Origin of the sequence: Pseudomonas sp. MWU13-2105 (assembly GCF_023242315.1) — a bacterium.
Lineage (GTDB): Bacteria > Pseudomonadota > Gammaproteobacteria > Pseudomonadales > Pseudomonadaceae > Aquipseudomonas.
This window is the reverse complement of sequence record NZ_JALLIY010000015.1, coordinates 57,471-172,813: the sequence shown is the minus strand read 5'-3', so window position 1 is coordinate 172,813 and position 115,343 is coordinate 57,471. Positions and strand designations below refer to the sequence as shown.

Sequence of the window (115,343 nt, the reverse complement as noted above, 5' to 3'; positions counted from 1 at the left end):
CAACAGCGCCCGCAACAGCAGCATTTCAGCCAACTCTTGAGTGAATTGCTGGCATAAGCAACACTTCCCAAAAGCGCCGCGAGGGCTTTACATTGGTACTCGTGGCGCATTGGCGAACCGACTGGAAAAATCAGCGCTTCCCTAAACGCTGGTGATTTTTTAAACTGTTGAGTCCGCTCGCCCATCCGGGTAGCGTGATTACCGCATTTGCTACGAGGAACACCATGGCCCGCGTAACCGTTGAAGACTGCCTAGAACATGTGGCTAACCGTTTTGAGCTGGTCATGCTCTCCACCAAGCGTGCTCGTCAACTGGCGACCGGCGGCAAAGAGCCGAAGCTGGCGTGGGAAAATGACAAACCAACCGTGATGGCCCTGCGGGAAATCGCCGAAGGCTATGTGACGGATGCGTTCATCGCTGAACAGGACATCGTCCATGAAGACCCAGTCTTCGCGGCTTTCGAGGACGAGTCCAACGAGGCCGTCTAAGCCTATGCCTGGTCGACGTAGCACGGCGCAGGGGACAAAGCTTCGGCCGGGGGAAACCTCATGCCGAGCATAGACGCCCTCGCCGATCGCTTATCGACCTACCTCGGCGCCGACCAGGTCAACCTGGTCCGCCGGGCGTACTTCTACGCCGAACAAGCCCATGACGGTCAACGCCGTCGCAGCGGCGAAGCCTACGTCACGCATCCGCTGGCGGTGGCCAATATTCTTGCCGACATGCACATGGACCATCAGAGCCTGATGGCCGCCATGCTCCATGACGTGATCGAAGATACCGGGATCGCCAAGGAAGCGCTGCAAGCGCAATTCGGCGAAACCGTGGCCGAACTGGTCGACGGGGTCAGCAAGCTGACCCAGATGAATTTCGAGACCAAGGCCGAAGCCCAGGCGGAAAACTTCCAGAAAATGGCCATGGCCATGGCCCGCGACATCCGCGTGATCCTGGTCAAGCTCGCCGACCGCCTGCACAACATGCGTACCCTGGAAGTGCTCTCCGGCGAAAAGCGCCGGCGCATCGCCAAGGAAACCCTCGAGATCTATGCACCCATTGCCAACCGCCTGGGCATGCATGCGATCCGCATCGAATTCGAAGACCTCGGCTTCAAGGCCATGCACCCGATGCGTTCCGCGCGGATCTACCAGGCGGTCAAGCGCGCCCGGGGCAACCGCAAGGAAATCGTCAACAAGATCGAGGAATCCCTGAGCCACTGCCTGGCCGTCGATGAAATCCAGGGCGAGGTCAGCGGACGGCAGAAACACCTGTACGGCATCTACACCAAGATGCGCGGCAAGCGCCGGGCCTTCAACGAGATCATGGACGTCTACGCGTTCCGGATCATCGTCGACAAGGTCGACACCTGCTATCGGGTCCTCGGCGCTGTACATAATTTGTACAAGCCCCTGCCCGGACGCTTCAAGGACTACATCGCGATTCCCAAGGCCAACGGCTACCAGTCGCTGCACACCACGCTGTTCGGCATGCACGGCGTGCCGATCGAGATCCAGATTCGCACCCGCGAAATGGAAGAGATGGCCAACAACGGCATTGCCGCCCACTGGTTGTACAAGTCCAGCGGCGACGAGCAACCCAAGGGCACCCATGCCCGGGCCCGCCAGTGGGTCAAGGGCGTGCTGGAAATGCAGCAACGCGCCGGCAACTCCCTGGAGTTCATCGAAAGCGTGAAGATCGACCTGTTCCCGGACGAGGTCTACGTGTTCACGCCCAAGGGCCGGATCATGGAGCTGCCGAAAGGCTCCACGGCGGTGGACTTTGCCTACGCGGTACACACCGACGTCGGCAACAGCTGCATTGCCTGTCGGATCAATCGCCGTCTCGCACCGCTGTCCGAACCGCTGCAAAGCGGCTCCACGGTCGAGATCGTCAGCGCCCCGGGCGCGCGCCCGAATCCGGCCTGGCTCAACTTCGTGGTCACCGGCAAGGCGCGCACGCATATCCGCCACGCCCTGAAACTGCAACGTCGTTCCGAGTCCATCAGCCTTGGTGAACGCCTGCTGAACAAGGTGCTCAACGGTTTCGACAGCGCCCTGGACAAGATTCCGCCCGAGCGCGTGCAGGCCATGCTCCACGAATACCGCCTGGAATTGATCGAGGACCTGCTCGAAGACATCGGCCTGGGCAACCGCATGGCCTATGTAGTCGCCCGCCGCCTGCTCGGCGAAGGCGAACAGCTGCCCAGCCCCGAAGGTCCGCTGGCGATCCGCGGCACCGAAGGCCTGGTGCTCAGCTACGCCAAGTGCTGCACGCCGATCCCGGGCGACCCGATTGTCGGCCACCTGTCCGCCGGTAAAGGCATGGTGGTGCACCTGGACAACTGCCGCAATATCAGCGAAATCCGCCACAACCCGGAAAAATGCATCCAGCTCTCCTGGGCCAAGGATGTCACCGGCGAATTCAACGTCGAGTTGCGCGTCGAGCTGGAACACCAGCGCGGCCTGATCGCCCTGCTGGCCAGCAGCGTCAATGCCGCCGACGGTAATATCGAGAAAATCAGCATGGACGAACGCGATGGTCGCATCAGCGTGGTCCAACTGGTGGTCAGCGTGCACGATCGCGTGCACCTGGCCCGCGTGATCAAGAAACTGCGCGCCCTGACCGGGGTAATCCGCATCACCCGCATGCGCGCATAGCTCAATAGCCCGTCTACGTAGCCGCCCATTACAAGGAACCTGTTCATGAGCAAGACCGTTATCAGCAGCGACAAAGCCCCAGCCGCCATCGGCACCTACTCCCAGGCGATCAAGGCCGGCAACACCGTCTACATGTCCGGCCAGATTCCCCTGGACCCGAAGACCATGGAACTGGTGGAAGGCTTCGAAGCCCAGACCGTACAGGTCTTCGAAAACCTGAAGGCCGTGGCCGAAGCCGCCGGCGGTTCGTTCAAGGACATCGTCAAGCTGAACATCTTCCTCACCGACCTGAGCCACTTCGCCAAGGTCAACGAGATCATGGGCAAGTACTTCCAACAGCCTTATCCGGCCCGCGCCGCCATCGGTGTTGCCGCCCTGCCACGCGGCTCGCAGGTCGAGATGGACGCGATCCTGGTCCTCGAGTAACTGCCAGCCACGCCGCCCTCGAACAACCCCGCACTGCCTGGTGCAGCTTCTTTTGCTGCACCAGCTTCGTCTGCAAAGGATTCCACCATGCGCAAAGCGCTTGCCTTCCCGGTGTTTGCCCTCCTGCTCGGCGGCTGCGCCAGCGACCCCGCCAAACACGATATCAGCGGCACCTGGATCAACCAGGCCGCCATCGATGCCGCCGTTAAAAAGGGCAGCTTGCGCGAAGCCCTGGAAACCTATGGGCCGAACCTGGAATGGAGCATCGACACCCATAATGGCCAGGCCCGCTACAGCAACGGTTTCGAGCGCCCCGAGGGGCACGTGCGCGCGGACGGCAAGCAATGGCATGTCGACTTCTACGGCAGCGCCGGCACTGCGCTGACGCGCGACGGCAAGGAACTGATCCAGGCCGCCAGCGATTCGGAGCCTGAACAGCCGTTCGTGCGCGCCGAAACCGAACTGCCGGCCAATGCGCCGGTGGGCGCCAGTTTCGAACAGGCCTTGTACGCGGCCTACATGGGTGGCGACTGGAAGATCAGCAGCGGCCCGGGCGCCGGCGGCCAGGTGAAATTCCTCCCGGACGGACGCCTCGAAGGCCTACCCGGCGCCGACCGCTACGCGCTGTGCCTGGCTGGCGATTGCGCCTCCATGAGCGGTGAGAACGACAGCATCTGGTTGCAGCAAGGCAGCAAGGGCAGCGCCTGGATCTTCGTGCGCAAGGGCAAGCAACTGGAGATCCTCCAGGCGCTGAACTCGGCCCAGCCCGATGAGCAGCCGCAGCTCAACCCCGGTCCGCGCCAGTGGTTGCTGGAGAAGTAAGGGAAGACCCACGATCTTCGGAGCCCCCCCCTGTGGCGAGCGGGCTTGCTCGCGCTGGGCCGCGAAGCGGCCCTAAAACCGGCGCATACAGTGCATCAGGTAGACCGAGATGGCTGGTTTTGCAACTGCTGCGCAGTCGAGAGCGGCGGTGCGGCGTCCCGAAAAGCCCGCTCGCCACAGAGGGGGTGAGGCCTCCATGAGCACTTATCAGCGCCCCTCAAGAATCGCCGCATAGCCCTCGCGGAAACTCGGATAACGCGGTGCCCAGCCCAGGGCCCGCGCCCGGGCATTGCTGCAGCGCTTGCTGCCGGTACGGCGAACGCTGGCGTCCTCGGCCCACTCGGTCACCCCCAGGTACTCGCGTAACCAGACCACCACCTCGGCCAATGGCGCCGGCGCATCATCGACACCGATATAACAATCCTCCAGCACCTTGCCGGCACGATCAGCCTCCAGCAGAAACGCCAGCAGCCCGGCCGCGTCGTCGGCATGAATCCGATTGCCATATAAAGGCGGCTCGACCGCCACCCGATAACCGCGCCGGACCTGGGTCAACAACCACTCGCGACCCGGACCGTAGATACCGGTCAGGCGCACCCGGGTCGCCGGGATGCCGCTGTCCAGCGCCACCTGCTCGGCCGCCAGCATCAGGCGCCCGGAATAACCCTCGGCCTCGGTCGGCGAAGTCTCGTCGACCCACTCGCCCGTCTGCTGCACATACACACTGCTGCTGGACACGAACAGCAGGCGTCGTGGCCGCTGGCCCGATTGCCTGAGCCAGCTCAATACATGCTGCAAGCCTTCGACGTAGGCTGCGCGATAACCGGCCTCGTCATGCTCGGTCGCGGCGGCGCAATACACCAGGTAATCCAGCGGGCCGCTCGGCCAGGCAGCAGGCCGCTGCTCGGCGAACAGGTCACCCGCCACGCCCAGGACCCCCTCCGGCAAACGCGCGACCGAACGGCGCAGGCCGTGGACTTGCCAACCCTGAGCGAGCAACTGCGTCGCCAGGCGGCTACCGACATCGCCGCAACCGGCAATCAGAACAGAAGGAGCAGACATCACGGATCTCCATGGAAAAAGCCACGAACCAGCGCTGATAATTGACCAGCAGTTAGCAATGGAAGAAAAAAAGAGAAGCTATTACTTTTGTTAACAAGAAGTATTTGCAATAATGCACGACCAACTGTTCTCGGCCCCACGAGGCCTGGAAGGACAAGACCCTCTTCTATCTTCTCTCAGGTCCGGCCAGCATGACACGCAATAAACGCCTCGCTTCGTCACCCCAGCCCCACAGCCCAACGCGCGCTTGGCGCTCGGCAGCGGCGTTGCTGCTCAGCCTGTGGCTGGCGCCGACCCTGACATTCGCCGACGAAACAGCACCGCACACCCCCGCGGCCGCTGTCGCTCCAGCCCCAGCCCCAGCCCCAGCCCCAGCCGATCATACCGTGCCTGTCGCCGCCCCCACCGACGCAGCTCCAGTCCAGGTCGACAATGCCGCACCGGCCGATGCCGACGCGCTGCCGGTCGAAGACAACAGCCTGGGCATGGCCCACGACCTGTCGCCCTGGGGCATGTACAAAAACGCCGACATCATCGTCAAGATCGTGATGATCGGCCTGGCCATCGCCTCGATCATCACCTGGACCATCTGGATTGCCAAAGGCTTCGAACTGCTCGGCGCCAAGCGTCGCCTGCGCGGTGAGATGCTCGCGCTGAAAAAAGCCCGCACCCTCAACGACGCCAGCGAAACCGCCAACCAGGAAGGCACCCTCGCCCACCTGCTGGTGCATGACGCCCTGGAAGAAATGCACCTCTCGGTCAACAGCCGCGAGAAAGAAGGCATCAAGGAACGCGTCAGCTTCCGCCTCGAGCGCCTGGTCGCCGCCTGCGGTCGCAACATGAGCAGCGGCACCGGCGTGCTCGCCACCATCGGTTCCACCGCGCCCTTCGTCGGCCTTTTCGGTACCGTGTGGGGCATCATGAACAGCTTTATCGGCATCGCCAAGACCCAGACCACCAACCTCGCCGTGGTCGCTCCGGGTATCGCCGAAGCCCTGCTGGCCACCGCCCTGGGCCTGGTCGCGGCGATCCCCGCCGTGGTGATCTACAACGTCTTCGCCCGCTCCATTGCCGGCTACAGGGCCCAGGTAGCCGACGCGTCGGCCCAGGTCCTGCTGCTGGTCAGCCGTGATCTCGACCACCTGCCGCCCGAGCGCGCCACGCAAACGCCGCATATGGTGAAAGTGGGGTAATCAGCCATGGGCCTGCATCTGAACGACAGCGGTGACGATCTCGCCGAAAACCACGAAATCAACGTCACGCCGTTTATCGACGTGATGCTGGTACTGCTGATCATCTTCATGGTCGCCGCGCCCCTGGCCACCGTGGACATCAAGGTCGACCTGCCCGCCTCCAGCGCCAAGCCGGCGCCGCGCCCGGAAAAGCCGGTGTTCCTCAGCGTCAAGGCCGACCAGCGCCTGTTCCTCGGTGAAGACGAAGTCAAGGCCGAGGTCCTGGGCCCGACCCTCGACGCCCGGACCCACGGCAAGAAGGACACGACCATTTTCTTCCAGGCCGATAAAGGCGTGGATTATGGCGACCTGATGCGCGTGATGGATGCCCTGCGCGCCGCCGGTTACCTGAAGGTCGGCCTGGTCGGACTTGAGACGGCAGCCAAGAAATGATCAATACGCGCCAAAAGCTGACGCGTTACGGCGCCAGCCTGGGCCTGGTGCTGGGCATTCACGCGCTGGCGATCATCGCCACGCTGAACTGGTCGGTGTCCAAGCCCATCGAGCTACCGCCACAGGCGATGATGATCGAGCTGGCGCCATTGCCCCCAGCCCCACCACCGCCGGCACCGCCCAAGGTGATCACCCCGCCACAGCCGCCCGCGCCGGTGGAAGAATTGCCGCTGCCGAAGCTGGCCGAAGCGCCGAAGCCGACGATCTCGGTGCCCAAGCCGGTCAAGCCGAAACCCAGGCCGCAGCCGCCCAAGCCCCAGGTGAAGCCGGAGCCGGTGAAGGAAAAGCCGACGGAGGAGAAACCTGCCGATACGCCGCCGACCAACACGCCACCGGAAAAATCCGCGGCCCCGGCGCCCGGCCCTTCGCCCCAGCAAGTAGCGGCGAAGGCCAGTTGGGAAGGCACCTTGCTGGCCCACCTGGGCAAGTACAAGAAGTACCCGCCGGCTGCGCAGTCACGGGGCAAGGAAGGTCTGAACCGCCTGCGCTTCGTGGTCGATGCCGAAGGCAAGGTGCTTTCCTATGAGCTGGTGGGACGCTCGGGCAACGCCGACCTGGACCGGGCCACCCTGGAAATGATCCGTCGCGCCCAGCCGCTACCCAAGCCGCCGGCCGATATGCTGACCAATGGCAGCATCGAGATCGTCGCGCCCTTCGTCTACTCCATCGACAAGCGCAACCGCTAGACACCCGTGGGAGCGGAGCTTGCCCGCGAACAGGCCCTTGAGGCCGCCAACAGCTTCGCGGCGATCCGACAAGCTCCGCTCCCACAAAAGCTCCGCCCTCCAGAATATCGGGGCCTACCGCCCGAACAAAAAACCCACTGAAACCGACATCAACGACAATCGTCGTTCTTCCTGCGTCTGATAACGTGCGTCTATCGATTGCAGCCGTTATGCTTGGCCCGGCAACCTCATGGACGCTCGCTATGACTCTTACAGAACTACGCTATATCGTCACTCTCGCCCAGGAACAACACTTTGGCCACGCGGCCGAGCGTTGTCACGTCAGCCAGCCGACCCTGTCGGTAGGCGTGAAAAAGCTCGAGGACGAACTCGGTGTGCTGATTTTCGAGCGCAGCAAGAGCGCCGTGCGCCTGACCCCCGTCGGCGAAACCATCGTTGCCCAGGCGCAGAAGGTCCTCGAACAGGCTCAGGGCATCCGTGAGCTGGCCCAGGCCGGGAAGAACCAGCTGACCGCGCCACTGAAAGTCGGCGCGATCTACACCGTCGGCCCCTACCTGTTCCCGCACCTGATCCCGCAACTGCACCGGGTCGCCCCGCAGATGCCGTTGTACATCGAGGAAAACTTCACCCACGTGCTGCGCGACAAGCTGCGCAACGGCGAACTGGACGCGGTGATCATCGCCCTGCCGTTCAACGAAGCCGACGTGCTGACCCTGCCACTCTATGACGAGCCGTTCTACGTCTTGATGCCGGCCTCGCACCCCTGGACCAAGAAGGAAACCATCGACAGCGCCCTGCTCAATGACAAGAGCCTGTTGCTGCTGGGCGAAGGCCACTGCTTCCGCGACCAGGTCCTCGAAGCCTGCCCGACCCTGGCCAAGGGCGGCGATGCGGCCAAGCACACCACGGTCGAGTCCAGCTCGCTGGAAACCATCCGCCATATGGTCGCTTCCGGCCTGGGTATTTCGGTGCTGCCGCTGTCGGCGGTGGACAGCCATCACTACGCCCCCGGCGTGATCGAAGTGCGTCCGTTGACACCGCCGGTGCCGTTTCGCACCGTGGCAATTGCCTGGCGCGCCAGCTTCCCACGGCCCAAGGCAATTGAAATCCTCGCCGACTCGATCCGCCTGTGCTCGGTGGCCAAGCCTCCCGCAGCGAGCTGAGCGACGTGACTGAACTGTCGCAAGTGTCGGTCACGGCGCTCAAGGGCGTCGGCGCGGCCATGGCCGAGAAGCTGGCCAAGGTCGGCCTGGAGAATCTCCAGGACGTGCTGTTCCACCTGCCCCTGCGCTATCAGGACCGTACCCGGGTGGTGCCCATCGGCGCCCTGCGCCCGGGCCAGGACGCCGTGGTCGAAGGCGTGGTAAGCGGCGCCGACGTGGTCATGGGCAAGCGCCGCAGCCTGTTGGTGCGCATCAACGACGGCAGCGGTAGCCTGAGCCTGCGCTTCTACCATTTCAGCACCGCGCAAAAGGATGGCCTCAAGCGCGGCACCCACGTGCGCTGCTACGGTGAAGCCCGTCCCGGTGCCTCCGGCCTGGAAATCTACCACCCGGAATACCGCGCCATCAGCGGCGACGAACCACCGCCGGTGGACACCACCCTGACACCGATCTACCCGTTGACCGAAGGCCTGACCCAGCAGCGCCTGCGCCAGCTCTGCCTGCAAAGCCTGGCAATGCTCGGCCCACGCAGCCTGCCGGACTGGCTGCCACAGGAACTGGCCCGCGACTACCAACTGGCGCCGCTGGACGAAGCCATTCGCTACCTGCACCAACCGCCCGCCGATGCCGATGTCGACGAACTCGCCCTCGGTCACCACTGGGCCCAGCACCGCCTGGCCTTCGAAGAACTGCTCACCCACCAGCTGTCCCAACAACGCCTGCGCGAAAGCCTGCGGGCGCTGCGCGCGCCAGCCCTGCCGAAAGCGCAACGCTTGCCCGGGCAGTTTCTCGCCAACCTCGGTTTCCCGCCGACCGGCGCCCAGCAACGGGTCGGCAACGAGGTGGCCTACGACCTCAGCCAGCCGGAGCCGATGCTGCGGCTGATCCAGGGCGACGTCGGCGCCGGCAAGACCGTGGTCGCCGCCCTGGCCGCCTTGCAGGCACTGGAAGCGGGTTACCAGGTGGCGCTGATGGCGCCGACCGAGATCCTAGCCGAACAGCACTTCCTCAACTTTCAGCGCTGGCTCGCGCCGCTGGGCATCGAAACCGCCTGGCTGGCCGGGAAGCTCAAGGGCAAGGCCCGCGTCGCCGCGCTGGAGCAAATTGCCGCTGGCACGCCGATGGTGGTCGGCACCCACGCACTGTTCCAGGATGAAGTGCAATTCAAGAACCTGGCCCTGGTGATCATCGACGAACAGCACCGCTTCGGCGTCCAGCAGCGCCTGGCCCTGCGCCAGAAAGGCGTCGGCGGGCGGATGTGCCCGCACCAACTGATCATGACCGCCACGCCGATCCCGCGAACCCTGGCCATGAGCGCCTACGCCGACCTCGACACCTCGATCCTCGACGAGCTACCACCGGGCCGGACCCCGGTGAACACCGTGCTGGTGACCGACAGCCGGCGCTTCGAAGTGGTGGAACGGGTGCGCGCCGCCTGCGCCGAAGGCCGCCAGGCCTATTGGGTCTGCACGCTGATCGAAGAATCCGAAGAGCTCACCTGCCAGGCCGCCGAAACCACCTTCGAGGAACTCACCGCGGCCCTCGGCGAACTGCGCGTCGGGCTGATCCACGGACGCATGAAAGCGGCGGAAAAGGCGGCGGTGATGGCCGAATTCAAAGCCGGCGGCCTGCAACTGCTGGTGGCGACCACGGTGATCGAAGTCGGCGTCGACGTGCCCAACGCCAGCCTGATGATCATCGAAAACCCCGAGCGCCTGGGCCTGGCGCAACTGCACCAGCTACGCGGGCGGGTCGGCCGCGGCAGCGCCGCCAGCCACTGCGTGCTGCTCTACCATCCGCCGCTGTCACAGATCGGTCGCCAACGCCTGGGCATCATGCGCGAGACCAACGACGGCTTCATCATCGCCGAGAAGGACCTGGAGCTGCGCGGCCCGGGGGAAATGCTCGGCACCCGGCAGACCGGGCTCCTGCAATTCAAGGTCGCCGACCTGATGCGCGACGCCGATCTGCTGCCGGCGGTCCGCGATGCCGCGCAAGCCCTGATGGCACGCTGGCCGCAACATGTCAGCCCGTTGCTCGAACGCTGGCTGCGCCACGGCCAGCAATACGGCCAAGTGTGATAGACCTCACAGTTTACAGACCATTAGGATGGCCAAGCTGGTTATACTGGGAAAATTGTAGGAACCCGGATACAGACCATGACAGAAGTTGCCCTCATCGATGCAACCCCGCACACCCCGTCTGTGGTCCGGCTGCTGCTCGACAAGCTCGCCATCCGCTATAGCGAGGTCCTCGACCATCCTGGTCTGCCGGCCGCGCGCAAGGTCCAGGCCGTGCTGCTCGACGATGCAGTCGGCGCACTCATGGTCCTGTTTCCCCAGGACCAGTTGCTCGACCTCAATCGCCTGACCGAACTGACTGGCCGGCGCCTGACAGCGGTGCCCACCGAACGCATGGAACGCATGCTCGGCAAACACAGCCTGCACCTGCTGCCGGGCTTGCCGGGGTTGACCAGTTCGCCGTGCCTGTACGAAGAGCAACTGCTGCGCGAACCGAACCTGCTGATCGATTCCGGCGAAGCCGGGCTGCTGCTGGAAATTTCCAGCGACGATTTCAAGGGCATGCTGAGCAAAGCCAGCGCCGCCAGTTTCGGCGAGCCGGTGGTCGATATCCGCCCCAACCTCGACCGCCCGCACGATGACCGCGAGGAAATCACCCAGGCCGTGCAAGCCTTCACCGCGCGGCGGATCCAGCAGCGCCTGGAAGCGACCATCGAGATTCCGCCGCTGGCGGAAACCGCACAGAAGATCATCAAGCTGCGGGTCGACCCCGACGCGACCATCGACGACATCACCGGCGTGGTCGAAACCGACCCGTCGCTGGCGGCCCAGGTGGTGAGTTGGGCGGCGTCGCCCTACTACGCCTCGCCGGGCAAGATTCGTTCGGTGGAAGACGCGATTGTCCGCGTGCTCGGTTTCGACCTGGTGATCAACCTGGCGCTGGGCCTGGCCCTGGGCAAGACCCTGAGCCTGCCCAAGGACCACCCGCAACACAGCACGCCTTACTGGCAGCAATCGATCTACACCGCCGCGGTGATCGAAGGCCTGACCCGTGCCATGCCGCGTGCCCAGCGCCCGGAAGCCGGCCTGACCTACCTCGCCGGGTTGCTGCACAACTTCGGCTACCTGCTCCTGGCCCACGTCTTCCCGCCGCATTTCTCGCTGATCTGCCGACACCTGGAGGTCAACCCACACCTGTGCCACAGCTATATCGAGCAGCATTTGCTGGGTATCAGCCGCGAGCAGATCGGTGCCTGGTTGATGCGCTACTGGGATATGCCGGATGAGCTGTCCACCGCGCTGCGCTTCCAGCACGACCCGAGCTACGACGGCGACTATGCCGCCTATCCGAACTTGGTGTGCCTGGCCGTGCGCCTGCTGCGCAGCCGCAATATCGGCTCGGGCCCGGACGAAGAGATCCCGGATGCCTTGCTTGAACGCCTGGGGCTGACCCGCGACAAGGCCGATGACGTGGTGAACAAGGTGCTGGAAGCTGAAGTGCTGTTGCGCGAACTGGCTTCGCAGTTCAGCCAGGGCTGAGCCCCCTCGGTGGACAGTACTCCCCTTGTGGCGAGCGGGCTTGCCCGCGCTGGGGCGCGAAGCGCCCCCAAACCCTGCAATCGCGGTGTATCAGAAATAACGGGGATCATGGTTTTGCGGCTGCTGCGCAGCCGAACGCGGGCAAGCCCGCTCGCCACAACTGCCCCCGCAGCAAACCCTGCAATATAAAACTTCAGGCCTTCTTCTTCCGCGGTTTGAGGTACTTCATCAAGCCCTGGAACCACATCACCAGCGCCGGATTGCCCTTGATCTGGATCGACTTGTCCTGAATCCCCGTCATGAACGCCAGTTGCTTGTTCTTCGCCTGCAACGTGGCGAAGCCATAGGCGGCATCCTTGAACGCAATGGCAAACGCCGGCTCCGGATACACCCCGGATCGACTGCCGATGCGCTGATCCTTGACGATGAAGTGACGCGCCACCTTACCGTCCAGGGTCTGCAGCTGGAACACCAGGGCCTTGTCGGCCAGTTGCTGCTGGAATGCGGGGTTATTGCGGCTGGCCCGAGCCATCAACAGGCCCATTGCCCAGAGAAGAAAGCGAAATTTCATGCACACAGCCTCGGCAGAAAAGATAAACAGCCGGCGCAGTGTAGCGCTTTACCTGAAGAACGCCACCGATCTCCCGCTTTACCCAGGAGATCGGCTGGCGTTTAACGCTTATACCAACAAATTGTCAGACGATCCGCCCATCACGCGTTAGGGCAAGGAACCGGTGCCCAGTCGCCCAGGTCCGGGTTCTTGCACATGCTGTTGACCTGGGACTGGCCGCTGGTGGCCACGTCCTGGCTCGCGGCTTTCTTGGCGTTGGCGTCCTGGATAGTCCTCTCGGTGGCCACCGCTTCTTTAGGCACGGTCGGCAACGCCGCCTTCTTCGCCACTTTCACCTTCTTGCCCTTGCCGGTGGTCGGCGCGACCACCGGGTTGGTGTCGGCGGTCGCCACGGTGACCACGTCGGTACGCTGTACGCCGACCTGCTGCAGGTCCTTCTCGTAAGCCTGGGTGTAGTTGTTCAGGTCTTCGGCGGTGCGCCCGTTCACGGCGACGATCAGGTCATTGGACTCTTTCAGGCCGGCGACGATTTCCGCCAGGCGCTTGCGCCCTTCGGCGTCGCCGATGGTCTTGGCCTTGCGCGCCGAAACCAGGCTGGCGAACTCACGCTGGTAGCAGCTCTGCGAGGCCTTGGCATAGGCGGTGTTGCGATCCATGTCGGCGGCGCTTTTGTTGATGTCCTGGGCATAAGAGCCGATGCGCTGGTTATCATCGGTGATCTGTTTCTGTTTCTCGGTGTAGTAGCCCGCCGCACCACCCACCAGCGCGCCGCCGGCCGCGCCGATGGCGGCATTGCGCCCGCGCTTGGCGGAGTCGTCGCCGGTCAGCGCGCCAAGGGCGGCACCGCCCAACGCCCCGAGCACCGCGCCAGTGGCGACCGACTTGGTCATGTCCGAGTCAGTCGCACGCAGGTGCTGCACCGGCTCGTAGCAGGTCGGGTAGTACTCGACCTTGGTGGTCGCGCCGACTTTCGAGGTCGGCGAAGTGGCGCAACCGCCCATCAGCACGGTGCTGAATCCGGCGGCAACCCACAGCGCGGCACGGCACTTGGAGGTCGAAACAAGGGGTTTGCTGGAGAAGATCATGTTCATGTTCCCTTTTTTGGTTTGACTTGCCCGGTACGGCACCCTGCCGTCCGAGTCCCCTCTACACTCGCCGGATACCGACCGCTCATGGCTGCTGGGCGGTCGACGCGAGTAACGCTTTCAATATCGCCGCCGGATCGGCCCGCTGTTGCTTGCGGTAATCCCCGACATGACGAACGAACAAGGTCGCCCGCGCGACCAGGCTATTGCCGAGCACGGGCTTGCGATTGAGTTCTTCCTTGACCCGCTGGAACTGCGCCTGGATCACCGCATCGGTGTAGCGCGTGGCGGTTGCCAGGTTGTCGATATAGATCGCCACCGCGCCGTCCAGCGCGCTGGTACCGTTCTCGATGGCCAGCGCGAACAGCTTGGCGGCGGCCTCGTCCTTGGCATCCATGGCCTGCTGGCGGCTCTTCTTCAGATTGGTCAGGCGAATGTTGTAGTTATTCACGGTCTCGGCCACCAGGGCCGCCGACTGGATCAGGTTGCCGGCCGCCTCTTCACGCTGGCGGGCGATCAACGAGACATTGCGCTTGAGCTCTTCGTTGACCAGCCCCAGCTCGGCCTGCAGCTTCGGGTCGGTGCTGGCGGAAATGATCCCGTCCAGGCGCTTGGTCGGGTCCTGGACATCGTCGATGGCGTCGGTCAGGGACGCCAGCCGGCCTTCCTGCTGCCATTGGCTGAACAGTTCCTTGTAGCGCGAACGCGGCGCCGAAAGCGCGCCGACGGCCACCCGGAAACCGGTGGTCTCGTTGCTCTGCTCGGTACCATCGGCGGCGAACAGCGGATACTCGCGGCGCATGCCGGTAAACAGCGTGCCTTCACCTTCCAGGTAGTTGCCGCCCTTGACCACGAAACCGCCGTAGGTGCCCTGGCGGCGTCCGGCATGCACCAGCTGGAACGACTCCTGGACCATTTGCGCGGCGTTGCCGATCACATCGAACATCCCGATGGGGTTGGGCAACTTGGTGCCGATCGGCACCAGCCGTGCGGCCTGGCCGGTACCGCCCGCCACCTGGTTGAACACCGCATAGTCGGACAGCGGCCCGTCGCTGTCGCTACCCGGGGCCCGCCGCGGAAACAGGCGGCCTTCCAGGTCCTGACGACTGACCGCCTGGGCGCCGCGGGCGGCGAATTCCCACTCGACTTCGGTGGGCAGGCGGACAAAGCCCAGACCGCCGTCCTCGGCCGCCGAGCCACGGCCGCTGACCGGCAGCAGGTCGCGGTGATATTTCATCAACCAGGCGCTGTAGATCGCCGAGAACCGCTCGGCATCAAAACGCGACACCTTGACCTTGGGCAGGCGCCCGGCGACACCGCTCGGCGCATCGCAGGCCGGTGCCGGCTCGCCACTGGCCAGGGCTTGGGCCTGGGCCATCACCAGGGCGTACTGGCGCGCCGTGACCGGGTACTTGCCGATGAAATAGAACATCGGCTTGAGCGGCGAGTCGGCGTCGGTCTTCGGCAAGGTCGGGGCAATGGATTTCTGCCAGGCGCCGGGCAGGTCCTTGAGGGTGAACTGACCGTTGATAAAGTCGCGGCGATAGCCGGAAATAAACGACTGCTTGTAGCCCGGCTCGTCCTCGCTGAACGGATAGCCAAGGCTGATCTCACGGTCGTCGAGGGTGCCGCGCGCCAGCACATAGACCGCGCGAAAGACCATCTCGCCCTCGCAGGGCAGCGGCAGGCTGATGTCATCGGCCAGGGGCTTGGGGTTGTCGAGTTTCTCGCTGCCCTCATCGGCCCGCGCCCAGGCCCCCAGGCACAGGGAAGCGACGAGAACCGCCAGGGCCGCGCTGCGCAACTTATACATCTCTGATTCCTTCCGAAGCTTCTATCCGCGCCACGCGCCAGCCCCCCAGGGCGGCAGCCAGAGCACAGACCGCCAACACGCTGAAAAGTGCCAGCAGGTAATGCGGCAACAGCAGGTGACTGGCGTACTCGCCGGCCGCCTGTACGAACAAACGGTTCAGGCCCCACTCGGCCACGCCGTAGAGCGCGCCGCTCAACAACGCCGCCAGCAGGCCGCTATACAGCGCTTGCAGGACGACAAACAGCAGCAGCGCGGCGGTGCCGAGGCCGAGCAAGCGCAACACCGACAACTCACGGCGCTTGCGCTCGACCGCCGCCAGGGCCCCGGCGAAGATCGCCGCGAAGGCACCGGCCAGCGCCAGGCTGGCAATCACCCAGAACACAATGGACAGGTTGCGACTCAGGGACTGCACCTGGGCGATGGTCTGGGCCTGGGTTGAAACCAGCAGGTTGCGCTCGGCGAAATAGCGCCGCAGCGGCTCGACATCGGTCAGCCCGCGGGCATACAGGCGAAACCCCGGATAGACCCGCTGCGCGGCGCTGCCCGTCGGCTCGCCGGCCCAGCCGAGCACCGGCACGCCACGACCGTCGCGATAGTCCTCGGCGGCTTCCAGCAAGCCCAGCGGGGCGAACAGCGCATCACGCTCGAAGGCTTCCAGCGGCAGCACCGCCTGCACCTGGATCTGCGTGTGGCGGCTTTCCAGGCGACCGGCCACCTGCCGGCCGAAAGACACCTGCAACCAGTCACCGGCTTTCACCCCGAGCTTCTCCGCCGCCGTCTGGCTGAGCAACATCGCCGCCAGGCCCACCGGCGCGGGCAAGGCACCGAGCAATGGATCGCCATCGGCGGTAGGCAGCATTTCCACATTGACCACCGGCCCCTGGGCGCTGCTCGACAGGTCGGCGGTCGCGGCGATCTGTCGGGTCCGCGGCAAGGCAAAGGCGACATCTTCACGCTGCCCCAGCCCGGCGATAAACGCCGCACTGAAACGCCCGCCGCCGAGGGGAATGATCTCGCGCACCGCCGGGTCGCGCTCCAGGCGTTCGGTCAGGCTGCTGACCAAGCCGAACTTGAGACCGAACAACACCAGCAACGGCGCGATCACCGCCACCAGCGCCAGCACCGCACAGGCCGACAGCCGCCAGTCGAGGCGATAATCCTGCCAGGCCAGGCCGGCGACCAGGACGGCGCGGGTCATGGCGTCACCTCCAGGGTCGCGGTGACACCACCGTCGCCATCGCGCCGGCAGGCGATGCGCAATACCGGCACGCCGAGTTCGCGCACCAGGGCTTCGTCGTGGGTCGCGATAACGCAACAGGCACCTTGCTCCCGGGCCTGGCTCAACAGCAATTGCATGACCCGCCCGGCATTCAGCGGATCGAGGGCCGCGGTCGGTTCATCGGCCAACAGCAGTCGCGGCCCATGGGCCAGGGCCCGGGCACAACTGACCCGCTGGCGCTGGCCCACGGAAAGCGCCTGGGGCTTCTTGGCCAACTGATCGGTGATTTCCAGTTGCTCGGCGAGCCGCTGGACACTGCCGTCATCCTTCAGGCCCAAGAGTCGGCGCGACAGGGCAATATTCCCGCGCACATCGAGAAAGCCCAGCAGGCCACCGGTCTGCAATACGTAGCCGAGCTGCCGGCTGCGCAGCTCCGCCAGGCGGTCGTGCCGGCCCTGGCGCCAGAGCGCGGCGATATCCTGCGTACCGGCCGAATCGTCGAAGACAAACAGTCCCGCCCGGTCCGGCGCCAAGACCAGAGCCAGCAGATCGAGCAAGGTGCTCTTGCCGCAACCGCTGGGCCCGACCACCGCCCATTGCGCGCCAGGCACCAGGCTCAGGCGCGGCACCTCCAGGCTGTAGCGCTGGGCGCCCGCACCCCGCGTCTTGCGCACCTCCCGCAGGCTGATCATCACGGCAGCGTCGACAGTGGTACGCGGTACAACGCGTCACCCGGCTCGGCATCGCCGAATCGGACCCAGTTGGCCACATCGTTATGGAAGGTTTCGTAGAGGCGGATCTTCGAATCCAGTTCGTCGATAAAGTCTTCCTGCTCGGCCACGCTCAGCGACAGCCAGAGATCCTGGGTCATGTTCAACGACTTGCTGCGGTACGGCAGGCCCTCCAGGTACTCGCCGAGGATGCCGCCGTCGGCCAGGTTGCCGCCCTTGCGCAAAGCCTGCGGATCGCGGCTCATATAAGCACTGGCGCTGGCGATTTCCTGGAAGAAGTCCTTGGGCGAGGTCTGGGTCTTGCGCGCCGCGTCAACGATCAGTTTCAGCGACTGTTGCAGCTCGTTGAGTTGCAGCTTGGTCAGCATCACACAGACCTGGAACGCCGGCAGCGCCGGGTTGGTCAGGTCGCGATCGGCGGTCCAGGCGCTGACCAGCTGCGGTGCTTGGCTGGCGGCCTTGTGGCCGAGGAAATCCATATGCATCGCATAACCGATGGCCGCCGACTTGTCCGCCAGGCTCGGCGACGCCGCCAGCAACGGCACGGCCTGGGCCTGGTTGCTGCGCACCTGGTGGACCAGGTTGGCGAACACCGAGCCGATCTCGCCGACCCGCTCGCCAAGCTTGTGCACGTCGCCGCCCTGGACCGGGATATACAGGTCGCCGATCTGCGGGTTGGCATCGGCGGTCAGGGTCCGGTACTGCTGCTCGGCGAAGGCGTGGTTCTTCTTCCCGGCATCGCTGCGCAGGTGCAGCGCGTAGATCTTGATCTGCTTGCCCAACGCAGCCTGGCGGATCTCCGCTTCGTTCATTTTGGTGCTGCTGTAGGGGTCGTTCTTGCGCAACGAACCGGCATCGGTAACCAGCAGGATCAAGCGGCCGCCATAGCCCGACCAGTCCATGCCATCGACCGCCTGCATGACCCCGGCGAAGGAGTCCTCGTTGAACGAATGGCTGGAGATCGTCGACGCCTTCACATCCCGCGCCAACTCCAGGAAGCGCTCGGGGTCGCGGCCCTGGTCGAGGGTCACCAGGGTCTTGGTCAGGTACTGCAGGCCCGGGGTTTTCTGGATATTGTTGCGAAAGCCGATCAGGCCGAAACTCACGCTGTCCAGCTCGCCACGCTGGGCGATCTGGCTTTGCAGCTCATGAACCACGTCGCGGACCTGATCGATATACGGCTGCATCGACTCCGTGGTGTCCACCACCAGCACGATGGCGGTGCGGAAGGTATCGGCCGCGACTGCCGGCGCGGCGCCGTTGCCGAGGGCTTTCGGCGTGCTGCCGGGGTCGATGGAGGCGACATTGAGCAACTGCACCGGCTGGCCGTTCTCATCCAGGCTTTCGCGCGAAGCGAAAATCGGCAGCAGGTAGAACTGGTTCTGCGGCACCGCGCTGGCAGCCGGCTCCAGGGCCAGTACGCGCTGGTCGTCCTGCGGATTTTTCTGCGCATTGAGCAGCAGGTTCTTCGCCGCCGACGGGTTGGCCAGCAGCTTGTCGATATCGGCGGCGTCACGCAGGAACATCACCGGCGCCCGCCCGGAGCGCTCGGTGAATTTCAGCACCAGGCTCTGCTTCCACTCGCTGACTTTCGAACTCGGCAACCAACCCTCACTACGCCCGTCGCTGGCCGCGCCCACACGTACCCAATAGGCACCGTCGACAACCTTGCGCTGATAGACATAAAGCACCGAGAACGCCGGCAAGGTCTTGTCGGTCCGCCCACCCGGCGAACTGGACAGCTGTGCTCCGGGTTGGCTCAGGACACGTTGGAACAGGGTCTTCTTGCCCGCCATCAGCAAAGGTCGATTACCGCCATCGGCTTCGCCCGGCACCGGCTCGCCGAGCGTCGGGAGCAGCGTCGGCGTGGTGCTCGCCGATGCATTGCCGGTCACGCTCGACGTAGCCGAGGATGGGGGTTTGATCGACACCGCTGGCGTGCTTGAAGGGGGAGCGGCAGTGACCGTGGACTGGGTGCTCGCGGCTGTTTTCGCCGGAGTATCCACGCCCAGCCACCAGTAACCGGCCCCCGCAATGCCCAACGCGGCAGCGATCGCAACACCCAGTAACGCCAGCACCGGCCCCCGGCGCTGCTGGGTGTCGGAGCCCCCCGGCGAGGCCGCCCCAGGAACCGGCCGGGACGGCGGCAGCGGTTGAGCCGGGGTGTGAGCGGGGATTTCAATCGATACCGGCGTCAAGCCGCCCAAGTCGGCAGCCGCGGGGCGCTCGGGCGACGCCGTCGGCAGCGGCAGAGACTGGATCAGGGTCGACTCCAGCGGCTCAGGCGGCAGGTTATCCAACGCCCGCAGCAAGGCCGCAGCATCCGGGAATCGCTCCGCCGGGTCCTTGGCCAGCAACTGGCGCAGGATCTCCTGGTAGCGCCCATGCTGGAGCGGCAGTTCCGGCAGCGGCTCGGTCAGGTGCGCGAGGGCCGTGGACAGTGCATCGGTGCCGATGTAGGGCAACTTGCCGACGAGGATTTCGTAGAGCACCACCCCAAGCGCATACAGGTCCGAGCGCCCGTCGAGGTCCTGGCCCCGGGCCTGTTCCGGGCTCATGTAGCTCGGCGTGCCCACGGCAAACCCGGCCTGGGTGAACTGGGTGCGGTCGTCCAGCGACTTGGCGATACCAAAGTCCGAAAGCACCGCCGCGCCGTCGGCGCGGAACAGGATGTTGGCCGGCTTCACATCACGGTGCACCAGCCCCAGGGCATGGGCATAACCCAGGGCCGAGGCAATCTGGCGGACATACACCAGGCCCTGCTCCGGGCTCAGCCCCGCCGCGATCCGCTCCTTGAGCGTGCCGTTGGGCAGGTACTCCATGGCCATGTAATACAGTTCGCCGACATTGCCGATGTCGTGGATGGTCACCGTATTCGGATGCGACAACCGCGCCAGGGTCCGGCCTTCGCGCAGGAAACGCTCGCAGAAGGTCGAGTCGGCGGCCAGCGCGGCCGCCATCACTTTCAGCGCCACCTTGCGCTCCAGCGACCGTTGGGTCGCCAGGTAGACGGTTGCCATGGCGCCTTCGCCAATCTCCTCGCCTATATCGAATCCGGGAATCAGAATATCCATGGTGTCGGGGGTCTTCAGGTGGCTTTGACGACTATCGCCGTGATGTTGTCGGGAGCGCCCCGGGTCAGGCCCAGGTGCACCAGGCTGCGGACCACGTCGTAGGGGTCGGCATGCACCAGCACGTCGCGGATCTCGGCGTCTTCGGCGGTCTTGTTCAGGCCGTCGCTGCATAACAGATAGGTATCCCCGGGCAGCACCGGGAACGCGACCATCGACAGCTCCAGTTGTGCTTCCACGCCAATCGCCCGGGTGACGATATTCGCCCGGGGGTGCACCCGTGCCTCGGCCTCGCTGAGCAGGCCGCTGTCCTGCAGGTCCTGGACGTAGCTGTGATCGCGGGAAACACTCTCCAACTGGCCGTCGCGCAGGCGATACAGGCGACTATCGCCGGCCCACAGGCAGACGCCCTCGGTCCCGCGTACCGCCAACAGCACCACGGTGCTGCCCATCATCGCCACGCCACGGTTGGCGGTTTCCTCGCGCACGGCGGCATTGACCTCGGCCAGCCGCGTACGCAACGCCGCGGTGTAGACCGCCAGGGCGTCCGAAGGCGGCACGCGGCGCAGGGTGTCGACGATCAGGCTGCTGACGTAGTCCCCCGCCGCGTGCCCACCCATGCCGTCGGCCACCACCCAGAGCCCGGCGCCGGGCAGTTCCAGGAAAGCATCCTCATTGATCTGGCGGACCATGCCGACATGGCTGTAGCTGGCCGACTGGTAAGTGATTGCAGGTGCGTGAGCCATCTAGATCGATGCCCCCTTGCCCAGAAGGAAACTGCCGAAATCGACGCTGGCCGGCAGGCCGGCGCAGCGCATCAAACCCGCCTCGATGCGCTGCGAACCTCGCCCCCACCAAAGACTGCTACCGACACAGGCCTGCTCGGCCAGGGCGCTGGCGCGGCTAGGCGCATCCAGCGCGGCCAGGCGCTGCAACCCGGCGAAGTCGCTGGAAGGCGCCTTGTTGGTAAACGGCAAACCACCCAAGTTCTCGACACCCTGATCGAACGCTTCGAAACCGGCGCCCTCTTCCAGGGTCGCCAGCAACAGGCCTTCGACCTGCTCGAACCAGGCGTCCGTTCCACCGACCACCGCCGCCAGGGCGTGGCCGGGATCGAGGGGCTGGGCCACGGTCAACGGAAAGTAGCGCCCGACCCGGTCGATGCTCGGCATCAACACTCCGGCCACGGCATCCGGCCCGCAAACGTTCGGCGCCAGCACGAAACGCCAGAGCGGGCTGACCAGGTAGACGTTCAGCCAGTCAGCCCCCAGTTGCTGCTGGCTGGCGAGCAACCCCGAAGCCAGCCAGGCATCCCAGGGCTGGATAAAACTCTGCGGCAGGCCGCGGCTGACGAAGTCGCCGCGGCTGGCCAGCTTGCCGTAGAAACCCAGCGTCGTCATAACCGCTCCGGCAGGCTGAAGCCATTGAGCACGCGGCTCTTGAAGGGATTGAAGGCACTGCTGGCGCGCAGCTCGTAGGAGATGCTCGCGCCATCCACCCGCAACCGCAGGTTGAAACGATCCGGCGCGTTGCCGGCCACCAGGTCCGATTGCTCCAGCAGGCGGAACCAGGCCCAGGGGCCGTCCAGGGTGATCGCCGAGCGGCCGCTGGCCGACGGCGGCGAGATGGACAAGCGGACCACGCCGACGCTACCCGGGTTCGGCCATTGCATCGCCACCGGCCGACTCGGGCCGTGGTCATAACCGACCTGCTGGCCGTCGAGTTCAAGCTGGAACTGGGTGATGGACGCATCCATCGCCACCGGCTTGAGTTCGAAACGCACGGTCGGCTGGGTACCGCCCGAGCGGAAGAACGCGTCGCGAATCGCCGCGGCGCGCTGGAAGGTCTGCAATACGCCAGGGGCAATCCCGAGCTTCTGCGCCGCCCCCGGCTGCCAGCGCCAAGGGGTCGCCGAGGTGTCGACATAGGGTTGCAGGTACTTGCGGAAGTAATTGTCCATCACCCCGCCGACCCCGAAGAACAGGCCGAAGTCCTCCAGCGTCGCATCCCGGGCACTGCCCGGCGCCAACGGATAACGGCCGCTGAGGGATTGCCGGTAGACATTGACCACTTCGCTGGTCCAGGCCGCGTTCAGTTGGTTGCGTACCCCGCCCATCATGCTGTTGGTGGTCGAGCTGACCACCGACTTGACCAGCCCCTGGACCAGCGGCGGCTGACGTTCGGCATTCAGGCTGACTCGCGTGGCGGCGGCCGAGGCCTGGTTCTTCGCCTCGCCGAGCAGGGCATCGCCGCTGGCGCCGGACATGGCGCTGACCTGCACATAGAGCGCATTCAGGTCCGCCAGCAAGGCGTCGATGGCCGCCGGCTCGCCTTCGCCCTTGTTGACCAGCGCATTGAGCTCGGCGAAGTGCGCGCTGACCGGGTCCTGCGTTTCCACCGGCGCGCTGTTGCCCGCCGCCTGTTCCTGGCCGAGCAGGGAACCGAGGCGTTGCTTGAGCTGGTCGACATTGCCCGCGACCGGCTTGCCCTGGGCCGCCAACTGGCGTTCTTCCTGTTGCAGATCGGTTTCCTTGGCCACCGCCAGCAGCAGCTTCTTCAGCGGCGAGGTCGGCCCGGAAATCACCCGCAGCACATCGGCGGCCTGGGCCACGCTGGTGATGGGCACGAAGTCGATATCGGCGAGCAAGGCATCCCACTGGCGCAGGTAGTCCTGGAAATACAGGCGTCGCACATCCGCCGCCAGGCTGGCGACGTTCTGCTGTTCGGCCGCGTCGCGACCCAGCACCCATTGCTCTTCGGCAAGGGTATTGGCCTGGTTCAGGCTGGTCAGCAGGAAGGCCTGCCGATAGCCCTTGACGGTAAAGAAGCCGCTCAACGGATCGCCCAGGGGCTTGCCGCTCTTGCGACTGAACACCAGTGCCGCATCACGCCCGGCGGCTTCGTTCAGGCGGAAATCCGCCACGCCATCCGGCAGTTTCTGCCGTTTGACCCGGTCATAGACCCGCTGCGCCACCGGCAGTTGTTGCAGTTGGCGGCGCAGGTCGTCGATCAGTCGTTCGTCCAGCCGGGCATTCGGTGGCCGGCGTTCGAACAGCGCTTGCAGATGCTCGCCGAGGGCCGCGCGCTGCTCCGGCGGCAGATCCCGCGGCAAGCTGCGGTCCCAGTCGAGGGCGATCCAGGCCTTGATGAACTGCGGGTCGTAATGCTCGTTGTCGGCCAGCATCAGATAGGCTTTCAGGCCTTCGTAGAGGAAGTCCGAATTGCCGCCGCTGTGCAGTTGTTCTTCGACACGGGTCAGCAGGCGCGGGGCGAACACCGCGATCAGCAATTTGCGATAGACGCTGGCGGACTCGGCTTCGAGCATGTCGCCCTGGTACAGGCCCAGGCCTTCGGCCCAGCCCGGCGCATCGCCGGCCAGGTGCTTGACCGCATTGAGCAACGGCAACACCGCCAGCACGTCACGTTGTGCCGGGCTGAGGTCCTGCACACTCTGGCCGAGGGGCGCGACCTTCTGGTCGACCTGGGCGATATACGCTTCGTTGGCACGGAAACTCACCCACCACAGCGTCCCCACCACCAGCACCACCGCGACCGTGGTCGCCAAGACCGCGCGCGCCAGCCATTTACGCCGTTGTTCGACCTTGGGGTTGACCCCCACCAGGCCACGCTCGGCGAAGGCCACGGCGGTGAACAGCTTCTCGATAAAGTAGCTGCGCCCGCTGCCGCTCTGGCGCGCCAACTGCTGGCGGTCGAGGTTCATGCTCTGGGCCATGGCGCCGATCAGGCGGTCGATCGGGCTGCCTTCCTGGGTGCCGCTGGTGAAGTACACACCGCGCAGCAAGGCGCGATCCTCATAGGCATTGGGTTTGAACACGCCGTCGAGGAAATCCTGCAGGCAGGTCTTCAACGCGCCGAACTGCTGCGGAAAACCGTAGATCAGGTCGCGCCGCGCCGGGTCGCGCTCCTGTTGCAGACGCTCCACCAGCCGCGCGTTGAGGCGCTGCTCGAGCCCGCTGAACTCTTCCTGAAAACGCGCCAGCGGACCGGCGGCGTGCTTGCCGTCGTCGAGGTCGAAGGTCATGCCCCAGACCTGGGCCCGCTCTTCCTTGCTCAGGGCGTCGAAGAACTCCATGAACCCCGGCACCAGATCGAGCTTGGTCAGCATCAGGTAGATCGGGAAGCGCACGCCGAGCTGGGTGTACAGCTCCTGGATCCGCGCACGGATCGCCGTGGCATGGGCGGCCCGTTCGGCATCGCTACTGAGCAGCAGGTCCGACAGGCTGATGGCGATAAAGGCGCCGTCGATCGGCCGCCGCGAGCGCTGGGTCTTGAGCAGGTCGAGGAAGCCCAGCCAGGCCGCCTTGTCCACCTGGGCATGACTGTCCTGGGTGGTGTAGCGGCCGGCGGTGTCCAGCAGCACGGCTTCGTCGGTGAACCACCAGTCGCAGTTACGCGTACCGCCGACACCCCGAATCGCCCCGGCGCCGAACTGCGCGGCCAGGGGGAAATGCAGCCCGGAGTTGACCAGCGCGGTAGTCTTGCCCGAGCCCGGCGGGCCGATGATCACGTACCACGGCAGCTCGTAGAGGTTACGGCGCTCGTCACCACCGAGCTTGGCTTTCTTGAGCAACGCCAGGGCCTCGGCCATGCGCTGGCGCAGGGTCGCCAGTTCTTCGGCGGTGGCGACACTGGCGGGGTCCGGCGGGGTTTCCGCGGCCAGGCTCTGCATGACCTTGGCGGCCTGGCGCCGGGCCTGGATCAGGCGGAATACGCGGTAGCCGATCCATACCGCGAAGATCAGGATGATCAGCGTCCAGCGCCGACCTTCCGGCACCAGCACTTCCAGCAGCGGACCGACGAACCAGATGATCAGGCTCAGGGCGATCAGCCCCAGCAGCGGGATCACCCAGCGAACGACAAAACCGAAAAACGCCTTCACTCGACTCCCTCCGCCAAGACTGTGATTTCCACCCGACGATTCTTCGCCCGGCCCTCGGCCGTGGCGTTCGAGGCCAGCGGCTCGGTGTCGCTGCGCCCTTCGGCACTGAAGCGTGCAGGCGTGCCGGTCTTCGCCGCGAGGATCTGCAGCACCTGCTCGGCCCGGGCCTGGGACAGTGCCCAGTTGGACGGGAAGCGCAGGGTCGCGATGGGCCGGTTGTCGCTGTGCCCGGTGATCCGCACCTGGCCTTTCACTTTGCGAATGGCATCGGCGATGCGCAGCATCAGCGGTTGGTAGTCATCGACAATGCTGGAGCTGGCCGAGGCGAAGAGTTCGTCGCCACGAATGGTCACCACCGAGCGGTCGACCTTGTCTTCCACCGCAACCTTGCCGGCCTTGATGTCCTCGGCGAGGAAACCGGCCAGGCGCGGCCGCTCCACCACCTTGGGCTGGATGACCGGACGGTCGATGGTCTGCACCGGGATCTCGCCCAGGGCATGGATATTGCGAAACACCGGCTCGGCGTCGGCGGCCAGCTTCAAGCGCAAGCCGAACAACAACACCAGCAACAGCGCCAGGCCGATGGCGATACCGACCCAGGGCGGCATGAACTGGCTCAGGCGATCACGCACCACCGCCAGGCCCCGCCAATGCGGCGACAGCTCGCGCTCATAGTCGCCACGGGCACTACGGATTGCCGCGCTGGTGCGCTCGCGCAGGGCATCGAGTTGGCTGCGACCATCGATCATCACCCGGTAGCGGCCTTCGAATCCGAGGCAGATGCACAGGTACAACAGCTCCAGCAGGTACAGGCGTTCGCGCGGACTTTGCAGGCAATGGTCGAGCAACTGGAAAACCTTCTCGCCGCCCCAGGCTTCGTTGTGCACGGTGATCAGCAGGCTTTGCTTGCCCCAGTCGCCGGCACTGCCCCACGGCGTGCTCAGCACCGCCTCATCGAGGGCGGTGCACAGCGCGTAGCGCGCCAGCAACACATCGTTGCGCGCCACCCCGGCGCCTTCGGCGCGCTCTTCGAACTGGCGCAGGTAGGCCAGCAATTGCGCCCGCAGGCTGGCCGGCGCCGGATGGGCAATGGTGTTGCGCAGGCGCGTGAGCAAGGCGAGCAAGGGGCCGGCGGCGCTCTCCAGGGGATTCAGGCCCTGGGACTGACCGATCGGCAGCGGCGCAGCCGGCATCGACAACGGTGCCACCGGCTCGGCGCGAGCCGCTTCCGGCCCCCGACCGCCGGGGCGCGGCATGAACTGGGTGCGGTCATTGGCGGGCAACGACTGGCCCGACGGATCATCATTGGCATTCATCGCGGCTTATCCTCGGATTGCCCAGAAGGCCAGGTTCAAGCCGGGGAAATCGCCAGCGACATGGAAGGCGAAACCGCCGGAATTCACCAGTTGCTTCCAGTGCTCGCTGCCGCGGTCGAGTTCGTAGTAGGTGGAGCCGGCATGGAACGGAATCTGCCGTGGCGCCACCGGCAGCGGCAGCAGGCCGATGCCCGGCAGTTGCAGGTTGACCAGGTCGCGGATGTGCTCCACCGAGCCGACCTTGCTTTGCTGGGCGAAGCGCCCGCGCAGGGTTTCGCTGGGGATATCGGCACGGACCACGAGGATGAAGCTGGCGCTGTCGATCAGACTACGGTCCGCCAGCATCGCCACGTGGATACCGTAGGCTTTCTCGACAATCGGAATCGGTGTCGCCTTGCTGTCGATCAGCATCGACAGGGCTTCGCGCAGGGCCTGCATGACCGGCGCGAAGCTCAGCGCCAGGTCATCGTGTTGATAGACCGGGAACGCGGCCGGGCGCCGGGCGCTGCTGGAGAAGGTGGAAAACTCGCCGGCCAGGCTTACCAGCTCGCTGTACAAACGCTCCGGGTGCAAGGGGCTGATCTGGTTCAGGTGGCTGATCAATGGCTGGGCGCGATTGACCAGCTGCAACAGCATGAAATCGGCAATCTCCGAGGCACCGCCGGCGCCCGAGGCCACCACCCTCCCGGCGAGGGCTTCGCCACGCTGGTGCAACAGGCCCAGCAGTTCGCTGCGAAACGCCGTCAGCGGTTTGCTCGCCGCCACATCGAGCACCGGCGGCACATAGCCGTCGTCGAGGACCAGGGCGCGGTCGGCGCGCTTCTCCTTGACCCGCACCAGCCCGATGGCCGCGTAATCGCCCAGGCCGTCCTCGGCGGTCAACAGGCGCAAGGCCCGCGACCCCAATGCCACCGGCGCGCGGTTCTCGAACGGTGCATTGTCGTCGCGGACTTCGCGGACCTGGCTCAGATAGCGCGCACCACCCAGTTCCTCACCTTCGTCGACAGTGTCCCGCGAGCCCGCGCGCTTGAGCGGCAAGGCCAGGTAGACCAGGCCGTCGCGCAGGTTTGCATCGATGCTCAGCGGACTTGGCGCCAGGTCATCGTGTGGGATGTTGAATGGCGTGCCGTCCGGCAGCAGGCCACGGGCCGAGACGATAGCCAGCTTGCCCTGGGCCAGCAGGCCCTGGTCGATCAGCAGCTCGGAAAAACCCCAGGCACCGACGGCCAACGGTCGGCTGCGCGCGTCGATCAGGTTTTCCAGATAACGGTCATGCTGCTGGAAGTGCTGCGTTCCGATGAACATGCCTTCCGACCAGACCACTCGATTGTTCCAGGACATGGCTTCTCCGTTTGCCTAAGGGGCGATGCGGGTTGGGGTCACGACGATGGCACTGCGCACGGCGCGCACATCGAGGCTGATCTGATAGTCGTTGAGCTGCTTGGGCGCGATAGTCAGCAACGTGCGCCAGAGGGCCTGGTCGATTTCGCGGTAGCCGACCACCAGGCCGACCTGGCGGGTCGCCGGGTTGAGTGCTCGCTCGATGTCCAGTTGCTCGCCGGGCTGGACCAGCACTTCGTCCTGGTCGATCAGGTCGGCACCGAGGGTCGCCTGGGCGCGGTCGGCCAGGGCGAAGTAGTCGGCGCGGTTGAAATTGGCGCTGTTCTTCAACTCGAAGATACGCACGCGCACGGGAGCGGGCACGCCGTCGGCACCGGGGTTGAGCCCGCCAATGGCGTGGAAATGCAGGGAAGCGGTGGCGCTATCGGCCACGGGGGCGTCGACGGGCGCTGGGGCAGCCGCGTCCTTGGCACATGCGCCGAGCAGCAGCGTGAAGGCTGCGGCCAGTAAAACTCGGTGAATCATCCTGCGTCCTCAATGACGTTATGAGCTTTCCGTTAAATCCTGTTTTGCAACCAACCTTCAGAACTGTGGTGCCTGTACTGGCCTCTTCGCGGCGATGCGGCGTCCCGACCAGCCCTGCTCCTACAGGTCCATGGCGTTCTCAATGCCTTATCCCTTGCGCAACCGCGCACTGTGCTCCTCGTAAGCCCGACTGAACTCCCGCCCAAACAAATCCTGGAAATCCTCTTCGGCCTCACGGGAAATATTCGTGTACAGCTCAGTGAACTGCTGCCAGTACTGGGCCTGGCGCGAACCGCTGAACAGGTTCGACAAACCGCCGGGCTTGCCCATGCGGGTCTCCAGTTCCGACGGTTCGAAACGCTTGAGCAGGTGCTTGATCGCCGCCTCCACCCCGGCCATCACCGCCATCTGGTGCGCCCGCAGGTCGTCGAAACTGTCGCTGACCGCCTGGTCCGGCGCCATGAACGCCTGGTTGCCGTGGCGCAACAACAGGAGCAGCGCTTCATCGGCGTTCGGGGCGAATTTCAACGGGTTGTTTTCCACCGGACGGATCAGCGTCTGCTGCATGCGGAACTCGCCCTTGAGACTGCTGCGGGCCCGCAGCACATCGATCAAGCCCTCGACCATCAGCCGGTAGCTGCGGCCGATCGCTTCCATCTGCGCCTCCACCTGGGCGGTGTCGATACGCAGCTGGTCAAGGCCGGCGCCGCGCAGGAAGGCTTGCAGCAGATCGGTTTGGGGCGCGCCGTTGGACACCGCCACGGGGACCGGCTGGCTAACTGGCGCCACTGTCGGCGCAGGCATGGGAATCGGTGTCGGCGTGGCTGCCGGCTCGACGATAACCTCGGCCAGCGCCACCGGAACAGGCGCGGCAATCGGCGCGCCGAGCGACACCTTGGGCGTATCGCCAAGCAGGTCCCAGTCTTCGGGAATCACCCCGGCGCCCGGCGCTTTCGGCGCTGCCACGGGGGCCGGACTGGTCACCGGCGTCGGTGGGCGAAAGTCATGCTGCTGCGCCGGCACATGGTCCGACTGGGTCGCGGGAGGTACGCTCGCCGGGGCCAGGAAATCAAACAGGTCAGGCAGCGTGTCCAGCGCCGAACCACCCTGGAAATGCGCGGCCGGGGTACTCACCGGCACCGGCGACGCGACCGGCACGGCCGCCGCCCGCCCCATCAGCGCTTCGAAACTGTTCGACGAATCGCCCCCCGACAGGCTCTCATGGGCCAATTGCAGGTTGAAATCGATACGCACACGGATCTCGTACTCACCGATGCGGATGATTTCGCCGTCCTGCAACGGCTCGCTGTTACCTCTGCGCAAACGAATACCGGCCTGAACTAACTCCACGCCATTGGTACTGTTATCGGTCAGATAGTAACGGCCGTCCTTGTATTGAATAACGCAATGTTTCGAAGAAACCAACCGCTCCGGATCAGGCAGAACCCAGTCATTCTCGGAACTACGGCCAATTGCCATCATCCCGGTATCCATGGATTTCTCCGGACATTGACCAGGGGTGATCTTGTGATAACTAGTGATAGTCAAACACAGCGACATTGCGCCTCCTTGCAGTACATCCACGCACAAGCCACCCGGCACAAACACCTTGCACCGGGCCCCGCCATGGCCACCAAAATCCGCTAAAAAGCCTATCTATTTCAGCCAGTTCGCCGACTCTAGCGAATTCTACCTACAAAATTATGAAAAACGCACACACCCTGACCCAGCGGTCGACAGCCTTGACGAGTGTGTCACAACGGTAACAAAGGGCCGCTAGCTTACCTTGACAAGCTATAACTACTACACCAAAAATGCACAACTTCTTGTTTACAAGTGATAGCTCAATGATATCACTGCGTATATACCCGCAAGAAATATGAGAGTTTTCCGAAGGAACTTTCGGAACAAATGCCTGACTATCCAGCAGGCCGATAAGGAGATCGAATTTGGTGGATGTGCCGTTGTTGCTCGCCGCTGTTTCAGCGAACTCGCCTTGTGGCGAGGATCTGGAATATGACGCGCAATTCTTGCAATTGGAGCGTGATGCCCAAGGCAAACCCGAGCGCATCATGGGCGACTCGGTGCAAGCGGCCGAACCTCCGGCATGGCGCGCCATCGAGCAGTCGAGCACGGCGCTCCTGCAACGCAGCAAAGACCTGCGCATCACCCATTTTCTCGTGCAAAGCGCACTGGCCCTCGACGGCCTGCCGGGGCTCGCCAACGCCCTGACGCTGGTCAGCGAGATGCTCCAGCAGTACTGGGGCGAACTCTATCCGCTGCTCGACGCCGATGACGACAACGACCCCACGGTGCGGATCAACGCGCTCTCGGGGCTGGCCTGCGAGACCAATATCCGCCTGTTGCGCGAAAGTGTGCTGACCCGCTCCCGGGCCTTCGGCACCGTGACCCTGCGCGCCGCGCTGAATGCCAGCGGCCTGCAAGGCTTCGCCGACGAAAGCCTGAATGCCGACGGGCTGTCCGGCGCCCTGCGCGACAGCGACGCCGTGCAACTGGCCGCCGTACGCGCCGCGCTGACCGAAGCCCGCAGCGCCGTCGATGCCATCGAGCGTTTCGTCAGCGACCAGGTCGGCTCGGCCGAGGGCGTCGACCTCGGCGCCCTGCGCCAACCGCTCAAGCTGGCCTTGCAGATCCTCGGCGAATACGCGCCCGGCACCGACACCGGCGAACCGAGCGCGGCCGAATATGAGTCCGAGCCCGCCTTGCACGGCAGCGATAGCGCCGCCCCGATTGTCACGCGTAGCACGCCGCCGGGCGAAATCGGCAACCGCGACGACGTCCTGCGCAGCCTCGAGCGGCTGCTGAACTACTACGCCCGCCATGAGCCCTCCAGCCCGCTGCCGGTGCTGTTGAACCGGGCGAAAAACCTGGTCCACGCCGACTTCGCGACCATTGTGCGCAACCTGATTCCCGACGGTCTGTCCCAATTTGAAAACCTGCGCGGTCCCGAGGGCGAATAAGCCCGCCGGGACCGCGCCGCTTAGTTAACGGCAACCACCGATAACGCCAACACCGTCGCTTGAGCGACCAGGAGCACCAACGTGGCGAACACCAGCTCTCAGAAATTCATTGCGCGCAACCGCGCGCCACGGGTCCAGATCGAGTACGACGTAGAGCTCTACGGCGCCGAGAAAAAGGTCCAGTTGCCCTTCGTCATGGGCGTGATGGCCGACCTCGCCGGCAAGCCCGCCGAGCCCCTGCCGGCGGTCGCCGACCGCAAGTTCCTGGAAATCGACGTCGACAACTTCGACTCGCGCCTCAAGGCCATGCAGCCACGGGTGGCGTTCCACGTGCCGAACGAGCTGACCGGCGAAGGCAACCTGAGCCTGGACATCACCTTCGAGAGCCTCGAGGACTTCAGCCCGGCCAACGTCGCGCGCAAGGTCGACGCCCTGAACAAGCTGCTCGAAGCCCGTACCCAGCTGGCCAACCTGCTGACCTACATGGACGGCAAGACCGGCGCCGAAGAAATCATCATGAAGGCCATCAAGGATCCGGCGTTGCTCCAGGCCCTGGCGAGTGCGCCAAAGCCCCAGGACTCCGAGCCCAGCGCTTAATCAGGACGAACGATCATGACCCAGTTGCAGCAAGACAATCAGGCGTTGCCCGGCACCACCACCGAGCCCAGCGAATTCGCCAACCTGCTGATGCAGGAATTCAAACCCAAGACCGAGCGTGCCCGCGAAGCCGTCGAGGGCGCCGTGCGCACCCTGGCCGAGCAGGCCCTGGCGCAGACCGACCTGGTGTCCAACGACGCCATCAAGTCCATCGAATCGATCATCGCCGCCATCGACGCCAAGCTCACCGCACAGGTCAACCAGGTGATCCATCACCCTGAGTTCCAGCAGCTGGAAAGCGCCTGGCGCGGTCTGCACTACCTGGTCAACAACACCGAAAGCGACGAGCAACTGAAGATCCGCGTGCTGAACATCGCCAAGCCGGAACTGCACAAGACCCTGAAGAAATTCAAGGGCACGGCCTGGGACCAGAGCCCGATCTTCAAGAAGATGTACGAAGAGGAATACGGTCAGTTCGGCGGCGAGCCCTACGGCTGCCTGGTGGGCGACTACTACTTCGACCAGTCTCCGCCGGATGTCGAGCTGCTCGGCGAGCTGTCCAAGGTCTGCGCGGCGATGCACGCGCCGTTCATTGCCGCCGCCTCGCCGACCGTGATGGGCATGGGCTCGTGGCAGGAGCTGTCGAATCCGCGCGACCTGACCAAGATCTTCACCACCCCGGAATACGCCGGCTGGCGCTCGCTACGTGAATCGGAAGACTCGCGCTACATCGGCCTGACCATGCCGCGCTTCCTGGCGCGCCTGCCCTATGGCGCCAAGACCGACCCGGTGGAAGCCTTCGCCTTCGAAGAAGACACCGACGGCGCTGACAGCGCCAAGTACACCTGGGCCAATGCGGCCTATGCCATGGCGGCGAACATCAACCGTTCGTTCAAGCACTACGGCTGGTGCTCGCGGATTCGCGGCGTCGAATCCGGCGGCGAAGTGCAGAACCTGCCGGCCCACACCTTCCCCACCGATGACGGCGGCGTGGACATGAAGTGCCCGACCGAAATCGCGATTTCCGACCGGCGCGAAGCCGAGCTGGCGAAGAACGGCTTCATGCCGCTGCTGCACAAGAAGAACACCGACTTCGCCGCATTCATCGGCGCCCAGTCGCTGCAGAAACCGGCCGAATACGACGACCCGGACGCCACCGCCAACGCCAACCTGGCCGCGCGCCTGCCATACCTGTTCGCCACCTGCCGCTTTGCCCATTACCTCAAGTGCATCGTGCGCGACAAGATCGGCTCGTTCAAAGAGAAGGACGAGATGCAGCGCTGGTTGCAGGACTGGATCCTCAACTACGTCGACGGCGATCCGGCCCATTCCACCGAAACCACCAAGGCCCAGCACCCACTGGCGGCGGCAGAAGTGGTGGTCGAGGACGTCGAGGGCAACCCGGGTTACTACACCTCCAAGTTCTTCCTGCGTCCGCACTACCAGCTCGAAGGCCTGACGGTGTCGTTGCGCCTGGTCTCGAAACTGCCGTCGGCGAAAGGGGCGTAACCCCCAACCCTGGCGGGCAACGCCATTCCTTGTAGGAGCCGAGCTTGCTCGCGATCGAGTGCGCAGCACTCGCAAAACCAGCGGACACGGTCTTCCTGAAAGACCGGGGACTCAGGATTTACGACCGCTTCGCGGCCGATCGCGAGCAAGCTCGGCTCCTACAAAGGACCGCGCCATCCGTCACAACAGCGAACCCGCCGCCAACCGAGGCGGGTCCTGGCTAACAACATCGTGGTGAAGACCACACTGGAGAAAACATGGCTGTTGATATCTTCATCAAGATCGGCGACATCAAGGGCGAGTCCCAGGACAAGGCGCACAAAGAGGAAATCGATGTCCTCAACTGGAGCTGGGGCATGTCCCAGTCCGGCAACATGCACATGGGCGGTGGCGGCGGCGCCGGCAAGGTCAATATCCAGGACCTGTCGCTGACCAAGTACGTCGACAAGGCCTCGCCGAACCTGATGATGCATTGCGCCAGCGGCAAGCACATCGACAAGGTCACCCTGGTGGTGCGCAAGGCCGGTGGCGAAAGCCAGGTCGAGTACATGAAGATCGACCTGGAAGAAGTGCTGGTCACTTCCCTGAGCACCGGCGGTTCGGGCAGCGATGATCGCCTGACCGAAAACGTCACCCTGAACTTCGCCCAGGTCATGGTCGAGTATCAGGAGCAGAAAGCCGACGGTTCCAAGCAAGGCGGTCCGGTCAAGTTCGGCTGGAACATCCGCTCGAACACCAAGCGCTGATCCACCTGCCCCCGGCGCTCGGCGTCGGGGGCATCTGGCGTTACCCCGAATTCGATTCATTCCCGGTGTCCGAGCATGGCCAAGCCTTCGTTTCCCGTTCAGTGGCGCCGCCGCCGCGCAGTGTCCAGCCCCTGTGACGTCGCGCGATGAGCACCGTGTCGAGCGACCTCACCCTGCGCGAACGCCTGCAACCGTCGCTGCTCGACCGGCTGACCGACGACGAGCCGGGCAATCTCCAGGAGGGCAGCGACAAGCGCGTGCTATCCCTGAGCCAACTCAAGGCGTCGGTGCTGCGTGACCTGACCTGGCTGCTCAACAGCACCAGCCTGCTCGATGCCGACGCCACCCTGCACACCCCGGCCGGCACTTCGGTGATCAACTACGGCCTGCCGGCGCTGGCGGGCAACAGCGCGTCGAGCATCGATGTGGTCGCACTCGAAGGCCTGATCCACACCGCCATCAGCACCTTCGAGCCGCGCATCCTCAGCCATACGCTGCGGGTCCGCGCCCAGGTCGCCCACGGCGAGATGAACCACAACGCCCTGAGCTTCGAGATCGAAGGCGATCTCTGGGCATTGCCGGCCTCATTACCGCTGCTGCTGCGCACCGACCTCGACCTGGAATCCGGCCATGTCCGGGTGGTGCCCGCCGAGCAACGGAGACGTTCATGAACCCGCGCCTGCTCGACCTGTACAACCAGGAACTGCAACACGTGCGCGAAAGCGCCGCCGAGTTCGCCAAGGAGTACCCGAAGATCGCCGGACGCCTGACGCTGTCCGGGCTCGACTGCGCCGACCCCTACGTCGAGCGCCTGCTGGAAGGCTTCGCCTACCTCACCGCGCGGGTCCAGCTCAAGCTCAACGCCGAGTATCCGACCTTCACCCACAACCTGCTGGAAATCGCCTACCCGCATTACCTGGCACCGACACCGTCGATGACCGTGGTGCAATTGCAGACCGACCCCGACGAAGGCTCCCTGGCCGGCGGTTTCACCCTGCCCCGCGACAGCGTATTGCGCGCCACCCTGGGCAAGGACACCCAGACTTCCTGCGAATACCGCACGGCCCATGCGGTGACGCTGTGGCCGTTGCAGGTCAGCCAGGCCGAGTATTTCGGCAATCCATCGGCAGTGCTCGGGCGCCTGGCCGCCAGCGAGCCGAAAGCCAAGGCCGGCCTGCGCCTGACCCTGCGTACCGGCGCCGAGCTGCCGTTCAATCAGCTCGACCTGGACAGCTTGCCGCTATACCTCAATGGTGCAGACGAGCAACCGTTTCGCCTCTACGAGCAACTGCTGGGCAATGCCTGCGCGGTGTTCGCCCGTGCCCCGGGCGGCGACTGGGTCGAACGCCTGCCCGCCGACGCCCTGCGCGCCTGCGGCTTCGACGACCGCGAAGCGGCGATGCCGGTGGTGGCCCAGGCATTCCAGGGCTATCGGCTACTGCAGGAATACTTCGCCCTGCCCCAGCGCTACCTGTTCGTCGAGTTCGCCGAACTGGGCCGCGCGGTCAAACGCTGCGCCGGCCAGGAGCTGGAGCTGATCGTGCTCTTCGAGCGCTTCGACCCGAGCCTGGAAAGCAGCGTCGGCGCCGCACAATTCGTCCCCTTCTGCACCCCGGCGATCAACCTGTTCCCGCGCCGGGTGGACCGTATCCATCTGTCCGAGCGGGTCAACGAACACCATGTGATCGCCGACCGCACCCGGCCCATGGACTTCGAGATCCACTCGCTGACCGCCGTTACCGGCCACGGCACCGGGGCCGACCAACCGTTCCTGCCGTTCTATGCCGTGCGCGATCCGTCCCGCTATGGTCGTGACCAGGCCTACTACACCCTGCGCCGCGAACCGCGGGTGCTGTCCAGCGAACAACGGCGCAAAGGCACCCGCTCGACCTACGTCGGCAGTGAAACCTTCATCAGCCTGGTGGACAATCGCCAGGCGCCCTACGGCCACGACCTGCGCCAGCTGGGCGTCAGCGCCCTGTGCACCAACCGCGACCTGCCGCTGTTCATGAACGTCGGCGGCGGCAAGAGCGACTTCACCCTGGCCGACAGCGCGCCGGTCTCGGCGATCCGCTGCCTGGCCGGGCCCAGTCGCCCAAAGGCCAGCCATGCCCATGACAACCAGGCCTGGCGCCTGATCAGCCAGCTGTCGCTGAACTACCTGTCATTGAGCGAAGCCGGCCAGGGTGCCGCCGCCCTGCGCGAACTGCTGCGCCTGTATGGCGAGAGCAACGACGCCGCCCTGCAATTGCAGATCGAGGGCCTGCGCGAAGTCAGCAGCAAGCCCTGCACCCGGCGCCTGCCGATGCCCGGGCCGATCGTCTTCGGCCGGGGCCTGGAGATCACCCTGGAATTCGATGAAAACGCGTTTCGCGGCACCGGGGTGTTCCTCCTCGGCGCGGTGTTCGAACGCTTCCTGGCACGCTACGTGTCGATCAACAGTTTTACCGAGACGGTGATCCGTACCACCGAACGCGGCGAGATCATGCGATGGAAAGCCAAGCCCGGACGCCGTCCGACCCTGTGAGCACGCTCACGGCGATGCAGGCCGAACCCTGGGAATACGATTTCTTCCAGGCATTGCGGCGTATCGAGTGCGAATCGCCGCAGTTGCCGCGCTTCGGCCACTCCCAGCGCCTGGCCGACGACCCGTTGCGCCTCGGCCAGCAGCTCGATTGCGCCTTCGCCCCGGCCACCCTGGCGTCCATGACACCGGCCAGCGACACCACCCCGGCGCGGCTCGAACAGTTCTTCTTCGGCCTCGGCGGGCCCAACGGCCCGTTGCCGTTGCACCTGACCGAGTACATGCGCGAACGCCAGCGCAACAATGCCGACAGCACCAGCAAGCGTTTCCTCGATATCTTCCACCATCGCCTGCTGAGCCTGTTCTACCGGGCCTGGGCCGAAGCACGGCCGACCGTCAGCCATGACCGCCCGGACGACGACTACTGGTCCGCGCGCCTGGCCGCCCTGAGTGGCCGGGGCATGCCCAGCCTGCTGAAACAGGGGCTGATCCCGGACACCGCCAAGCTGCACTTCAGCGGCCATCTCGCCGCCCAGACCCGCTACCCGGATGGCCTGCGCGCCATCCTGCAAGAGTATTTCGGGCTACCGGTGCAGATCGAGGAATACGTCGGCCAATGGCTGTACCTGCCCGAGCGCAGCCGCGTCGGCGTCAGCGCGCACCAGCTGGGCATCGACTTCTGCCTGGGCCGGCATGTCTGGGACCGCCAGCACAAATTCCGCATCCGCGTCGGCCCGCTCAAGCTGGCCGACTACATGGGCCTGCTGCCCGACGGTGAACCCTTCCGCCACCTGGTGGCCTGGGTCGCCGAATACCTGGGGCACGAGCTGGACTGGGACCTGAACCTGGTCCTGGAACAGCCGCAAGTGCCCAAGCTGCAACTCAACGGCCAGTTCCGCCTGGGTTTCAATACCTGGCTCGGCCAACCCCAAGAAGATGCCAAGGACCTGATCCTGGCCCGGCATTACGCCGATCAGGCCACCTCGGCCCACCATTCAAGGAGCCCGGACCATGGGTGAAATCAGCCGCGCCGCGTTATTCGGCAAACTCAACAGCGTCGCCTACAAGGCCATCGAAGCCGCCACGGTGTTCTGCAAGCTGCGGGGCAACCCCTATGTGGAACTGAGCCACTGGCTGCACCAGTTGCTGCAACTGCAGGACTCCGACCTGCACCGCCTGATCCGCCAGTTCAATCTCGAACCGGCGCGCCTGGCCCGCGACCTGACCGATGCGCTGGACCGCCTGCCGCGCGGCTCGACCTCGATCACCGACCTGTCGTCCCACGTCGAAGAAGCCGTGGAACGCGGCTGGGTCTACGGCAGCCTGATGTTCGGCGAAAGCCAGGTACGCACCGGCTACCTGATACTCGGCATCCTCAAGACCCCGAGCCTGCGCCATGCCCTGCTGGCGCTGTCGTCGGAATTCGACAAGATCAAGGTCGAGGCCCTGAGCGATCGCTTCGACGAATACGTCGGCGACTCACCGGAAAATAACCTCGGTGCCAGCGACGGCTTCACGGCCGGAGCGGTGCCGGGCGAAGCCAGCGGCGCCATGGCCCCCAGCGCCATGGGCAAGCAGGAAGCGCTCAAGCGTTTCACCGTGGACCTGACCGAACAGGCCCGCAGCGGCAAGCTCGACCCTATCGTCGGTCGCGATGAAGAGATCCGCCAACTGGTGGATATCCTGATGCGCCGCCGTCAGAACAACCCGATCCTTACTGGCGAGGCCGGCGTCGGCAAGACCGCCGTGGTCGAAGGCTTCGCCCTGCGCATCGTTGCCGGTGACGTGCCGCCTGCATTGAAAGATGTGGAACTGCGCAGTCTCGACGTCGGCCTGCTGCAAGCCGGCGCAAGCATGAAGGGCGAGTTCGAGCAGCGCCTGCGCCAGGTCATCGAAGACGTCCAGGCCTCGCCCAAGCCGATCATCCTGTTTATCGACGAAGCCCACACCCTGGTCGGTGCCGGTGGCGCCGCCGGTACCGGGGACGCGGCCAACCTGCTGAAACCGGCGCTGGCGCGCGGCACCTTGCGCACCGTGGCCGCGACCACCTGGGCCGAGTACAAGAAGCACATCGAGAAAGACCCGGCCCTGACCCGCCGTTTCCAGGTGGTACAGGTCGCCGAGCCGTCGGAAGACAAGGCCCTGCTGATGATGCGCGGCGTCGCCTCGACCATGGAAAAACACCACCAGGTGCAGATCCTCGATGAAGCGCTGGAAGCTTCGGTGAAGCTGTCGCATCGCTATATCCCGGCGCGCCAGTTGCCGGACAAGTCCGTCAGCCTGCTGGACACTGCCTGCGCCCGGGTTGCCATCAGCCTGCATGCGGTCCCCGCCGAAGTCGACGACAGCCGTCGGCGTATCGAAGCACTGGAAACCGAGTTGCAGATCATTGCCCGCGAGCATGCCATCGGCGTCGATACCGCCGTGCGCCGCAGCAACAGCGAGAACCTGCTGGGCGCCGAGCGCGAGCGCCTGGCCAAGCTGGAAGTGCGCTGGGCCGACGAAAAGGCCCTGGTCGACGAACTGCTCGCCACCCGCGCCGAACTGCGTGAAAGCGCCGGCGTGGTCGACAGCGAGATCAGCACCGAACAAAGCCATGCCCTGCGGGAAAAACTGGTCGACCTGCAACAGCGCCTCAGCGCCCTGCAAGGTGAAAGCCCCTTGATCCTGCCGACCGTGGACTACCAGGCGGTGGCCTCGGTGGTCGCCGACTGGACCGGCATTCCGGTGGGCCGCATGGCCCGCAACGAACTGGAGACCGTGCTCAACCTCGACCAGCACCTGCAGAAGCGCATCATCGGCCAGGACCATGCCCTGCGGATGATCGCCAAGCGCATCCAGACCTCCCGCGCCGGCCTCGACAACCCGAGCAAGCCGATCGGCGTGTTCATGCTTGCCGGCACCTCGGGCGTGGGCAAGACCGAAACCGCCCTGGCCCTGGCGGAAGCCATGTACGGCGGCGAACAGAACGTCATCACCATCAATATGAGCGAGTTCCAGGAAGCCCATACCGTCTCCACCCTCAAGGGTGCCCCGCCCGGCTACGTCGGTTACGGTGAAGGTGGCGTGCTGACTGAAGCGGTGCGGCGCAAGCCTTACAGCGTGGTGTTGCTGGATGAGGTGGAAAAAGCCCACCCGGACGTGCACGAAATTTTCTTCCAGGTCTTCGACAAAGGCGTGATGGAGGACGGCGAAGGCCGGGTGATCGACTTCAAGAACACCCTGATCCTGCTGACCACCAATGCCGGCACTGAACTGATCTCGCACCTGTGCAAGGACGCCGACAACGTGCCGGACCCGGAGGAGATCGCCAAGGCCCTGCGCCAGCCGTTGCTGGAGATTTTCCCGCCGGCGTTGCTGGGGCGATTGGTGACCATTCCGTACTACCCGCTGAGCGACACCATGCTCAAGGCGATCACCCGCCTGCAGCTGGGGCGGATCAAGAAGCGCGTGGAAAGCACCCACAAAGTGGCCTTCGATTTCGACGACGCGGTAGTCGACCTGATCGTTTCGCGCTGCACCGAGACCGAAAGCGGCGGCCGGATGATCGACACCATCCTGACCAACAGCCTGCTGCCGGACATGAGCCGCGAATTCCTCACGCGCATGCTCGAGGGCAAGGCGCTGGCGGGGGTGCGGATCAGTGAACGGGATAACGAATTGCATTACCAGTTCAGCGACGCGGGCGCCTGAGTCGACGCCTTCGCGGCGGTGCGGCGAAGAGGCCCGCCCGAACACCACAATACCCAGAGATAACCCATGCTATTCACCCAAGCCACCCGCCTGGCCCAGATCAACAGCCCTCTCGGGCCGGATGTCCTGCTGCTCAAGGATTTCGGCGGCGGCGAGGAGCTGGGGCGGCTGTTCGACTACGAACTGCACCTGACCTCCAACGACGGCGCCCTGGACCTCAACCAGTTGCTGGGCAAGCCCATGAGCCTGTCGTTGCAGGTCCAGGGCGGCCTGCGCTACTTCCACGGCATCGTCGCGCGTTGCAGCCAGAACGTCAGCCAGGGCCAGTTCGCCAGCTACTCAGTCACCCTGCGGCCCTGGCTCTGGCTGCTGACCCGCACCTCCGACTGCCGGATCTTCCAGCACCAGAGCATCCCGCAGATCATCAAGCAGGTGTTCCGCGACCTCGGTTTCTCCGACTTCGAAGACGCCCTCAGCCAGCCCTATCGCGAATGGGAATACTGCGTCCAGTACCGCGAAAGCAGTTTCGACTTTGTCAGCCGGCTGATGGAACAGGAAGGCATCTACTACTACTTCCGCCATGAAAAGGACCGCCACGTGCTGGTCCTGGCCGACGCCTACGGCGCCCATCACAGCGCCCCGGGCTACGAGTCGCTGCCCTACTACCCGCCGGACGGCCAGCATCGCGAGCGCGACCACCTCAACGGCTGGCACCTGGCCCAGGAAGTCCAGCCCGGCTCCCTGGAGCTCAACGACTACGACTTCCAGCGCCCCAGCGCGCGGATCGACGTGCGTTCGGCCATGCCACGGCCGCACACCGCCGGCGACTATCCGCTGTACGACTACCCCGGCACCTACGTGCAGAGCCAGGACGGCGAGCATTACGCACGTACCCGTATCGAAGCGATCCAGAGCCTGCATGAACGCGTCGAGCTCAACGGCAACGCCCGTGGCCTGGGCTCGGGGCATCTATTCAGCCTCACCGGCTTCGGTCGCCAGGACCAGAACCGCGAATACCTGATCGTCGGCGCGCGTTACTACATCGCCCAGGAAAGCCTGGAATCCGGCGCGACGGGGGCCGGCGCGCAGTTCGAAAGCAGCCTGAGTTGCATCGACGCGCAACAGAGCTTCCGCCCGTTGGCGAACACCGCGCGGCCCACCGTCAAAGGGCCGCAGACCGCCGTGGTGGTGGGCCCGGCCGGCGAGGAAATCTGGACCGACCAATTCGGCCGGGTCAAGGTGCACTTCCACTGGGACCGCCACGACCAGTCCAACGAAAACAGCTCCTGCTGGATTCGCGTGTCGCAGGCCTGGGCCGGCAAGAACTGGGGTTCGATGCAGATTCCGCGGATCGGCCAGGAAGTCATCGTCAGCTTCCTCGAAGGCGACCCCGACCGGCCGATCATCACCGGCCGGGTCTACAACGCCGAACAGACGGTGCCCTACGACCTGCCCGCGAATGCCACCCAGAGTGGTATGAAAAGCCGGTCGAGCAAGGGCGGCACGCCGGCCAACTTCAACGAAATCCGCATGGAAGACAAGAAAGGCGCCGAGCAGCTGTACATCCATGCCGAGCGCAACCAGGACATCGTGGTCGAGGTTGACGAGAGTCACTCGGTGGGCCACGACCGTAACAAAAGCATCGGCCACGACGAGACGGTGACCATCGGTTCGGTGCGCCTGCGCGCGGTCAAGGACGACGACATCCTGGTGGTTGGCCGCAAGAAGACCGACAGCATCAGCCAGAGCTACGTCATCGAGGTCGGCGAAAACCTGCGCCTGGTCTGCGGTGAAAGCGTGCTGGAGTTGAATGCCAGCGGCCAGATCAACCTCAGCGGCGTGCAGATCAGCTTCCATGCCTCGGGCGATGCCGAGTTCAACACCGGCGGCACCCTGCACCTGAACAACGGCGGCGGCCCCGGCGCGTCACCCGAAGGCCAAGGCGTCAAAGGCAGCATCGACGCCAGCGTCGAGGCGATGTTCCCCAAGCCCAAATAACGAGATCCGCGAACCATGACCTACCGCCTCAATGAATTCCAGTTCGCCCTGCCCGAGAGCGAACTGCTCGATGCCTCGATCAATATCCTCAAGTTCCCGGAGCTGGGCACTTCGCTGATCGTCAGCCGCAGCCAGCTGGCCGAGGGCGAAACCCTGCAAAGCAACTTCGACGCCCAGCTCAAGCGCCTGGAACAGCAGGTCCAGGAACTGCGCTACCAGCCGGGCCAGGCCGTCCGCCTGGGGGCCGATCAGTCGGTGGACGGCATCGAGCTGCGCAGCCAGTTCAGCAAGGGCGCGGAGAAGGTCTTCCAGTACCAGCTCGCGCTGGTACTGCCGGGCACCCGCAAGATGCTCGCCCTGAGCTACGTCAAGGCCGACAAGCTGGGGGATGCCGAAGCGGCGCATTGGGCGACGATCAAGCAATCGCTGCAGTTCGACCGGGTGGTGTGACGAGCGCCATGCATGTCTGACGCACTGTGGGCCGCCCGGCTGGGCGATGGACTGTCCCATACCTCGATGATGGCCGATATCCTAGGCGGCGTGCTGGAGGTGGCGGCCAATGTCGCCATCGGCGCACTGGCGACGGCTGCCGTAGTTGCCGCGACCGGGATCACGGTCGCAACCGGCGGGCTTGGGGCCTGTGTGCTCGGCGCGGTGGTCGGGGTCATTGTCGGCGTGGCGATGAGCAAGACCGGCGCCGACAAGGGCCTGAGCAAGATGTGCGAGGACATCGGCAACGGCCTCTTTCCGCCCACGGTGCAGGCGACGATTCTCAGCGGCTCCACCGACACCCTGATCAACTCGATTCCAGCAGCCCGCGCCGCCGGTGCGGTGCCGTCCCATGTCGCCCCGGCGGGTACGCCCGAGAGCGAAGAAGCAGCACCCGCTGAAGGTGACAAGGCCGAGGAACCGGGCTTCCTCGATATGGCCAAGGGCTTTTTCTCGCAGATGTGGCGGCCCACGGTGGCGACTCCAGCCCCCGGCGCCGTGCCCAAGCCGCTGGACCTGGTGACCTGCATGAAGCATCCGCCGATGCCGCCGCAGTTTCTTGCCGAAGGGTCGGAAAAGGTCAGCATCAACGGGCAACCCGCCGTGCGCAGTGGAGACCGCAGCACCTGCGATGCCACCGTGGTTTCGGCTGGGCTGATCTCGCCCAATGTCACCATCGGCGGCGGTTCGGTGGTGGTACGCGAGATCCGTAGCGGCAAGACACCCGGCGTCGGGTTGGCGATTACCGCGCTGCTGATGCTCAAGGGCAGCAAGGGCAAGTTCCTCAGCAATCTGCCATGCATGCTGCTGGCCGGGGTCAATTCCTTCGTCACCAGCCAGGCCATCGGCGCGCTGACCAATGCCATCGCTGGCTCGCCGAACCCGGTGCATGCCGCGACCGGCGCCAAGGTGCTGGGCGGTCAAGATGAGCTGGACTTTGTTCTACCTGACGTCCTGCCCATCGACTGGCAGCGCTTCTACAACAGCCGCGATGAGCGGCGCGACACATTGCTCGGTACAGGCTGGAGCCTGCCTTATGAAATCGGTGTGAGCATCGAGGCGCACCCTGAAGGCGGCGAGCGGCTGATCTATACCGACGAACAGGCACGGCGTATCGACATGGGGTCGATCCCCTTGGGCGGTGCGGTGTTCAGTCCGGGGGAAGGACTGGCCGTGCGGCGCAACGGTAATGGACAACTGCTGATCGAGAGCGACGACGGTTTGTATCGCCTGTTCGAACCGACCCTGGCCGATCCTTCGACCTTGCGCCTGAGCCAGTTGGGCGACCGCAATGACAACCGGATCTACCTCGATTACGACGAGTCGGGGCGGCTGGTTCGGCTGCGCGATACCTTCGATATGGTGCAAGTGGCGCTGATCTACAGCGCTCAATGGCCTCGGCGTGTCGGCCAGATCGAACGCCTGTACCTCGATCAGCAGCGCGAAGTGCTGGTCAGCTACGACTACGACAGCAGCGGCGATCTGGCCGCAGTGCGCGACAACCTTGGTCAAGTGCAACGGCGCTTTGCCTACGACAACGGGCGGCGGATGGTCGAACACCAGTTGCCCACCGGACTGCGCTGTTTCTATCAGTGGGCGCTGATCGAGAACCTTGAGTGGCGGGTAGTACGGCACTGGACTGATGACGGCGATGAGTATTTATTCGACTACGACCTGAGCAGCGGCACCACCCGTATCACCGACGGCTTGAGGCGCGTGAGTCGCCGCCGTTGGAACCCGCAGCAGCAGATTACCGAATACACCGACAACCTCGGCCACACCTGGCACTTCGAGTGGAACGACGAGCGCCAGTTGCTCGGCGCCACCGATCCCCAGGGCGGGCAGCACCAGTTCAGTTACGACGACGCGGGCAATCTCAGCGCCAGCGTCGATCCGCTGGGGCGCAGCGAGTCGACCTTGTGGCTGGAGCACTGGTCGTTGCCGCTGGTGGAGACCGACGCGGCGGGCAACAGCTGGCAATACCGCTACGACCCGCGCGGCAACTGCACCCACGAGACCGATCCACTGGGGCAAGTCACCCAATACCGCTTCGATACCCAGGGCCAGGTGGTCGAGATCATCGACGCCACGGGTAAAAGCAAAACCTTGCAGTGGAACGACCTCGGCCAGCTGATTCGTCATGTGGACTGCTCGGGATCGCCGACCACCTTCAGCTACGACCGGCGCGGTCATCTGCAGCTGGTCACCGATGCGCTCGGCGAACGCGTGACCTATCAGCACGATGCCCAGGGCCGCCTGTTGCAGAGCCAGTTGCCGGACGGTCGCGTCGAACAATACCTGCGCGACGGCAGCGGCCAGCTCACGGGGTATGTCGACCCAGCCGGGCACAGCACCGGCTATCAGTACGACCGGCGCGGCCAGGTGCGCCAGCGCATCGATGCCCATGGCCGGCAGGTGCAATTCGGCTACGACGCCTATGGGCGTTTGCAGACGCTGACCAATGAAAACGGTGAGAGCTATCGCTTTGCCTGGGATGCCGGCGACCGTCTTACCGAACAACGCGATCTCGACGGCAGCGCCCGTTGTTATGCCTATGACATGCTGGATAATGCGACTCGCGTGGAATACGTTCCGGCACCGTTTGGCAATGGACTGGCGCTGGTGCCGACGAAGCCGGTGGCGCCCATCGTTCATCAGTTGGAGCGCGATGGGGTGGGTCGGCTGATCGCCAAGGTCACCGACGATGGGCGTACCGAGTATGCCTACAATCCGCTGGATCAGCTCACCGCCATCACCTTTACCGACAATGATGGTAACGAACAAAAGCTCGGCTTTGCCTATGACGCCCTCGGCCAGTTGCTGGAAGAACAGAGCGCGGCGGGTAGCCTGCTGCATCATTACGATGAACTGGGCAATCTGCTCCAGACGCAGTTGCCGGATGGGCGTTGGCTCAACCGGCTGTATTACGGCAGCGGGCATCTGCACCAGATCAACCTGGACGGCCGGGTTATCAGCGACTTCGAGCGTGACCGCCTGCACCGCGAGGTATCGCGCACCCAGGGTCAGCTCAGCACCCACAGTGAGTACGACCGTGTTGGACGCCTGCGCTCGCGTTTGCGCCGCCCGTCCAACCAACCGCCGGTACTGCCGGCACCCGCGCAAAAGTATTTCGACTACGACCCCAGCGACAACCTGATCGGCCGCCTCGACCGCCAGCCACGCGGCGACCAACGCCAGTTACTGCATTACGACGCCACGGGTCGGATCATCGCCAGCCAGGACAGCGTCCAGGGCCAAAGCGAAACCTTCACCTACGACGCCGCCGCCAACCTGCTGGACGGCCCGCAAGCGGGTGCTGGGTTGGTGGTGCACAACAAGCTGCTGACCTATCAGGACAAGCGTTATCGCTACGATGGGTTTGGGCGAATGATCGAGAAGCGCAGCGGCAGTCATCGGGTGCAGCGCTTTGCCTATGATGCCGAACACCGCTTGATCGAGGTGCGCAACCAGGACGGTGCGCGGGAAACGCTTGTGCGCATGAGCTACGATGCGTTGGGGCGACGTATCGGCAAGATCGAGCACGACAACCATGGCTATCCGTTGGGCGAAACGCGCTTTACCTGGGATAGACTGCGTTTGTTGCAGGAGCATCGCAATAGCCAGACCAGCCTGTATCTGTATACCGATGACGGCTATGAACCGCTGGCTCGGGTAGATGGCAGTGGTGCATTGCAGAAGGTCCGTTATTACCACAACGACCTGAGCGGCCTGCCCGAGCAACTGACCGAAGCCGATGGCGCCACGGTGTGGCAGGCCCGCTATCGGGTCTGGGGCAATATCCTTGAAGAGATACGCGAACCGTATTACATCGAGGAACAGAACCTGCGGTTCCAGGGTCAGTACCTGGACCGGGAGACCGGGCTGCACTACAACACGTTCCGGTTCTATGATCCGGATGTGGGGCGGTTTACCACGCCAGATCCGATTGGATTGGCGGGAGGGTTAAACCTCTACCAATATGCGCCGAACCCGTTTGGGTGGCTGGATCCATGGGGATGGGCCCCATGCAGTACTACAACCAAAAAACTTCAGGCTCATGCTAATGCAGCTAAAAAAGCCGTGTACCGCAACCCGCAGCGCTCATTGACGATGAAACAAAGGGCGGCGGTAAAGCGAGCCTACGATAGAGGTGACTTAGGTCAGGCACACTCCCGCTACCGTCGCTATGTCGGCCAGCGGATCGATGCCGAGTTCAAACGCCGAGTGCTGGCTGATCCATCGCTTGCGCACTTGAATGTATCGAAATCAGGTCAACGTCTACCGGATGTGTATGATCCAAAAAGCAAAGCCTGGTGGGATCTGACAACCAAGGCAGACTGGGCCAGAGGCACACATCAGCGGCGCTATGGCGACTGGGGAAATGGTTATGAAGGAGTGACATGGTGAGTAACCGTATTGAGTCTAAAACATTATCGGGTCTTGAACAGGATGGTTTGGTTCTCTCTGAGAAGACGCTTTTCAAAAGCGAGTCAATTCAGGCATGTAAACTGAAAAACTCAAAACTTTCCTATCCAATTTTCGATGGCTGCCTTCTGGAAAACTGCGTATTCGAGAGCAGTAATTTTTCCAACTCTCGCTTCTTCAATATGACCATGCTGAACCTGTGCGACTTCAAAAACGTCGACTTTCGCAGCACGGGGCTGAATGACAGCGTATTCAATGGCTGCACTTTCATAAAATGTGACTTCCGTCAAACAGCTTTCAACGATTGCACATTTAATAATTGCACATTTGATAATTGCAAAATCATTGATAATACATTCAATGCAAAAAAAATCCAAAATTGCAAATTAGTTGGAAAGCTACAAGAAGTAAATTTTACCTCAGAACAACCGAATACCCTGCTGAAGGTCGACTTTGGGGAATGCAAACTAGAATATGTAACTTTTAAAAATTGTAACCTTGAAGAAGTCGTTCCACCGACTGACACTCAACACATTTACTTCAGAGATTTGTCGGAACGGGCAAAAAAAGCACTTTCCTATATGGAGACACAGCCTGACAGCTCAATCAATACACTATTAAAACGGCGCCTGAAAAGTTTCTCGACTCAACGGGGAGGTATTTTCAACACTAAAAATCTTGAGACCATCGAGGGGCCGGAATATTCAAAGCTGCTTATCTCCCTTTTGACAGACCCGAAATAATCATTCAACGCACAAGATTCGAAAAAATACTCCGTGTGCCAAATACGAAAATGCCTACAAAAAATTATATATTGCTTGCGTCGCTGACATGTGTCGATGGCAGCGGTGAGTCGCAGAAGGTCCATTACTACCACAACGACCTGAGCGGCCTGCCCGAGCAACTGACGGAAGCGGACGGTGCCACGGTGTAACAGGCCCGCTATCGAGTCTGAGGCAATACCCTTGAGGAGATACGCGAACCGTACTATATCGCGGAATAGACCCTGCAGTTCCAGGGTCAGAACCTGGACCGGAAGACTGGGGAGCACTACAGCATTTGCCGGGGCAAGGTTGGATTAATCCTGTCGGTAACGCATTGCCAAACGCAACGAGATAGAATTCTGATGAGCAAATATTTATTGACACTCGAAATCGCCTCCCCTACGGAGCGCCTCCAAGTTCACAGCATTCGAGAGGCTGCCGTACTCTATGTTTACCTCCTTGCTACCAAGTGCAAGCTGCCTGCCGGCGGCATTGCCAAGATAATTCTTCAGCAAGCGCCAGTCGAAGCAGAGCAAACGCTCATGGATGTTTGCACTTACTCTCATCCATTCACCCACCTCGATAACCTACCTGAGGATGCTGCGGGTGGCGGCAGGCGTTGCAGCTCTGATGGCAACCCAACGGGTCTATAAGGTCGTTTGTATCGACAAGGAAAGTGGTGATGCCTTGTGGGTAAAAGATCGAATGCTAGAGAAAAATTAACCCTCGCATAAAAACTCGGCCAGTCGTCGCTCACTCGCACCCGCCAAAAGCACCATCCCCAGCGTGGTCTATCCTTCAGGCGTCACTAGAGCCGGACCTCGACACAGGAGACAGCGAATGGATGCACGAGAAAGAGCGTTGATGCGGGCCAGCGTGGCTTTGGGGTTGCTGATCAGCACCCTGAAGAAGCACGATCTGGGAGCCCCCCTTTCCCTGGACGATCCACATTTCAAGGAGCTGATTACCCACCTGCGGGACAATTTGCTGGAAGCTCAGGCGGACGAGAGCGTTTCCAGTGTCATGGTGTCGATCAACAAGGCTTTCACCGATGGCGTGCGGCTCAATGCCCGCAGCGTGGGGAGCTTGTTGACGGCGCTGAAGAAGGTCGATGGGCTGCTCATCGAGGCCGGCGAGAGACACGCACCGTTGCAGCTGCTTCAGGTGAACGCAGGCTGAAATGCAGCCCTTGTAGGAGCCGGCAAGCCGGCTCCTACAAAAGCGGGTGCAGCGTTTGTGAGAACGTACACCCGCTATTTGCTCGACAACTGTGATCCACCCCCACAATCACAGTAGGAATAATTTCCCGCCAACATCAGATCATTCATACTCCGCACCGCTCTTGACCTGATGATGGACCACTTGTCGATGACCTTTCATGTCTGACCCGCTCTGGGCGGCCCGCCTGGGTGACGCGTTATCCCATACCTCGATGCTGGCCGATATTCTCGGCGGCGTGCTCGAAGTCGCGGCCAACGTGGCAATCACCGCGCTGGCCACCGCCGCCGTGGTCGCCGCTACCGGGATCACCGTCGCCACCGGTGGGCTTGGGGCCTGTGTGCTCGGTGCCGTGGTCGGGGTCATTGTCGGCGTGGCGATGAGCAAGACCGGCACCGACAAGGGCCTGAGCAAGCTGTGCGAGGGCATCGGCAACGCGCTCTTCCCGCCCACGGTACAGGCCACCATCCTCAGCGGCTCCAGCAACACCCTGATCAACTCGATTCCAGCAGCCCGCGCCGCCGGCGCCGTGCCGTCCCATGTCGAAGCGGCCGGTACGCCGGACAGCGAGCCACCTCAGGAAGCCAGCTACCTGGATATCGCCAAGGGTTTCTTTGCCCAGATGTGGCGCCCTACGGTGGCGACGCCCGCCCCCGGTGCCGTGCCCAAACCGCTGGACCTGTTGACCTGCACCAAGCATCCACCGATGCCGCCGCAGTTTCTCGCCGAAGGTTCGAAAAAGGTCAGCATCAACGGCCAACCCGCCGTGCGCAGCGGCGACCGCAGCACCTGTGATGCCACCGTCGTATCGTCTGGACTGATCTCCCCCAATGTCACCATCGGCGGCGGCTCGGTGGTGGTACGCGAGATCCGCAGCGGCAAGACTCCCGGCGTCGGCCTGGCCATCACCGCATTGATGATGCTCAAGGGCAGCAAGGGCAAGTTCCTCAGCAACCTGCCGTGCATGCTGCTGGCCGGGGTCAATTCCTTCGTCACCAGCCAGGCCATCGGCGCGCTGACCAATGCCATCGCCGGTTCGCCGAATCCGGTACACGCCGCCACCGGCGCCAAGGTCCTGGGTGGCCTGGATGACCTGGATTTCGCCCTGCCGGGGCTGCTGCCTCTGGAGTGGCAAAGGTTCTACAACAGCCATGACGAGCGCCGCAATGGGCTGTTCGGTGCGGGCTGGAGCGTACCGTATGAAGTTTGTGTCGAGATAACTTCTCACCCCGAAGGGGGCGAGCAACTGATCTATATCGACGAGCAGGCCCGCCGCATCGACATGGGCTCGATTGCACTCGGCAGCGCGGTGTTCAGTCCGGGTGAAGGCCTGAGCGTCCGGCGCCATGGCAATGGCCAATTGCTGATCGAGAGCGACGAAGGCCTTTACCGACTGTTCGAACCGGATCCATGCGAGCCTGGCCGTCTGCGCCTGAGTCAATTGGGTGACCGCAACGACAACCGCCTCTTCCTCGACTATGACGAATCAGGACGTCTTGAGCGGCTACGCGATACCTTCGACCTGGTGCAGGTGGAATTGAGCTACGCGCCGCAATGGCCACGCCGGATCAGCCGGATCGAACGAATCCACCTCGACCAGTCCCGCGAATTGCTGGTGCATTACGACTACGATGCGCAGGGCGATCTGGCGCAAGTCCGCGATACCAGCGGGCACGTACAGCGGAGTTTCGCCTACGATGCCGACCGGCGTCTGAGCGAACATCGTCTGCCCGTCGGCCTGCGCTGTTTTTACCAGTGGGCCAGGGTCCAGCAGCGGGAATGGCGCGTCATCCGACACTGGACCGACGATGGCGATGACTATCGCTTCGACTACGATCTGGACGCTGGTATCACCCGTGTCACCGACGGTCTGGGGCGAGTCAGCACCCGCCACTGGAACCCACAGCACCAGATTACCCGCTACACCGACGCGCTGGGTCATACGTGGTCCTTCGACTGGAACGATGAACGCCAGTTGCTCGGGGCGACCGACCCCTTGGGCGGACAGTACCAGTTCAGTTACGACGAAGCCGGCAACCTCAGTGAAACCGTCGATCCACTGGGGCGCAGCGAATCGACCGTGTGGCTGGAACACTGGGCGCTGCCGCGAGTGGAGACCGATAGCGCCGGCAACAGTTGGCACTACCATTATGATCCGCGTGGAAATTGCATACGGGAAGTTGACCCGTTGGGGCAAGTCACGCGCTATCGTCACGATGCCCACGGCCAGACGGTGGAAATCATCGACCCTGCCGGCAAGAGCAAGAAACTGCGCTGGAACAGTTTCGGTCAGGTGGTCGAGCACATCGACTGCACAGGCCATCCCACGCGGCTGAACTATGACGCTCGCGGTTTGCTCGACACCGTCACCGATGCCCTCGGTGAACGTACCCAGTATCGGTACGATGCCCAGGGCCGCTTGCTCGGCAGCCAGTGGCCGGACGGACGTACCGATCATTATCAGCGCAATGCCGAGGGACAGGTGAGTGGCTATACCGATCCTGAAGGGCACACCACGCACTACCGCTATGACCGACGCGGCCAGGTGTGCCAGCGGATCGACGCGCAGGGACGGCAGATCGAATTCAGCTACGACCAGTACGGCCGTTTGCTGGCCCTGACCAACGAGAACGCTGAGCGCTACCAATTTACCTGGGATTCCAGCAATCGCCTGACCGAGCAACGGGATCTGGACGGCAGCTCCCGCCGCTTCGATTACGATGCATTGAACCAAGTCAGCGTCGTGCAGTTCATACCCGCGCCTGGCGGCAAACCAGCATCAGTACCGGCGCCCCTCGTGAGGCCTGTTATCCATCGGCTCGAGCGTGATGCCTGTGGGCGCCTGATCGCCAAGGTCACCGATGACGGGCGCACCGAGTATAGCTATGACCCACTGGACCAACTGAGTGCCGCCACCTTTACCGATAACCACGGTAACGAACAAACACTCGGTTTCGCCTATGATGCCCTCGGCCAATTGCTGGAAGAACGGAGCGCGGCGGGCTGCCTGCAGCATCATTATGACGAGCTGGGCAATCTGATCCAGACGCAGCTACCCGATGGCCGATGGCTCAATCGGCTGTACTACGGCAGCGGCCATCTGCACCAGATCAACCTCGACGGGCAGCTCATCAGCGACTTCGAGCGCGACAGTCTGCACCGCGAAGTGCTACGTACTCAGGGCTGGCTCAGTACCCGCAGCGAGTACGACCGTAGTGGGCGCCTGCGCGCAAGGTCGCGCCGTCCAACCGGACAGCCCACACAACTACCGGCATCGGTGCAACAACATTTCGACTACGACCTCAGTGACAACCTGATCGGCCGGATCGACCGGCAACCCGGTGGCGAGCACCGCCAGTTATTGCATTACGATGCCACGGGCCGGATCGTTGCAAGCCAGGACAACGTCCAGGGCTTGCGCGAAACTTTCGCCTACGACGCCGCCGCCAACCTGCTGGACAGCCCGCCGACCGGGACCGGTCGAGTGGCGCACAACACACTGCTGAGCTACCAGGACAAGCGATATCGCTATGATGCCTTCGGGCGGATGATCGAGAAACGCAGCGCTGGCCATCGGATACAGCGTTTTACCTATGACGCCGAGCATCGTTTGACAGAGGTGCGCAACCAGGAGGGCACGCGAGAAACCTTGGTGCGCATGCGCTACGACCCGTTGGGACGGCGTATCGGCAAAACCGAACATGATCGCAACGGTAACCTGCTCGGTGAAACTCACTTCACCTGGGATGGACTCCGACTGCTCCAGGAGCACAAGAACAACCAGGGCAGCCTTTACCTCTACGCGGACGACAGTTATGAGCCGCTGGCGCGGGTGGATGGACATGGCGCGCACCAACAGGTGCGCTACTACCAGAATGATCCCAGCGGCTTGCCACGGCAACTGACCGAAGCCGATGGCACGATGGTGTGGCAGGCACGCTACCGGGTCTGGGGCGCCACCGTCGAAGAAGTGCGCGAACCCTATTACATCGAAGAGCAGAACCTGCGCTTTCAGGGCCAGTACCTGGACCGTGAAACCGGGCTGCACTACAACACCTTCCGCTTCTACGACCCGGATATAGGACGCTTCACCACACCGGATCCCATGGGCCTGGCCGGTGGCCTCAATGCCTACCAGTATGCCCCCAACCCGCAAGGCTGGAGCGACCCGCTGGGGCTGATGAAATGCGGTACACCGCCGCCCGGCCGAAAGGTCAAACGCACCGTGTATCGTTTCGAGGAACCCAGCCGGGTCAGCACCACCTGGACGGCCCACAAGTGGAACGTTGCGGCGACCCACCGCTACACCAATGCCGGACTAGGCGGCGTCTACGGGGCCAACTCGCGCAAGACCGCCATGGCGGAAGTTACCCACTGGAAAGTCGACCTGTCGACACGAATACTGGTGAGCAAGAAAGTCCAACTCGACAATGTACTGGACCTGACCAACGCCAAGGTCCGCAATCAGTTGGGCGTGTCACTCAAAGACATTACCGGCTCCAAATACGACGTGACCCATCAGGTGGGCAGTTGGGCCAAGGCCAGCGGCTATGATGGAATACTGGCCCCTTCTGCCCGAAATCCCACCGGGTCTAACCTTATTGCCTTCGATGGGTTCTAGTCATGGAACAATTGGAAAACGATTATCCCGGCGATGCCAGCTGGCAAGCGCTGGTCACCCTCTACGAGGAGGACTATCTCGACGACCAGGCACGGCAGTTGGCCTCCGCCATGGACGGACATCTGGACATGGCCGTAATCCTCTATGGCAAGAGAGGTCTCAAGGAAAGCTTGTGGTGGCTCGAGCAATCTGTCCCGGCACTGGATAACCTGACGCCCACGCAATGCCTGGGCGACCCGATCCTGATTCGGCGCCTGCGCACGGCGCTGATGCGCATGCCCTGAATCGCCGGCATGAAAAATGGACAACCGATCGCCCCAGCCTTGCCTCTACACGGACCGGGAGTGCCCTGGTAATGCCGTTGACCGTTTTATTGACCGCCCTGGACAGGCTGATCGCGCAGTTGCGCAAAAGCCGCAACGAGTCCGTACCGTTTTTTATCGACAAGGCCGTTGAACTCAGCGCCGCTGGCGACGTTCGCGAGGCCCTGGAACGGCTCTCGACCTGCCGGGCCATGGCGCAATACGGCAACTTTTCCGATACCGAGGAAAGCCGGCTAGAAGCGGTGGTCGATGCGGCAACCGCTTGCTTAGCCGCCCTGCCGCCCTCCTGATACCACCATCGCCGCGACGCGGCGTCCCGACAAACCGGCGCTCACAAAGACTGGGCACGACGATATTCTGATGGCGGAACACGTCCCTGATGTGGGAGCGGAGCTTGCGACAGCACCGCCAGAATGAAAAATGGGCACCCGATCCAATCGGCGTGCCCATTTTTTACAGCCCTCCCGTTGCTCCGGGAGTGATACCTGACGCTTACGGGTTGACGCTATCTTTGAGCGACTTGCCCGGTTTGAACGCGACGGTATTGCTGGCCTTGATCTTCACCGGCTCGCCGGTTTGCGGGTTCTTGCCGGTACGGGCACCGCGATGACGCTGCAGGAAGGTGCCGAAACCCACCAGGGTGACGCTGTCTTTGCGGTGCAGCGCGCCAGTGATTTCTTCAAGGACGGCGTTGAGCACGCGGCTGGCCTGTTCTTTCGTGAGGTCCGCTTTTTCAGCAATTGCAGCGGCGAGTTCTGGTTTACGCATAATGAAGCCTCTTTGACGGTTTTTTGTTGTTATGTCCGTGCTGTTCTTCCAGAACAGCGCCCAAAGCGCCGCAGGCTCTACTCTGCGGCAGACGGGAGTGAGGATGGCACGAGGCAAGGCCCCGCGCCAGTCTCGTTACGACCTTTGTAGGGGCAAGAACCGGGTGTTTACGACAGAAGGACCGGTATTTACGCCAGCAACGGCGGAAGTTCCTTGTTCAAGGCCAGTTTTTCCATCACCGCGACGCCAGTCAGGGCATAGCCCAGTAGCCGACCGCTGGTGTCACGGCACAAGGCCTTGATATCGGCGCCCTGTCCTTCGACCGTCCACACCCCCTCGCTACCACGCGGCGGCGGCGACACCACCAGCGGGCACACCGGGGTTTTCACCGTGATCGGCATGGCACCGTAGCTCACCGCGGTAGCATTGCCGGCCAGTGTCTGGGCCAGCGCCCGGGCGCAGCTCATCAGCGGCATGACATACAACAGGTTCAGGCCATCGACCTCGGCGCAGTCGCCCAGGGCATAGATATTGGCGTGGGAGGTTTTCAGGTGACGGTCGACCACCACCCCGCGATTGACCTGCAAGCCGGCCGCCGCCGCCAGGTCGATGCGCGGGCGCAGGCCGATGGCCGAGACCACCACGTCGCAGGCCACGGTAGCACCATCCGACAGGTGCGCCTCCAGGTGCTCGCCGCTGCGTTGCAGGCGGGTCAGCACCGGGCCCAGGTGAAAACGCGCACCGAGGCTTTCCAGGCCGGCTTGCACAGCGGCGGCCGCCGCCGGGTGCAGCAGCGTCGGCATGACCTGTTCGCACGGCGCGACCAGTTCCACCTGGTAACCGCCGAGGATCAGGTCATTGGCGAACTCACAGCCGATCAACCCGGCGCCCAGCAGCAGGACGCGCTGCTTGCCCGCCGCCGCCGCGCGAAAGCGCGCGTAGTCTTCCAGGTCATTGATCGGAAAAATCGCCTCGGGCGCGTCGCCTTCCACCGGCACCCGCACGGTTTCCGCGCCCCAGGCCAGGATCAGGTCGCGGTAGCCCAGCGCTTCCTCGCCGATCCACAGGCGCTTGTGCCCCGGGTCGATGCCGCTGATGCGGGTATGGGTACGGATCTCGGCCTTGAGCTGTTCGGCCATGGCCCCGGGCTCGGCCATGCTCAGGCCGTCGGCGTCCTTGTTCTTGCCAAAGCCGGTGGACAGCATGGGCTTGGAGTAGGAACGCCCGTCGTCGGCGGTGATCAGCAGCAGCGGGGTTTCACTGTCGAGCTTGCGAAACTCCCGGGCCAGGTTGTAACCGGCAAGCCCGGTACCGACGATCACGACAGGTGCGCTCATTCCTTTCTCCAGCTCCGTTTCTATTGGTTTAAAAATTGATCAATCAGCCGATTTCGATCATTTCGAAATCCATCTTGCCGACGCCACAGTCCGGGCACAGCCAGTCAGCCGGGACGTCTTCCCATTTGGTCCCGGGGGCGATGCCATCATCCGGCCAACCGTCTTTTTCGTCGTAGATCAGCCCGCAAACCACACATTGCCACTTCTTCATCTCGTTACTTCCTCGGATCCCAGGCGTTTGACGGCACGGACAGTCGATGGGTACAGCGTTGCCGCCCGGCTCAGGGCGTTTTGTACTGATCGAAGCCCGCCGATGCAAGCACGATCGACAGTGCTGATAAGCCGAGCGCTCTAAATGGCCGGACCGCCTGTGATAAGCTCGGCGCCTCACTGGCTGCCAATCAACTGCCCATCGTGCCGCACAACGCCCCCGTTCCAGCGTCTCCCGCCTGGCTCACGCAGAGCCGGTTGAGCCTCCCGCCAGACGCACAAACCCTCGACTGGTTATTTGACGAAGGTTCCCTCACCCGTCGCCTGACAGCACTTTCCGATAATTCTTTCAGCGTCACACCGCTGTTCGAAGGCTGGCAAGCACTACGCGACGACGAGTGCGCCGCGCTGGAGTTGCCAGGTGAAAGCCTGGGTTGGGTGCGCGAAGTGTATTTGCGCGGTCATGACCAGCCCTGGGTGTTCGCCCGTAGCGTCGCGGCGCAGAGCGCCTTGCGCGAAGGCGGCCTGAATATGGACGAGTTGGGCAGCCGCTCGCTGGGCGAACTGCTGTTCTGCGATGAAGCGTTCGAGCGCCAGGCCATCGAGGTCTGTCATTACCCGCCCCCCTGGCTGCCGCCGGAGCACCGCGCCGATGACCTCTGGGGCCGCCGCTCACGCTTCAATCGCGGGCCGCTGAGCCTGCTGGTGGCGGAGATTTTCCTGCCGAGCCTGTGGCACGCCGTCAGTGCCTGTGCGGAGAACTGCTGATGTACCTGAACCTGCTCAAATCCATGAATCGCCTGCATCCACGGGCCTGGGACTTTCTCCAGCTGACCCGCATGGACAAGCCCATCGGCATTTACCTGCTGTTGTGGCCGACCCTGAGCGCCTTGTGGATCGCGGCCAAGGGCGTGCCGTCACTGGGCAACCTGCTGATCTTCACCCTCGGCGTGGTCCTGACCCGTGCCGGTGGCTGTGCGATCAATGACTTTGCCGACCGCAAGGTCGACGGTCACGTCAAACGCACCGAACAAAGGCCCCTGGCGGCCGGGCGGATCAGCGGCAAGGAAGCCCTGGCGGTGTTCGCCCTGCTGATGGGGATCAGTTTCCTGTTGGTGCTCTGTACCAACGCAACCACGGTGTGGTTGTCCTTCGGTGCCCTGGCGGTAGCGGCCTGCTACCCGTTCATGAAGCGCTATACCTATTACCCGCAGGTGGTGCTGGGCGCGGCGTATTCCTGGGGCATCCTGATGGCCTTCACCGCCGAGACCGGCAGCCTGCCGGCCACGGCCTGGTTGCTGTATATCGCCAACCTGATGTGGACGGTGGCATTCGATACCTATTACGCCATGACCGACCGTGAGGACGACCTGAAGATCGGCGTGAAATCCACCGCCATCCTGTTCGGCGAGGCCGATCGGGTGATTATCCTGACCTTGCAGGGCCTGATGCTCGGCTGCCTGCTACTGGCCGGGGCACGGTTCGAGTTGGGGGGCTGGTTTCATATCGGGCTTTTGGCCGCGGCGCTGTGCTTTGTCTGGGAATTCTGGGTCACCCGGAGCAAGGACCCGCAGCTCTGCTTCAAGATGTTCCTGCACAACCACTGGGCGGGATTGGCGATTTTCCTCGGAGTGGTGCTGGATTACGCGGTGCGCTGAGCCCTGCTCGCCAACCAGGCACGCGTTCCAGAGAACACAACGGAACCTCTAGGAGCCTGGCTTGCCAGCGAAGCTTTTAGCTGTCTCAAGGACCTCTTCGCGGGCAAGCCCTGCTCCTACAAGGGACGGCAGTGGATCAGTGCTTGACCATGTGCCACATGCCGCCTTTGCCGTCACCCATTGCATCTCCAGGCTTGACGTCCATCTTGAAGTTGTACATCGGCTTGCCGTCATGCGCCCACTGCATCGAGCCGTCGTCGCGCTTGACGACCGTCCACTTGCCCTCGGCCTTGGCGTCCGCAGGAGCCATCATCGGCGGCCAGTTCTTGGCGCAATCGCCATTGCACATGGATTTGCCGTTGGCATCCTTATCAAAGGTGTACAACGTCATACCCTTGCCATCGACCATCTTGCCGTCTTTCATCATGGCCGGTTCGGCCGCGAAAACCAGGGTCGGCAGCGTTAACGCCGCCGCTACCATCAAGGCTTTCAACGAAAACGAAGAGTAAGTCATGAGAACCTTCCTTTTGTGGTTGTAGGATTCGAACTCCCAGCGTAGCCCATGAATATGACCATTGCGGCTTGCTGTAAAAAGCTGTCACATGACTGCAATAATTTCGTTATCTAATGCGGCGCAAGACAGTTAAATGACAAGAGGGTGAAGGGATATGGTTGGCAGGAGCATTCTGATCGTCGACGACGAAGCGCCCATCCGCGAGATGATCGCCGTGGCGTTGGAAATGGCCGGCTATGACTGCCTGGAAGCGGAAAACTCCCAGCAGGCCCATGCGATCATCGTCGATCGCAAACCCGACCTGATCCTGCTCGACTGGATGCTCCCCGGCACCTCGGGCATCGAGCTGGCCCGGCGCCTCAAGCGCGACGAGCTGACCGGCGACATCCCGATCATCATGCTCACCGCCAAGGGCGAAGAGGACAACAAGATCCAGGGTCTTGAAGTCGGCGCCGATGACTACATCACCAAACCGTTCTCCCCACGGGAACTGGTGGCGCGCCTCAAGGCGGTGCTGCGCCGGGCCGGTCCGACCGACGGCGAAGCGCCCATCGAAGTCGGCGGCCTGCTGCTCGACCCCATCAGCCACCGGGTGACCATCGACGGCAAGCCTGCTGAAATGGGCCCCACCGAATACCGCCTGTTGCAGTTCTTCATGACCCACCAGGAACGCGCCTACACCCGCGGCCAGTTGCTGGACCAGGTCTGGGGCGGCAATGTCTATGTCGAGGAGCGCACTGTCGACGTGCATATCCGCCGCCTGCGCAAAGCCTTGGGCGATGCCTACGAGAATCTGGTACAAACCGTGCGCGGCACCGGCTATCGTTTCTCCACCAAGGGTTGAGAACGGCTGCAAACGACCCGCAACACATCGGTAACCGAGCCGCTGCAAACTTGCAGCGTTGAAGCTCGCCGCTCGGAACGGCTTCGCCTCCAAGGACGCATGTTGAAGTGAATCAAAACTGGCATGGCACCCTGATCCGCCATCTGTTGTTGCTGGTCACCGGCTGCCTGGTGGCCGGCCTGGCCAGCGGCTATTACGGCTGGAGCCTGGCCGTGGGCCTGGGGCTTTACCTGGGCTGGACCCTCAAGCAACTGCTGCGCCTGCACCAATGGCTGCGCCAGCACAAACCCGAAGAAGCACCGCCGGACGGCTATGGCCTGTGGGGCGATGTATTCGACAGCATCTACCACCTGCAACGTCGCGACCAGCGCGTGCGCGGGCGCCTGCAAGCGGTGATCGACCGGGTCCAGGAGTCCACCGCGGCCCTCAAGGACGCGGTGATCATGCTCGACAGCGACGGCAACCTGGAATGGTGGAACCGCGCCGCCGAAACCCTGCTGGGCCTCAAGACCCCCCAGGACAGCGGCCAGCCGGTGACCAACCTGGTGCGTCATCCGCGCTTCAAGGAATACTTCGAGCAGGAAAGTTACGCCGAGCCGCTGGAAATCCCCTCGCCGACCAATGATCGGATGCGTATCCAGCTCTACATCACCCGCTACGGCAACAACGAGCACCTGATGCTGGTGCGCGATGTCACTCGCATCCATCAGCTGGAACAGATGCGCAAGGACTTCGTCGCCAACGTCTCCCATGAGCTGCGCACACCGCTGACGGTGATCTCCGGCTACCTGGAGACCCTGCTCGACAACGTCGAAGAGGTGAATCCGCGCTGGGTCCGCGCCCTGCAGCAGATGCAGCAGCAAGGCAGCCGCATGCAGACCCTGCTCAACGACCTGCTGTTGCTGGCCAAGCTGGAAGCCACCGACTACCCCTCGGACAACCAGCCGGTGCGCATCGACACCCTATTGCAGTCGATCAAGAACGACGCCCAGGCCCTGTCCGGGCAACGCAACCAGAGCATCACCCTGGAAGCCGACGGAGCCATTCGCCTCAAGGGCAGCGAGGCGGAACTGCGCAGCGCGTTCTCCAACCTGGTGTTCAATGCCGTCAAATACACCCCGGCCGAGGGCAATATCCGCATTCGCTGGTGGGGTGACGAGCATGGCGCGCACCTGAGCGTGCAGGACTCGGGCATCGGCATCGACAACAAGCACCTGCCACGCCTCACCGAACGTTTCTACCGGGTCGACTCCAGCCGCAACTCCAACACCGGCGGCACCGGCCTGGGCCTGGCGATCGTCAAGCACGTACTGCTGCGCCATCGCGCGCGCCTGGAAATCAGCAGCGTCCTGGGCCACGGCAGCACCTTTACCTGCCATTTCGCCCCGGTCCAGGTGACGCGCTCAAGCACCAACAACCAGCCCGCCTAGTGCCTTGCCGGGACAGCGTCGAGCCGGGCCACTAGGCAACAGGCACATCTGCCGCTACATTGGATCACTTATGCCTGCCTTTCAGGCACCTGAACACCTACTTCAAATTGAAATACGGAACCCGTAAAACCCCATCATGGACCCTTCCCCTAGTAGCTTGACCCTCGCTTCGCTCTTCGCCGATTTCGGCATGATTCTTTTCGCTCTGATCCTGGTATTGCTCAACGGTTTCTTCGTTGCGGCCGAATTCGCCATGGTCAAGCTGCGCTCGACCCGGGTCGAGGCCATTGCCCACCAGAACGGCTGGCGCGGGCAGATCCTGCGCACCGTGCACAGCCAGCTGGACGCTTATCTGTCCGCCTGTCAGCTGGGTATCACCCTCGCCTCCCTGGGCCTGGGGTGGGTCGGTGAGCCGGCCTTCGCCCACTTGATGGAGCCGCTGCTCAGCGCCGTCGGGGTGAACTCCGCCGAAGTGGTCAAGGGCGTGTCGTTCTTTACCGCCTTCTTCATCATTTCCTACCTGCACATCGTGGTCGGTGAACTGGCGCCCAAGTCCTGGGCGATTCGCAAGCCCGAATTGCTCTCGCTGTGGACGGCGGTGCCGCTGTACCTGTTCTACTGGGCGATGTACCCGGCCATCTACCTGCTCAACGCCAGCGCCAACGCCATTCTGCGGATCGCCGGCCAGGGCGAGCCCGGCCCGCATCACGAGCACCATTACAGCCGTGAAGAACTCAAGCTGATCCTGCACTCCAGCCGTGGCCAGGACCCCAGCGACCAGGGCATGCGCGTGCTGGCGTCGGCGGTGGAAATGGGCGAGCTGGAAGTGGTCGACTGGGCCAACTCCCGCGAAGACCTGGTGACCCTGGACTGCAATGCGCCGCTCAAGGAAATCCTTGCGCTGTTCCGTCGCCACAAGTTCAGCCGTTATCCAGTGTATGACGCCGAGCGCAACGTGTTCGTCGGCCTGCTGCACATCAAGGACCTGCTGCTGGAGCTGGCGGCCCTGGACCATATTCCCGAGTCGTTCAACCTCGCCGAGTTGACCCGGCCACTGGAACGGGTGTCGCGGCATATGCCGTTGTCGCGCCTGCTGGAGCAGTTCCGCCAGGGTGGCTCGCACTTCGCCCTGGTGGAAGAAGCCGACGGCAAGGTGATCGGCTACCTGACCATGGAAGACGTGCTGGAAGTACTGGTCGGCGATATCCAGGACGAACACCGCAAGACCGAACGCGGCATCCTCGCCTATCAGCCGGGCAAGTTGCTGGTGCGTGGCGATACTCCGTTGTTCAAGGTCGAACGCCTGCTGGGCATCGACCTGGACCACATCGAGGCCGAAACCCTCGCAGGGCTGGTCTATGACTCGCTGAAGCGGGTGCCGGAAGAGGAAGAGGTGCTGGAAGTCGAAGGCCTGCGCATCATCATCAAGAAGATGAAAGGGCCGAAGATCATCCTGGCCAAGGTCCTCAAGCTCGACTGACAGGGGATTGTGGCGAGGGAACTTGCCCCGATGCCATTTGAAGCCGAGCGCGGTCCTGTGGCGAGCGGGCTTGTCGGAACGCCACAATCGCCAGTCATCACTTGCCCCTCAGGGCAAAATTCGGCAGCACTTCCAGCGACTGGCTGAACTGATAGGGAATCGACACCAGCCCCATCCCGGTATTGCGCTGCACCACGAAGTGCAGGTGCGGCCCGGTGCTGTTGCCAGTATTGCCCGACAGCGCCAGCGGGCTGCCCACTTCCACCCGCTGGCCCTCGCGCACGCTCACCGAGCCCTGTTTGAGGTGCAGGTACACGCCCATGGTGCCGTCGTCGTGCAGCACCCGCACGAAGTTGCCCGAAGGGTTCTTGCCACCGCCGCTCTGCTCGTTCTCGGTCTTGATCACCACCCCGCCCCGCGCCGCGACAATCGGCGTGCCCACCGGCATGGCAATGTCCATCGCGTACCGGCTCTTGGCGCCGAAGTGGCTGTACTGTCCATTCGGTCCCTGGGTCAGGCGAAACGGCCCGCCGCGCCAGGGAAACGGATAACGATAGCCCTGGGCCTGCCCTGAAGGGTCGCCAAGGAAGTATTGGAACCTGGGGACGTAGCGCATCGGCTCGCCGGCCTGGAGCGGCGTGAGCAGCGCCAGGCGCTGGTTGCTGCGAGCCGGCAGGACCTTGCGGATCGACTGCGGGGCACCGCTGACATTCCTCAGGGCACCGAAACCGAGTTCGATCTGCACCGGCGCATACAGGTCATTGCGCACGTAGACTTCATCACCGCCCTTCTGCTTGCGGATATCCAGGCGCACCTGGCGCTCCAGGTGCTCGACCATCCGATCACGAAACACAAATACCTGGGCACCGGGCGCCGGGCGGTCACTGTAGGAGACCACCCCATTGGCGTCGATGTACTTGTAGATCGTCATGGCCGCGGCCGAGGTGGCGACCATCAACAGACCACAGGAAAGCAGCAGGCGCAGGAACATAAGCGAGAGTCGCCGAATAAAACATGGCGACCAGACTAGCAGGTGGCCAGGGCATTTGTGTGAATCACGCCAGCCGGATGGCCCCGGGGCCAAAGCACAAATCGACGTCCAACTGGGCCGGCGCCGACAGGTTCACCAGCGCATCCAGGGAAAACTTGTCGATCTTGCCGTTCAGCAGGTCATTCAACCGAGGTTGGGTGATCCCCAGGCGCTTGGCTGCGTCCTTCTGCGACAGCTCCCAGGCGTTCACCCGGCTGATCAGCTCCATCATCAGCTTGGAGCGCAGGCGCATGTTGGCCGCCTCCCGAGGGGTGTCCTCAAGGGCATCCCAGACAGAGGCGAAACGTTCGGTCTTGATCAGGTCGGTCATAGTGTTGCTCCTATCTCCTGCAGTCTGGCTCGCGCCAGTTCGATATCCCGGGTTTGCGTCTTCTGGGTGGTCTTCCTGAAGGCGTGAAGGACATACAGGGCATCGGCCCGGTTGGCCATGTAAAACACCCGAAATGCTCCACTTTCTTCACTCACCCTGATCTCATAGACACCCTTGCCTACCGTCTTCATAGGCTTCCAATCGCAGGGCGCTTCACCCTGCTGCAGAAGGTCCAGTTGAAAACCGACCGCCCTGCGCGCATCCAGCGGGAACGCCTTGAGATCCCTGAGTGAACTCCCAACAAACACCACATCCTTGTTGTGCCTTGCCATCGACTTCTCCTGTTGCTGACAGGAAAAGCCTAATCAATGGATGGGAGTTCCATCGGGCGAGGTTGTTTCAAGGCTTGGCTGCGAGGCCGCCACTCACACGGCTTTTATGCAGCTTATATCGAAACAGATATAAAACAATCCGAGCGGGAGGATTCGGACGAAAGGCGCTCCAAAGACAGGAAGTCGTTACAAGAGGAAGGTCAGGCAACGGCGCGATGGGCAAGGCCACCACGCCGTCAGGTGGGCATCAAGCCCCGGGAACGAAGTGCTTCTGGGCGGTGCCACGGGCGATCAGGCGGGAGATGTAGTCCAGCTTCTGGGCGTCCTGGTCGACAAAGCGGAAGGTCAGTTGCAACCATTCACTGTCCGGCTTCGGTTCATGGGCGACGATCGCATGCAGATAGCCATTCAGGCGGGCGATCTCGGCGTTGTCGCCTTGCTCCAGGTCCAGCACCGCGTTTTCCAGGACCTGCGGCAGAACCTCGGTGCGACGCACCACCAACAAGGCCTCCTTGATGCTTAGCGCCTTGATCACGCACTGCTGGGTGCCGCTGGACAGGCGCAACTGGCCCTGGCCGCGACCGCCCGAGGCAGCCGCGCCTGCCGGCGAGGCGGCGGTGCTCGGACGCACCGGCGGGCTGTTGAGCAGGCCTTTGGACGGTGCCGCCGCAGGGGCTTGCGCAGCCGCCGGACTGACCACTTCAGCCCGGCCGCCGGTCAAGGCGCTCAGGGAATCGTTGCCAAAAGCCGAATTCGCCCTGGTCGGCGCACTGTTCATCAAGGTGTCGAGCTTGCCGACCTTGTGCAACGCCTGCTTGACCTTGGTCAGCAGCTGTTCGTTGGTAAATGGCTTGCTCACATAACCGGAAACACCGGCCTGGATCGCCTGAACCACGTTTTCCTTGTCGCCACGGCTGGTCACCATGACGAACGGCATGCTCTTCAGGTTGTCCTGCTGGCGGCACCAGGTCAGCAACTCCAGACCGGACATTTCCGGCATTTCCCAGTCGCACAGCACCAGGTCGAACGCTTCGCGAGCCAGTATCGCCTGGGCCTTGCGACCGTTGACAGCGTCTTCGATCCGGACGCCCGGGAAGTAGTTGCGCAGGCATTTTTTCACCAGATCGCGGATGAACGACGCGTCATCCACCACCAACACACTGACTTTACTCATTGACCATTCCTCTGAAAATCCCGGCTAGCATACTGACTAATGGCTATTTGCCAACAGCGATTGGTCACACCGGGACTTTTCGTTCGCGGGTGCGCGTAAATTCATGCGCCACAAACAAAAACGCCCGACCTTAGGCCGGGCGTTTCTCTCGGGCAATCTTACTTATCGTCAGCTTCACCGGGAACATTAGCAGTTTCGGACAAGGTGCCCTCAACTTCCTGGCGCATGCGCTTGAGTCCCATGTGCCGGACATCGGTGCCGCGCACCAGATAGATCACCAGTTCGGAGATGTTGCGTGCGTGATCGCCGATCCGCTCCAGGGAACGCAGTACCCAGATGATGCTCAGCACCCGCGTGATCGAGCGCGGATCTTCCATCATGTAGGTCGCCAGCTCGCGCAGGGCGGTCTTGTACTCGCGGTCGATGATCTTGTCGTATTGCGCAACCGACAGTGCCAGCTCGGCGTCGAAGCGAGCAAAGGCGTCCAGCGAGTCACGGACCATGTTACGCACCTGGTCGCCGATGTGCCGCACCTCGACATAACCACGCGGCGCCTCGCCTTCCTCGCACAGCTGGATGGCGCGACGGGCGATCTTGGTCGCTTCGTCACCGATGCGCTCCAGGTCGATCACCGACTTGGAGATGCTGATGATCAGGCGCAGGTCTGAGGCCGCTGGCTGGCGACGGGCCAGAATGCGCAGGCACTCCTCGTCGATGTTGCGCTCCATCTGGTTGATCTGGTCGTCGATTTCGCGCACTTGCTGGGCCAGGCCCGAATCGGCTTCGATCAACGCGGTCACCGCATCGTTGACCTGTTTCTCGACCAAGCCGCCCATGGCCAGGAGGTGGCTGCGTACTTCTTCCAGCTCCGCGTTGAACTGCGCGGAAATGTGATGGGTAAGACCGTCTTTATCAATCATTGTTTCGCTCCGCGAAAGCTGCAAGCTTCAAGCTGTAAGCTTCAAGCCGAATTATTAATATGCTCAGGCTGTCCGTGCTTGCCGCTTGTCGCTGACGACTTGCAGCTCTCTCACCTAGCCATAACGACCGGTGATGTAGTCTTCGGTCTGTTTCTTCGCCGGGTTGGTGAACAGCGTGTCGGTGTCACCGAACTCCACCAGCTTGCCCATGTACATGAATGCGGTGTAGTCGGAAACCCGCGCCGCCTGTTGCATGTTGTGGGTGACGATGACAATAGTGAACTTTGATTTCAGCTCGTAGATCAGTTCTTCGACCTTGAGGGTCGAGATCGGGTCGAGTGCCGAGCAGGGTTCATCGAGCAGCAACACTTCCGGTTCGACCGCGATGGTCCGGGCAATCACCAGACGCTGTTGCTGACCACCGGACAGGCCCAGGGCCGAGTCATGCAGGCGATCCTTGACCTCTTCCCACAACGCCGCGCCCTTGAGGGCCCATTCCACGGCCTCATCGAGGATACGCTTCTTGTTGATGCCCTGGATACGCAGGCCGTAGACCACGTTTTCGTAGATGGTCTTGGGGAACGGGTTGGGCTTCTGGAACACCATGCCGACCTTGCGACGCAGCTCGGCGACGTCCTCGCCCTTGCGGTAGATGTTGTTGCCGTAGAGGTTGATTTCACCGTCCACGCGGCAACCGTCCACCAGGTCGTTCATGCGGTTGAAGGTGCGCAGCAACGTCGACTTGCCGCAACCGGACGGGCCGATGAAGGCCGTCACACGCTGCTTGGGGATATTCATGCTGACGTCGTACAGCGCCTGCTTCTCGCCGTAGTACAGGCTCAATTTCGGGACTTCGATGGCGACGGTCTCGCTCGCCAGGTCCAGGCTCTGCTTGCTACGGCCCAGGGCGGACATGTTGATGCCATGGGTTTGGGTTTCATGCTGCATGGGGTAACTCCCTGCGCTTACACATTCGTTTCAATGGGCCGCCAGCCTCGCGTTCGGGCCGGCGACACGCCTTAAAAATCGATCAGCTATCCAGCGCCTTGTACTTCTCGCGCAGGTGGTTCCGGATCCATACGGCCGAGAGGTTCAACGTGGCGATCACCAGCACCAATAGCAATGCCGTGGCGTAGACCAGCGGACGAGCGGCCTCGACGTTCGGGCTCTGGAAGCCGACGTCGTAGATGTGGAAGCCCAGGTGCATGATCTTCTGGTCCAGGTGCAGGTAAGGGTAGTTGCCGTCCACCGGCAGCGACGGCGCCAGTTTCACCACACCCACCAGCATCAGCGGCGCCACTTCGCCGGCGGCACGGGCCACGGCGAGAATCATGCCGGTCATCATCGCCGGACTGGCCATCGGCAGGACGATCTTCCACAAGGTCTCGGCCTTGGTCGCGCCCAGGGCCAGCGAACCTTCGCGCACGGTGCGCGGAATCCGCGCCAGGCCTTCCTCGGTCGCCACGATCACCACCGGTACCGCCAGCAGTGCCAGGGTCAGGGACGCCCAGAGCAGGCCCGGGGTACCGAAGGTCGGGGCCGGCAGGGCTTCGGGGAAGAACAGTCGGTCGAGCGAGCCGCCCAGGACATAGACGAAGAAGCCCAGGCCGAACACCCCGTAGACGATCGCCGGCACACCGGCCAGGTTGTTCACCGCGATACGGATGATCCGGGTCAGCGCGTTCTGCTTGGCGTATTCACGCAGGTAGACCGCCGCCAGCACGCCGAACGGGGTCACGATCATCGCCATGATCAGGGTCATCATTACGGTGCCGAAGATCGCCGGGAAGATCCCGCCTTCGGTGTTGGCTTCACGCGGGTCGTCGCTGAGGAACTCCCAGACCTTGCTGAAATAGAAGCCCAGCTTGGTCAGCTTGCCCATGGCGTTCGGCTGGTAGGCGTGCACCACTTTGCCGATGCTGATTTCCAGTTCCTTGCCGTTGGCATCGCGGGCCGTCAGGCTGTCGCGGTTGAACTGGGTATGCAGATCGCTCAGGCGTGCTTCGATATCCTGGTAGCGGGCATTCAGTTCAGCACGTTCGGTGGCCATGTCGGCTTGCGCGGTGGCATCAAGACGGCCTTCGAGCTCCAGCTTGCGGCCGTGCAGGCGAATCCGCTCGAGGCCGGCGTTGATGGCGCCGATGTCGCTCTTCTCCAGCGTCTTGATCTGCGCCGCCAAAGTGTTCACACGCTGGACACGGGCCTGCAGCTCGGGCCAGGCGGCTTCGCCTTCGGCGATCACCTTGCCGCTTTCCTTGACGTTGACCAGGGTGCCGTAGAAGTTGCCCCACTCGCGACGCTCGATGGTCATCAGTTCGGCCGGATAACTCTGCTCCTGCAACCACTCGCCGACGATCCAGGTGAAATCGTTGCCGTTCAGATCGCGGTTACCGACCTTGATCAGCTCCCGGGTCATGAACTCGGGACCTTCGTCCGGCACCGGCAAGCCGGCCGTCTTCAGGCGCACGCGCGGCACTTCTTCCTTCTGTACCACCTCGCCGACCACGACCTGGTTGGCCTGGCCCGGCACGTTGTATTGGGCGTGGACCAGGTCGGCCGGCCAGAAGTGGCCCAGGCCGCGCACAGCGATCACGGCCAGCAGGCCGATGGTCATGATGACCGCGATGGATACCGCACCACCGCTGATCCAGACGCCAGGGGCGCCGCTCTTGAACCAGCTGTTCAGGGAGTTCTGTTTCACAGACTTCTACCTTTCTTAAAGCGACGAGTATTTCTTGCGCAGACGCTGACGAATCAGTTCCGCGAGGGTGTTCATGATGAACGTGAACAGCAGCAGCACCAGCGCCGAGAGGAACAGTACGCGGTAGTGACTACCGCCCACTTCCGACTCCGGCATCTCCACCGCGACGTTGGCCGCCAGGGTGCGCAGGCCTTCGAACAGGTTCATCTCCATGACCGGGGTGTTACCGGTGGCCATCAGCACGATCATGGTCTCGCCGACGGCGCGGCCCATGCCGATCATCAGCGCCGAGAAAATCCCCGGGCTGGCGGTGAGGATCACCACCCGTGTCATGGTCTGCCACGGCGTGGCGCCCAGGGCCAGCGAGCCCAGGGTCAGGCCGCGCGGTACGCTGAACACGGCGTCTTCGGCGATGGAGTAGATGTTCGGGATCACCGCGAAGCCCATGGCCAGGCCGACCACCAGGGCGTTGCGCTGGTCGTAGGTGATACCCAGGTCGTGGGAGATCCACATGCGCATGTCACCACCGAAGAACCAGGTCTCCAGGTGCGGGCTCATGAACAGCGAGAGCCAGCCGACGAACAGGATCACCGGAATCAGGATCGCGCTTTCCCAGCCGTCCGGCACCCGCAGGCGCAGCGACTCGGGCAGGCGGCTCCAGGCGAAGCCGGCTACGAGGATGCCGATCGGCACGAGCATCAACAGGCTGAAGATCCCCGGCAGGTGCCCTTCGACATACGGCGCCAGGAACAGGCCGGCGAAGAAGCCGAGGATCACCGTCGGCATCGCTTCCATCAACTCGATCACCGGCTTGACCTTGCGGCGCATGCCCGGGGCCATGAAGTAGGCGGTGTAGATGGCCGCGGCGACAGCCAGCGGTGCAGCCAGGAGCATGGCATAGAACGCCGCCTTCAGGGTACCGAAGGTCAGCGGCGACAAGCTCAGCTTGGGTTCGAAGTCGGTGTTGGCGGCGGTCGATTGCCAGACATACTTGGGCTCGTCGTAGTTCTCGTACCAGACCTTGCTCCACAGCGCGCTCCAGGAAACTTCCGGGTGCGGGTTGTTGAGGGCCAACGGCTGGATCTTGCCGCCTTGCTCGACGATCACCCGGTTGGCCCGTGGCGACAGGCCGAACAGGCCCTGGCCGTCGACCACCTGGTTGACCAGCAGGGTCCGGTGCGCGGTGCTGTGGAACACGCCGAGCTTGCCGGAGGCGTCCATGGCGACGAAGCCCTTGCGACGCTCTTCAGCGGTGATTTCGACGATAGGCGCGCTGCCCATCTGGAAACCGCGGATATTTTTCAGGCGCAGTTCGCCATCCGGATCGCGTGCCATGAACCACTGGGCCAGGCCGCCGCTGGAGTCACCGATGATCAGCGAGATACCGCCCACCAGTTGAGTACTGGCGGTCACTTCGGCAGTGGCGCTTTCCAGCAGTTTGTAGCGACCGTTCAGGCTCTTGTCGCGCAGGCTGAACACATCGGCCTGGGCACGCCCGTTGATCACGTACAGCCATTGCTGGCGCGGATCGATATAGATTGCCTTGACCGGCTCGGTCATCTGCGGCAGCTCGATGCTGCGCTGCTCGCTGGTGACCTCGCCGGTCATCATGTTTTCTTCTTTGCTCAGCGCCAGCACGTGCAGTTGGGCACCGGTGGAGCCGGCCACGACCAGGGTCGTGTCGGCGGCGTTCAGGTTCACATGCTCAAGCGCACGGCCCTGGTCGTCGAGAATGATCGGCGTATCGCCGTAGGGGTACTCGACCGCCGGGGAAATAGTTTTCTTACCGTCCGGGTAGGTCACTTTATAGGTGTGACGGAACACCAGCGCCTGGCCATTGGACAGGCCGACAATCACCAGCGGGATACCCGGCTGGTCCTTGCTGATCGAGGTGACCGTGGTGCCCGCCGGAATCGGCAGGTTGACCCGCGACAGTTCGCTGGCGTCCTGGACATTGAAGAACAGCACCTGGCCTGTGTCGGAAACCCGCATGCCCACCTGGTTCTGCTCTTCCAGGGAGATCATCAGGGCTTTGCCGGCATCCTGGATCCAGGCCGGGGTAATGCTTTTTTCGGCGGTCAGCGAAGCGCCCTGGAACAAGGGCAGGACCACATAACCGAGAAAGAAGAAGATCAGCGTGATCGCACCGAGGACGGCCAAACCGCCAATGAACACGTACCAACGGGTCAGGCGATCTTTCAGCGCGCGAATCCGGCGCTTGCGTTGCAGCTCAGGCGTATTGAAGTCAATGCGCTTGGGGGGAGAAGTCGTAGTCATGGTGGAATTGGCCAGATCGTTCATGCGCACACCCTAGCGGTCCTGTATGACAGAAAGATGACAATGCAGTGACGCACTGAAGCCGCCGCCCAGCAAGGCTGGCAGCGGTTTCGGAATGAGGGGCGCGGTCGATGGGAATCAAACCGCGCCTTGGTGTTGCTGCCGGGACTGGCGTCCCGGCTGAAGGCTTACTGCTTGCCTTCGCTCAGACCCAGGTCAGCCAGTGCCTTGGCGGCAACTTTGGCTGGCAGTGGGATGTAGCCGTCTTTCACAACCACTTCCTGACCCTGCTTGGACAGAACCAGTTTCACGAACTCGGCTTCCAGCGGAGCCAGAGGCTTGCCCGGTGCCTTGTTGACGTACACGTAGAGGAAACGCGACAGCGGGTATTTGCCGTTCAGTGCGTTTTCTTCGCTGTCTTCGATGAACTCTGTGCTGCCTTTCTTCGACAGGGCAACGGTTTTCACGCTGGCGGTCTTGTAGCCGATACCCGAGTAGCCGATACCGTTCAGCGAGGAGCTGATGGACTGCACAACGGAAGCCGAACCCGGTTGTTCGTTCACGTTAGGCTTGTAGTCGCCTTTGCACAGGGCTTCTTCCTTGAAGTAGCCGTAGGTGCCGGATACCGAGTTACGGCCGAACAGTTGGACTGGCTTGTTGGCCAGGTCGCCGGTCACGCCCAGGTCAGCCCAGGTCTTGACTTCGGCTTTGGCGCCGCACAGACGAGTCGAGGAGAAGATCGCGTCGACTTGTTCCATGGTCAGGTGCTTGATCGGGTTGTCCTTGTGCACGAACACGGCCAGGGCATCCACCGCGACCGGGATAGCGGTCGGCTTGTAGCCGTACTTCTGCTCGAAGGCAGCCAGTTCGGTGTCCTTCATCTTGCGGCTCATCGGACCCAGGTTCGAAGTGCCTTCAGTCAGGGCGGGCGGCGCGGTAGCGGAGCCGGCGGCCTGAATCTGAATGTTCACGTTCGGGTATTCTTTCTTGTAGCCCTCGGCCCACAGGGTCATGAGGTTAGCCAGGGTATCGGAACCAACGCTGGACAGGTTGCCCGATACACCCGTGACTTTTGTATAAGACGGAATGGACGGGTCCACGCCAGCGGCGACCGCGTGGGCAGTTGCAACGCCAGCAGCGACAAAAGTCATTGCCGCCATCAAACGCTTCAGTTTCATGCCTTGCTCCTAGCAGAGAGGGTTTATCAGATCGGGGCCAAGTATCAGCAGGCCGGATGAACACTCTATGACTGGTATGTGACAGTTAGATGAATGGCCATCATGCGGAAAAAGGTTGGCCTGAAGCGGAAAAACCGGCGCAAGCCCGCTTCTACCGGGCTACGCCGCCGTCACGCGGCACCGAAACATGTCACCCCTGAAACAATTTGAAACCCTCTTCCTTTATAGACAGGCTCGGCTCCCCCACTACCGCCTCGCTGGCAAAAAATACATTTTTGTCAACCCGAGGGGATTTTATGATCAACGACCGAATCCGCCGTGCCCGCTTGCTGCGCGGCATGTCTCTGGAGGCTTTGGCCCTCCAGTTGGGTGACATCACCAAACAAGCGCTCAGCAAATACGAGAACGGATTGACTACGCCGAGCTCCACGCGCCTGCTGCAATTGGCAAAGATCCTTGAGGTGGGCCCCGAGTACTTCTTCCGCGTGGATCCCATTCCTTTGGCGCCCCTGGAATTTCGCAAGTTGGCGAAGATGCCCAGACGCTGCGTGAGTTCTGGGGGCTTGGCGGCGATCCCATCTTCCACCTGAACGAGCAACTGGAAGAGCACGGCATCAAGGTGGCCATGCTATCGGGATCGGATGATTTCGACGGGGCATGCGCCGCCACCGATGACGGCCACCATGTGTTGATTGCGCTGAATGCCGAGCGTCATTATGGCTTGTCGATGCAGGCAGCGCTGCGCCAGCTGAAAGACTTGAATCTGCTCAGCGAAAGTGGCTACAAGACCCTCACCATTCAACTCAGCGCCAATGGCTGGCGCAAGTCCGAACCTGAGCCCATGCCTTGCAAGCCTCCCCAGCGTTTCGAGTCGCCGGTATTCCGTGGCTTGGCAGAAGGCCTGATCAGCAAATCCCGCGCTGGCGAACTGCTGCGCCAACCAGCGGGCAGCCTCGATCCCAACTTCCTGGGCCCGCCGGAGAGCCCATAAGTGCGCTTTGTTAACAGCCGCTCAACGCCCCTTCACCCACAGATAACCACCCACCAGCACACCCATGCTGCAAATGATCGCCACATAATAAGCCGGACCCATCGGGCTTTCCTTGAGCAGCAGGGTGACCACCATCGGGGTCAGGCCGCCAAAGATCGCGTAGGCCAGGTTGTAGGAGAACGACAGGCCACTGAAACGCACCACCGCCGGGAACGCCTTGACCATCACATAGGGCACCGCGCCGATGGTGCCGACGAACAGGCCGCTCAGGGCATACAGCGGGAACAGCCACTCGGGGTGGGACGGCAAGCTGCCGTAGAAGGTCCAGAAGGTCACCATCAGCGCCAGGCTGCCGAACACGAACACCCGGCCGGCACCAAAACGGTCGGCCAGCGCACCGGAGAGAATGCAACCCAGGGTCAGGCAGATCGTCGCCAGGCTGTTGGCTTCCAGCGACACGGTCGGGGCGAAGTGATAAGCCGTCTGCAACACGGTCGGGGTCATCAGGATCACCACCACCACGCCGGCGGACAACAACCAGGTCAGCAGCATCGAGACCAGGATCGCCCCGCGGTGATCACGCAGCACCGCACCCAGCGGGATGCCGTCGGACAGCGCCTTGCGTAGCTGCAACTCGGCGAACACTGGGGTTTCGTGCAACCAGCGGCGCAGGTACACCGAGAACAGGCCGAACACGCCACCCAGCAGGAAGGGAATCCGCCAGGCGTAATCGGCCACTTCCAGCGGGGTATAAAGGCTGTTGATCAGGGTCGCCACCAACGAACCCAGCAGAATCCCGGCGGTCAGGCCCGAGGTCAGGGTGCCGCAGGCAAAACCGATTTTGCGTTCCGGCACGTGTTCGGCGACGAACACCCAGGCCCCGGGCACTTCACCACCGATGGCCGCGCCCTGGATCACCCGCATCAGCAACAGCAGGATCGGCGCCCAGATGCCGATCTGCGCGTAGGTCGGCAGCAGGCCCATGATCAGGGTCGGCACCGCCATCAGGAAAATACTCAGGGTGAACATCTTCTTGCGCCCCAGCAGGTCGCCGAAGTGCGCCATCACGATGCCACCCAGCGGCCGGGCCAGGTAGCCGGCGGCGAAAATCCCGAAGGTCTGCATCAGGCGCAGCCACTCGGGCATGTCCGCGGGGAAAAACAGCTTGCCGACCACAGCGGCAAAAAACACGAAAATGATAAAGTCGTAGAACTCCAGCGCGCCGCCCAGGGCGGACAGCGATAAAGTCTTGTAGTCGTTGCGGGTCAACGGGCGCGCGGATTGCGCTATCGGGGTGGACGCGGTGGTCATGGGCTTCTCTTATTGGGCACGTCTATGAGCCACGCAAGGCTCGGCTCAGGCTGGGGGCAGGCCTGGCACGATAGCAAATTGTTTGTAAAAGCACATGGATCGGCGCATTCGTCGGCAAAAATGAGAACCGGGAGGTCGTCTCGCGGTCTACCGACCGATATACTCATGCCCTGCGCCAGGTAAAACCCGCAGGCTAGAGGGGTATTGTGCGAAAACGTCGTTGGGGCCGAACCAGCCGCTTTCGCAGAGTTTCCCTTAGTGCGGCTTACGAGAAACGTAACGAACGTAGTATGTTCGGGCTGAATCGTTTTTCTTGAAGACGGCTATTCACCTGCAATACCAACGTAGCGTTACGGGTCAGAGGCACCCCGGCATGATCGAACTCGAACAAGAAGATCCTATCCCGCAAGGCGATCTCGCCCTGCAAATCACCGCGCTTCCGCGTGAAGCCAACGGTTTCGGTGACATCTATGGCGGCTGGCTGGTCAGCCAGATGGACCTGGCCGGTACCGCCATGGCCAGCAAAGTGGCCGGTGGCCGGGTGGCCACGGTGTCCATCGACCGCATGGCGTTCCTGGTCCCGGTCGCCGTCGGCGCGCAATTGTCCTTTTATACCCATACCGAGGAAATCGGCCGCAGTTCGATGCGGATGATGGTCGAGGTGTGGAGCGACGATCCGCTGACCAGCGAATGGCGCAAGGTCACCGAAGCGGCGTTTGTGTTCGTGGCCATCGACGGCAGCGGGCGCACCCGCTCCGTGCCACGGCGTTAACCCGACCGCAAGCGCGCGGCCCGTTACAACTCCCTGTCTTGCGAGAACCCCATGACCACGCCCCATGTTGAAACGGTAAAACTGGACGAGCTGAACGGCTGGCGCATCCGCCACGGCCAGGCGGAATTGCTGGTGGCGCAACAAGGCGCGCAGATCCTCAGTTACCAGCTGGCCGGGCAACCGCCGCTGATCTGGTTCAACAACGAGGCCGTACTCAAGCAAGGCAAGAACATCCGGGCCGGCGTGCCGGTGTGCTGGCCGTGGTTCGGCAACCTCTCGCGCAACCCGGAGAGCGTCCAGGCCATGCGCCAGAGCAGCGAAGCGCCCACGGCCCACGGTCTGGTGCGGACGCTGAACTGGACGCTGCAGGGCATTGAAGCCGAAGGCGAGGCAGTGAATGTGACGTTCAGCCTGCCGCTGCCCGAAGGCGGCCTGCCGGACTGGCCGCACAAGGTCGGCCTGAGCCTGCGTATCCGCCTGGGCGAGACCTTGCACATCGAGCTCACCAGCGAAAACCAGGATGATCATCCGGTCAACCTCAGCCAGGCGCTGCACACCTACTTCGCCGTCAGCGATGTGCGCAACGTGCACGTCGAGGGCGTGGATGGCCTGACCTACATCGACACCGCGGATGACTGGAAGCAGGTCCGCCAGCAAGGCGAACTGCGCTTCGCCGGTGAAACCGACCGTATCTACCCGAATGCGCCTGCGCGGCTGAGCATTGTCGATCCGACCTGGGAGCGGCGTATCGAGCTGAGCAGCCAGGGCTCACGTTCGGCGGTGATCTGGAACCCGTGGATCGACCGGGCCAGTCAGCTCGCCGACATGGCCGACGATGGCTGGCAGAAGATGCTCTGCATCGAGACCGCGAATGTGATGGATGACGTGGTGACGCTGGCGCCAGGGGCCAGTCATACGCTGGGTGTGACTATCAGCAGCCAGCGCTTGGCTTGATACCGCGTCGCTCCCTTCGCGGGCAAGCTCCGCTCCCACATTAAGTCCTGAGTCACACACAAAGCTTGTGTACGACACAGCCCTTGTGGGAGCGGAGCTTGCCCGCGAAAGCGATCTTACAAACGCCGAAGATCTCGAATCTTACAGATCCGACTCCTTCACCACCCTCACCTTTCCCGCATCCAGCGCATACGCCGCGTCGGCCAGGTCATTGCTGACCTTCTCGATCTTCAGCGTGCCGGTGACCCAAAGCGGCGTATAGATGTCGTCCAGCTTCAGGCCCTTGGGATAACGCACCAGCACCAGTTGATTGGGCGGCGGTGGCGGCACGTGGATGCAGGCGCCCGGGTACGGCACCAGGAAAAACAGCGTACTGCGGCCCTTGGCGTCGGTCTCCAGCGGCACCGGGTAACCACCGATGCGGATGTCCTTGCCGTCCATGGCCGCCACGGTCTTGGTCGAATACATCACCGCCGGCAGGCCCTTGCTCTGCTTCAAGCCGCCCTTGGCGGTAAACGTACCGTCGCCCTCGGGCGTGTTGTGGCTGATTTCCGGCATTTGCTCAAGGGCTTTCTGGTCCGACTTGGGCATCAGTTCCAGCCAGTCGGTCTCCGGGAGTTCGCCGGCATGGGCCAGGCCACTGCCCAGGAAAAGAAGTGTCAAAAGAAGACGGCGCATGGGGAGACTCGAAAACAGAAAGGGTATCGCGCATTCTAGCCCTCTCCGCCATTGCGGCGGAGAGGGTTTGATCACCTGGGTCAGTTCTTTCTGATCAGGTTGTAGATCACCAGCAACACAATCGCGCCAACAACCGCACCGATAAAACCGGCACTCTGACCCGCGTGATAGATCCCCAGCGCCTGACCACCATAGGTCGCCGCCAGCGAACCGCCGATACCCAGCAGGATGGTCATGATCCACCCCATGCTGTCGTCGCCCGGCTTGAGGAAACGCGCCACCAGGCCGACGATGAGGCCGATAAAAATTGTCGCAATAATGTGCATGGCATTTCCTCTCGGTGAGTGTGCACAGTCAAAGCCTAGTCAGCACTTTGACATCCTGCCATCAGAGGCTGGCGGCAACCATAGGTTCCCGCCAGCACTGACTATCTTTACTCGGCGATCAATGCTTCGACCCGCAGGATCTGCTCCTGCAGCGTCGCCTTGTCGGCACAGCGCAGGGTTGCGTGACCCACTTTGCGCCCGGCCTTGAACGCCTTGCCATAGTGATGCAGATGGCAATCGGCGATAGCGATCACCTGTTCCACTGGCGGCACGCTGCCGATGAAGTTGAGCATCGCGCTTTCGCCGACCTTGGCGGTCGAACCCAGCGGCAGCCCGGCAATCGCCCGCAGGTGGTTTTCGAACTGGCTGCACTCGGCGCCTTCGGTGGTCCAGTGCCCGGAGTTGTGCACCCGTGGCGCAATTTCGTTGGCCTTGAGGCCGCCGTCGACTTCGAAGAACTCGAACGCCAGCACGCCGACATAATCCAGTTGCTTGAGCACCCGGCCGGCATACTCCTCGGCCAGGGCTTGCAGCGGATGGTCGGTGCTGGCCACGGACAGGCGCAGGATGCCGTTGTCGTGGGTGTTGTGCACCAGCGGGTAGAAGCAGGTTTCGCCATCACGGCCGCGCACGGCGATCAGCGAGACTTCCCCGGTGAACGGCACGAAGCCCTCCAGCAGGCAGGCAACACTGCCCAGTTCGGCGAAGGTGCCGACTACATCGGCCGCGCTGCGCAGGACTTTCTGGCCCTTGCCGTCATAACCCAGCGTGCGGGTTTTCAGCACGGCCGGCAGGCCAATGCTGGCGACGGCGGCATCCAGGTCCGCCTGGGACTGGATATCGGCGAAGGCCGGGGTGGGAATCCCCAGGTCCTTGAACATGCTCTTTTCGAACCAGCGATCACGGGCGATGCGCAGGGCCTCGGCGCTCGGATAGACCGGCACGAACTGCGACAGGAAGGCCACGGTTTCCGCCGGGACGCTTTCGAACTCGAAGGTCACCAGGTCGACTTCGTCGGCCAACTGGCGCAGGTGGTCCTGATCGCCGTAATCGGCGCGCAAGTGTTCGCCCAAGGCGGCTGCACAGGCATCCGGCGCCGGATCCAGGAAAGCGAAGTTCATCCCCAGCGGCGTGCCCGCCAGTGCCAACATACGGCCCAACTGGCCGCCACCGATTACACCGATCTTCATCGTCATCAACCTCAGGCGACGCGTGGGTCTGGATTGTCCAGCACGCTGTCTGTCTGCTCTGCACGGAATTTCTTCAGCACGGCGTGGAAATGCGGGTGCTTGGCGCCCAGGATGCTCGCCGAGAGCAGCGCCGCATTGATCGCGCCGGCCTTGCCGATGGCCAGGGTCGCCACCGGAATACCGGCCGGCATCTGCACGATCGACAGCAGCGAGTCGACACCCGAGAGCATCGCCGACTGCACCGGCACGCCGAGCACCGGCAGGTGGGTCTTGGCCGCACACATGCCTGGCAGGTGCGCCGCGCCGCCGGCACCGGCGATGATCACCTCGATCCCGCGGGACTCGGCCTCTTCGGCGTACTGGAAGAGCAGGTCCGGGGTGCGGTGGGCAGAGACCACTTTCACCTCGTAGGGGATGCCGAGCTTTTCCAGCATATCGGCGGTGTGGCTAAGGGTGGACCAATCGGACTTGGAGCCCATGATCACGCCAACCAGTGCACTCATCGTCGTGCCTCTTCTCTTGGGCGCCCGCGGGCGCGTCAAAAAACAACAAGCCACGCGGGAGACCGGCGTGGCTTGTCATACGAATCGGGGCCGGGCAAGCCGGCCGAAGGCCGCGCAGTATACCGAAAAAAGCGCGTTAAACGCACCTTTACCGACCATCTGTCGTTTACCGGACTTTTGCCGCTGAAGGCCGGTTTACCTGACTTCCAGGTCAATCCAAGCACGTCACAAACTCATTGATTACCCGGCGTTCAGCTAGAACCCGGCGCCGCCGCACCTTCGAGCTTGCGCCACAACAAACGCACATTGGCCTTGCGCACCAGCGCGCAGCGATACAGGCGAATCTCCAGCGGCACATGCCATTGCGGGCCGCCACACACCACCAGTTCGCCGCGCGCCAATTCCGCCCGAACGCTGAGATGCGGCACCCAGGCGATGCCCAGGCCTTCAAGCGCCATGCTTTTCAAACTGTCGGCCATCGCGGTTTCATAGATAGTGGTAAAGCGCAGGTTGCGCTGACGCAGCAACAGGTTCACCGAACGCCCGAGAAACGCCCCCGCGCTATACGCCAGCAGCGGCACGCTCGCCTCGCCTTCCAGGTCGAACAGCGGCTGGCCGTCCGGGCCGGTCGCGCACACCGGCAACATCTCGGTCTGCCCCAGGTGCAGCGATGGAAAGATCTCCGCGTCCATCTGCAACGCCGCATCCGGGTCATAGAACGCCAACATCAGGTCACAGCCGCCTTCACGCAAGGCATGCACCGCATCGCCGACATTGGTCGCCACCAGCCGCGTGGCGATATTCAGCCCTTCATTACGCAACTGCGCGATCCAGCGCGGGAAGAAGCCCAACGCCAGCGAGTGCGCCGCCGCCACCTGCATGACTTCGCCCTGCCCGCCTTCCAGATGATGCAGATGGCGCACCACCTCACCCAGTTGCTCGACCACCGTACGCGCCGTCACCAGAAACAACTGCCCCGCCGCCGTCAGTTCGATCGGCGTGCGCGAGCGGTTGACCAGGGTCAGCCCCAGCGCCGACTCCAGGCTGCGGATGCGTCGACTGAACGCCGGCTGCGTCACAAAGCGCCGCTCGGCCGCCTGGGAAAAGCTGCGGGTCGCCGCCAGGGCACTGAAGTCTTCCAACCATTTGCTTTCGAGATTCATCGGCTCCTCCCGCTACGCGCACCATTTTGGTTCGCACGCTCGTCATATACAACGCGTCACACCGACATTATGCCGTTTGTGCATAGGCCAGTGCTGAACAGCATTGGCCCAAAAATTCGGCCAAGCCTAGCATTGCCAACGTTCCGGCACCGACCGGGTTCTTATCGAGATGATTTCTATCATGTCCTCCGCTGCATCTTTCCGCACAGAAAAAGACCTGCTTGGCGTACTCGACGTACCCGCCGACGCGTATTACGGCATCCAGACCCTGCGAGCGGTGAACAACTTCCGTCTCTCCGGCGTCCCGATCTCGCACTACCCGAAACTGGTCGTGGCCCTGGCCATGGTCAAGCAGGCCGCCGCTGACGCCAACCGTGAGCTCGGTCACCTGACCGAAGCCAAGCACGCGGCCATCAGCGAAGCCTGTGCCCGACTGATCCGCGGCGACTTCCACGAGCAGTTCGTGGTCGACATGATTCAAGGCGGCGCTGGCACTTCGACCAATATGAATGCCAACGAAGTCATCGCCAACATCGCGCTGGAGGCCATGGGTCACAGCAAGGGCGAATACCAGTACCTGCACCCGAACAACGACGTGAACATGGCGCAGTCGACCAACGACGCCTACCCGACGGCCATTCGCCTGGGTCTGCTGCTGGGCCACGACGCCCTGCTCGCCAGCCTCGACAGCCTGATCCAGGCCTTCGCCGCCAAGGGTCAAGAGTTCAGCCACGTCCTGAAAATGGGTCGTACCCAGCTGCAAGACGCCGTGCCGATGACCCTCGGCCAGGAATTCCGCGCCTTCGCCACCACCCTGAGCGAAGACCTGGCGCGCCTGAAGACCCTGGCTCCGGAGCTGCTGACCGAAGTCAACCTGGGCGGCACCGCCATCGGTACCGGCATCAACGCCGACCCGCGCTACCAGCAACTGGCGGTCGACCGCCTGGCAACCATCAGCGGCCAGCCGCTGGTGCCCGCCGCCGACCTGATCGAAGCCACCTCCGACATGGGCGCCTTCGTGCTGTTCTCCGGCATGCTCAAGCGCACCGCGGTCAAGCTGTCGAAGATCTGCAACGACCTGCGCCTGCTGTCCAGCGGCCCGCGCACCGGGATCAACGAAATCAACCTGCCAGCGCGTCAGCCCGGCAGCTCGATCATGCCCGGCAAGGTCAACCCGGTGATCCCGGAAGCGGTCAACCAGGTGGCGTTCCAGATCATCGGCAACGACCTGGCCCTGACCATCGCGGCCGAAGGCGGCCAACTGCAACTGAACGTGATGGAGCCGCTGATCGCCTTCAAGATCTTCGACTCGATCCGCCTGCTGCAACGCGCCATGGACATGCTGCGCGAACACTGCATCGTCGGCATCACCGCCAACGAAGAGCGCTGCCGCGAGCTGGTGGAACACTCCATCGGCCTGGTCACCGCGCTGAACCCCTACATCGGCTATGAAAACGCCACCCGGATCGCCCGCATCGCCCTGGAAAGTGGCCGCGGCGTACTGGAACTGGTGCGCGAAGAAGGCTTGCTCGACGACGCCATGCTCGCCGATATCCTGCGCCCGGAAAACATGATTGCTCCGCGTCTGGTTCCACTGAAGGGCTGACCTTCGGTGCCGGATTGCAACACGCTCACCAGGTCGAGGGACTAGACACCTCTCACCTTTTGAGGGCCTGAAGGTCACTCTTCAGGCCCTTTTTTTACACCCGGAAGTAGGAAGAAGGCTCTACCTCGCCCCCTGCCTTCAGAAGAAATACCCTGCGCTTCGTCGTCTGTCCTACAAACCAGTACAGACGACCGCGGTGCTCATCGGTATAGTGCCGCCCCTCTTCGCGTAAGCGATCCGCGGTACAGCGGCACTGAAACACGCGAAACAACACTAAAAACAACCCGCGAAAGCTCGGGATGAAGCATCGCCAGCCCACACTGCCCAGTGACATCGGGTGTAACGCGATCTTTCAATCGAGCCGCCTTTGCATCAAAAAACAGCGAGGAACCACTCCATGCTTGAGGTCATCAACGACTTCCTCTCAGGGAAACTACTGATCGTGCTCATTGTCGGGCTCGGTAGCTACTTCACGATCCGTTCGCGGTTCGTCCAGTTCCGCCATTTCCGTCACATGTTCACCGTCTTCAAAGAGTCCCTTCGCGGTCAAGCAGGCCAACTGAGCTCGTTCCAGGCATTGATGCTGAGCCTCGCCGGCCGCGTTGGCGCCGGTAACATCGCCGGTGTCGGCATCGCCGTAACCCTCGGCGGCCCGGGCGCCGTATTCTGGATGTGGGTCACCGCACTGGTGGGCATGTCCAGCAGCTTCTTCGAATGCACCCTGGCCCAGGTCTACAAGCGCGCCGATGGCGACGGCCTGTACCGCGGCGGCCCGGCTTACTACATCCAGCACGGCCTGAAGCTCAAAGGCATGGCAGTGGTGTTCTCCGTCCTGCTGCTGGTCACCTACGGCTTTGCCTTCAACGGCCTGCAGTCGTACACCGTCACCCACTCGCTGCAGAATGCCTTCGGCTTCTCCCCGAACCACACCGGCATCGCCCTGGCCGTCCTGTTGGCGATCGTCTTCGTCGGCGGCATCAAGCGTATCGCCTCGGTTTCCGACCTGCTGGTTCCGGTCAAGACCCTGGCCTACATCGGCGTCACCCTGTATGTGATCGGCAGCCAGATCGAGCACGTGCCGGCCATGCTGGAAACCATCTTCAAGAGCGCCTTCGGCCTTGACCCTGCGTTCGGCGGCCTGCTCGGCAGCGCTATCGTCATGGGTGTGAAACGTGGCGTGTTCGCCAACGAAGCCGGCCTGGGCAGCGCCCCGAACGTCGCCGCCGTGGCCGCCGTGAAGCACCCGGGTGCCCAGGGCGTGGTCCAGGCATTCAGCGTGTTCCTCGACACCTTCGTGATCTGCACCTGCACCGCGCTGCTGATCCTGCTGTCGGGCTTCTACACCCCAGGCTTCGAAGGTGACGGCATCGTCCTGACCCAGAACTCCCTGGCCGCCGTGGTCGGTGACTGGGGCCGCGTGTTCGTCAGCGTCGCCCTGTCGCTGTTCGTCTTCACCTGCATCCTCTACAACTACTACCTGGGCGAGACCAGCCTGCAGTTCCTGACCCGCAACCGCGTCGTGTTGATGGTGTACCGTGGCCTGGTGCTGGCACTGATCGTATGGGGTTCGGTGCAGAACCTGTCGACCGTGTTCGCCTTCGCCGACATCACCATGACCTGCCTGGCCTTCGTCAACCTGATCGCCCTGGCCCTGCTGTTCAAGATCGGCCTGCGCGTGATGCGCGACTACGACGAACAACGCCGTGCCGGCGTCAGCCAGCCGGTGTTCGACTCGAGCAAGTTCGCCGATCTGGACCTGGACCTCGAAGCCTGGCCGACCCCGGGCAAAACCGCGCCACGCGAGCAAGACGCTGTCCAAGGCGTGCCGGCCACGCAACGCTGATCGCTCCCGCGGGCGGCGCCCTGCCGCCCGACGCGACAGAGACCAACGAGTGGCGTCCTGCCACTCGACGTGACACACCTTGCGCGCGCAGGCATGCTGCGGTGCAAGGTGCATTCGTCCAGGAGAACCATCAATGACTTCCGCTTCCTATCCTGCCGCGCAGCACGTCATGGTGCTCTATACCGGCGGCACCATCGGCATGCAGGCCAGCGCCAACGGCCTGGCCCCGGCTTCCGGTTTCGAAACACGGATGCGCGAACAGCTCTCCAGCCAGCCAGGCCTGAGTGTGCCGGACTGGCGTTTTCGCGAGATGGCGCCGCTGATCGACAGCGCCAACATGACCCCCGAGTACTGGCAGCGCCTGCGCGAGGCGGTGGTTGAGGCCGTGGACGGGCAACACTGCGACAGCGTGCTGGTCTTGCACGGCACCGACACCCTGGCGTATAGCGCCGCGGCCATGAGTTTCCAGTTGCTGGGCCTGCCGGTGCCGGTGGTGTTCACAGGTTCCATGCTGCCGGCGGGCGTGCCGGACAGCGATGCCTGGGAGAACGTCTGCGGCGCGCTGGTCGCCTTGGGCCTGGGCCTGCCGCCGGGCGTGCACCTGCACTTCCACGGTGAAATGCTCTCGCCGACCCGTTGCGCGAAGATTCGCAGCTTTGGCCGGCACCCGTTTGCGGCACTGAATCGCACGGGCGGCGGGGCCAAGGTCGGGGCGCTACCGGCGCAGTTGGATTATCGCCAGGGCAAGCAACTGGCGAGCGTCGGCGTGTTGCCGCTGGTACCGGGCATCGGCGCCGCTCAGTTGGACGGCATGATCGACAGCGGTATCCAGGCGTTGGTGCTGGAGTGCTTCGGCAGCGGCACCGGGCCGAGCGATAACCCGGCGTTTCTCGCCAGCCTTGAGCGGGCGCGGGACAAGGGGGTCGTGGTGGTGGCGATCACGCAGTGCCATGAAGGTGGCGTCGAGCTGGACGTGTATGAAGCCGGTAGCCGTTTGCGCGGTGTCGGCGTACTGTCCGGCGGCGGCATGACCCGCGAGGCGCTGTTCGGCAAGCTGCATGCGTTGCTGGGCGCGGGCCTGGAGCTGGCTGAAGTGCGGCGGTTGGTCGAGCTGGATCTGTGTGGCGAGTTGAGCTGAATCACCGCTCAACTTGCCAGTTAGTCAAATCAGGAAATTTGAAGCCGAACGCGATCCACTGTGGCGAGCGGGCTTGCCCGCGCTGGGTCGCGAAGCGGCCCTAAAACCGGTGCATTCTGTCTATCAGGCAGACCGAGGTGCCTGGTTTGACGACTGCTTCGCAGCCGAGAGCGGCGGTGCGGTATTCCGACAAGCACGCTCGCCAAAAGTCCGCGTTTGATTTCAAATTGCCTTGACTGAACGGCACCAGGGTTTGCCACAAAACCGCGCTCGGCTTCAAATTTCATGAGCTGACTAGCCTACACACCAGACAAATCACTTTTTCTTGAGCGACATTTCCTAGAAAATCCCAACGCCTTGCGCCTGTCCAGCCACGTGACTAGTCTCCGTTTGTCACTGCCCAATTGCAGTGAACGGGTTTAGTCGCCCGAGCTCAATAGGCGCACGGCTCCATGACATCAATAGGATGTCATCGCATGGATAAAATCGTCCCTGATCCGCCCAGCAGGACCGCCCGCGCCCGGATCACCGCCATTCTCAAGAAAGCCAACGCCGACCTCTTGCAGGTCCTCAACAGTCAGCGCCACGAACCGCCGCTGCTGGCCGCCCTGAAAGAAACCGCCGCCCGCCCCGGCTGCGTCAACGACGGCCGTCACCTCTCGCTGTTCAACGTGCAGGAAGGCATCAGCGCCGAGCAGGCGCTGATCCATGTGTCATTGATGCTGCGCTGCGCCGAAGAAGTCTCCGATGAAATCACCGAATACGGCAGCGGCGTCGAACGCGGGCTGATCTGGTCGATGGTCCATTCGGTGGAAATGGCCCGGGCAGTGGTCGATGCCTTATTGGCGGGGTCGCAACCCACCGCCGACGCTGTAGCCTGACGGCACACAACTTGCTCGATTCCCATACCTCCCATGGATGGAATCGAGCATGCTCCACTCTCACCTCACCACCCTCAACGCGGTTTCCCTGGTGCTCAACACCTTCCGCGACAAGGGTTTTGCCAGCGATGCGCTGCTGGCCGGCAGCGGCATCAGCGCCGCCGACCTGAGCCGCGCCGACACCCGCATCACCACCAACCAGGAAATGCAGGTGTGCAGCAATGCCGTGGCCCTGCGCCGGGAAATCGGCCTGGAACTGGGTCGCCGGATGCATGTCTCGGCCTATGGCATCCTCGGCTATGCCCTGCTCACCAGTGCCACCTTCGGTGACGCTTTGCGCCTGGCCCTGCGCTATCCGGCGCTATTGGGAACACTGTTCGAACTGAGCCTGGAAGCCGACGGCGAACGGATCTGGTTCACCGCCGCGGATTATCGGGAAAACCCGCAGTTGGCGGTGTTCAACACCGAGCTGTGCCTGGCCTCGCTGAAAGTCATCTGCGACGACCTGCTGGGGCACCCGCTGCCCTTGCTGGCGGCACGCTTCGAGCACGAGGCGCCGGACTATCAGACCGACTACGGCAACAGCTTCGATTGCCCGCTACAGTTCTCGGCCGGCAGCAACGCCTTCGCCTTCGACCAGCATTGGCTGGAGCAACCCTTGCCCCTGGCGGACGCCATCACTCACCAGGCCATGGCCGAGCGCTGTCGCAAGCACAACCTGGAGTTCACCGGTCGCCAGGCCTGGCTCGGGCGCATCCGCCACTTGCTCGCCGCGCAACTGCATACCGCCCCAGGCCTGGAGGGCCTGGCCGAACAGATGAAATGCTCGGCTCGCACCCTGCGCCGGCACCTCAACGACCTGGGCTGCAGCTATCAGGAGTTGCTCGACGAACTGCGCTTCGAACGGGCCAAACAGTTACTCAGGGAAGGTCAGCTACCGATTCACCGCATTGCCGATGAACTGGGCTTCAGTGAAACCGCCAGCTTCCGCCATGCCTTCGTGCGCTGGAGCGGCGTCAGTCCGAGCCAGTTCCGCCCCTGAGGCGCCAAGCCCACGCCAACACCGCCAACCCGAGGCCGCGTGTTGCGCCCCCAAAAAGGGCCCCTACGCCCCGTTCAGGGGCGAAATAAGGACACATTTTTTGGCCATATCAGTCCCCTTTTGGCCGCTCCCGCCGTTCTCCCAAAAGCGCCAGGCATCAAGAATGAGGCCACGTCCACGCTACCGGAGAACAATAAATGCTGACGGTCTACTCAGACGATCACCACCTGCACCACGGCCGCTGCGAACTGATCGACGGGCAATTGATGCCCTGCTTCGAAATGCCTTCGCGCGCCGACCATATACTGGCCCGTGTGCAACACCAGGCCCTGGGCCCGGTGTGCGAACCGGAGGACTTCGGCCTGGAGCCGATCCGCCGCGTTCACGACGAGGCCTACCTGAACTTCTTCAAAGGCGCTTGGGAGCGTTGGGCCGAACAAGGCCATGACGGCGACCTGCTGCCCTTCACCTGGCCGGCCCGCACCCTGCGCCGGGTGATCCCGAAAAACCTGCACGGCGAACTCGGCTACTACAGCTTCGACGGCGGCGCACCGATCACCGCCGGTACCTGGCAGGCCGCCTATAGCGCGGCCCAGGTCGCCCTCAGCGCCCAGGCCGAAATCCAGCGCGGCGCCCGCAGCGCCTTCGCCCTCTGCCGCCCGCCGGGACATCACGCCGCCAGCGACCTGATGGGCGGTTACTGCTACCTGAACAACGCCGCCATCGCCGCCCAGGCGTTTCTCGACCAAGGCCACAAGAAGGTCGCGATCCTCGACGTCGACTATCACCACGGCAACGGCACCCAATCGATTTTCTATGAGCGCGACGATGTGCTCTTCACCTCGATCCACGGCCACCCGGAAGCCGAGTTCCCATTCTTCCTCGGCTATGCCGACGAGTTCGGCGAAGGCGCCGGCGAGGGCTTCAACTTCAACTATCCGCTGGCCGCCGGCACCGCCTGGGAGCAGTGGAGCGCGGCGCTGGAACAGGCCTGCGGCGAGATCGAACGCTATGCCCCCGATGTCGTGGTGGTTTCCCTGGGCGTGGACACCTTCAAGGACGATCCGATTTCCCAGTTCAAGCTCGACAGCCCGGACTACCTGCGCATGGGCGAACGCATCGCCCGCCTGGGCAAGCCGACGCTGTTCGTGATGGAAGGCGGCTACGCGGTAGAAGAAATCGGCATCAATGCCGTGAACGTACTCGAAGGTTTCCAATACGCTCTATGAGGAATTAGAACAATGAACAAGCTCAAGCGTCTTATTGCTCCAGCCCTCTGCGCCGCCGTGCTCGGCACCGCGGCCCACGCCGAGGAGCGCACCCTGCGGGTCTACAACTGGTTCGACTACATCACCCCCAAGGCCCTGGACGACTTCAAGGCCCAGAACACCCAGGTCAAGTTGGTCTACGACATCTTCGACACCAACGAGGCCCTGGAAGCCAAGCTGCTCACCGGCAACTCCGGCTATGACGTGGTGGTGCCGTCCAACGTGTTCCTCGCCAAGCAGATCGAAGCCGGGGTGTTCCAGCCGCTGGACCGCAGCAAACTGCCGAACTGGAACCACCTCGATCCCAAGCTGATGAAGCTGATCGAGGCCAACGACCCGGGCAACAAGTTCGCCGTGCCCTACATGTACGGCACCATCCTGATCGGCTTCAACCCGGACAAGGTCAAGGCGGTACTGGGTGACAAGGCGCCGGTGGACAGCTGGGACCTGATCTTCAAGGAAGAGAACATCAGCAAGCTCAAGCAATGCGGCGTCGCCTTGCTCGACTCGCCATCGGAGATCCTGCCGCTGGCCTTGCAGCACCTGGGCCTGAACCCCAACAGCAACAACCCCAAGGACTATGAAAAAGCCGAGGCGCTGCTGCTGAAGATCCGTCCGTACATCACCTACTTCCACTCGTCCAAGTACATGGCCGACATTGCCAACGGTGACATCTGCGTGGCCGTCGGTTATTCCGGCAGCTTCTCCCAGGCCGCCAACCGCGCCAAGGAAGCCAAGAACGGCGTGGTGGTGGACATGCGCCTGCCCAAGGAAGGCGCGCCGATCTGGTTCGATATGCTGGCGATCCCCAAAGGGGCGAAGGACACCCAGGACGCCTACACCTTTATCAACTACCTGCTGCAACCCCAGGTGATCGCGCCGATCAGCGACTTTGTCGGTTATCCGAACCCGAACAAGGACGCCACCGAAATGGTCGATCCGGCGATCCGCGGCAATCCCAACCTGTACCCGACCGAAGCGGCGATGAAAACGCTCTACACCTTGCAGCCGCTGGAGCAGAAGGCCGAACGGGCACGCACACGGGCCTGGACCAAGATCAAGTCCGGAATCTGAGGATTACCACCGGCTCGTCCCAGCGATCGGGGCTTGACGATATTTTGCGCGCAAACACCGGCTCCCACAGCTCGGCATTCCACCAGCAAAATATCGTCACGCCCAGTCTTTGCGCTGGCGCAGACTGTCTTCAGCCGCGCAACGACAGGAACAGCGTCCCTGCTGTCTCGGGGTCGATCGGCCCGCGCCAGATGGGCTGGACTTTCCCCCCGGCGCTCGCCTGGGCGATCTGAAACCCGAGCCCCAGATAACGCTGCGCGCGGGTCTTGAGGTGCGCTTTGACATAGCTGGCCGCCGGCGTGGTCGCCGTCGGGTAATGGAAGTGCGCGAACCAAAACGACCCGCCCTGCCTGTCGCTGATGCCGTACTCCTCCAGAAAATCGGTGCCCTTGCCCTGGGAAATATCCCGGCGCTCACCCAGCTTGCGGATCGTGATCTGCCCTTGCGCGTGCAGAAACCCGACAGCGGCAGCGCTCGGCAACCTTTCCTTGGTCAACCTGATCCGCAGGCTCAGGCCCTGGTTGGCCAAGGTGTTTGCCGCCTGCTCCAGATCGGAAATCAGCGACCGGGGTGACTGTGAAAGTCCTTGGGTCAACGCGCTTAACTCCTTGATAGCCTCTTCAAAAGGCTGCGCCTTGAGCTCGAGTATGTTCTGGATGTCGAGAGGCGAAGCCACGACGCTCGCCGTGCGCTCGGCATCCGCCAGCAGCGCCGGCACGCTTGCCAGCAGATCACGGGCCTTCTTCTCCAGCGACTTCAACTTCTTCGCGGCGCGCACACTCAACTCCCCCACGCCGCCCAGCAGGCGCAGGCCGCGGTCCAAGCGCCAGCGCCCGGCGCCGTCGCTTTTCAGCCAAGGCCCCTGGAGTGCCGGGTGGCTATCATGAATGATCACCACCCCATCGAGCTTGCGCGCCACCCGAAACCAGGCCTCGTCGACCTGGGCATAGAGCAAGCCGTCACGCTGATACAAGCCTTGCCACTCCCCCGAAGCCAGCACACTGCCCGGAGCCTCGGACAACGGCAGTTTGAACTTCTCGAGCCGGACCAGTTCGGAGGCGCTGAACTGACGTCCCGGACGGGTCCAGGCAAACACCAACTGCTGCGCGACGCTGACCGCCGGCGCCTTGATCACGGCGTTGTCGATGATCGGCCCGGGACGCACGGCCCCGGCAGCAACCTCGGCTTTAGCGATGAACGGCCGACGGTGATACACCAGCACCACCGCCAGGTTCAGCAAGACATCGGCGAACGCCACCCAGGGCTGCGCGGCATTGGGATCTGCGAAGGTCTTGAGGCTGGAGAGCAATTGCACGATCAACCCCAGACTCGCCAGCGGGCCGGGCAGAAAGGGTTGCAGCAAGCCGAACAGGGCCCAGCCCAGATCGACGAAACGATTCCAGCGGTCTTCGGCATTGGATACCGAGTCCGCCTCGGCATGCGCGATCAACGCCTCGACGCTGGCGGCGAACAGTGCGGCGCCAAACGAACCGGACAGTGGTGTGGTATCGAGTGCAACCGGCAGTGGGGTCTCAGGTACGTCCCAATCGGAAACAATCACCCTACCCAGATGGGGTTCCTCGAACCCGCCATGGTCATAGATCATCCGCGCCAGCGGGTCCAGGCCGGCGAGAACCGACTGCTGCAAACCCCCTTCCACCTTGATAGCCGCCAACAAGCCATCAAATGAAGAGAATTCGAGCAAGGGTGCGGCGCTGCCTGGGCAGAACAACACCTGCGGCCCCTGCTCCGTCGCCTGCGGACCGATCACAAACATGTTGCGCACCCGGTCCGCCGTGGCATTCGGGTGCACCAGGAAAGCCAGCGGCCTGACCACAATGTCCCGCCCCAGGACCGTCTGAACGCCAACGTCTTGCGTCACCAGCGCTTCGACATAACGCTGGGCGGGTTCGCTCAATTGCTGGTTGAGTCGCAACTCCAGCGCCAACATCGGCAACAGCACCCTCAGGTAGTCGGTAAAAAGCCGCTCCTGCCGGGTGCGCTCGGCCAGGTCATATCGCAGTTTCTGCCTGAGCAAATCGGGGTAGGTCCTGCCGATATCGACGTCACTCACCGCCGTGCGCAGCGCCTCATAGGTCATCCAGGCGGGCGCGGGTTGACCTTTGTAGCGCACCTGCGCGGACGCCGTGCACGGAAAGGCCTCAAGGTTCTTCAACGCCAGGGCGGCATAGTCCTGGGACTGTGTCACATCGCGAAAGCCTGCAGGGTTGAAGCTTTTGTTGGCCAGTTCGACCGCGCTGTTCGTGCCCAGCGTCAAGGTCAAGCCGATATCGCCGACCGACACGGGCGCAGCCTTTGGATACTCTTTCTCCAGACTCGCCTGCAATGCCTGGCGCGCAAAAGCGAGGATATCGGGAATGCCGTCGAGAAACGCCTTGCCGGCATGCCGTCGATGCACCGACGCCAGCGCCGCCACATACTCCCCATAACAGGTGCGAAGCGATGGCGCGGCATTGCGCAGCCAGCCGGGAAGCAAGTCGTGCAACTGACCCAGCTTCGTCTCGTGACCGGAACGGAAGGCACCGACCAGGGACTGCAATCCGCTGAGCTCATGCAATCGCTGATCAAGTGCCGACAGATCGCGAAAGTCGCCCGGCTTGATCGCCGCAATGGCCTCCAGTTGGCGGGCCAGCAGGCTCACGGTCAGGGCATCGAAGACATGATGGTCCGGCGAATAATTCCTGAAATCCGAGCCCTGCCCGCTCAAGGTCAACCCCAGGGAGGCTTCCAGCGCTTCGCTGGAATCGAACGCTTCGATCCCGCCGAACAGGCTGTAGAGCAAGACGATCTGGCGCTGGCCGACCCAGCGGCTCAACACCAGCGCCTGGACATGCAAGGGCTCGGGATCCTTGTCGCGGGTATCGATGATCGGGATATAGGCCTGCGCGCAGTCACTGCCGAACCTGACCCGGCGCGCCTCCAGGTCGGGATAGTCGAGCACCATCTGCACGGTGGCCAGTTCATCGCCCGAAAGCGCCGCGCACACCTGGCGCAATTGCGCGGCGAAGAATTCGGAAAGCCGCTGCCAGGGCGCGACATCCTGTTCCAACGGCAAGCTCCAGAAGTCGACCAGTTCCTGTTTATACGCATCCAGTAGCAACGGCGCCCATTCGCTCAACAGCGTCTCGACCTTTTCAACGCCCAGGAGCAACTTCTGCGGATACTCGGCACCCGGATAGAGCGTCAGATAGCTGCCCGGCGGATGAACCAGCTCCTTTTCACCCAGGAAGCGCTCGATCAGCAGGTGCGCCAGGGGCAAGATCCGGTATTGCACACCGGCGCTGTCGTCTTTGCCGGGTTCCGGCTCAATGAGTGCGACATTCACCAGCCGCGCCCCGGACGACGGCAATTCATCTTCCAGCATGTCCCGCACCAGCCCCGGCGCGACGCTTTCCAGGCTCGGGCGGCGGGCAAAATAGTCACTGAGGGTGTAGACCAGCGAAGCCTGTTGGTTTTCGCTCAAGGTGGTGCCAGCGAGGGCGGATCTCATGGGTATTCATCCTGGTTTCGGGTTCCAGGAACACCTAATCATCGACCACCCTCCGGCCTGCGGTAGCCGGCTAATACCGCCCTGCGACTAAAGCTTCCAGGCCGTGCGCAGGCGCGCCAGCGCCGACTCGATATCGGCCTCCGGTACCGCCGCAAACCCCAGGACCAGGCCGGCGCGCCGGTCTTCGGGCGGCTCCGGCTGGCTGATCCAGTAGCTGCTCAAGGGGCTGATTTCAACGCCGACGCTCTCGGCCTGCGCGATCAACTCTCGCTCCCTGGCCAGGCTCTCCACCGGCACCGTCAGGTGCAGGCCCGCGGCAACCGCCGGCAAATCGCCACAGCCCGGGATAGCCGCCGGCCAATGGGCCAACAAGGTATTACGCCGACTCAGCGCGGCCCGGCGCATGCGCCGGATATGCCGCTGGAAATGCCCGGCGGCCATGAACTCGGCCATCACCGCCTGGGTACTGACCTCCGAGTGCCGCATATCCAGGGCACGGCGCTGGGAAAACGCCTCGACCAACGTCGGCGGCAGTACCAGATAACCCAGGCGCAACGCCGGAAAGGCAATCTTGCCGAAGGTCCCGACATACAGCACCCGCCCCTGCCGATCCAGCGCGGCCAGGGGCGCCAGCGGCGCGCCGCTGTAGCGGTACTCGCCGTCGTAGTCATCCTCGACGATCCAGCCGCCGCTACGCTCGGCCCAGGCCAGCAGCTCCAGGCGCCGGGCCAGGCTCATGATCACGCCGGTGGGGTATTGGTGAGAGGGGGTCACATAAACCAGCCGGCAGTCCGGTAATTGCGCGAGTTCGGCGCAATCCAGCCCTTCGTTGTCCACCGCCACGCCATGCAGATGAGCCCCCGCCACCGCGAAGGCCAGACGCGCCGCGCGGTACCCGGGGTTCTCCACCGCCACGCCATCGCCCGGGTCCACCAGCAACTGTGCACAAAGGCTAATGCCCTGCTGCGCGCCACTGGTGATCACAATTTGTTCAGGCGTGCAGGACAGGCCCCGGGAGCTGCGCAAGTAGGCGGCGATCAGGCCGCGCAGGCGCTGTTCCCCCGCCGCCTCACCGTAGCACAGCAACTGCAAGTCCGGTTTGCGCCAGAAAGCCGCCTGCAGCTTGGCCCAAACGCCAAAGGGAAACAGGTCAAACGCCGGCACGCCGACCCGAAAAGCCCGCGGCGGACCGCTTGGTGGCTTGTGCATCGGGTTGCTCTCGATGCGCTCCATGGCCAGATTGTGGATAACTTTACTGGATGTAACCCCAGCAGTTTCAGTCGATTTTGTGGATAAACCTGTGGGTAAGCCTGTTGAAAACCCTGTGGATAGTTTTGTGGACAACTTTTTGATCGGCAGGGCTTTTTCCGGCAGTTGCGCGACGTAGGTGCCATCACCGATCCGGCCTTCGATAAAGCCCTCGGCGTACAGCTGGTCATAGGCCCGCACCACGCTATTGCGGGAGATCGCCAGGGCGCTCGCCAGGTCGCGACTGGCCGGCAGGCGGCTGCCGCTGGCCAGGCGGCCGTCCAGTACCCGCAGGCGCAGGGCCTGATAGAGCTGGCGACTGAGTCCCTTGGCCGGATCGAGGTGGATCCCGGCAGGGTCGAACGGCAGGGGCAACGATGGACTGGGCATGGTATTGGACCTATGAAAATCGTCGGTAATGGCTCTTACAACCAACCAATAGCCTGCCTAGGATGCAGGTATTCGCCAAGGAAAATTTCCATGTACACACCCAGCGCCTTTTCCGAACAAGACCTGCTCACCTTGCAGCAACATATCCAGGGCACCCGCCTGGCGACACTGGTCACCCATGGCAAGCTCGGCCTGCAAGCCATCCATGTGCCGCTGCTGCTGCGCCCCGAGCAAGGTCCCAACGGAACGCTCTACGGCCATCTGGCCCGGGCCAACCCGCAGTGGCGGGAACTGGCCGAGGGTGGCGAAGTGCTGGTGATCTTTCCGGGGGCCGATGCCTATGTCAGCCCGTCCTTCTATCCGTCCAAGGCCGAGCACGGCAAGGTCGTGCCGACCTGGAACTACGTGGCCGTGCATGCCTACGGCGAGGCCGAGGTGTTCGACGATGCCGAGCGCCTGCTCAACCTGGTCAGCGCTCTGACCGACCGGCATGAGGCCAGCCGCGACAAGCCGTGGAAAGTCGCCGATGCCCCGGCGCCGTACATCGACAGCATGCTCAAGGCGATTGTCGGTTTTGCCCTGCCGATCCAGCGCCTGGAAGGCAAGCGCAAGCTCAGCCAGAACCGCAGCGCCGCCGACAGCGCCGGTGTGCAACAAGGGTTGGCGGCCAGCGCCGACAGCCAGGATCAAGCCCTCGCCCAATTGATGCGTTAAGGAGTCAGCATGAGTTCCATCGAAATCCGTCCGCTCAGCGCCGCCGACCAGGCCGTGTGGCGCCCACTGTGGCAGGCCTATCTGAAATTCTATGAGACCGAGCTGCCGGACGCGGTCTACCAGTCGACCTGGCAACGTTTGCTCGACCCTGCCGAAACCACGAATGCCGCCCTCGCCTGGCAGGACGGCAAGGCCGTGGGCCTGGTGCACTTCATCTACCATCGGTCGAACTGGAGCGTTCAGGACTCCTGCTACCTGCAGGACCTGTTCGTGGCGCCCGGACAGCGCGGAATTGGGCTGGGACGCTTGTTGATCGAGCATGTCTATGCCACGGCGGCCGAAGCCGGCTGCGGTAAAGTGCACTGGCTGACCCACGAGACCAACGCCACCGCCATCCAGTTGTACGAACGGATTGCCGAGCGCCCCGGTTTCATTCAATTTCGCCAAGCGTTGTGAGCCTCGAGGAAAGTGTAATGTCGACATCCGTAGCAAACTGGAAAGGCGCACCGGCGCCTTCGGCCCAGCGTCTGGAGGGGCGTTTCATCGTCCTGGAAAAGCTCGACCCGGCCCGTCATGGTGACGATCTCTGGCAGGCCCTGACCGGTCCCGGTGCCGACCCCAAGCTCTGGGACTACCTGCCTTACGGTCCGTTCCTGGAGCGCGGCGCCTTCAATGACTGGCTGAACAACCACGCGGCCAATAGCGATCCGTATTTCTTCAGCGTGGTTGACAAGGCCAGCGGTGAAGTCCAGGGCATCCTCAGCCTGATGTCGATCGTCCCGGCCCAGGGCCGTATCGAGATCGGCCATGTCACCTTCGGTGCACCGATGCAGCGCTCGCCGAAAAGTACCGAGGCGGTCTACCTGCTGGCCAGGGAAGTCTTCGCCCAGGGCTACCGGCGCCTGGAATGGAAGTGCAACAACGACAACGCCCGCTCGCGTACGGCGGCCGAGCGTCTGGGCTTCAGATTCGAAGGCGTATTCCGCCAGCACATGGTGGTCAAGGGCCGGAATCGCGACACGGCGTGGTACAGCATTATCGATTCGGAATGGCCGACGGTGAATGCCGGGTTCGAGCAGTGGTTGTCAGAAGAGAACCTGACCACGGCCGGGCAAATCAAGTCCCTGGTCGAGTGCCGGGGTTAAGCGGACAACCTGAAAGTGCAGTGCCCCTCACCTTGAAAATACGGTGGCTGACGCATTGGCCACCGTAAGACCACAGAGTCACAAACACGCCTCTAATCGTCGCCTGACCGGTGACATATCTCGCAAAAAACGGGTAAAAAGCCCGACATTTATCGATTACATGGATAGATACATTTCCGCCTCGATTTATTCTGAGGATGAAATGGAATGTCCCCCAAACAGAATCTTCTTTCAACAGCCGTCACATTGGCGTTGATCAGCACCCTCTCCCCACAGGCACAAGCCAATTATTATCAAAATGGCTATCTTGGGACCGACACAGGGTCGACCTATAATTATGTACAAGATGGTCCATATCAGCGCCCCAGCCCGCCTCCGGGTAACAATTTCATATATGCCGGTGCGAACCAGTGGGGCAACACCTATGGAAATTTTCTGCCCGTCACTGGACAGTCTGCAGCAGCTTCCAATTTTGTAGAGCCGCTGGATCCAGCGGGATTGCCAAGATTGGATCCTGGGCAGAAATGGAAAGAGATCGATAAAAATGACCCGGAGTGGAAAAAGGAAGATCCGGGCACCCACTTCAAGGTATTCCGAACTCCATACCCACAGATTCCCGGCGCCCCCCATCTCACTAACGCCGATGGTGAGTTTCGCACTCGTGATGGCCAGCTCATGGCCCGGCCGATCCTTATAAAAACAGATGACACAGGTAAAGAGTCTTACTACATCGCGGCACCTTGCTCGTGTGAAAACGACAAGAATAATGTGATTACGCCTGTGCAACCTGCAACTCCTGTTGTACCCGTACTTCCAGTCACGCCTGAAATACCTGTAGTTCCCGTGAAACCCACTACTCCTATTGTGCCTGTGACACCTGTTACCCCTGTAACTCCAGTCACACCTGAGATACCTGTAGTTCCCGTAAAGCCTGCTACTCCCATTGTGCCTGTGACACCTGTTACCCCTGTAACTCCGGTCACGCCTGAGATACCTGTAGTTCCCGTGAAGCCTGCTACTCCCATTGCGCCTGTGACACCTGTTGCTCCTGTAACTCCAGTCACGCCTGAAAAACCTGTCGTTCCTGCGAAGCCTGCTACTCCCATTGCGCCTGTGACACCTGTTGCTCCTGTAACTCCAGTCACGCCTGAAAAACCTGTCGTTCCTGCGAAGCCTGCTGCTCCCGTTGCGCCTGAAGCACCTGTAACTCAAGTGCCAAAACAACCTCAGGCAGATGACCCAAAGGCCGGCCAGGGCGGTAATGTCAGCCAGCCAACCCCCAGGCCGATCGAATCGCCACTGCTCAAAGCCTGGAACAGGCTGACCTCGGTGGAGAAGAGGGAGGCGCGAGTGCAGCTTTCCGGCGCGGCCAACGCAAATCTGGGCCGAGCCACGCTCAGCGGCGCCGCCCAGGTGGGCAACAGCGCCCTCGCGGCCATGCGCCAGCTCGGCAACGGCATGCTCGCGACGCAAGGCAACACGCCCGGCCAGGTCTCGCTGGCAGGACGTTCGGAGATCAAGCCGGGCGACAGTCGCCTGTGGGTCCAAGCCCTGAACAACGCCAGCAGCTTCGATCAACCGCAAGGTCAGAAAGCCTTCGGACAGAACACCCGAGGCGTGGTGATGGGCGTCGACTGGGCCCTGGACGATGAATGGCGCATGGGCCTGCTGGGCGGGAAATCGCTGTCGAAACACAAAGGCGATCGCTTCGAAGGCGACCTGGACAGCTGGCATGTCGGCACCTACGCCGTGCACCAGAGCGGACCGTTGGCCTTGCGCCTCGGCGCGGTCCACAGCCAGCACTACGGCAAGACCCAGCGCAACGTGGAGTTCGGCGGCTACAAGGACCGTCTCACCGGCGACTACGGCGCCAACAGCCAGCAGGTCTTCGGTGAACTCGGCTACAACCTGGGCAGCGGCAGCCTCAGCGCCGAGCCTTTCGCCAACCTCGGCTACCAGCGCTACTCACGCAAGGGCTATACGGAAAAAGGCGGTGAAGCCGCACTGAAAGCCGATGCCCAGACCCAGGACAACTTCAGCACCACCCTGGGCCTGCGCACCGCCAGCATCAAGTACATGGACAACAAGATGAGCCTGGCCCCGCGCCTGAGCGCCGGCTGGAAACATATGTACGGCCCCATCGACAGCACCAGTACCCAGACCCATCAGGTAACCGGTAGCACCTACAATACCAAAGGCATCGCTCAAGACCGCGACAGCCTGGTCGTCGAAGCCGGGCTCGACCTCAACCTCTCGGCCAGGCATTCCATTGGCGTCAACTACAACGGCGAAGTAGGCAACAACAGCCGCACCCACGGGCTCATGGGGCAGTGGAAGATGCGTTTTTAACCCCTTGGATGCGCTGATTTATCTCGCCTGACGGAGGTAAAAAGGCCGACATTTATCGGCTAAATACATAGATACATTTCCGGTCTTGAATCAATCCAAGGCCGGAAAAAGCATGCCCCCTACTCCTCATCGTTTAGCACTCGCTATCACGCTGGCACTGACCACTATCATCCTGCGGGACACACAAGCCAGCCCCGTTGGCACCTCTTCAGCCACCAGCGAACAGGATCGCGCCAGCGCTCGCCTGGCCTCCATGAATATCAGCAGCCTGCATGCCATCAAGGGGGATGCGGTCACGCTGAGCGGCGCATCAGTCGACTACACCAATCATCGTGACGGCGAGATCCAAGCGATTACCGGAAGCGCCATCAAGCTCAGCGGACGCAGCACCGGCCGCATCGTCAACGATGGGAAAGTCACCAGTGAACAACATAACGGCATAGAACTGGGGGCAAGTGATGTCGCCGTGATCAACAACAAAGTCGTCACGGGCGGGCGTCACAGCATCAGCACTCGAGGCCAGGGAGAACTTATAAACCGAGAGCGGGTGAGCGGACTCAATGGCGCAGGTTTCCACTCCGCGGGCAGTGGCAAGATCACCAACTACGGCAGCCTCACGGGCGATGCCACCACCATGGACGCCGACGGCGATGGCATTCGGATCAAGGCGAGCGCCGAGATCCATAACGACGGCCAGATTGTCGGCAAAGGCAGCCGAGGCGTGGACCCATATGGCGACGTCCATACCAGCGAAGGCATCGCCATCGGCGGCGGTACGATTACCCAATATGCCAAGGGCAGCATCAGCGGCGCCGATCACGGCATCGTCGTGAGCGACGGCAACCAGAATCCGGCGCAGCTATCCACCACACTGGAAAATAACGGCACTATCCACGGCCAGAAAGGCTTTGGCGTGCAGTTCATTGGCGAGCAGGCCGACCGGGTGACCAATAACGGACTGATCCACGGCGGCAACGGTCATGCCCTCGACCTGGGCGGCGGTGACGACACACTGATCGTGCAGGCAAACAGTCGCTTCGAAGGTAGCGTCGACGGCAACACGGGGTACGACCAGGTCATTCTCGACAGCCCCGAGGGCGGCCGCTTTGGCGACAGCCGCAACTTCGAGCGACTGGAGGTCCGGCAAGGCCGTTGGTCCCTGAGCGGACAGACGCCTTTCAGTAACAGCATCGAAATTTTTCGCGAGGCCCATCTGGCAGCGCAGGACGGCACGGGCCTGCGGATCGAAGGCGGAACCCATCTGCTCAACCGTGGCACCCTGACAGGAACCACCACCGCCGTGGACAGCGATGCCGACGGACTGCGGGCCCGGGGGGGCGGAGTCTACCTCTACAACCATGGCCGAATCACGGGCAGCGGGGCCAATGGCTTTGACCGGGGTCATCGACCCAGCGGCGACTCCGCCAGCCCACGCCATAGCAGCGAGGGAGTGCACCTGGACGGTGGCCGCCTCATCAACCACGAGGGCGCGGAGATCGAGGGGCAACACAACGGTGTGCTCGCCGACCAGCGGACAACCCCCTTGCGGCTGGAGAACCACGGCGTCATCCGCGGCCTCGACGGCTTTGGCGTCAGCCTGATCGGCCAGTTCGCCGATACGTTGATCAGCAACGGCCTGATCAGCGGCGGCAATGGCGTGGCCCTGAACCTGGGGGGGGAAAGCGACACCCTGATCGTGAAAAGCGGTAGCCAATTTTCCGGCTGGGTAGACGGCGGGACCACGGACGATTATCTGGAGAACTTTCTACTGGGCGCCGACCCTGACACACCGCTCAAAGCCAATGATGATCAGGTGATCTTCGATGACGCCAACGGCGGCAGCTTCGGTAACAGCCGCCACTTCGAGCGCCTGCTGGTCAAGCAGGGAACCTGGACCCTCACTAGCAAGAACGACTTCAGCACCGGCGCCGAGGTGCTGGCCCAGGCCCATTTGATCAACCAGGGTGGCATTCTCGGGACGACACAGGTCAACGACGGGGCGACCTATAGCGGCAACGGGACAGTCGGCAACCTGCGGGTAGCCGGAACCCTGGAGGTTGATCCTCTTCAAGGCGCCGCCAAGGTGAAGGAACACCTGACCCTGGATCCTGGCGCGACCCTCGTTTATGGCATCGACGCCGATGGCAGCAGCGCCACCGTCGAGGTCGGCGGCACCGCCTACCTGGAAGGTGCCCAACTGTATGTGCTGACCGCCAACGAGTCGCCGACGAGCCACCCGCACGTGATCGTGAAGGCCGGCAAGATTGAAGGAAAATTCGCCAGCATCAGCACCAATCTGGCGCTGATGACGGCCACGGCCCATTACACCTCGACGCAAGTGGACCTCACCTACGAACGCAACGAGGTCAACCTGGAGGATCTCGGGGACACCGAGAATGGCCAGAACGTGGGGGGAGCCTTGAATCCCTGGATAGCGCCGCCCACGCCGGCACCAGCGCCTATCGCCGTTGTGCCGGCTATACCGCATGAGTCGACGATTCCGGAAGTTTCTGTGCCCGCCATTACACCGCCTGCCCCAGTCACCTCAATACCGGTCATCACACCACCCGAGCCCAGCGCTCCAGCGCCGCCCCTTACACCAGCCGACCCCATCGCCTCAGTGCCGACGGTTACACCGCCTGAACCAGTCGCCAAGAAAGACCAGGACATTGATCTATCGGACCAGCCCGCGCCGCCACCGTCAGCGGACTCGCCACTGCGCCATGCCCTGCGCTACATCAGCGCCGTGGAGGCGGGACAGGCGCTCGAGCAACTTGCCGGCGGCAGCAATGCCCAGTTGCGCAACGCGACGCTCAGCGGCTCCCGGCAAGTGGGCAGCAGCCTGCTGACAGTCTTGCGACAGACGGAAGGCCTGCCCGACCAAAGCGGCAAAACACTTCAAGTCATGAACGGCGGCCACAACCGGCTCTGGGTTCAAGGCCTGGGCAATTCCGCCAGATTCGACAGCAATCACGGCCACCATGGGCTGCGGCAGAGCACCCGGGGCCTGCTATTGGGTGCCGACTGGGCACTCGACAGCGAATGGCGCCTCGGCATCCTTGGCGGTCAGTCGCAGTCGGACTTCAAAGGCCAACGCTTTACCGGTGGCCTCGACAGCTGGCACGTCGGCGCCTATGCCCTGCACCAAAGCGGCCCGCTGGCCTTGCGACTCGGTGCGGTATACAGCAGCCATTCCGGCAAGACCGAACACAACTTGGCGTTCAACGGCTACCGTGATCGTCTCAAAGGCGATTACGACGCCAACAGCCAACAAGCCTTCGCCGAACTCGGCTACACCTTCGGCGGTATCGGCCTGAACATCGAACCATTCGCCGGCCTCGGCTACGAACGTTATCACCGCGACCGCTTCAAGGAGCGTGGCGGCGAAGCGGCCCTGGAGGTCGACACGCAGACCCACGGCAACCTCAACAGCACCTTCGGCCTGCGCGCGAGCGCCATCACCACCCTCGACAATAAAATGAGCCTGACCCCGCGCCTGAGTGCCGGCTGGAAACACTTGTATGGCGACGTTGACAGCACGATTGAGCAAAAACTTGCGGTGACCGATCACGCCTTCAAGGTCAAGGGCGCCGCCCTGGACCGCGACAGCCTGCTGCTGGAAGCCGGCCTGGACCTGAATCTGTCGCCCAGCCAGAGCCTCGGCGTCGGCTACACCGGGGAAATTGGCGGCAACAGCCGCAAACATGGCGTCATGGGGCAGTGGAAGCTGACCTTTTAAGCAAGCTCCTCGCTGAAATGGGATATTGAAAACACCACACCACCTGTAGGCGCCGGCTTGCTGGCGATGGCGTCCGCATGGACACCGCAAGACTCAAGGGCCTCATCGCTGGCAAGCCAACGCCTACAAGGACCGTGCTCGGTCTTAGCTGACTGGCACCATGGTCTAACCGCAAAAGGCAACGCCAGCGCATCAGCCTATAGTCTTGCGAAGTCACACCAATCCCATCTGCAACCCGAAGGGTTTGAATACCGAATTCAACGACTTGAGCGTCGGATTGCCCTCCTCGTGCTCGATATGAACAAGGGGCCGTAACGAAATCCTGCACATCCGTGCAAATTGAGTCTGGTGCAAACCGGTGACCTCGACACGCAAGCGCCTGACCGCCGCGCCGATGCCAATCGCGCCCTAGGCAAGCTCGTCCTGAATGGCTTGAATCAGCAGTGCACGGACTTCAGGCTGGGAGTCATTTCAACCCCCAATCCTGCAAGCGCTGATCAAGCCTTTTCAAGGCAATCAACGGATGATTCAGCGTGACTGTCGGCAAACCGCCGTCAGCCAGAATATAGGGCAAACGATTCGCGTCCGCCCGAAACCGTTCAAAAGCCATCTAGCGCCAGGCGGGCAATATAGGCAAAAAATACAGCGTTCAGATCGCTTGCTATTGGTCACGGAAAGATAGGGTTCATCAACCCATATCGGCAACAAAGACCTCATCGATCCTGGCCAGATCGCTCTCATTCAGGATGCCTGCGTGGAAACGCAACCTCACCCATGCCATCAGATAATCGTAACGGGCCTTGGCCAGCTCGCTACGGGTACTGAACCGCTGTTGTTCGGCATTCAACAGATCGAGATTGGCGCGCTCCCCTCCCAGCAGGCTCTTTTGCGTCGAATCCACCAGCGACGCCGCTGAAGCCAGGGCCTTCTGATAAGCGCGTAATTTGCTCTCCCCCGACACACAAGCGCTGAACTGGCGGCGCAGCTCGATCAACGTCTCACGAGTCTTGGCCTCCAGTTCGTACTCCGTCTGCTCAAGGGTCCGACTGGCCTTGCGCACGGAGGCCGAAACGCCGCCCCCCGCGAACAACGGCACGCTCAACTCGATGCCAACGCTATGGGTGCTGTTGCGCTGGTCATAAGTGCTGCTGCTATCGGACTCCGATTTGCGCAGGCTGGCATAGGCCGTGACCTTGGGCAGATGTCCGGCACGGCTGCGCTCCACCTCATGCCGGGCCACCTCGACAGCCTGGCGTTGAGCAGCCAGCAACGGGTTCTGGACCAGCGCCATTCGATGCCAATGAGCAAATGTTGCCGGCTCCATGGGAAAGGCTTGGAAAGCCGCGGACAGCGGCGCCAGATCGTTGATAGCGATCCGCGGTTCGCCCATCAAGGCCCCCAACTCTTGCAGGGCGGCCTCCTGTTCGTCATGGGCCTCGAGCTGCTGCGCCGTTGCCAGTTCAAATCGCGACTCCGCCTCGAGAATATCGGTACGCGTGCCTTCTCCCTGGCGAAACAGCCGGGTATTGCGCTGGAACTGCTGCTCAAAAGCTTCTTTCCTGGCCAGGGCAATTTCAATCTGATCCTGAGCCAACAAGGCCCTGGTGTAGGCACTGAGTACCCGTAGCAACAGCTCCTGACTCTTGGTGCGAAACACCTCATCGGCAAACAGCGACTGGGCGACGCCTTTACGATAAGCAGCATAGGCTTCGTAATCGAGCAGCGGTTGTTGCAGGGTCAGCGCCGAGGTAGCACTGCGGTAGCGGCGCGGGTCATGGCGGCTACCCGTCGCCCTGATCGACGTTATCCTGGATTCATTACGCCCCAGGTTGTGGCTATAGGATAGCCGGGGCAGCAGCCCTGCCAGGCCAAGGGCATCGCTTTCACGCCCAGCCTCGCGTGCCTTCATAGCCCCCTGAAACACCGGGTCATGCAACAAAGCGGACTCATACACTTGAAAGGGTCCCAGGGCATGACTCTCCAGGCTGGCGATCAAAGCGCACAAGGCAACAGGCATCAAAAATATTTTCATGAGGCAGAACATCATCCTATTCAGTCAATGAGGCGCTCACGCGATCCAACAGCGGTTTGAACAGGTAGTTGAGTAATGAACGCTCGCCGGTACGGACGAACATCTCGGCCGGCATGCCGGGCTTGATCACCAAGCCATTGAGCTTTTCCAGGGAGGCCTCACTGACCGTGCTGCGTATTACGTAGTAGGGCGCGCCGGTTTTTTCGTCGAGCAATTGGTCGGCCGACACCAGGCTGACCTCGCCGGCGACACGGGGCGTCACACGCTGATTGAACGCCGTAAACAGGATGTCCACAGACTGTGCAGGACTGACCTTGTCCACCAGGCTGACCGGCAGACGTCCCTCCACCTCCAGAGGCTGGCCTTGAGGGACGATCTCCAGCAGGGTGTCGCCGGCACGCACCACGGCGCCCTCGGTATGCACACTCAAGTTGACGACAATCCCTTGCGCCGGCGCGTTGACCTCGGTGTGCTGCAAGTCAAAACGCGCGGACGCCAGCTGTTGTTCCAGGGTCAGGCACTTGAGTCGCACCTCTGCCAGCTCACCGCGGACGTCTGTCTGATACTGCTCGACATGCTGGGAAAGCTTGAGCTGCGATTCGAGTATTTCCTGTTTCAGCAGCCCGATTTCTCCTCTATTCCGCGCGATCTGCTGCTGGACCTGCGACAACTGGCGCTCCTGCTCAAGCAGGCGATTGCTCGCAATATGTCCCTCATCCGCCAGAGGGCGCAGCTTCTCCAATTGACGGCGTAGCGATCCGGCCTGGGCGTTCAGGTCGTTGCGGGCCTGGCGCAGGCCGGACAGTTGGGCCGTCGCCCCGTCGATTCGGGCACGTATGCCCGCCTGCTCGCGAGAAAGGGCTTCGCGCCGACTATCAAATAGTTGCCGCTGCCCCTCCAGGAGCACCGCCCACAACGGATCGGCATCAGCACTCAACTCGGCTGGAAACCGAACGTGCGCCAGATTGTCCCGCTCGCTCTGCCAACGCGCTTGAGTGGCCAGGGCTTGGCGATACTGGGCCTGCAAGGATTGGACAGCGGCCGACAGTTGAGTCCGATCCAGGCGAAACAGTACTTGCCCCTTCTCAACCCTCTGCCCTTCCCTGACAAGGATTTCACTGACGGCGCCCCCTCCCAGGGACTGGACGGCCTTGCGCTTGCCGGACACCACGACCGTGCTCTGCACACTGACGCCCTGATCCAGTGGCGCCAGGGCCGCCCAGGTGAAAAAACCGCCGGCACCGAACACCACCAGTATCCAACCCAACCTGACGAAAAAAGCGGCCCCGCGCCGCGGGCACGAGACGAGCGCAGGGTTATGTTGCACGGTGCTATCTGAACTCATGCGCCTGTTTTCCCTGGCGATTGAACGGTGGTTTTCAAACTGGCCTCCCGGGTTCTCGATAAACCTTCGAGCACCTGAGAACGCGGACCGAATGCCTGCACTTTCCCCCCTTCCAGCACCATCAACTGATCGGACTGGACCAGAACGTTGCTACGGTGGGTCACCAGAATCACGGTACTGCCCTGGGCTTTCAGTTGGGCAATGGCTCGGGTGAGGGCCGCTTCACCCTCGACATCAAGGTTGGCATTCGGCTCATCCAGCACCACCAGACGAGGCCGGCCATAGAGCGCCCGGGCCAATGCCACACGCTGCTTCTGGCCCCCGGAAAGACCGGCGCCCGCGTCCCCCAACACCGAGTCATAACCTTGTGACAAACGCAGGATCAGCTCATGAACACCTGCTTGGCGGGCCGCCTCGACGACCTTGTCCGGGTCCGGTTCGCCGAAACGGGCGATGTTTTCAGCCACGGAACCGCTGAACAACTCGATGTTCTGGGGCAAGTAGCCGATATGCGGGCCCAGTTCGTTGCGGTCCCAGCGGTGGATATCGGCACCGTCCAATCGCACCACCCCGCCGCGGACCGGCCAGATGCCCAGCAGCACGCGAATCAGGGTCGACTTGCCCGCGCCGGATGCCCCCAGCACGCCCAGCACTTCCCCGGCCGCCAGTTGGAAACTCACCTGGTGCACGGTTGTGGTCCGCGCGCCGGGAGGCCCCGCACTCACCTGCTCGAACGCCAGTTCACCCTTGGGAGCGGGCAAGACCATCGACCCCGCCGATTCGGGAAACTCATTGAGCAGCGCGTCCAGACGCTGATACGCCGACCGGGCGGCGTTCCAGTGTTTGGAGGTGGCAATCAACTGGTCGATGGGCAGCAGCAGCCTTCCCATCAGAATGGAACCGGCAATCATCATCCCGACGCTCATATCGCCGACGATCACCAGCAGCGCACCGAGCCCCAGCACCAGGGATTGCAGGCACTGGCGAAAGCCTTTGCTCAGATGACTCATCAGCGCGCCCGTGTCGCTGGCACGATTATGTTGCGAGAGAAAGTGGGCGTAGGGCTCGAACCAGCGTTTGCGCAACACCTCCAGCATGCCCATGGCCTGGATGGTCTCGGCATTACGCAAATGGCTGGTGGCCAGACGACTGGCATCGTGTGAATGGCGACTGGCTTCAGCCAGCGGCTTCTTGGTCAGCCACTCATTGAGCAGCGCCATGGTCACCAGCAGCACGGCTCCCACACAGGCGAAGACACCCAGCCAGAAGCTGAACATAAACATCACGGCCAGGTAGATCGGAAACCAGGGCGCATCGAAAAAAGCGAACAGTGCCGGACCGGTCAGGAACTGGCGAATATGGTTCAGGTCGCCCAGCGCCTGCGCACCATGCCCGTCACCACGGACCAGGTTGCGCTCGAAGGCGGCCTGGTAGACACGCAGGTTGAAACGATGATCGAGATGCCCCGCGACACGGTTGACGATAAAGTTGCGAACGGTCTCCAGCAACCCGATAAAAACGAAAAATCCCACGATCATCAACGTCAACATGAGCAACGTGGTCTGGTTTTGCGAAGTCAGAACCCGATCATAAACCTGCAGCATGTAAACCGAGGGGGCCAGCATCAGCACATTGATCAAGGCGGTGAAACACCCCACGCTGATCAGAATACTCTTATATTCCCCGAGCACTTCTATCAACGGTGCCGTAGGTTTTGTCGTCAAGGGCTTCATTGACTTCCTTGAATAGTATTTCGCTCACGCAAAACACCAGAAGAGCAGCCCCCTAGGCACTGCTCCTGGTGAGCTCAAGTGAATAAACTGACCGGGTTATTTATAAAGCGGTGAGAGGATCGATTACGCCGCCATATCCAGGATATAAGGGAGCGGGCCATCCTCAAGACGCCAGTCGACGTTGTTATCGATAAACTCGCTATAAGCATCCGACAGATTGACAACGAGTTCATCCTCGCTAGGCACTATGCCATTGCTTTCTTCCAGGCCAGGAAGCACTTCATCAACCTTGTCATCAAGCCTGTCAAACGCCCCTCTGGCGAGGACCTGCTCACCCATGAGCCCCCGATGTTCCGCCGGTGCATAATTTTCAAGGGCATCAATCAGCTCACGGAGCTTCATAAACTCTTCGCGCATATTTTCTGAAATCTTGACCCTTTCGCTGCCCCAACCAAGATAGTCAACACTATAGAAAGGCGTGTTGACAAAAGCCGGCTGCCCGCGTTCAGCATCTATTTCCGCCTCTCCCCTCCAGAAAACCGTCAGATCACGCACACGGTTGAAATGAGGGTCGACAGCAGCCGGCCTCGCGAGATCACCAATTGTTACCTCCATCCCTTCAGTCCAGAAAGAAGGCATGCGATCATGCACCTGGATAATGTCCATTGACATAAATCACTCCATATAACGAAAAGTTAATAAGCGCCCAAGTTACCCATTGGGCGTACTCGTCGCTTATTTTATAAGACTTATGAAGTGAGGGTTACATCAATAGATACCACCATTATTCCATGGCAAACCTCGCGCAAAAAAAAGGGGAGCACATGCTCCCCCGAGGAAAAACGTTTTTAGTCGACGGCTATTGATCAGCCTTCGATCTCGATCAGGATCTCGCCCGGATTGACCCGGTCGCCCTTGGCCACATGGATGGCCGTGACCTTGCCCGACACTGCCGCCTGCACTTCGGTCTCCATCTTCATCGCTTCAGTGATCAGCACGGCCTGGCCGGCTTTGACGGTGTCGCCTTCCTTGACCAGGACATCAACGATATTGCCCGGCATGGTGGTGCTGACATGGCCCGGTGAGCTGGCCTGCTTGCGCTTGCTGCCGCCACCGCCGACGAACTCGTTGAGCGGCTCGAACACCACTTCTTCCGGCATGCCATCGATGGACAGGTAGAAGTGCCGCTTGCCTTCGGCTTTCACGCCGACACCGGTGATGTCCACACGGTAGGTTTCACCGTGCACGTCGATAACGAACTCGGTCGGCACACCTTCACCGCCCGCCGAACGTACACCGCCGGCCTCAGGAATCGGCAACAACACTTCAGGGACCAGGGTACCGGCCTCACGTTCTTCGAGGAACTTGCGCCCGATATCCGGGAACATGGCGTAGGTGAGCACGTCTTCTTCCGACTTGGCCAAGGCACCGATATCACCGCGCAATTTGACCATTTCCGGCTTGAGCAGGTCGGCTGGACGCACGTCGATCACTTCTTCGCTACCGATGGCCTGGCGCCGCAGTTTCTCGTTGACGACGCCCGGCGCCTTGCCGTAACCGCCTTGCAGGTACAGCTTCACTTCATTGGTGATGGTCTTGTAGCGCTCGCCAGCGAGGACGTTGAAGAATGCCTGGGTGCCGACGATCTGCGAGGTCGGGGTTACCAGCGGCGGGAAGCCGAGGTCTTCACGCACTCGCGGAATCTCCGCCAGCACTTCGCCCATGCGGTTCAAGGCGCCCTGCTCTTTCAACTGGTTGGCGAGGTTGGAGATCATCCCGCCCGGCACCTGGTTGACTTGCACCCGGGTATCGACAGCGGTGAATTCGCTTTCGAACTGGTGGTACTTCTTGCGCACGGCATAGAAATACAGGCCGATTTCCTGCAGCAGTTCCAGATCCAGGCCGGTATCGAACTCGCTGCCTTTAAGGGCCGCGACCATCGACTCAGTGCCCGGATGGCTGGTGCCCCAGGCGAAGCTGGAGATCGCGGTGTCGATATGGTCGGCGCCGTTTTCCACGGCCTTGAGCTGGCACATCGCGGCCAGGCCGGCGGTGTCGTGGGAGTGGATGAATACCGGCAGCGACTGCTCGGCTTTCAGTGCCTTGACCAGCTCACCGGTGGCGTAAGGGGTCAGCAGGCCGGCCATGTCCTTGATCGCCACCGAGTCACAACCCATGGCTTCCATCTGCTTGGCCTGGGCCACGAACGCCTCGATGGTATGCACCGGGCTGGTGGTGTAGGCGATGGTGCCCTGGGCGTGCTTACCCGCCGCCTTCACCGCTTCGATGGCGACCCGCAGGTTACGCACGTCGTTCATGGCGTCGAAGATACGGAACACATCGATACCATTGACCGCCGCCTTGGCGACAAAGGCACGAACCACGTCGTCGCTGTAATGGCGGTAGCCCAGCAGGTTCTGGCCGCGCAGGAGCATTTGCAGGCGGGTGTTGGGCAAGGCCGCACGCAGTTGGCGCAGGCGCTCCCACGGGTCTTCCTTGAGGAAGCGCACGCAAGCGTCGAAGGTCGCGCCGCCCCAGACTTCCAGGGACCAGTAGCCGACCTTGTCGAGCTTCTCGCAGATCGGCAGCATGTCTTCGGTGCGCATGCGGGTGGCGAGCAGCGATTGATGGGCGTCGCGCAGGATAGTGTCGGTAACGTGAATCTTCTTGCTCATTGTAATAGTCCTCACAGGCCTGCGTGGGCGGCGATGGCGGCGGCGATGGCCAGGGCCAGCTCTTCGGGTTTGCGCTTGATCGAGTAGTTGGTCAGTTCAGGGTGGCTTTCAACGAAGCTGGTGTTGAACTGGCCGCTACGGAATTCCGGGTTACGCAGGATTTCCTGGTAATAGGCCGCGGTGGTCTTCACCCCCTGCAGGCGCATGTCATCCAGCGCACGCAGGCCACGGTCCATCGCCTCCTCCCAGGTCAACGCCCAGACCACCAGTTTCAGGCACATGGAGTCGTAGAACGGCGGAATGGTATAGCCGGTGTAGATCGCCGTGTCGGTACGCACGCCGGGACCGCCGGGGGCGTAGTAGCGGGTGATCTTGCCGAAGCTGGGCAGGAAATTGTTCTTCGGGTCTTCGGCGTTGATCCGGAACTGCAGGGCAAAGCCGCGATGGATGATGTCTTCCTGCTTGACCGACAAGGGCAGGCCGGAGGCGATGCGAATCTGCTCACGGACAATGTCGATACCGGTGATTTCTTCGGTGATGGTGTGTTCCACCTGCACCCGGGTGTTCATCTCCATGAAGTACACCTCGCCCTCGGCGAGCAGGAACTCCACGGTGCCGGCGTTCTCGTAACCCACCGCCTTGGCCGCGCGCACCGACAGGTCGCCGATATAGGCGCGCTGTTCCGGGGTCAGCTGGGGGCTCGGGGCAATTTCGATCAGCTTCTGGTTGCGACGCTGGATCGAGCAGTCACGCTCGAACAGGTGCACCACGTTGCCGAAGCTGTCGCCGAGAATCTGCGCTTCGATATGCTTGGGATTGACGATGCATTTTTCCAGGAAGACTTCCGCCGAACCAAAGGCCTTGGTCGCTTCGGAAATCACCCGGGGGAAGGCCTGTTCCAGTTCTTCGCGGCTGTTGCAGCGACGGATACCGCGACCGCCGCCACCGGAGGTGGCCTTGAGCATCACCGGGTAACCGATACGGTCGCCTTCGGCAAGGGCTTCGGCGATGTCCGCGACGTTGCCTTCGGTGCCCGGGGTGACCGGCACGCCGGCCTTGATCATGCTGCGGCGGGCTTCGGTCTTGTCGCCCATGCGGCGGATCACTTCCGCCGACGGACCAATGAACTTGATGCCGCGTTCGACGCAGATATCCGCCAGCTCGGCATTTTCCGAAAGGAAACCATAGCCGGGGTGTAGCGCATCACAACCGGTTTCCACCGCCAGGTTCACCAGCTTGCGCGGGTTCAGGTAGCCGGCCAGGGGCTCGGCACCGATGCTGTGAGCCTCATCCGCGCGCTTCACATGCAGGGCATGGCGATCGGCGTCGGAATAGATCGCGACCGAGCGAATGCCCATCTCGGCGCAAGCACGCACGATTCGTACGGCAATTTCACCACGGTTGGCGATCAGGATCTTTTTTATCACTTGGAAATTCCTAAGCCGCTAGAACAAACAACCCTTGGGGTGCAACCGAAAAAACGGGTCGGCGCGTGACTAAATGTTTCAAGCCAGTCGCGTAGTCCACACTAGCCCTACCCAGCGATAAACTAAAATCAATAATTATTGGGTCACTCATAAGCAAAAGCTTATAGTTGAGTGGTTCGCGGCCTTCATGGGTGGTTACAAAATGCGTAAGTCATTGATGCGTATGACATTGCGTCAGCTCAAGATTTTTAACGAGGTCTGTGATCTGCGCTCCTACAGCCGCGCAGCCGACGAAATGTCTCTCACGCAACCGGCCGTCAGCCTACAAATACGTCAGTTGGAAGAGCTTATCGGCCAGCCTTTGTTCGATTATGTCGGCAAAAAGCTCTACATGACCGAAGCGGCTGAAGCGTTACAGCGGGCCAGCCGGGACATTTTCGGTCGGCTGGAAAACCTCGATATGCAGCTCTCGGACATGCAGGGCTCGTTGCAAGGGCAATTGAAACTGGCGGTGGAATCCAGTGCCAAGTATTTCGTCCCGCACCTGTTTGCCGCCTTCAAGCGCCAGCATCCCGAGGTCAACCTGCACCTGACGGTGGTCAACCGCGCGCAAGCGCTGCGGCGCCTCTCGGACAACCGTGACGACCTGTTGATCATGTCGATGGTGCCGCAGGACATGGGGCTCGAATTCCTGCCGTTCCTGAACAACCCGATTGTCGCGGTGGCGCCGCCCGATCACCCGCTGTGTCACGGCGGCCCGCTGCGTTTGCAGGACCTGGAGCCGTATACGCTGTTGATCCGCGAAGCGGGGTCGGGAACACGGATAGCGTGCGAGGAGTATTTCAAGGAAAAACGCGTGCACTTCTCGCAGACACTGGAAGTGACCTCGGGCGAAGCGCAGCGCGAGTGCGTGGTGGCGGGGCTGGGCCTGGCCCTGTTGACGCGCCACGCCCTGAGCCTGGAACTGGCGACCGGCGTGCTCCGAGAACTGCCGGTGGAAGAACTGCCGCTCTATCGCAGTTGGTGCCTGGTTCAGGCCAAGGACAAACGCCTGTCACCGGTCGCCCATGCGTTCCTGGGGTTTATTCGCAGTGAACGGTTACAGATCAGCGGGCTGGTTGAGCGCTTCGACGGTCGGATGCCGAGTCCGCCTGCCAGTAATTGAGTGCGGCGATTTCCTGTTGCAGTTGGCGCAGTTCGGTGCGGTCTTCGATTGCGCGACGAAATTCCATGCGGCGCTGATCTTCCTGCTGCCGACGGGTTTTGACGCTGCTTTGCTCTTCGTGGTGCCGGGCCATTTCGAGTCTCCCAGGGTGGGTACGGGAGTTACAGAGTGGACGGGGGCAATGACGGTTTGGCGGCAACCACGTGACAGGCAGATGAAAATTGACCCTGTGGCGAGCGGGCTTGCCCGCGCTGGGGCGCGAAGCGCCCCTAAAACCGGCGAATGAGGCCTATCAGGCATACCTAGACGACCGGTTTTCGACGGCTTGGCAGTCGAGCGTGGGCAAGCCCGCTCGCCACACAAGCCCGTCTGATGCAGAGAGTCAGTGGACCTCAGTCGTCGAGGGCTTTTACCGACTTGGGTGACAGGCGCAGGCTGCGCAAGCTGCGCTTGACGCTCTTGAGGTGATTCACCAGGCTCGGCCCACGGGCCATGGCCACGCCCATGGCCAGCACGTCGATCACCACCAGGTGGGCGATCCGCGAGGTCAGCGGGGTATAGATCTCGGTGTCTTCATGCACGTCGATGGCCAGGTTCACCGTCGACAGCTCGGCCAGCGGCGTCTGGCTCGGGCACAGGGTGATCAGGGTCGCGCCGCTTTCACGCACCAGGTTGGCGGTGATCAGCAGGTCCTTGGAACGGCCCGACTGGGAAATGCAGATCGCCACGTCGGTGGGCTTGAGCGTCACCGCCGACATCGCCTGCATGTGCGGGTCGGAATACGCCGCCGCCGTCAGCAACAGCCGGAAGAACTTGTGCTGGGCATCCGCCGCCACCGCACCGGAAGCGCCGAAACCATAGAACTCCACGCGCTGCGCCGCCGACATGGCGGTCACCGCGCGTTGCAACGCGGCCGGATCGAGCTTTTCACGCACGTCCATCAGGGTGTGCAGGGTGGTGTCGAAGATCTTCAGGCTGTAGTCCGCCACCGAATCGTCTTCGTGAATCGCGAACTGGCCGAAGCTGGCACCGGCCGCCAGGCTCTGCGCCAGCTTCAGTTTCAGGTCCTGGAAACCCGAACAACCGATGGCCCGGCAGAAACGCACGATGGTCGGTTCGCTGATGCCCACGCTGTGGGCCAGGTCGGCCATGGAACTGTGCATCACCGCCGCCGGATCGAGCAGGACGTGATCGGCGACCTTGAGCTCGGACTTACGCAGCAGGTTGCGAGACTGGGCGATGTGTTGCAACAGGTTCAAAGGGCTGGACTCATTGTTATGGGCGAACGCCTGGGATGTAGCAGTCTTGTAGTTATACTACAAGAATTCGCGAATTGCCCGTTCCATTACGTAACCAGCCTCCCCGCTACCGTAGCGCGGCGAGCATGTAGCCACTGCGGCGCCTAGGGAAAGCCCTGGCGCAGCAGCCGCATCAACTCCTGCGCCGCCACCGGCCGGCTGATCAGATACCCCTGCACCTCATCGCAGCCTTGGGCCCTGAGGAAATCCAGCTGTTCCTGGTTTTCCACACCCTCGGCCACCACCTTCAGTTCCAGGCTGTGGGCCATGGCAATAATCGCCCGGGTGATCGCCGCGTCCTCGCTGCCCTCGCCCAAGCCGCGAATAAAGCTCTGGTCGATTTTCACGTAGTCCACCGGGAAGCGCTTGAGGTAACTGAGGGACGAATAGCCGGTGCCAAAATCATCGATAGCCAGCTTCACCCCCAGGTCGCGCAGTTGCTGGAAGGTGGCGATGATGTGTTCGACGCTGTCGAGCAACTGGCTTTCGGTCAGCTCAAGTTCCAGCAACTCCGGAGCCAGGCCGGTTTCCTCCAGCACCTGGCGCACCAGGCTGACCAGCTTGCCCTGGCGCAACTGATGCACCGACAGGTTCACCGAGACCCTGATCGGCGCCAACCCTTCGCGTTGCCACTCGCACGCCTGCCAGCAGGCCTGGCGCAGCACGAATTCACCGATTGGTCCGATCAGGCCGGTCTCTTCGGCCAGGCCGATGAAGTCGCCCGGCGGCACCTGGCCCAGGGTCGGGTGCTCCCAACGCACCAGCGCCTCGGCGGCGTTCATCCGCCCAGTGGCCAGGCACAGCTTGGGTTGGTAGAAGACCCTCAGTTGCCGCTCTTCGATGGCCTTGCGCAGTTGGTTCTCCAGTTGCAAACGCTCCAGGGTGCTGGCCTGCAAGCTGTCGGTGTAGAACTGGAAGTTGTTTCCGCCCAGGTGCTTGGCATGCTGCATGGCGATGTTCGACTGGCTGAGCAGCACCGGGATTTCCCGCGCATTGTCCGGCAACAGGCTGATACCCATGGACGCGCTGACCACCAGTTCGTGTTCATCGATGGTCACCGGCACCCGCAGCTTGGCGAGCAGGCGGGTCGCCACCCGGGCCAGGCTGGAGAGATTGCCGTAGGCGTCGAA

95 protein-coding genes (2 of these 95 cut by a window edge) are annotated in these 115,343 nt (G+C 62.7%); 50 read left to right on the top strand and 45 right to left on the bottom strand.

Annotated elements, in window-relative coordinates:
- From gmk to M5B96_RS22180, 5 genes are all read left to right on the top strand, one after another.
- Positions 1–57: the final stretch of a guanylate kinase gene (gene gmk / locus M5B96_RS22200; protein ID WP_248799147.1), read on the top strand. The gene continues 564 nt to the left of window position 1, outside the view; only the last 57 of its 621 coding nucleotides appear in the window; the start codon falls outside the window, past its left edge; the stop codon is at positions 55–57.
- A 167-nt stretch (positions 58–224) separates the two neighbouring features.
- Positions 225–488, top strand: coding sequence for a DNA-directed RNA polymerase subunit omega (gene rpoZ, locus M5B96_RS22195; protein WP_103499221.1), 264 nt, complete (start codon positions 225–227; stop codon positions 486–488).
- A gap of 60 nt (positions 489–548) precedes the next feature.
- Positions 549–2,654 (top strand): bifunctional GTP diphosphokinase/guanosine-3',5'-bis pyrophosphate 3'-pyrophosphohydrolase, encoded by a 2,106-nt coding sequence (spoT, locus tag M5B96_RS22190; RefSeq protein ID WP_248799146.1) that lies wholly within the window; start codon positions 549–551, stop codon positions 2,652–2,654.
- Between the two features lie 45 nt (positions 2,655–2,699).
- Positions 2,700–3,080, top strand: coding sequence for a RidA family protein (locus M5B96_RS22185; RefSeq protein ID WP_040071713.1), 381 nt, complete (start codon positions 2,700–2,702; stop codon positions 3,078–3,080).
- Between the two features lie 87 nt (positions 3,081–3,167).
- Positions 3,168–3,902: a hypothetical protein gene (locus M5B96_RS22180; RefSeq protein ID WP_248799145.1), complete on the top strand. Its 735-nt coding sequence runs from the start codon at positions 3,168–3,170 to the stop codon at positions 3,900–3,902.
- Positions 3,903–4,109: 207 nt separating this feature from the next.
- Here the strand turns inward: M5B96_RS22180 and M5B96_RS22175 are convergent, their stop codons facing one another.
- Positions 4,110–4,964: an SDR family oxidoreductase gene (locus tag M5B96_RS22175; RefSeq protein WP_248799144.1), complete on the bottom strand. Its 855-nt coding sequence runs from the start codon at positions 4,962–4,964 to the stop codon at positions 4,110–4,112.
- 191 nt (positions 4,965–5,155) lie between these two features.
- On the opposite strand from M5B96_RS22175, the gene exbB reads away from it, so the two are divergent.
- The 6 genes from exbB (at position 5,156) to M5B96_RS22145 (ending at position 12,058) form a co-directional block, all read left to right on the top strand.
- Entirely contained in the window at positions 5,156–6,157 is a 1,002-nt protein-coding gene (gene exbB / locus M5B96_RS22170) for a tonB-system energizer ExbB (protein ID WP_248799143.1), read from the top strand.
- 6 nt (positions 6,158–6,163) lie between these two features.
- Positions 6,164–6,589, top strand: a complete 426-nt coding sequence (gene exbD / locus M5B96_RS22165) for a TonB system transport protein ExbD (protein WP_248799142.1) — start codon at positions 6,164–6,166, stop codon at positions 6,587–6,589.
- Entirely contained in the window at positions 6,586–7,335 is a 750-nt protein-coding gene (locus tag M5B96_RS22160) for a TonB family protein (RefSeq protein WP_248799141.1), read from the top strand. Before exbD ends, M5B96_RS22160 begins: the two co-directional genes overlap by 4 nt.
- 242 nt (positions 7,336–7,577) lie before the next feature.
- Positions 7,578–8,498, top strand: a complete 921-nt coding sequence (locus tag M5B96_RS22155; RefSeq protein ID WP_248799140.1) for a hydrogen peroxide-inducible genes activator — start codon at positions 7,578–7,580, stop codon at positions 8,496–8,498.
- A 5-nt stretch (positions 8,499–8,503) separates the two neighbouring features.
- On the top strand, positions 8,504–10,579 hold the full coding sequence (gene recG / locus M5B96_RS22150; protein ID WP_248799139.1) for an ATP-dependent DNA helicase RecG: 2,076 nt from the start codon (positions 8,504–8,506) through the stop codon (positions 10,577–10,579).
- A 78-nt stretch (positions 10,580–10,657) separates the two neighbouring features.
- Entirely contained in the window at positions 10,658–12,058 is a 1,401-nt protein-coding gene (locus tag M5B96_RS22145; protein ID WP_248799138.1) for an aminoacyl-tRNA deacylase and HDOD domain-containing protein, read from the top strand.
- Between the two features lie 193 nt (positions 12,059–12,251).
- On the opposite strand, the gene M5B96_RS22140 is transcribed toward M5B96_RS22145, so the two are convergent.
- From M5B96_RS22140 to tagH, 13 genes are all read right to left on the bottom strand, one after another.
- The gene (locus M5B96_RS22140) at positions 12,252–12,629 is read right to left on the bottom strand and encodes an SCP2 sterol-binding domain-containing protein (protein ID WP_248799137.1); all 378 of its coding nucleotides are present in this window, start codon (positions 12,627–12,629) and stop codon (positions 12,252–12,254) included.
- A 140-nt stretch (positions 12,630–12,769) separates the two neighbouring features.
- Positions 12,770–13,714: a type VI secretion system-associated lipoprotein TagQ gene (gene tagQ, locus M5B96_RS22135; protein WP_248799187.1), complete on the bottom strand. Its 945-nt coding sequence runs from the start codon at positions 13,712–13,714 to the stop codon at positions 12,770–12,772.
- Positions 13,715–13,799: 85 nt separating this feature from the next.
- Positions 13,800–15,527: a formylglycine-generating enzyme family protein gene (locus M5B96_RS22130; RefSeq protein WP_248799136.1), complete on the bottom strand. Its 1,728-nt coding sequence runs from the start codon at positions 15,525–15,527 to the stop codon at positions 13,800–13,802.
- Entirely contained in the window at positions 15,520–16,725 is a 1,206-nt protein-coding gene (locus tag M5B96_RS22125; protein ID WP_248799135.1) for an ABC transporter permease, read from the bottom strand. Before M5B96_RS22125 ends, M5B96_RS22130 begins: the two co-directional genes overlap by 8 nt.
- Entirely contained in the window at positions 16,722–17,438 is a 717-nt protein-coding gene (locus M5B96_RS22120) for an ABC transporter ATP-binding protein (RefSeq protein WP_248799186.1), read from the bottom strand. The genes M5B96_RS22125 and M5B96_RS22120 overlap by 4 nt, the downstream gene beginning before the upstream one ends.
- Positions 17,438–20,551, bottom strand: a complete 3,114-nt coding sequence (locus M5B96_RS22115; protein WP_248799134.1) for a serine/threonine-protein kinase — start codon at positions 20,549–20,551, stop codon at positions 17,438–17,440. Before M5B96_RS22115 ends, M5B96_RS22120 begins: the two co-directional genes overlap by 1 nt.
- Before the next feature lie 14 nt (positions 20,552–20,565).
- On the bottom strand, positions 20,566–21,294 hold the full coding sequence (locus M5B96_RS22110; protein ID WP_248799133.1) for a PP2C family protein-serine/threonine phosphatase: 729 nt from the start codon (positions 21,292–21,294) through the stop codon (positions 20,566–20,568).
- The gene (tagF, locus tag M5B96_RS22105; protein ID WP_248799132.1) at positions 21,295–21,948 is read right to left on the bottom strand and encodes a type VI secretion system-associated protein TagF; all 654 of its coding nucleotides are present in this window, start codon (positions 21,946–21,948) and stop codon (positions 21,295–21,297) included.
- On the bottom strand, positions 21,945–25,448 hold the full coding sequence (gene tssM, locus M5B96_RS22100) for a type VI secretion system membrane subunit TssM (protein ID WP_248799131.1): 3,504 nt from the start codon (positions 25,446–25,448) through the stop codon (positions 21,945–21,947). The genes tagF and tssM overlap by 4 nt, the downstream gene beginning before the upstream one ends.
- Positions 25,445–26,764 carry a DotU family type VI secretion system protein gene (locus M5B96_RS22095; protein ID WP_248799130.1) on the bottom strand — a complete coding sequence of 440 codons (1,320 nt, stop codon included), beginning with the start codon at positions 26,762–26,764 and terminating at the stop codon, positions 25,445–25,447. The genes tssM and M5B96_RS22095 overlap by 4 nt, the downstream gene beginning before the upstream one ends.
- A gap of 6 nt (positions 26,765–26,770) precedes the next feature.
- A complete protein-coding gene (gene tssK / locus M5B96_RS22090) occupies positions 26,771–28,105 on the bottom strand; it encodes a type VI secretion system baseplate subunit TssK (RefSeq protein WP_248799129.1) in 1,335 nt (444 codons plus the stop codon).
- Positions 28,106–28,120: 15 nt separating this feature from the next.
- Positions 28,121–28,630: a type VI secretion system lipoprotein TssJ gene (gene tssJ / locus M5B96_RS22085; protein ID WP_248799128.1), complete on the bottom strand. Its 510-nt coding sequence runs from the start codon at positions 28,628–28,630 to the stop codon at positions 28,121–28,123.
- Positions 28,631–28,777: 147 nt separating this feature from the next.
- Positions 28,778–30,190, bottom strand: a complete 1,413-nt coding sequence (tagH, locus tag M5B96_RS22080) for a type VI secretion system-associated FHA domain protein TagH (protein WP_248799127.1) — start codon at positions 30,188–30,190, stop codon at positions 28,778–28,780.
- Positions 30,191–30,582: 392 nt separating this feature from the next.
- Here tagH and tssA point away from each other — a divergent pair, with 392 nt between their 5' ends.
- The 17 genes from tssA to M5B96_RS21995 all read left to right on the top strand — a co-directional run bounded on the left by tssA (position 30,583) and on the right by M5B96_RS21995 (position 54,808).
- The gene (gene tssA / locus M5B96_RS22075; RefSeq protein ID WP_248799126.1) at positions 30,583–31,611 is read left to right on the top strand and encodes a type VI secretion system protein TssA; all 1,029 of its coding nucleotides are present in this window, start codon (positions 30,583–30,585) and stop codon (positions 31,609–31,611) included.
- A gap of 81 nt (positions 31,612–31,692) precedes the next feature.
- Positions 31,693–32,208 carry a type VI secretion system contractile sheath small subunit gene (gene tssB / locus M5B96_RS22070; RefSeq protein ID WP_103495520.1) on the top strand — a complete coding sequence of 172 codons (516 nt, stop codon included), beginning with the start codon at positions 31,693–31,695 and terminating at the stop codon, positions 32,206–32,208.
- Between the two features lie 15 nt (positions 32,209–32,223).
- On the top strand, positions 32,224–33,717 hold the full coding sequence (gene tssC, locus M5B96_RS22065; protein WP_103495521.1) for a type VI secretion system contractile sheath large subunit: 1,494 nt from the start codon (positions 32,224–32,226) through the stop codon (positions 33,715–33,717).
- A gap of 257 nt (positions 33,718–33,974) precedes the next feature.
- Positions 33,975–34,463 carry an Hcp family type VI secretion system effector gene (locus tag M5B96_RS22060; protein WP_177094000.1) on the top strand — a complete coding sequence of 163 codons (489 nt, stop codon included), beginning with the start codon at positions 33,975–33,977 and terminating at the stop codon, positions 34,461–34,463.
- A 146-nt stretch (positions 34,464–34,609) separates the two neighbouring features.
- A complete protein-coding gene (tssE, locus tag M5B96_RS22055; protein WP_263859653.1) occupies positions 34,610–35,134 on the top strand; it encodes a type VI secretion system baseplate subunit TssE in 525 nt (174 codons plus the stop codon).
- Positions 35,131–36,990 (top strand): type VI secretion system baseplate subunit TssF, encoded by a 1,860-nt coding sequence (gene tssF, locus M5B96_RS22050; RefSeq protein ID WP_248799125.1) that lies wholly within the window; start codon positions 35,131–35,133, stop codon positions 36,988–36,990. The genes tssE and tssF overlap by 4 nt, the downstream gene beginning before the upstream one ends.
- Entirely contained in the window at positions 36,954–38,006 is a 1,053-nt protein-coding gene (gene tssG / locus M5B96_RS22045; RefSeq protein ID WP_248799124.1) for a type VI secretion system baseplate subunit TssG, read from the top strand. The genes tssF and tssG overlap by 37 nt, the downstream gene beginning before the upstream one ends.
- The gene (gene tssH, locus M5B96_RS22040; protein ID WP_248799123.1) at positions 37,999–40,680 is read left to right on the top strand and encodes a type VI secretion system ATPase TssH; all 2,682 of its coding nucleotides are present in this window, start codon (positions 37,999–38,001) and stop codon (positions 40,678–40,680) included. Before tssG ends, tssH begins: the two co-directional genes overlap by 8 nt.
- A gap of 66 nt (positions 40,681–40,746) precedes the next feature.
- Positions 40,747–42,678: a type VI secretion system tip protein VgrG gene (locus tag M5B96_RS22035; RefSeq protein WP_248799122.1), complete on the top strand. Its 1,932-nt coding sequence runs from the start codon at positions 40,747–40,749 to the stop codon at positions 42,676–42,678.
- A gap of 15 nt (positions 42,679–42,693) precedes the next feature.
- Positions 42,694–43,128, top strand: a complete 435-nt coding sequence (locus M5B96_RS22030; protein ID WP_100939801.1) for a DcrB-related protein — start codon at positions 42,694–42,696, stop codon at positions 43,126–43,128.
- Between the two features lie 12 nt (positions 43,129–43,140).
- Positions 43,141–47,574, top strand: coding sequence for an RHS repeat-associated core domain-containing protein (locus M5B96_RS22025; RefSeq protein WP_248799121.1), 4,434 nt, complete (start codon positions 43,141–43,143; stop codon positions 47,572–47,574).
- Entirely contained in the window at positions 47,571–48,335 is a 765-nt protein-coding gene (locus tag M5B96_RS22020; RefSeq protein WP_248799120.1) for a pentapeptide repeat-containing protein, read from the top strand. Before M5B96_RS22025 ends, M5B96_RS22020 begins: the two co-directional genes overlap by 4 nt.
- A gap of 71 nt (positions 48,336–48,406) precedes the next feature.
- Positions 48,407–48,526: an RHS domain-containing protein gene (locus tag M5B96_RS22015; protein WP_248799119.1), complete on the top strand. Its 120-nt coding sequence runs from the start codon at positions 48,407–48,409 to the stop codon at positions 48,524–48,526.
- Between the two features lie 670 nt (positions 48,527–49,196).
- Positions 49,197–49,535 carry a hypothetical protein gene (locus M5B96_RS22010; RefSeq protein WP_248799118.1) on the top strand — a complete coding sequence of 113 codons (339 nt, stop codon included), beginning with the start codon at positions 49,197–49,199 and terminating at the stop codon, positions 49,533–49,535.
- A gap of 199 nt (positions 49,536–49,734) precedes the next feature.
- A complete protein-coding gene (locus tag M5B96_RS22005) occupies positions 49,735–54,195 on the top strand; it encodes an RHS repeat-associated core domain-containing protein (protein ID WP_248799117.1) in 4,461 nt (1,486 codons plus the stop codon).
- Positions 54,196–54,197: 2 nt separating this feature from the next.
- Positions 54,198–54,479: a hypothetical protein gene (locus tag M5B96_RS22000; protein WP_248799116.1), complete on the top strand. Its 282-nt coding sequence runs from the start codon at positions 54,198–54,200 to the stop codon at positions 54,477–54,479.
- A 71-nt stretch (positions 54,480–54,550) separates the two neighbouring features.
- Entirely contained in the window at positions 54,551–54,808 is a 258-nt protein-coding gene (locus M5B96_RS21995; protein WP_248799115.1) for a hypothetical protein, read from the top strand.
- A 202-nt stretch (positions 54,809–55,010) separates the two neighbouring features.
- Here M5B96_RS21995 and M5B96_RS21990 read toward each other — a convergent pair whose 3' ends face one another.
- The 3 genes from M5B96_RS21990 to M5B96_RS21980 all read right to left on the bottom strand — a co-directional run bounded on the left by M5B96_RS21990 (position 55,011) and on the right by M5B96_RS21980 (position 56,834).
- The gene (locus tag M5B96_RS21990; protein ID WP_040071769.1) at positions 55,011–55,286 is read right to left on the bottom strand and encodes an HU family DNA-binding protein; all 276 of its coding nucleotides are present in this window, start codon (positions 55,284–55,286) and stop codon (positions 55,011–55,013) included.
- A 188-nt stretch (positions 55,287–55,474) separates the two neighbouring features.
- Positions 55,475–56,623, bottom strand: coding sequence for an NAD(P)/FAD-dependent oxidoreductase (locus M5B96_RS21985; protein ID WP_248799114.1), 1,149 nt, complete (start codon positions 56,621–56,623; stop codon positions 55,475–55,477).
- A gap of 43 nt (positions 56,624–56,666) precedes the next feature.
- A complete protein-coding gene (locus M5B96_RS21980; RefSeq protein ID WP_248799113.1) occupies positions 56,667–56,834 on the bottom strand; it encodes a rubredoxin in 168 nt (55 codons plus the stop codon).
- 203 nt (positions 56,835–57,037) lie between these two features.
- On the opposite strand from M5B96_RS21980, the gene M5B96_RS21975 reads away from it, so the two are divergent.
- Together M5B96_RS21975 and ubiA are read left to right on the top strand one after the other, a co-directional pair.
- Positions 57,038–57,601 carry a chorismate--pyruvate lyase family protein gene (locus M5B96_RS21975; RefSeq protein ID WP_248799112.1) on the top strand — a complete coding sequence of 188 codons (564 nt, stop codon included), beginning with the start codon at positions 57,038–57,040 and terminating at the stop codon, positions 57,599–57,601.
- The gene (gene ubiA, locus M5B96_RS21970) at positions 57,601–58,491 is read left to right on the top strand and encodes a 4-hydroxybenzoate octaprenyltransferase (protein WP_248799111.1); all 891 of its coding nucleotides are present in this window, start codon (positions 57,601–57,603) and stop codon (positions 58,489–58,491) included. The genes M5B96_RS21975 and ubiA overlap by 1 nt, the downstream gene beginning before the upstream one ends.
- Positions 58,492–58,627: 136 nt before the next feature.
- Here the strand turns inward: ubiA and M5B96_RS21965 are convergent, their stop codons facing one another.
- Positions 58,628–59,005: a hypothetical protein gene (locus tag M5B96_RS21965; RefSeq protein WP_248799110.1), complete on the bottom strand. Its 378-nt coding sequence runs from the start codon at positions 59,003–59,005 to the stop codon at positions 58,628–58,630.
- Between the two features lie 154 nt (positions 59,006–59,159).
- On the opposite strand from M5B96_RS21965, the gene phoB reads away from it, so the two are divergent.
- The 3 genes from phoB (at position 59,160) to M5B96_RS21950 (ending at position 62,759) form a co-directional block, all read left to right on the top strand.
- Positions 59,160–59,849 (top strand): phosphate regulon transcriptional regulator PhoB, encoded by a 690-nt coding sequence (phoB, locus tag M5B96_RS21960; protein WP_003176964.1) that lies wholly within the window; start codon positions 59,160–59,162, stop codon positions 59,847–59,849.
- 107 nt (positions 59,850–59,956) lie between these two features.
- Complete coding sequence (gene phoR / locus M5B96_RS21955; protein ID WP_248799109.1) at positions 59,957–61,279, top strand: phosphate regulon sensor histidine kinase PhoR; 1,323 nt, start codon at positions 59,957–59,959, stop codon at positions 61,277–61,279.
- A gap of 136 nt (positions 61,280–61,415) precedes the next feature.
- Positions 61,416–62,759 carry a hemolysin family protein gene (locus tag M5B96_RS21950; RefSeq protein ID WP_177104142.1) on the top strand — a complete coding sequence of 448 codons (1,344 nt, stop codon included), beginning with the start codon at positions 61,416–61,418 and terminating at the stop codon, positions 62,757–62,759.
- A gap of 97 nt (positions 62,760–62,856) precedes the next feature.
- On the opposite strand, the gene M5B96_RS21945 is transcribed toward M5B96_RS21950, so the two are convergent.
- From M5B96_RS21945 to M5B96_RS21905, 9 genes are all read right to left on the bottom strand, one after another.
- Positions 62,857–63,750: a peptidoglycan DD-metalloendopeptidase family protein gene (locus tag M5B96_RS21945; RefSeq protein ID WP_248799108.1), complete on the bottom strand. Its 894-nt coding sequence runs from the start codon at positions 63,748–63,750 to the stop codon at positions 62,857–62,859.
- A gap of 64 nt (positions 63,751–63,814) precedes the next feature.
- Positions 63,815–64,120 carry a helix-turn-helix domain-containing protein gene (locus M5B96_RS21940; protein ID WP_248799107.1) on the bottom strand — a complete coding sequence of 102 codons (306 nt, stop codon included), beginning with the start codon at positions 64,118–64,120 and terminating at the stop codon, positions 63,815–63,817.
- Positions 64,117–64,452, bottom strand: a complete 336-nt coding sequence (locus M5B96_RS21935) for a type II toxin-antitoxin system RelE/ParE family toxin (protein ID WP_248799106.1) — start codon at positions 64,450–64,452, stop codon at positions 64,117–64,119. Before M5B96_RS21935 ends, M5B96_RS21940 begins: the two co-directional genes overlap by 4 nt.
- 247 nt (positions 64,453–64,699) lie before the next feature.
- Complete coding sequence (locus M5B96_RS21930; protein ID WP_248799105.1) at positions 64,700–65,626, bottom strand: response regulator; 927 nt, start codon at positions 65,624–65,626, stop codon at positions 64,700–64,702.
- Positions 65,627–65,784: 158 nt separating this feature from the next.
- Positions 65,785–66,546: a phosphate signaling complex protein PhoU gene (gene phoU, locus M5B96_RS21925; protein ID WP_121135576.1), complete on the bottom strand. Its 762-nt coding sequence runs from the start codon at positions 66,544–66,546 to the stop codon at positions 65,785–65,787.
- A gap of 114 nt (positions 66,547–66,660) precedes the next feature.
- The gene (pstB, locus tag M5B96_RS21920) at positions 66,661–67,494 is read right to left on the bottom strand and encodes a phosphate ABC transporter ATP-binding protein PstB (RefSeq protein ID WP_248799104.1); all 834 of its coding nucleotides are present in this window, start codon (positions 67,492–67,494) and stop codon (positions 66,661–66,663) included.
- A gap of 82 nt (positions 67,495–67,576) precedes the next feature.
- On the bottom strand, positions 67,577–69,247 hold the full coding sequence (pstA, locus tag M5B96_RS21915; protein ID WP_248799103.1) for a phosphate ABC transporter permease PstA: 1,671 nt from the start codon (positions 69,245–69,247) through the stop codon (positions 67,577–67,579).
- 15 nt (positions 69,248–69,262) lie between these two features.
- Positions 69,263–71,548 (bottom strand): ABC transporter permease subunit, encoded by a 2,286-nt coding sequence (locus M5B96_RS21910; protein WP_248799102.1) that lies wholly within the window; start codon positions 71,546–71,548, stop codon positions 69,263–69,265.
- Between the two features lie 164 nt (positions 71,549–71,712).
- Positions 71,713–72,702: a phosphate ABC transporter substrate-binding protein PstS gene (locus M5B96_RS21905; protein ID WP_248799101.1), complete on the bottom strand. Its 990-nt coding sequence runs from the start codon at positions 72,700–72,702 to the stop codon at positions 71,713–71,715.
- A gap of 296 nt (positions 72,703–72,998) precedes the next feature.
- Here M5B96_RS21905 and M5B96_RS21900 point away from each other — a divergent pair, with 296 nt between their 5' ends.
- Both M5B96_RS21900 and M5B96_RS21895 read left to right on the top strand, forming a co-directional pair.
- On the top strand, positions 72,999–73,292 hold the full coding sequence (locus M5B96_RS21900) for a helix-turn-helix domain-containing protein (RefSeq protein ID WP_248799100.1): 294 nt from the start codon (positions 72,999–73,001) through the stop codon (positions 73,290–73,292).
- Between the two features lie 35 nt (positions 73,293–73,327).
- Entirely contained in the window at positions 73,328–73,693 is a 366-nt protein-coding gene (locus M5B96_RS21895) for a hypothetical protein (RefSeq protein WP_248799099.1), read from the top strand.
- A gap of 21 nt (positions 73,694–73,714) precedes the next feature.
- Here M5B96_RS21895 and M5B96_RS21890 read toward each other — a convergent pair whose 3' ends face one another.
- Positions 73,715–75,004 carry an MFS transporter gene (locus M5B96_RS21890; RefSeq protein ID WP_248799098.1) on the bottom strand — a complete coding sequence of 430 codons (1,290 nt, stop codon included), beginning with the start codon at positions 75,002–75,004 and terminating at the stop codon, positions 73,715–73,717.
- Positions 75,005–75,377: 373 nt separating this feature from the next.
- On the opposite strand from M5B96_RS21890, the gene M5B96_RS21885 reads away from it, so the two are divergent.
- A complete protein-coding gene (locus M5B96_RS21885; protein WP_040071787.1) occupies positions 75,378–75,776 on the top strand; it encodes an acyl-CoA thioesterase in 399 nt (132 codons plus the stop codon).
- Between the two features lie 51 nt (positions 75,777–75,827).
- Positions 75,828–76,730 (top strand): D-hexose-6-phosphate mutarotase, encoded by a 903-nt coding sequence (locus M5B96_RS21880; protein WP_248799097.1) that lies wholly within the window; start codon positions 75,828–75,830, stop codon positions 76,728–76,730.
- A 141-nt stretch (positions 76,731–76,871) separates the two neighbouring features.
- Here the strand turns inward: M5B96_RS21880 and M5B96_RS21875 are convergent, their stop codons facing one another.
- The 5 genes from M5B96_RS21875 to M5B96_RS21855 all read right to left on the bottom strand — a co-directional run bounded on the left by M5B96_RS21875 (position 76,872) and on the right by M5B96_RS21855 (position 80,590).
- Positions 76,872–77,408 (bottom strand): DUF3299 domain-containing protein, encoded by a 537-nt coding sequence (locus tag M5B96_RS21875; RefSeq protein ID WP_248799096.1) that lies wholly within the window; start codon positions 77,406–77,408, stop codon positions 76,872–76,874.
- Between the two features lie 80 nt (positions 77,409–77,488).
- Positions 77,489–77,734 carry a GlsB/YeaQ/YmgE family stress response membrane protein gene (locus M5B96_RS21870; RefSeq protein ID WP_248799095.1) on the bottom strand — a complete coding sequence of 82 codons (246 nt, stop codon included), beginning with the start codon at positions 77,732–77,734 and terminating at the stop codon, positions 77,489–77,491.
- A gap of 107 nt (positions 77,735–77,841) precedes the next feature.
- Positions 77,842–78,924: a 5-(carboxyamino)imidazole ribonucleotide synthase gene (locus M5B96_RS21865; RefSeq protein ID WP_248799094.1), complete on the bottom strand. Its 1,083-nt coding sequence runs from the start codon at positions 78,922–78,924 to the stop codon at positions 77,842–77,844.
- Positions 78,925–78,935: 11 nt separating this feature from the next.
- On the bottom strand, positions 78,936–79,427 hold the full coding sequence (gene purE, locus M5B96_RS21860) for a 5-(carboxyamino)imidazole ribonucleotide mutase (RefSeq protein WP_121135587.1): 492 nt from the start codon (positions 79,425–79,427) through the stop codon (positions 78,936–78,938).
- A 251-nt stretch (positions 79,428–79,678) separates the two neighbouring features.
- On the bottom strand, positions 79,679–80,590 hold the full coding sequence (locus M5B96_RS21855) for a LysR substrate-binding domain-containing protein (protein ID WP_248799093.1): 912 nt from the start codon (positions 80,588–80,590) through the stop codon (positions 79,679–79,681).
- 181 nt (positions 80,591–80,771) lie between these two features.
- Here M5B96_RS21855 and aspA point away from each other — a divergent pair, with 181 nt between their 5' ends.
- From aspA to M5B96_RS21820, 7 genes are all read left to right on the top strand, one after another.
- Positions 80,772–82,196: an aspartate ammonia-lyase gene (gene aspA / locus M5B96_RS21850; protein WP_248799092.1), complete on the top strand. Its 1,425-nt coding sequence runs from the start codon at positions 80,772–80,774 to the stop codon at positions 82,194–82,196.
- Between the two features lie 397 nt (positions 82,197–82,593).
- On the top strand, positions 82,594–84,039 hold the full coding sequence (locus M5B96_RS21845; RefSeq protein ID WP_248799091.1) for an alanine/glycine:cation symporter family protein: 1,446 nt from the start codon (positions 82,594–82,596) through the stop codon (positions 84,037–84,039).
- Between the two features lie 133 nt (positions 84,040–84,172).
- A complete protein-coding gene (locus M5B96_RS21840; RefSeq protein ID WP_248799090.1) occupies positions 84,173–85,177 on the top strand; it encodes an asparaginase in 1,005 nt (334 codons plus the stop codon).
- Positions 85,178–85,653: 476 nt separating this feature from the next.
- Complete coding sequence (locus M5B96_RS21835; RefSeq protein ID WP_248799089.1) at positions 85,654–86,058, top strand: hypothetical protein; 405 nt, start codon at positions 85,654–85,656, stop codon at positions 86,056–86,058.
- 49 nt (positions 86,059–86,107) lie between these two features.
- On the top strand, positions 86,108–87,100 hold the full coding sequence (locus M5B96_RS21830) for an AraC family transcriptional regulator (protein ID WP_248799088.1): 993 nt from the start codon (positions 86,108–86,110) through the stop codon (positions 87,098–87,100).
- Between the two features lie 197 nt (positions 87,101–87,297).
- Positions 87,298–88,329 (top strand): histone deacetylase family protein, encoded by a 1,032-nt coding sequence (locus M5B96_RS21825; RefSeq protein ID WP_248799087.1) that lies wholly within the window; start codon positions 87,298–87,300, stop codon positions 88,327–88,329.
- A 12-nt stretch (positions 88,330–88,341) separates the two neighbouring features.
- Positions 88,342–89,442, top strand: a complete 1,101-nt coding sequence (locus M5B96_RS21820; protein WP_248799086.1) for a polyamine ABC transporter substrate-binding protein — start codon at positions 88,342–88,344, stop codon at positions 89,440–89,442.
- A 130-nt stretch (positions 89,443–89,572) separates the two neighbouring features.
- On the opposite strand, the gene M5B96_RS21815 is transcribed toward M5B96_RS21820, so the two are convergent.
- A complete protein-coding gene (locus M5B96_RS21815; RefSeq protein WP_248799085.1) occupies positions 89,573–92,953 on the bottom strand; it encodes a dermonecrotic toxin domain-containing protein in 3,381 nt (1,126 codons plus the stop codon).
- An 87-nt stretch (positions 92,954–93,040) separates the two neighbouring features.
- Positions 93,041–94,591: a PLP-dependent aminotransferase family protein gene (locus M5B96_RS21810; protein ID WP_248799084.1), complete on the bottom strand. Its 1,551-nt coding sequence runs from the start codon at positions 94,589–94,591 to the stop codon at positions 93,041–93,043.
- A 90-nt stretch (positions 94,592–94,681) separates the two neighbouring features.
- On the opposite strand from M5B96_RS21810, the gene M5B96_RS21805 reads away from it, so the two are divergent.
- The 5 genes from M5B96_RS21805 to M5B96_RS21780 all read left to right on the top strand — a co-directional run bounded on the left by M5B96_RS21805 (position 94,682) and on the right by M5B96_RS21780 (position 102,538).
- Entirely contained in the window at positions 94,682–95,305 is a 624-nt protein-coding gene (locus M5B96_RS21805; protein WP_248799083.1) for an FMN-binding negative transcriptional regulator, read from the top strand.
- Between the two features lie 9 nt (positions 95,306–95,314).
- A complete protein-coding gene (locus M5B96_RS21800; protein WP_248799082.1) occupies positions 95,315–95,761 on the top strand; it encodes a GNAT family N-acetyltransferase in 447 nt (148 codons plus the stop codon).
- A 17-nt stretch (positions 95,762–95,778) separates the two neighbouring features.
- Complete coding sequence (locus M5B96_RS21795) at positions 95,779–96,450, top strand: GNAT family N-acetyltransferase (RefSeq protein ID WP_248799081.1); 672 nt, start codon at positions 95,779–95,781, stop codon at positions 96,448–96,450.
- A 207-nt stretch (positions 96,451–96,657) separates the two neighbouring features.
- Positions 96,658–98,799 carry an autotransporter domain-containing protein gene (locus tag M5B96_RS21785; RefSeq protein ID WP_318654856.1) on the top strand — a complete coding sequence of 714 codons (2,142 nt, stop codon included), beginning with the start codon at positions 96,658–96,660 and terminating at the stop codon, positions 98,797–98,799.
- Positions 98,800–98,911: 112 nt separating this feature from the next.
- The gene (locus M5B96_RS21780; RefSeq protein ID WP_248799080.1) at positions 98,912–102,538 is read left to right on the top strand and encodes an autotransporter outer membrane beta-barrel domain-containing protein; all 3,627 of its coding nucleotides are present in this window, start codon (positions 98,912–98,914) and stop codon (positions 102,536–102,538) included.
- 213 nt (positions 102,539–102,751) lie between these two features.
- Here the strand turns inward: M5B96_RS21780 and M5B96_RS21775 are convergent, their stop codons facing one another.
- The 7 genes from M5B96_RS21775 to M5B96_RS21740 form a co-directional block, all read right to left on the bottom strand.
- Entirely contained in the window at positions 102,752–102,940 is a 189-nt protein-coding gene (locus tag M5B96_RS21775) for a hypothetical protein (RefSeq protein ID WP_248799183.1), read from the bottom strand.
- A gap of 286 nt (positions 102,941–103,226) precedes the next feature.
- A complete protein-coding gene (locus tag M5B96_RS21765) occupies positions 103,227–104,585 on the bottom strand; it encodes a TolC family outer membrane protein (RefSeq protein WP_248799079.1) in 1,359 nt (452 codons plus the stop codon).
- Between the two features lies 1 nt (position 104,586).
- Positions 104,587–105,915: an HlyD family type I secretion periplasmic adaptor subunit gene (locus M5B96_RS21760; RefSeq protein WP_248799078.1), complete on the bottom strand. Its 1,329-nt coding sequence runs from the start codon at positions 105,913–105,915 to the stop codon at positions 104,587–104,589.
- Positions 105,912–107,648: a type I secretion system permease/ATPase gene (locus M5B96_RS21755; RefSeq protein WP_248799077.1), complete on the bottom strand. Its 1,737-nt coding sequence runs from the start codon at positions 107,646–107,648 to the stop codon at positions 105,912–105,914. The genes M5B96_RS21760 and M5B96_RS21755 overlap by 4 nt, the downstream gene beginning before the upstream one ends.
- A 123-nt stretch (positions 107,649–107,771) precedes the next feature.
- Complete coding sequence (locus M5B96_RS21750; RefSeq protein WP_248799076.1) at positions 107,772–108,320, bottom strand: hypothetical protein; 549 nt, start codon at positions 108,318–108,320, stop codon at positions 107,772–107,774.
- Positions 108,321–108,514: 194 nt separating this feature from the next.
- Positions 108,515–110,323: a sodium-extruding oxaloacetate decarboxylase subunit alpha gene (oadA, locus tag M5B96_RS21745; RefSeq protein ID WP_248799075.1), complete on the bottom strand. Its 1,809-nt coding sequence runs from the start codon at positions 110,321–110,323 to the stop codon at positions 108,515–108,517.
- A gap of 11 nt (positions 110,324–110,334) precedes the next feature.
- Positions 110,335–111,750 (bottom strand): acetyl-CoA carboxylase biotin carboxylase subunit, encoded by a 1,416-nt coding sequence (locus M5B96_RS21740; protein WP_248799074.1) that lies wholly within the window; start codon positions 111,748–111,750, stop codon positions 110,335–110,337.
- Positions 111,751–111,952: 202 nt separating this feature from the next.
- Here M5B96_RS21740 and M5B96_RS21735 point away from each other — a divergent pair, with 202 nt between their 5' ends.
- Entirely contained in the window at positions 111,953–112,915 is a 963-nt protein-coding gene (locus M5B96_RS21735) for a LysR family transcriptional regulator (protein ID WP_248799073.1), read from the top strand.
- Here the strand turns inward: M5B96_RS21735 and M5B96_RS21730 are convergent.
- The 3 genes from M5B96_RS21730 to M5B96_RS21720 all read right to left on the bottom strand — a co-directional run.
- Positions 112,857–113,048 (bottom strand): PA3496 family putative envelope integrity protein, encoded by a 192-nt coding sequence (locus M5B96_RS21730; protein ID WP_083875491.1) that lies wholly within the window; start codon positions 113,046–113,048, stop codon positions 112,857–112,859. The two genes, M5B96_RS21735 and M5B96_RS21730, sit on opposite strands and share 59 nt — an antisense overlap.
- A gap of 259 nt (positions 113,049–113,307) precedes the next feature.
- Positions 113,308–114,174 (bottom strand): transcriptional regulator HexR, encoded by an 867-nt coding sequence (gene hexR, locus M5B96_RS21725; protein ID WP_040071809.1) that lies wholly within the window; start codon positions 114,172–114,174, stop codon positions 113,308–113,310.
- Positions 114,175–114,317: 143 nt separating this feature from the next.
- On the bottom strand, positions 114,318–115,343 hold the end of the coding sequence (locus tag M5B96_RS21720) for a GGDEF domain-containing phosphodiesterase (RefSeq protein ID WP_248799072.1). 1,842 nt of this gene lie beyond the right edge of the window; 1,026 of the gene's 2,868 nt are visible here — the last part of the coding sequence; the start codon falls outside the window, past its right edge — the gene reads right to left on this strand; the stop codon is at positions 114,318–114,320.

Excerpts from the sequence above, each read along its gene's own strand:
- M5B96_RS21760 (WP_248799078.1), bottom strand. The coding sequence starts at position 105,915 with ATGAGTTCAGATAGCACCGTGCAACATAACCCTGCGCTCGTCTCGTGC.
- M5B96_RS21875 (WP_248799096.1), bottom strand. The coding sequence starts at position 77,408 with ATGCGCCGTCTTCTTTTGACACTTCTTTTCCTGGGCAGTGGCCTGGCC.
- M5B96_RS22005 (WP_248799117.1), top strand. The coding sequence starts at position 49,735 with ATGTCTGACCCGCTCTGGGCGGCCCGCCTGGGTGACGCGTTATCCCAT.
- oadA (WP_248799075.1), bottom strand. The coding sequence starts at position 110,323 with ATGAGCAAGAAGATTCACGTTACCGACACTATCCTGCGCGACGCCCAT.
- M5B96_RS21765 (WP_248799079.1), bottom strand. The coding sequence starts at position 104,585 with ATGATGTTCTGCCTCATGAAAATATTTTTGATGCCTGTTGCCTTGTGC.
- M5B96_RS21750 (WP_248799076.1), bottom strand. The coding sequence starts at position 108,320 with ATGTCAATGGACATTATCCAGGTGCATGATCGCATGCCTTCTTTCTGG.
- M5B96_RS22160 (WP_248799141.1), top strand. The coding sequence starts at position 6,586 with ATGATCAATACGCGCCAAAAGCTGACGCGTTACGGCGCCAGCCTGGGC.
- M5B96_RS22185 (WP_040071713.1), top strand. The coding sequence starts at position 2,700 with ATGAGCAAGACCGTTATCAGCAGCGACAAAGCCCCAGCCGCCATCGGC.
- M5B96_RS22035 (WP_248799122.1), top strand. The coding sequence starts at position 40,747 with ATGCTATTCACCCAAGCCACCCGCCTGGCCCAGATCAACAGCCCTCTC.
- M5B96_RS22110 (WP_248799133.1), bottom strand. The coding sequence starts at position 21,294 with ATGGCTCACGCACCTGCAATCACTTACCAGTCGGCCAGCTACAGCCAT.
- M5B96_RS21880 (WP_248799097.1), top strand. The coding sequence starts at position 75,828 with ATGACCACGCCCCATGTTGAAACGGTAAAACTGGACGAGCTGAACGGC.
- tssK (WP_248799129.1), bottom strand. The coding sequence starts at position 28,105 with ATGTCCTGGAACAATCGAGTGGTCTGGTCGGAAGGCATGTTCATCGGA.
- aspA (WP_248799092.1), top strand. The coding sequence starts at position 80,772 with ATGTCCTCCGCTGCATCTTTCCGCACAGAAAAAGACCTGCTTGGCGTA.
- M5B96_RS21815 (WP_248799085.1), bottom strand. The coding sequence starts at position 92,953 with ATGAGATCCGCCCTCGCTGGCACCACCTTGAGCGAAAACCAACAGGCT.
- M5B96_RS21965 (WP_248799110.1), bottom strand. The coding sequence starts at position 59,005 with ATGACTTACTCTTCGTTTTCGTTGAAAGCCTTGATGGTAGCGGCGGCG.
- M5B96_RS22180 (WP_248799145.1), top strand. The coding sequence starts at position 3,168 with ATGCGCAAAGCGCTTGCCTTCCCGGTGTTTGCCCTCCTGCTCGGCGGC.
- M5B96_RS22115 (WP_248799134.1), bottom strand. The coding sequence starts at position 20,551 with ATGGATATTCTGATTCCCGGATTCGATATAGGCGAGGAGATTGGCGAA.
- M5B96_RS21730 (WP_083875491.1), bottom strand. The coding sequence starts at position 113,048 with ATGGCCCGGCACCACGAAGAGCAAAGCAGCGTCAAAACCCGTCGGCAG.
- tssJ (WP_248799128.1), bottom strand. The coding sequence starts at position 28,630 with ATGATTCACCGAGTTTTACTGGCCGCAGCCTTCACGCTGCTGCTCGGC.
- M5B96_RS21950 (WP_177104142.1), top strand. The coding sequence starts at position 61,416 with ATGGACCCTTCCCCTAGTAGCTTGACCCTCGCTTCGCTCTTCGCCGAT.
- M5B96_RS21910 (WP_248799102.1), bottom strand. The coding sequence starts at position 71,548 with ATGAACGATCTGGCCAATTCCACCATGACTACGACTTCTCCCCCCAAG.
- M5B96_RS22140 (WP_248799137.1), bottom strand. The coding sequence starts at position 12,629 with ATGAAATTTCGCTTTCTTCTCTGGGCAATGGGCCTGTTGATGGCTCGG.
- M5B96_RS22145 (WP_248799138.1), top strand. The coding sequence starts at position 10,658 with ATGACAGAAGTTGCCCTCATCGATGCAACCCCGCACACCCCGTCTGTG.
- M5B96_RS21865 (WP_248799094.1), bottom strand. The coding sequence starts at position 78,924 with ATGAAGATCGGTGTAATCGGTGGCGGCCAGTTGGGCCGTATGTTGGCA.
- pstB (WP_248799104.1), bottom strand. The coding sequence starts at position 67,494 with ATGCAGCATGAAACCCAAACCCATGGCATCAACATGTCCGCCCTGGGC.
- M5B96_RS21985 (WP_248799114.1), bottom strand. The coding sequence starts at position 56,623 with ATGAGCGCACCTGTCGTGATCGTCGGTACCGGGCTTGCCGGTTACAAC.
- M5B96_RS21940 (WP_248799107.1), bottom strand. The coding sequence starts at position 64,120 with ATGACCGACCTGATCAAGACCGAACGTTTCGCCTCTGTCTGGGATGCC.
- M5B96_RS21855 (WP_248799093.1), bottom strand. The coding sequence starts at position 80,590 with ATGAATCTCGAAAGCAAATGGTTGGAAGACTTCAGTGCCCTGGCGGCG.
- M5B96_RS21995 (WP_248799115.1), top strand. The coding sequence starts at position 54,551 with ATGCCGTTGACCGTTTTATTGACCGCCCTGGACAGGCTGATCGCGCAG.
- M5B96_RS21840 (WP_248799090.1), top strand. The coding sequence starts at position 84,173 with ATGACTTCCGCTTCCTATCCTGCCGCGCAGCACGTCATGGTGCTCTAT.
- M5B96_RS21820 (WP_248799086.1), top strand. The coding sequence starts at position 88,342 with ATGAACAAGCTCAAGCGTCTTATTGCTCCAGCCCTCTGCGCCGCCGTG.
- spoT (WP_248799146.1), top strand. The coding sequence starts at position 549 with ATGCCGAGCATAGACGCCCTCGCCGATCGCTTATCGACCTACCTCGGC.
- tssF (WP_248799125.1), top strand. The coding sequence starts at position 35,131 with ATGAACCCGCGCCTGCTCGACCTGTACAACCAGGAACTGCAACACGTG.
- M5B96_RS21990 (WP_040071769.1), bottom strand. The coding sequence starts at position 55,286 with ATGCGTAAACCAGAACTCGCCGCTGCAATTGCTGAAAAAGCGGACCTC.
- M5B96_RS21785 (WP_318654856.1), top strand. The coding sequence starts at position 96,658 with ATGTCCCCCAAACAGAATCTTCTTTCAACAGCCGTCACATTGGCGTTG.
- M5B96_RS21755 (WP_248799077.1), bottom strand. The coding sequence starts at position 107,648 with ATGAAGCCCTTGACGACAAAACCTACGGCACCGTTGATAGAAGTGCTC.
- M5B96_RS21905 (WP_248799101.1), bottom strand. The coding sequence starts at position 72,702 with ATGAAACTGAAGCGTTTGATGGCGGCAATGACTTTTGTCGCTGCTGGC.
- M5B96_RS21800 (WP_248799082.1), top strand. The coding sequence starts at position 95,315 with ATGAGTTCCATCGAAATCCGTCCGCTCAGCGCCGCCGACCAGGCCGTG.
- tagH (WP_248799127.1), bottom strand. The coding sequence starts at position 30,190 with ATGTCGCTGTGTTTGACTATCACTAGTTATCACAAGATCACCCCTGGT.
- phoU (WP_121135576.1), bottom strand. The coding sequence starts at position 66,546 with ATGATTGATAAAGACGGTCTTACCCATCACATTTCCGCGCAGTTCAAC.
- M5B96_RS21980 (WP_248799113.1), bottom strand. The coding sequence starts at position 56,834 with ATGAAGAAGTGGCAATGTGTGGTTTGCGGGCTGATCTACGACGAAAAA.
- M5B96_RS22095 (WP_248799130.1), bottom strand. The coding sequence starts at position 26,764 with ATGAATGCCAATGATGATCCGTCGGGCCAGTCGTTGCCCGCCAATGAC.
- M5B96_RS21805 (WP_248799083.1), top strand. The coding sequence starts at position 94,682 with ATGTACACACCCAGCGCCTTTTCCGAACAAGACCTGCTCACCTTGCAG.
- M5B96_RS22155 (WP_248799140.1), top strand. The coding sequence starts at position 7,578 with ATGACTCTTACAGAACTACGCTATATCGTCACTCTCGCCCAGGAACAA.
- M5B96_RS21825 (WP_248799087.1), top strand. The coding sequence starts at position 87,298 with ATGCTGACGGTCTACTCAGACGATCACCACCTGCACCACGGCCGCTGC.
- tagF (WP_248799132.1), bottom strand. The coding sequence starts at position 21,948 with ATGACGACGCTGGGTTTCTACGGCAAGCTGGCCAGCCGCGGCGACTTC.
- exbD (WP_248799142.1), top strand. The coding sequence starts at position 6,164 with ATGGGCCTGCATCTGAACGACAGCGGTGACGATCTCGCCGAAAACCAC.
- M5B96_RS21930 (WP_248799105.1), bottom strand. The coding sequence starts at position 65,626 with ATGAGTAAAGTCAGTGTGTTGGTGGTGGATGACGCGTCGTTCATCCGC.
- M5B96_RS22120 (WP_248799186.1), bottom strand. The coding sequence starts at position 17,438 with ATGATCAGCCTGCGGGAGGTGCGCAAGACGCGGGGTGCGGGCGCCCAG.
- M5B96_RS21795 (WP_248799081.1), top strand. The coding sequence starts at position 95,779 with ATGTCGACATCCGTAGCAAACTGGAAAGGCGCACCGGCGCCTTCGGCC.
- M5B96_RS21890 (WP_248799098.1), bottom strand. The coding sequence starts at position 75,004 with ATGACCACCGCGTCCACCCCGATAGCGCAATCCGCGCGCCCGTTGACC.
- M5B96_RS21735 (WP_248799073.1), top strand. The coding sequence starts at position 111,953 with ATGCGTAAGTCATTGATGCGTATGACATTGCGTCAGCTCAAGATTTTT.
- tssE (WP_263859653.1), top strand. The coding sequence starts at position 34,610 with ATGAGCACCGTGTCGAGCGACCTCACCCTGCGCGAACGCCTGCAACCG.
- M5B96_RS22000 (WP_248799116.1), top strand. The coding sequence starts at position 54,198 with ATGGAACAATTGGAAAACGATTATCCCGGCGATGCCAGCTGGCAAGCG.
- M5B96_RS21945 (WP_248799108.1), bottom strand. The coding sequence starts at position 63,750 with ATGTTCCTGCGCCTGCTGCTTTCCTGTGGTCTGTTGATGGTCGCCACC.
- M5B96_RS22125 (WP_248799135.1), bottom strand. The coding sequence starts at position 16,725 with ATGACCCGCGCCGTCCTGGTCGCCGGCCTGGCCTGGCAGGATTATCGC.
- M5B96_RS21895 (WP_248799099.1), top strand. The coding sequence starts at position 73,328 with ATGCTATCGGGATCGGATGATTTCGACGGGGCATGCGCCGCCACCGAT.
- M5B96_RS22025 (WP_248799121.1), top strand. The coding sequence starts at position 43,141 with ATGTCTGACGCACTGTGGGCCGCCCGGCTGGGCGATGGACTGTCCCAT.
- rpoZ (WP_103499221.1), top strand. The coding sequence starts at position 225 with ATGGCCCGCGTAACCGTTGAAGACTGCCTAGAACATGTGGCTAACCGT.
- exbB (WP_248799143.1), top strand. The coding sequence starts at position 5,156 with ATGACACGCAATAAACGCCTCGCTTCGTCACCCCAGCCCCACAGCCCA.
- M5B96_RS21885 (WP_040071787.1), top strand. The coding sequence starts at position 75,378 with ATGATCGAACTCGAACAAGAAGATCCTATCCCGCAAGGCGATCTCGCC.
- M5B96_RS21810 (WP_248799084.1), bottom strand. The coding sequence starts at position 94,591 with ATGCCCAGTCCATCGTTGCCCCTGCCGTTCGACCCTGCCGGGATCCAC.
- M5B96_RS21780 (WP_248799080.1), top strand. The coding sequence starts at position 98,912 with ATGCCCCCTACTCCTCATCGTTTAGCACTCGCTATCACGCTGGCACTG.
- purE (WP_121135587.1), bottom strand. The coding sequence starts at position 79,427 with ATGAGTGCACTGGTTGGCGTGATCATGGGCTCCAAGTCCGATTGGTCC.
- M5B96_RS21835 (WP_248799089.1), top strand. The coding sequence starts at position 85,654 with ATGGATAAAATCGTCCCTGATCCGCCCAGCAGGACCGCCCGCGCCCGG.
- M5B96_RS22030 (WP_100939801.1), top strand. The coding sequence starts at position 42,694 with ATGACCTACCGCCTCAATGAATTCCAGTTCGCCCTGCCCGAGAGCGAA.
- M5B96_RS21870 (WP_248799095.1), bottom strand. The coding sequence starts at position 77,734 with ATGCACATTATTGCGACAATTTTTATCGGCCTCATCGTCGGCCTGGTG.
- M5B96_RS21935 (WP_248799106.1), bottom strand. The coding sequence starts at position 64,452 with ATGGCAAGGCACAACAAGGATGTGGTGTTTGTTGGGAGTTCACTCAGG.
- ubiA (WP_248799111.1), top strand. The coding sequence starts at position 57,601 with ATGTACCTGAACCTGCTCAAATCCATGAATCGCCTGCATCCACGGGCC.
- M5B96_RS21900 (WP_248799100.1), top strand. The coding sequence starts at position 72,999 with ATGATCAACGACCGAATCCGCCGTGCCCGCTTGCTGCGCGGCATGTCT.
- tssC (WP_103495521.1), top strand. The coding sequence starts at position 32,224 with ATGACCCAGTTGCAGCAAGACAATCAGGCGTTGCCCGGCACCACCACC.
- M5B96_RS22130 (WP_248799136.1), bottom strand. The coding sequence starts at position 15,527 with ATGTATAAGTTGCGCAGCGCGGCCCTGGCGGTTCTCGTCGCTTCCCTG.
- M5B96_RS22175 (WP_248799144.1), bottom strand. The coding sequence starts at position 4,964 with ATGTCTGCTCCTTCTGTTCTGATTGCCGGTTGCGGCGATGTCGGTAGC.
- M5B96_RS22060 (WP_177094000.1), top strand. The coding sequence starts at position 33,975 with ATGGCTGTTGATATCTTCATCAAGATCGGCGACATCAAGGGCGAGTCC.
- M5B96_RS22010 (WP_248799118.1), top strand. The coding sequence starts at position 49,197 with ATGGATGCACGAGAAAGAGCGTTGATGCGGGCCAGCGTGGCTTTGGGG.
- phoB (WP_003176964.1), top strand. The coding sequence starts at position 59,160 with ATGGTTGGCAGGAGCATTCTGATCGTCGACGACGAAGCGCCCATCCGC.
- tssH (WP_248799123.1), top strand. The coding sequence starts at position 37,999 with ATGGGTGAAATCAGCCGCGCCGCGTTATTCGGCAAACTCAACAGCGTC.
- tssG (WP_248799124.1), top strand. The coding sequence starts at position 36,954 with ATGGAAAGCCAAGCCCGGACGCCGTCCGACCCTGTGAGCACGCTCACG.
- M5B96_RS21830 (WP_248799088.1), top strand. The coding sequence starts at position 86,108 with ATGCTCCACTCTCACCTCACCACCCTCAACGCGGTTTCCCTGGTGCTC.
- tagQ (WP_248799187.1), bottom strand. The coding sequence starts at position 13,714 with ATGATCTTCTCCAGCAAACCCCTTGTTTCGACCTCCAAGTGCCGTGCC.
- M5B96_RS21845 (WP_248799091.1), top strand. The coding sequence starts at position 82,594 with ATGCTTGAGGTCATCAACGACTTCCTCTCAGGGAAACTACTGATCGTG.